Origin of the sequence: Streptomyces sp. NPDC057302 (assembly GCF_042667685.1) — a bacterium.
Classification (GTDB): domain Bacteria; phylum Actinomycetota; class Actinomycetes; order Streptomycetales; family Streptomycetaceae; genus Streptomyces.
This window is the reverse complement of sequence record NZ_JBHUZJ010000007.1, coordinates 1-112,419: the sequence shown is the minus strand read 5'-3', so window position 1 is coordinate 112,419 and position 112,419 is coordinate 1. Positions and strand designations below refer to the sequence as shown.

The following is a 112,419-nucleotide window of genomic DNA, read 5'->3' as shown; positions in this document are numbered from 1 at the left end:
GTCGTGTTCGGTCATGAGAGCGCTACTCCTTGAGCTTCATGTTGGGTATGGCAGCCGGCTGGGGCCAGCAACGATATTGCCGGTAGAGCTGGGCTGGTCGTTCCAGCACGGTCCCACCGGCAGGCTGGTGCTACTTTGGCTCCCGAGCCGGCTGTGCCGGCCCAACGCTCGTGCTTCAAAGCGGGTCTTCGCACTACCCATCGTGGTCACTGAGGTCGATCACCACTGACTGGCCTGTCGCGGGAGCCGTCAGCAGTCCAGGAGCGGGCCGTAATGGTGGTGGTGGACGTCGATGGCTTCCTGGATATCGGCCTCGGTGAAGCCGCACGCCTCGGGCGAGAGCGTGGCGTCGTAGAAGTCGATGGCGATGTCCAGCAGCACGGCCAGCAGGTCCTTCAGGTCCCGAGAGGCCAGGGTCACGGTGTGGTGGGTGCTGCCGGGAAAGAGCTGCTCGGTGACGAGATGGGCCAGGCGGTGCCAGGCCGGATCCGGTCGGCCGAGGAGGTCGGCGCACAGGTGGCGGGCGATCGCGGTGGAGAGGGTGACGACCGGCGCGGCGAGCATGACGTTCGGCCGACAGCGGTAGGGGGCCAACTGCGTGCTCCTTGGGTGTGGTCAGGCAGATAAGGACGTCGAGCGGGTCGAGTGCTCCTGCAGGAACCCGAATCCCGAACCCGGCTAGAACGACCAGGTGTCTTGCTACATGGACGGCGGCAGCCAGGTCACGCTGTGTGTCAGACCTGCGTGGTGGTCCGAGTCGCCGGGGGGTTGGTACTCACGAACTGGAGGAGCCAGTCGGGGATCTGCCCCAGCTCGGCGTGGTAGTGCGTCCAGATCTCCCGGACGAGAAGTCGACGCAGGCACCCGTCGGGCAGGATTATCTGACCGGTTACCTCAATGCTGTTCCAGCGGGGCGTAGCGTCGCCGTTCTGAAGCCAGCGGACGCGCAGCCTGACGGGCCGGACGGTCTCTTTGTCCTCGCCGTCCTCAACGGTGAAGTCCGGACCGCAGCGCCCCTGCCATACCTTTTCGTACGTCCGCTGAGGCGGCTTCGCCGTCATCGCGTCGTCGTACTGCACCACCTCGTCGAACCGCTCCACACGCAGCGAAGGCGTGAACTGGGCGAGTACGGATGGCTGGTCAGCTGGCTGCTCCATGTGCTGTTTCCTTGTCTATGACGAGGCGGTCGGCCGCCCGGCGGGTACCGCTGGAGGCCGGAATCGATGTCCTGGCCGTCAGGATCACCTCCCCGTCCCCTTCGCTCGCGCGTGGGGGACAGGAATGTAGGCGGTTACCCGGGTCCATCCCCTCTCTACGGCAAGGGCGGTCCGGTGTGCGCCGTCGCGCAGGCCCTCGCCGGGCAGAACCACTACCGGCGGCACTTCATGCGCACCGGCGTCGAGCCCAGCTTCCAGGGGCGTGAACCGGTCCTCGGCGTCGTTGGCTTCCAGCTCCTCCCGTGTGTACAGGAGGCCGATCTCGTCGATCGGCACTGTCGCCTTGATCAGTTCGGTGCCGAGGTCGTCGTCCCCGTACAAGTCGAATCCGATGAGGTCTGCGGCCTCGCCGAGGGTGAGTGTCGTCTGCCAGGCTGCGCCCCACGTTGGCAGCTCAGCGGCGTGAATGGTCTTCACGCGTCGCCCCCTTCTGTTGTGGTGTCTACGCGGAGCATCTGCTCGATGCGCGGTGTGGGACCGCTCGGGTCCCCTATCCCGTCCCGACGGGGCAGGGCCACCACCCGTGGGGAGCGACAGGAGCGAGCGCGTATTGCGCGGTGGTGCGTACCCTTGGCGGGATTCACCCGCGGTCTCCCCCTTGAGAGGGGGCGAGCGAGCCAACGGCGCGACCTGCTGCAGGAGCTCCCGGGGTTGCGGTCAACCCTCCTTGGGTTGTTCGTCAATCGGCTTAACCGTGTCCAGATCGATGACCTGGCCCACGCGAAGGGTGTTCAGTCCGCGCAGCATCGCGATTTCACGCTTGCGCTCCGCGATTCCCGCTGGGCTCAGGGGCCGGCCGTCCTGCCTGAAGTCGCCCTCTTCGAGCATCTGCTCCAGCGTGTTCTTCCACTGGTCGACCTGGTACTGCTTGATCTTCTGCGTGCGAGCCATGGGGCAGTCCCCCCCAGAAGGGCGTGATGTGGGTTGGATGCTGTGCGTGATGGTGGAGTTAAGCGCGGGGGTTCAGTGCCATGTGCCGGCGCAGGCTCTGCCCTGCGCCTGCGAGGACGTCAGTGACCTCCTTGGGGAACGTCACGTAGACGAAGTCGAGGGACGTCACCTTGTCGAACAGAAGCATCACGGCCTCGTGGCGCGGGATGCCCCGGCTCATGAGGTAGAACAGCTCCTCTTCGTCGAGCACTGGCTGCCCTCCGAGCGAGTTGAGGGTCGCTTCGGGGTCCGACGCGAGCTCCATCGGGCGGTCGGCAAGGACGTACTCGTGCGGCCACAGGTGCAGGTCCCCCCGGGGCGTGGCGATGACTGCCTGCTTGGGGTACACCGTGGCGGCCTGCTTGCCGCGGCCGACGGTTATCGCGCCGGAGCTCAGCTGGTGCGGACGGGCACGCCACATCGACAGCTCAGGGACGCGGAACCTCGATCGCAGCTCGGTCATCGGCTCCTCGACCACGATGATCCACGCGCCCTCCTCCGGGACGGCCTTGCCGTCCTGCTCGGGGAAGTACATCGACGGCTCAGCGCCGATGGAGGCGGCGATGCTCCAGCCGTCGTCGGCGTGCTCCTTCATGGCGACGAGAGAGCGAATGTGCGGGGCGGCCTCGGGCAGAGAAGTCATGGGGTGCCTGTCTGTCAACGTTCGTTGGTGCGGATCAGCAGATCCGCGGGGAAGTCGCCGGCGTCGGCGAGACCAGGGCGACGAGACCGTCGGTGCCGATCCTGAGGATGGTCTCGGTGCGCCCGGCGATGCCTTCGGTGATCGAGAGCGACCTCGCCGCGATGCGGTCCGCCGTCGCTCCTTCAGGGATCAGTACCGAGTCGCCGGCGCGCAGTGGACGGCCGAAGTAGTCGTGGACGGAGTCCGGTTCCGCGTCGGGGAGGGAGATCTTTTCGCACCCGGTGAGCTGTGCGAACACGGCCTGCGGGATGACCAGTGCTTCGCCGGAGGTCACCTGGGTCTCGTCGGTGCTGCCGACATAGACGATCAGCGGTTCACCGTCGGCGGCGAGCCGGGTCACCCGGCCGACCGCCAGGGAGGCGCAGGACTCGTAGCCCTTGTCGATGTCGGGCTCGGCGACGATGACGTAGTCACCGGGCTTGGGCCGGTCGGTGGTTTGGAACATGGGTGGCCTCGATTTGGATGTATGGGGCATCGATGCTCATGACGGGCCTGCTTCCGGATCTGTGAATTCCGTGATCCGATCGAGCAGATCACCGCTGAGGCTCCAGAGCTCGTCGTCGTCCTCTTGCTCGGCCAGCCACTCGGCTGCCTGCACGGACTCGTTGTTGTTGCGGTCGCGCAAGCGGTCGCGAGGGCCCGCGGTACTGCGTTGTTCCAGACAGCAGGCATATCCCCGTCGACGATGTCGATGGCGCTGCGTTCCTCGAAGCGGGCTAGGCCCGCCGCGCAGCGGCTGTCGAGCGGTCTGGGTTTTTCGCTGTCCCGGTAGGAGCCGAGGTACCGGTCGGTCTCGGCGCATTAGTCGTACAACGCGTCGGGGGGCGCTCTACTGGCGTTCGGTCAGCTCGATGCTGATGGTGGGTTGAGTGGCCGTCATCGCGAAGCTCTTTCGTGGTCGGACGCCACACCCTCGGCACGGAACCTGACGAGCATGTCCATGCGGTGCCCGCCCCAGTGGACGGTCCGCTGCCTCTCGAACTTGACGGTGATCACCGGGGTCTGCTGGTAGCCGAGCTTCTCAGTGACGTGGCGGAAGTGTCTGGTTGGCGGCCGATGCGTGTCCCAGCTGGTGCCCTGAGGGGTCTCATCGGTGTCTTGCCGGGGGCATCGGCGATTAGCGTCGCCCTCCCGTCTGGCCGGTGGCTGCGACGCGTCTTGCTCAGTGCATCACCGGGACTCGGAAACGCTACTGACGAGACGTCGATGGGCAAGAGAGGAACGGGCCGGGTGTTCGTGCACCCGGCCCGTTCCGGTATCGATCCCGCACCCGGGTCGGCTATGCCGGCCCAGACCCCCGAGGCCGGAGCCCGTAGGGTGTGAAGCCGAGGGGGGCACGCTGGGCGCGACGCCTAGTGCTTGTTCCACTGGGCGAACGTCCGGCTGTTGAACTTGATCTGGTTGACGGCCACCGCTGCTCGGCGGAGAGCCTCCTTGCGGCTGAAAAGGCGGCGCGCCAGTCAGTTCTCGTTGCGCAATGACGGCGGCGGCTCGTATTCCCAGGCGCCGTCAGCGGCAAGGCACGCGCCTATGTGCACGACAGCCCAAAGGTCTTCGCCGCTCTCGGGGTCCATCCCGCGCCGGGAGACCCGAGGCTCAAAGTGCTCCATGCCGAACACGGAGGACTCGCGGTAGCCGATCGGCAGGATGCGGTACCGCGAGGGATGATCTTCGAGCTGGGCGGCTCGGCGGCGGGAGCAGGAGTGCTCTCAGCGGTCGGTCTGCTCCGCCCCCGGCTGAGTGACGCTTCGCGTCGGATCGAAGCTGATGGGGAGCTCCTGCGAGAAGAACTCTTCGAAGACCCGGGTGTTGTCGTCATCGGCGAGCCGAACTTCGATGACCAGGGCCTTGTCGTCGCCGAAGGCGGCGACAGCGCGGTGCAGATGGCTGGCCAGGCCCTGCATGGACTCGTAAGGGCTGGGCACATCGGACGCGGTGACCTTGGCGCTGCGCGAGAACGCGTGGCGCGTGCGTTCCTCCGGGACGATCACTCTGGGGTCGTACTTGCTGTACAGCCACTCGGTGCGCGCGGCGATCCGAACGGGCTCAGTGCGCATGCCGTCGGTCCAGCGTTCCTCGGCCGGCGGGCGGTACTTCTCGTGGTTGGTGACAGTCACGGCTTGTGCTCCTCTCCGGGCTGGCCGGTGTCAGTTATGGCGCGGTCCATACGGTCCGCGATGTCGTAGTACGTGCGCGCCTCGGTGGCATTGGCTTCAGCCTGCTGCGGGTCTGTCGAGGTCCGGGCGAGCTTGCTGTACTGATCGCCGAGGTCGCGGGCCCAAGCACCGCCGGACCGAGGCAGGGGTGCAGGGGCGTTGCTGGTGACGACGGCGGCAGTGTCGTTGTTGGTGCTAGTCATGCGACGGCCTCGTATCCTGAGTCAGATCGGTGAAGAGACGCAGGTACTGCTCCTGCGCGCGGGATGGGAGCCATCCCGCGATGTCGATGCCCACGAGGGGCTCGTGGCCCGACGACGGTGACGCTCTCATCGATCATCTGGCGCATCTCTTCGATGCGGGCTTGCTCGTCGGCGACTACGGGCGTCGGGATCAGGGCCGCGTCACTGACTCTTTGCAGTCGGCTGACGCCTGTTGATCGGCGTGCCGACGGCGGCGTCGACGACTATGGCGCGCACTGCGGTATTGGCGTCGTCGTCCGGGTCGGGCAGTAGCTCGGCCAGGAAGTGGCCTTCGTCGAGGCCCAGCTGCTCATCAAGTCGCCAACCGGTTATGTAGGCGGTGCCGGTATGGCTCAGGCCCTTGACATCGTGGACGTGGTCTCCGGTATCGGTTTCCTCAGCGCGCTGCAGCTTGATCTTCCTCGCGTCGCGGTCGATCAGGATGACGAGCTTCATCGTCGGCTGGTTTGCGGGCCACCGTGCCTCGCTGCGACCGGGGGTCGGCCGCAACCAGTCGCGTGCCGCGGCGGACAGTGAGATCTGCGAACGCCCGTTCTCGGCGTGCGTGACGGTGATCTTGGCGGGACCCCTGGCACGACCGCCCTTGTTCGGGTTGGGGTGGTAGATCTCGAACGACATGCGGGGATCCTTCCGTCAGCGCTGGTCGCGCCTGCTGATGAATGTCACGGGTTTGCCGCGCTCCTCGGCGTAGGCGACCTCGCGGCCTGTCGACTCACCGACGCATCCGTCTGGGGCGACAACCAGCACTTCGTTAGCGAGATGGGGACCTGCCCCAAAGCCCAACGAACTTGCCCAGGTAGAAATCGTCGAGCACCTGTTTCTCGGTCCCGGTGATCTCGTCACCGTCGTGGGCGAAGAGGGCGGGCGCGAAGACGATCACGGTGATCGGCTCCGGTCGTGCGCGATGGTGACGGCCCGGCCGTGGGATCCCAGCGGGGCTGTTGAGTGAGTGCAGGTCAGACCCGCTCGGAGGCCCAGAGGTCGTTGAGGTCCTCGCGGATCTCTTCTTCCAGGGCAGCGAGGAGTGCCTGCTCGGCGTTGAAGTCTCCGGAGACGGCCTTGATGAGGTTGTCCTGGACCTGCTGCTTGCCGGCGAGCACCGAGGGCATCCGCTCGTCCTGGGTGCCCTTGGCGATGAGCTGGTGGATGGTCACCGGCCTCGTCTGGCCCGTGCGGAAGAGCCGGCCGTTGGTCTGCAAGTAGTGCTCGAGCGAGAACGGCAGCGTGTACCAGATCATCGTCGAGCCGCCGTGCTGCAGGTTCAGGCCGTGCCCAGCGGCGGCGGGGTGGAGCAGCATCACAGGGATCTGCTTGGCATTCCACCGGCGGACCATGTCGCGCGAGCCGTCGAAGGCCTGTGCGTCGATGCCGACCTTCCGGAGCCGCGTGAGCAGCTGCTCCTTGTCGGACTTGAAGTGGTAGGCGATGAGCAAGGGCTCGCCGCCGTTGTTCCGCACAAGGTACTCAGTCATCTCGATCTTCTTGTCGTGGATGACCTCGTACTGGCCTTTCGTGGCCGGGTCGTCAGGATCTGCGGTGTAGAGCGTGCCCGAGGCGAACTGCATCAACTTGCTCGTCAACACCGCCTGGTTCGCGGCGACGATCGATTCGACGCTCTGCGTCAGCTTCCCGTCGTCGTCGGTGTAGGTCTGCACGATGTCCAGGACCAGGTCGCGCTTGAAGTCCTTGTAGGCCTGGAGCAGGTCCGGCGGGAGCGTGACGTTGACGTCCTGGATGGTGAGCGCCGGGAGCTGCAGGTTCGTGTTCTGCGCGCTCATCACCAGGTGCGAGATGGCCTGATGGATCTCAGCCTCGGCGTTCGCCGTGGGGATCCACTTCGCCGGCGTCGTGGTGCCGGGCGCCATCTTCGGCGTGAACCAGCGGTCGCGGAACGCGGTGATATTCGGTCCCAGTGCCTGCCCCTCGTCGAGCAAGTAGGCCTGGCTCCACAAGTCGTGGAGACCGTTAGGGCTGGGCGTTCCCGTCAGCTCAATGAGTCGGTTCATAGCCGGCCGCACCCTCGCCAGGGCCAGGAAGCGCTGCGAGTCGTGCGACTTGAAACCCTGGGACTCGTCGATGATGACCGTCTGGAAGGGCCAGATGATGGTGTTCTGGCCGTTGATGTTCTGAGTGGGCAACTGGTCGATGAGACCGAAGCGGCACTGAGCGCAGCCTGCGCCGGAACAGGTTCGGCAGTCATTGGTTTCCCGCGTCACGAGGCCCGACTTGAGCAGTTCCTGAATCCACGCCTTGATCTTGGTCTTGGCGGGGACGCGGTTGTTGGCGCTGGCGGTGACCAGACCGCGATGCTCGGCGATCAGCTCTTCCTGGCTCAGCGGCCCCCGTGCTCGCACCAAGTCCAGGACCTCAGCCGTCTCGGGTGAACCGGCTGGGCCAGCCGCTACTGGCGTGATCAACCTCTCCTCCTGGGACGGCTGAGTCAGCAGCTCCTGGTTGATGAAGTACATCGTCGGCGGATCGGTGGCGACCTCCTTAAACCGCTGCAGGCGCTTGGCCTTGGAGAGCTTCCTGTCGTTCTCGTCGACGATGAGCGACTTCGTCCGGATGGGGAAGCCCCACTTCTCGATCTCGTCGATCCAGGTGGAGCGGGCGATCGCCACGGGCGCGATGACGAGGATGTGACCCATCGGGCGGATCTTCTGCAGGACGGTGAGGGTCGTGAGCGTCTTGCCGGCCCCGATGTCGAGCCATGCGCCGGCGAAGGGATGGTCGACGAGGAAGTTGTGGATCTGCTGCTGATGCGGCATCAGCGAAATCGGGGACGGAGCAGTAGCCGTAGTCATGTCGCTGGTCATCCCTATCTCTTCGAGTGAGTGGTCAGGCATGGAATGCTGTTGGGATTTCGAGCGGGCTGGGAATCGATGCGGTGTGACCATGCGGTTGCTTAGTCGTAGTGAGTGAGGATTCCGAGGCGCTCGGCGCGACCTAGAGACTCAGTCGGGTCGAGGTGTCCGTCGGCGGTGGCGAGGATCCGCAGGGCGCGGGCCAGGCCGTCGCCCGGGGGTTCGTGGCTGTAGCAGCGGCTCAGGTCTCCGCCGTCACGACATGCAGGGCAGGGGCTAGCGGGTGCGCGGCGGCGGTTACTGATCCTCCGTGACGATGTATTTGCCCTCGATCTGCTGGGCGGCCTTGATGGCATTGGCGATCCACCAGCGGTGCTGGCTGGCCTGCATGGTCTGGTCGATGGGGATGTTGTGCTGATCGGCGATGGTCCACAGGGTCTGGTCGCCGGCACAGGCGATGTCGCTGTGGACGTGGTCGGGGTCGGGGTTCTCGCAGTTCCAGCCGACGAGGACGGCCCAGAGCAGGGCGTCCAGCTTGTCGGCGGCCCAGTCTCGGGAGTCAAGGGTGATGCGGGTGCGGAGGTTTTCGAGGGCGGTCTTCACTCCGAGGAGAGCGGGCACCGTGAGGCTGTAGCCCACGGAGTAGGCGCGGGCCAGGCTGCGGAGCTCGGGCACGTCGGCTTCGGCGTCCCAAAGCCGGTCGTACAGCTCTGCGAGGGACTCCTCGGTGTGCTTGGCCAGGGGGAGTCGGTGTTCGGGGTCGGTGACGGGCGGGGCGGCCGGTAGCGCACCGGTTTCGGTGAGAAGGTGCTGCTCCCATAGGACGGCGAGGAGACGGTGCCAGCACTGCGGGACAGGGGACCAGCCGCACGGGCAGGCCACGGACCAGCGGCCGGAGGGCAGTTTGAGGCGGCGCGGCCAATGGCTGGCGACGAGGTCCTTGTGGCCAGGGCAGATGTGTCCGCCCGCGGGGAAGATGCTGCCCGCGCCGAGCGTGCACCAGCCTTCCCCCGCCCACTCGGGGCGCATGGGTGAGCCGGCCATCGTCGCCATGGCGTCGAATTGGCGCAGACACCCGGGGACCAGGCAGGTGCGCAACACTGGGGTGTTAGTGAGGGAGTCGATGTGGACGTATAGGGCTTCGAGTTGGTCTTCCGTCAGGTCGGCGAGCTGGATGCGCTCTTCACGGATCACGGTCAGATCTCCTCCGTGGCGATGTACAGGTAGCCGGTGCTGGTCGGGCGGAACGGGTGAGGGTGAGGCGGCCAGGCTGGGCCAGGGCGTAATCCCGGCCGATGCCCAGCTCGACGGTGGCGTGCGTCTCGTCGATCTCGAAGATCCGCAGACTGGCACAAGCGGACTATCAGCCTGGTCTCGCATTGCGACGGTTGGCCCCGGCCAGCCAACTGTGGATCATGGCGCTGTTATCCGCTGATCGGATGGGGACTCGAGGAGGACCGCGATCAAGACGTCGACGCTCGGCTTGTCGTCGACGACGTGGACCTCGGCCCCGTGGCGACGCAGCTTGGCGTGCGTGCGCTGTTGCAGCTTCCGCAGCCGGCCACCGGGGCATTTGACCTCGACGAACACGGTGCTACGGGGGGCGACAACGATCCGGTCGGGCACTCCCGCGCGGGTAGGCGAGACGAACTTCAGACATAGGATGCCGTGCGCGCGGCACTGGCTGAGAAGGTAGTTTTCGATGGTGCTCTCGCGCGTGCCAGCCATCAGCTCTGCGCTTTCTCGTCCGAGGGAGCTGCCGACGCGCCGTACCTCACCTCACCGGGCGCGACGAGCCGGAAGCCAGTGGAATGCTTGTGCATCCGGGAGACGCTGAGAGTCGAGAGCCTCACGCCGTAGTGCGTCCGGACTCGGGCCCTGCCGCTCTGCACAGACACGACGACGACGCGGCGCTTCTTCTGCCGGGAGTCGAGGTCCTCCCAGATCTGGCCGGGAGCGACCAGGGCGCCGTCACGGGTCGTGTTCAGCTTCTGCTGGAGCTGGGCGTCTTCGGCCTGCGCCGCGGCGCAGGCCGGTACAGCCTCGAACGCGAGCTCGTCGGAGGTGACGGGGGCGTCGGTACGGACGGGAAGTGCGGTCTGGGACATGATGCCTCTCAACTCTCTTGCCGCGACAAGCCGGACTCGTCTTTCATCTCAATCATGACTCGCAGTAAATGACCTATACCGGTTAATTCACCAGTGAGTATGGAAAGCCGCAGGGTGCCGGGCTGGGTCGTGCCGACACGGCCCGGCACCCTGCGGTCCGATGGTGGTGCGGGGAGCTGATCAGGCGGCGTTCTTCCAGTTCTTGGTGAACGTCTCATCGAGCATCCGGGTGTAGACACCGAGGTCGAGCGCCCCGATGAGCGGCTCGACCCGGGAGGCCGGCAGCGTACGGAGGTCGTCGTTGACGACGATGACCGACCAGCACGGGTCGATGCCGTTGATCCGGCGGATCACGACGTCCTGGTCATCGGGCAGCAGCGTGAGGCCGTCGGAGGTGCTGGCCTCGCTGCGGTTCTTCGCCCATCCGTGATGGCGCAGGATCTCCAGCGCGATCGGGTCACGCCGCACGCCGGCGCTGCCGGACTCGCGCCGCTTGCTCTGGCTGGCCGGATTCACCTTCCATGCGCCGGCGTTGTGCAGGCTCACGGCGCCATCAGTGCCGTCGTGGACGATGAAGACCCGGTTGACCATCTGCAGGGCCCGCGGGCTCACGAGCTGTGCATCGCCGTCCTCGTTGTCGTCATGGCCGGGCCCGGAGCTGACCGGATCGGCGGCGAACGGGTAGGTGATTGACCCACGCGAGGCGGCGAGGACGTTCTGGAACAGCAGCAGCGTCCGCACGGGATCGGCCGGGTCGATCGCCTCCTCGATCATCTTCCGGCCCAGCACAGGATCGAACGGCTCGGCGAGAGCCTCCTCTCCCCCGCTGGCGACGGTTTGCAGGTAGCGGGCCAGGGCGAAGTCGATCACGGCCGGGTGGGCCAGCGACTTCGTCGGGGTAGGACCCGTGTGGCAGGCCAGCGTTCCGCCGGAGGCGGTGATGATCGGGCTGTCGGCGACCCTCCGGCCCTCACTGGGCGACTCCAGCTCGAGCCGGTTGTTCGAGTCCTTGCTGATGAGGAACATCAGCTCCGGTTCGATGTCGATGCCGATGGCGGCCTGCTGCTCGGCGAGCACACGGTTGTTGGTCGTCTCATCAAAGCCGTTCTCGCCGCCGACGACGGAGTAGAGGCCGTCGGTGTTCGTCGAGATGATCCGCGCACCGGCCAGCGTCTGGGCCTGCCCGATCCGCCAGCTGAACAGCTGGCCGATGATCCGCATCGAGATTGTGCGGTTGTTCATCCTGATCGGGGTCCGGTGCGCGGCGTCAGCAGCTCCAGAGGCCGAGTTGAGGATCAGCTTCGTGCCGTTGCGCAAGGTCGTGAGCCGGGCCTTCTCCTCGGAGGGGATACCCGGCTTCTTCATCTCGAAGCCCAGGCGCTCCTTCTCGAAGAAGATCGTCGTGTAGCGGTCCGCGCCCAGCTCGGGGTTGTAGAACGCCCTCATGTTGCGCAGCAGGTTCGGGTAGTAGCTCGTGAAGTCCTCGTGGATGACGAGGCCTGCCGAGGTCCGTGCGAACTTCGGGTGCAGCTTGGTGGACTTGTCGGTCTTCGCAGTGAACAGCGTGGGGACCTTCTTCGCCGGCTCATCGCGATAGACGGCCCTGACCGCCGAGGTGGCGGCGAGGACTATCTTGCCGTCGAGCACGGTCCCGTCGGCCAGGCGCACGCGCATCGCCTCGGTGTCCGGGCGCTGAGTGTCCAGCAGCTGGGCCGGATCCGGCACTTGGGCCTTCGCACGCGCGAGCTGCTCGGCCTGGTCTTGGTCGTCCTTCTTCGGCTTGCGGTACTTCACCTTTTCCGGGTCCGCGCCCAGCAACACGAGCCGCTTGTCGACGGTTGTGCCGTCGGGCAGCGCGAGCAGGTTGTGCTGGCGCTTGGCCTCGGCGACAAAGTCCTTCGCGGCCGGGTAGAAGAGCTTGGCGAGGCCGATCATCGCTGCCTGTTCTCGGTGCTCGAAGGAGTCGACGTCGAAGACTGTCATGTCTGCCTCGGCTCCGTGGATGCCGCCTGTGCTGAACGTGGCGAAGCACGATGACGGAGAGGCGTCACGGTGGAAGTAGGGCACGTTGTTCGGTGTCTTCGGCAGCTCGCGCAAGGACTTGGCCGGGAGGTCGAACAGGTCGCGGTACTCCTCGGAGTCGTTGAAGTTCTTCCCCTCGATCGACCGGTAGTAGTTGACGACCTGCATGAACTGGCGGTGCGCCTTCGCCTGTGCCTGCGTCACGGCTAAGTCCTTGGCAGGGTCGGGGGCCACGTTATCCTCGAAGAAGCGCACGCACTCGTCGAGCACGTTGACCTGGGAGATGCCCTGCTCCTCGGCCACCTCCTGGGCTGGATAGAGGAACGACACGGCCTCGATGTCGTTCAGCGAGGTGTACGGCGCGAGGATGCGGCCGACGAACTTCGCCGAGGACGAGTCGATGGTCAGGCGGTCCCGGCGCACCGAGCCGTTCTTGGCGTAGACGGTCTCGGAGTACTGCGCCAGCAGGCCGGCCTTGAGGTCGAAGTTGCTGGCGTAGGCCGGGTGCTGGAAGAGCTGGGCCAGGCCCAGGCAGTCGGACACGTTGTAGGCCAGCAGCTCGTAGAGATCTTCGATCGTGGCGATCGAGGTGTCGTGGCTGAGCTTTTCGGACTCCTTGATCTGGCGGCCGAGCATCCCGAGCAGGCGCTTGAGGCTCACCTTGGTCTGCAGCTCGTTGAGACGGGCGACGTCCAGGTGCCGGCCCGAGTGCATCATGGCGCGGCGGATCTTGGCGGCCGGGCCGTCCCAGCCGAGGTAGCCGGGCATGTACTCGATGTGCTTGTTGAACAGCTTGTCGTTGTGCTCGCGCATCTCGCGCGCGGTGGTCGGCTGGACAAGACGACCGGAGTGCGGAGCCGGGAAGGTCTCCATCAGGTACAGCGCGAGCATGGTGGTGTCGTAGTTCAGCGAGTTGTACCCGGCCAGGAACGGGTGCTTCAGCGGGTCGTACTCGGGGTCCGTGTCGCAGACCGGGCGCAGGTTCGCCGGATAGGACGACGCCTCGCTGCGGTCGTTGACCTGGTCGGCGCTCGAGAGGCCCATCAGCTCGGCGAGGCGGAGGTTGCCCCGCTCGCCGCGCAAGTTCCACAGTTGGACGCTCACCGCGGGCAGGCCCGGGTTGGAGCGCACCACGGCTTCATAGAGCGCCTGTGGGTCCACGGCGTCGGAGAGCTGCTGGTCGTCGGCGAGGAAGAAGATCTCCAGGTCGTCGACGGCTCTGTCAGCCTGCGGGGTGTAGGCGCACAGAGTGAAGACGTCCGACAACGACTCGATGTCGTAGAAGGCGAAGCGCGCCTTCGAGGCCGTGACGGGTGTTCGCTGTGTGGTCATGATCGTGATCTCCTTTCGTCGGTCCGACCATCACGGCCGGTGTCTGGGGAGGAAGCGCGCGTGACCTCAGAGGAAGTCGTGAGGAGAGCGCCGGTGCGAGGCATCCATGCGCCCGGGCGCCTCACTCATGAACCGGTCTCCACGGGTCCGTCCTGATCTGCGAGCGGACGATGAGGTTGGTGATGCGTTGCTCGCGCGCGACGTCGGACATCGCCGTGATCAGGCGGGCCCTGGCCACGGGTGAGTTCGAGTACGGCCTGAGTGAGTTCGCCGAGTGCGCCAGCAGTTTCAGCCATGGGTGCATCAGTCCTGTTCGTCAGTGGTGTCGTCGGTCAGGGCAGATGCGCCCGTCTGCCGGAGCAGTCCGCGGTAGTTGGCCTGCAACGTGGGCTGGGACTTCTTCTTCGGGTCGCTGCCGGTGTAGCTCCGGTGCATCCACTTCTTCAGCTCGTAGTCGGCGATAAGCGTCTCGGGGCTGCTCATCATCTGGCCGGGCCGGATCTTGCGGTTCTTGTCCGGGCAGTGCCACAGGGCATCCGGCCGGACGATCGCCACGAGGTCGGTGATGAACTGCTTGTTGCTCACCGGGGAGCCTGACGGCGAGACGTCGGCGAACCATGCCTTGTACAGGTCGTAGAGGAACGTGAACGGTGCCAGGTCCCAGACCAGCCGCCCGCGGAACTCTTCCCAGAAGGCGCGCACGGGGTCGTTGGCCTCCTTGTACTCGGCCAGGACTTCCTTGGTGGCCACCGGCTCTGAGAGCCGGTAGTAGTCACCCGGAGATGAAGCGCCGGCGCGGTTGATCGCATACCAGAAGGCGTACTCCAAGACCTCGCGGCGCTGGAGGTAGTCGTCCTTGATGTGCTTCTTCTCGGCTCCGGTGAAGCTCTTGGTGAAGGGCACGAAGAGCTGCCGACGGTAGAACGACTCGGATTTGTCTTTCACGCGCGGGAACTCGTTCAGGCACTGGACCATGAAGCCGAAGAACTGGTAGGCGATCGGCATCCGGTACTTGCGGTTGATCTGAATGACGTCGTTGGTGACGATCGCTTTCAGGTTGGCGGCCTTGTCGATGAAGGTGCCGACGTCGTTCTCGTCGACGATGATCGCGTTGGCGCGCACCAACGGTTCGAGCGCGAAGTCCTTGCCGAAGTCCGAGAGCGGGATCGAGGTATGCGCGCCGCTGCCAACGAGGTTGCGCATCAGCGCGCAGAGCGTGCCCTTACCGTTGTTGCCCTGCTCGGAGTAGAACCAGGCGGTCTTGCCCCAGCGCACGTGCGGCCGGATGATCGCGCCGATGATCTCCCAGATCAGGTCGGCGAGACCCTCGTCACCGGGCTGGTCGAAGAGCTCTTCGATCCAGGCGACGACTTCCCAATCTCCGTCCTCAGGGTGCGTGATCACCTGCTGCGGGGCGTCGTCCACGTAGTCGACGTCGTTCTTGGTCAGCAGCACGATGACGGGATCGAAGGGGTGGACCTGCTTGGGCTCGAAGTGGAAGTCCTTGCCGAAGATCGTGACGTCCAGCGGCTCGGTGCCGTAGAAGACGACGCCGTTGCGCGCGGCGATGAAGTCGCGGTTCGTGCTCTGGTGCCGACGCGGGCTGTCCTCGCGCAAAACGGCCAGGACCTCGGCGAACTCCTTGAGGGTCAGCTGGGTGTTGTACATGCGCGCCGTGGTGCGGATGTCGTCCTCGCTGGTGGTGTACGTCCCACGCGCACGGCCCGTGGCCTGGTACATCGCCAGCAGGTCGTACTCGCGGTCGGTGTCCTTGGCATTGGGCGCGATGCGGATGACGTGGTGCAGACGCAGGAGGATCTGCGCGACCTGCCAGTACGTCAGATATCTCGGCAGGGGGTACTTCTCGGCGGACATCGCCGCCTTGAAGTTCTCGGCCTTGATGACACCGCCCACGATCGCCAGCAACTCCTTCTCCAGCACGCGAGGCGTCGGAGGATCGGTCGGGTCGATCTGGTCGAGGTAGGCGGCGGTGACGTAGGTGACGATCTCGTTCTGCGGAGCCATGTCGTCGCGGTTCGAGAAGTACCCCATGACACTGGCCAGGACGTCGGCGACGGGGTTGGTGCGCGATCCGGCGCTGGAAGCGCCGGCGGGTACGGGTGTGGGGGCATCAGGAGGCGTCATGTTGCTGCTTTCTCGATCGTGATCGAGCTCCTGCCGGCGATGAGTGGGAAGCCGATTGGACTCGTAATCGAATGGAACGCGATCATGACCCTACGTCATTCGAGCATCCTTTCGCAACGATTGAGCTACCAGTCCACAAGAGAATCGATTGATGTCATGAATGACCATAAAAGGATGTTGCGAAAGGGGCGTCGGCAGGGACTGGAGAGGGCGCGCGACCGCCACGGCCATGCCATACGCGTCGCAAACCCGGGCGGAACGTGAGAAGCCAGTGGCCCCGTTGGGCATATGCCCCGCGGAGCCACTGGCTTCTCACACTCGACCACGCACCCGCGGGCGGCGTGAGCCGCCCGGCCTACGGTCGAGGTCCGGAGGAGTTCTTCTGACCGGCGAGCCAGCTGCCACCAGAGCATCGACTGGACGCTCTCCAGGGGAATCCCGACGGCCGCATACCCTCTAGAGGCATCTGGGCGTGTACCACTTGACGTGGTACACCTATCTTCCCAGGTCAGAGTAGGAATTTCGAGAGTTCAAGAGCAGGGTGTACCACGTGGCATTCTCTACGTGGTACACATATTTGCCCAGGTCAGGAAGGTTTTATATACCCCCTGTACCACTTGTACCAGGAACTAGAGCCTAGATACACGCGCAGGGGGATAAGAGAGCAGACTGGTGAGCTGGGGTTGGAGCTGCCTGGATCGCCGTCGAACGCACCCCCTATGTAAACGGTCAAAAAGACGTGGTACTCGTGGTACACGGGCGCGAACCATTGGCTGACCAGGCAAAACGGTGTACCACGTCGGTACTCCCACGTGGTACACCCGAAGCGGGAAAGGGCCTCGTGGTACAGGTGTTTGTCCAGGTCAGACGCGGCTTCAGGGCTGTACCACGTCTCGTGGTACAGCCCTCAGCTCGACGCTCCCCCGGCGACCAAGTCGAGGCGGACTTCCGCGCCGAGCTTCCATGCGGCCCCCAGGCGGCGCAACCGAGCCCCAGCGGGACTGGAAGCCGTATGGAACACTCCCCGACGTCCCGAGGCTCACAGAAGGCCCCTGCCGTGTCCTCCTGGCGCTAGTCAGAACTCTGTCCGAGTTGCCCATCCGTGAGGCTCCACTCGATCCGAGAGGGCATTTGACTGGCATGTGCTGCTCATTGCGAGTTATCCACGACAGCTGCTATCGTTGACGCCAGGTGATCGATGTTGCACTGGAACGTGAAAACGAAGAGGCCGGAGAGCATCCCCGTGGGAAGGGAATTCTCCGGCCTCTTTGCATGTCCTGATGAGTGCGAGGCGTGGAAGGCGCGCATCACCCCGGGGTGACCGTGCTCCAGCCTCGCTGATATCTCGCATTGGGGGACTCGGGACTGCGGCTACGGGATCGCTCGCCCGCTTCGACGACGTAGATGATCTCGTAGGAAATCGTGGTGTTGAGGTTGAGTCGGTTCTTGCTCTGGCTCTTCTTCACCGTGATCTTGCGGAAGCCGCGGACGACCTCCGCGCGATCGAAGAACCGGCGCAGCCTCGAGTTCACGCGCTCACAGGCCTGTTCAGCCGTGACGCCCATGTCGGAGACGACGAAGACATGTGTGTGACCGCGATCGAAGGTGGGCTTCTCACCAGTGTCGAGGTCCAGACGGATCTTCGCACGGCTGATGTCGAGCGTGTCAGGACGGACGAGCTGTCCTCGTGAGTCGTACGTGCAGGTGCCGACGATAGCCATGATGAGATCCTCTCCTCTCCTGACGAGTATGACTGAATAGTCACCTTCAGTCACACCCCCGGTGACCGGATCACCCCGGTCACCACGAGCATGCCCTCCGCACGAGGGACCGGCGGCTGAAAGGCCGCCAGGTCCCGCACGGAAGTCACCATCGTTTTTCTACAAGAGACTGAGGACCCCGCTCACTGCATCGCGGACGCGTCCCTCCCGCCGGCGACCCGCCTGTAGAGCCCCAAGACACAACCAGCGAAGGCCAGGCACAGGAGCGCCGCGGAAGTGGGGTTCGCCAGAGCCCCGAGCGCCTGCACCGGGACAAGGGTGGCGGCGAGGTTGAAGCCTAGGTGCAGGAGCACACAGGGCCACAGCACGCGCGTGCGTTCGTAGACCAAGGCCAGGAGCACCGCCAGCGGCAGGGGCGAAACGAACTGCACGGCGTTGCCGTGCAGTAGGCCGAACACCACGGTGGTGACCAGCGTGGAGGCGAGGATGCTCACCCGCTTGCGCAGCAATGGGTAGATCAGCCCTCGGAGAAGAAACTCCTCCCCGGCGGGAGCCGCGACCAGGGTGAGCAGAAGAGTTGCCACTGCCCCGGCCGCTTGCCGCGTCTGGTTCGACGCGTCGAAGCCGGCGGACCCGGCCGTGACGTAGAGCCACAAGGCCAGCGACTGGCCGGCGAGGAAGGCAAGGACCGCGCAGCCGAGGACGGTCCATCCGAAGCGTGGGATCTCTGGCCTCGGCTGCGGGGCCGGCGCATGCGCGAGCCACCGGGGCCGCTGGATCCTCACCGAACCGACCAGGACGACAACAAGCATGCCCAGGACGGCGGTCGCGACGATCGGCTCTCCGATGAGGCGGACTGCGACGGTGCCGAGACCGAGGTAGACCGTGACGGCGGCGAGCGGCACGAGGACGCACCACCCGAGCAGACGCGAGGTGATCGGTGAAATCGTCAAGGTCTCCTCCTCTACGGGGCTCAAGCAGCCGTGGTGATCTGTTCGTTGATGACGGCCTGGACGCGGGTGTCGCCGCGGAAGGTGTTCAGCTGCAGCGTCGCCGTGAAGCGCAGCGTGCCGAGTTCGGTGCGGCTGGCGCGCTGCACGAAGCCCCGGAGCATGTCGAACTTCTCCTCGGCGACGTTCCACCACAGGCAGGACAGGCCGGACCGGGTGACCAGGCGCAGGTGCTGTGATTCGGATCCGATCCGGTCCACGCGCAGGCCCAGGGGCTCGATCGCGATCTCGACGACCGGAGCGGTGAAGCCGTGCCCGAAGGGCTTGATCCGCTCGGTCCGGCGCACCAGCTCGAACAGCGGCTGCAGGTCCTCGAGGCCGGCGTCGCAGTCGGCGTCCGGGCCGAGTACCAGATCACCGCTCGGCCCGTCGGTGCCGACGGCGAGCATGGCGAGCTGGGTGGCCTCCTGCAGTACGGCGACGAGGTCGCAGAGCTTCTCGGCCTTCGCGACGCGGACGCCGCAGGCCTGCTGGTGCCCGATGGCGCTGAGACCGTCGTGCGGCTCCAGGCTGGTGATGATGTCGAACCACCCCGGCGCGCGACCGGAGCCACTGACGAAATCGTTGGGGCGGGCGGGCCGGTTGACGACGACGACCGGGTGGCCCTTGAGCTCCATCATCCGGTTGGCCAGCAGCCCGTACATGCCCGGGTAGGCGTCCGAGAAGTACACCCACGGGGCCAAGGGCTGGTCCCCGGTGGTGAGTTCTTTCATATGTTCGATGACCAGCTGCTTGCGCAGCTCGTTGCTCTCGATCACCTGGTGGGCTGCCTTGAGCTTGACGTCAGCACCGGCGGCCGCGAACACCGCAAAGCACGGCTCAAGTGAGGCCCCCGTGCGCCGGGGGCTGTTCATAGCCGGGGCGAGATAGAAGCCGAAGAAGCCCTCGTCTAGGTCGTCGACATCGCGGATCTTGCCGATCTGCGCGAAGGCTTTGAGGACGATCGCGAAACCCTCGAAGGCCCGGAGGAAGACCGGGTGGTGCGGCTCGGTGCGCAGTAGCTGCATCAGGATCGACTGCTCGACGTCGATGGCATCGGGGTCAGCGTCGAACCCACCCCAGGGGTTGGGGATCGTCTTCGGCGCGGCGATGCGCAGCAGACGGGCGATCGAGATCGCATCACGCACCAGCTGGCGGTTCTCGTACAGCACGGGCATGACGTCGGAGACGGTGCCGATGCCGGCGAACAGGCGCAGCAGGTGGATCTCCCAGAGCTTCTCGGGGCGGTGCACGCGGGTGTAGGCCTCGATCACCTGGTAGATCACGTGGGCACCGCAGATCCCGGTGTGGGCGTAGGTCTCGTCGATCCGGCACGGGTCGACGGTGATGTCCGCGGTCGAGCCCGGCGCGAGTTCCTCGTGGTGATCGGTCACTAGCGTCATCCAGCCAAGGGCACGCGCGGCGGCGATACCGCGGTGGGAGTTCACTCCCCCATCGCAGGTGAGCAGGATCCGGGTGGCAGGCCACTTCGCGTGGATCTCGGCTACATCCTCGGGTGCGAGCTCGTGGCCGCGGCGATAGTCGGGCAGGTGTAGCTCGACATCGAAGCCGAGCTCGGACAAGCCGGCGTAGCCGAGGACACCGGAGGAGACGCCGTCCATGTCGAAGTCAGGGGCGATGGTGATCTTCTTGCCCGTGGTCCGGGCGTCATGAAGAGCCTCGACCATCTCGGCCAGGTCCAGGAGCTCGTCGCGTTCGGTGGACTCGATCTCCTTCAGGTACTGATCCGACCACCCCCGACGCTGGCACAGCAGCTCGAAGAGGTCAGTGCCCTCGTCGGTGAGCGAATAGTCGTCGACGGTATGGAGCGTGGACATGTCGGGGACCTCTCGATCGGGGTTATTGGACGGTGGAGAACGGGGTATGCGCCCCCCTCATGTTGCTGTGATTTTAGCAGCCATATTCCACCCCGCTGCATATTTAGCAGTTACTCTCGAGTCTCATTCAGGCCCCCAATGACACGCTTATCCCGAATGGCCGCGACAGACTTTCCAAAGCTCTTGCGCATCGGCTACGCTCGCCGGTATGGCCATTGAAAAAGTTGTCGTGTCAGATCTCAGTCGTAAGCCGGATGCGGCTACGGCGACCTTCGGCCTGGGTGACACCTGGTACGAAATCGACCTCACAGCTGAGGAACAGAAGAAGCTTGAGGAAGCACTGAAGCCATACTTGAAGGTCAGTCGGAAAGCTGCGAAGACGACGCTCAAGAAGCGAGTCGTACCCGAGACGACTCCCGAGGAGCGCGACAAGATCCGCGAGTGGGCCAAGAATGAGGGCTTCGACTTTGCAGATCGCGGGCGTATCCCGAAGATGGTCATGAAGGCCTACGACGAGGCGCACGACATCGATCGGAGCAAGTAGCGCTGAGCCTGGTGTTCGTCTCCCGGCCTACTCCTTCCATCCGCCCTTGAAGGGCCCTGCAGCACACTGCGGGGCCCTTCGCGCGTCTCAGAACAGCGGCAGCGACGGATGGATCACGGTGGCCGTCATGATCCCCGCGGCTCGCGCGCGAGACCTGCAGTGGATCGTGCCGTGCGAGAAGTGCCCCGGCGTATGCGGCATGAGCTGCTCCTGGTCTCGCTGCCGACATCCGGGCTTCCGGCAGAGGTCGAGGAAGGCCGCGCACAGCACCTGAGCCCCCGTCTCGCGGAAGACCTGGACGGCGTCGACCATCTCCTGGTTGCGCCGAAAGCCGGCCCCCGCCCCATGAGCCGACCAGTCGGCGGGGAAGGTGCGGATCTCGAAGCCAGCAGCCCGCCACAGGCGCTCGGCCATGGCGTCGGCACCTTCGGGGCAATGCCCGGAGAAGAGCACCGGCCGGGTGACGTTCTTGGGACCCCAGTCGCGCCAGGCGTCGTTGAACGTCTCACACATACTCTTCTCGTCGTTCCAGCTCCGGGAACCTGTGCCGAGGACGACGTGTGAGAACGATTCGGCAATCATTTCAGCAATCATTCGAGTCACCTCTCCCTGTGACTCGGTGGTCTCCACAGCTAGAGTCGAGAGTCAGAGGTCCGGCTCCCAGGCCGCTCGCCGGACGTTCATGATCTGGCGAGTGCCGACGCTTCACGCCTGCCGTCCGGTGTCGGCTTCGATGGTGACCGTGCCCTTATCGGCGTGGAGTTCGACACGGATCTGATCGTCCCCGCACGCCGGCATGAGGTGGACGCTAAACATTCCGCTGTCTGCGCGGGAGATGTGCACGGTGACGACAGTGCGGTCCTCGACGTCGGTGAAGTCGACTTTTCCGATGTCCTCGGCATTGCCGGAGTGCATCGCCTCGGCTACAGCTTTACTGTTCGGCTGCCACAACTGCGGCTCGCAGCGGGCTCCGGTGTCGTAGGGCGAGATTGCGGGCTGGGACTGCGTCATGGTGGTGCCTGCCTTCGTGGACTCGAGTACGGGTGGCGACCATCGAGAGCGGGCCTCGGTGGGGTCCGTGTGATCTCGATGCTCGACCCAGCGCCCGTGCCAGCTTTGCTGGCTGACGATCCGGAAGATCTTGCACGCGTGATCTGTCCCGGATGGATCGCATAGCGAGCCGTCGCACGGGTCGTCCCTTCTCGCCTGAGCCAGGCGCGCAGCGCCAGGCGATCCACCACTGCTGCACTCTTTGCTGCTGTCCTGCTGTCCATATCTGTGGACAACTGGAGCGGGGCAGTGGTGGGGCTTCCCCTCTCAAGCGCAGCGCTGGGCATAGCCGGAGGGAGCGCCAGCGACCGAAGAACCGGCGAGCGAAGCGAGCGGTGGAACCCGTCGGCTATGCCGACTAACACGTCCTCGAAGCGCAGCGGAGAGGCCGAGCGGAGCGAGGGTCCGCAGGACACGTGTTATCAGGTTCCCTTATGCCCTTTTGCTTCCTTGTCGTCGTCCTCGCTGTTCCACGGCTGGAGCGTTAGCGGAAGCCTGGAACATCAAGGGAAACGGTCCGTACCCTCTCGACCCGTACCCCTCTCTCCTTTTCCGCGCAGCGGGGTACGGGTCTGGCTGTTTCGCCTGGTCATTGCACCTTCTGGATGTACTGCTGTTTTGCCGTCCGTGATACGGCTGTACCCCCACGCTGATCTATCCTCGCGAGGCACGAGCGAGGCGGGGGTACGGGTCTGCTCCTGACGGGGCGCAGCCCCGGTTCATCGCTCTGCTGCCGTCAGCGGCACAGCCTTCGCCGCGCAGCGGATCTGTCCTCTGGCGACACCGTCGCTCCGGCTGTGACGGGCGCTTCGCTCCACCGCTGGTTGCGGCGGCGCAGCCGGCCTTGCCTCGTCGCGTGTGCTGGCTGCCCCGACGTGGACCCGCCTTGCTCCGGTCCCGGTCGTTGCTCCGGTGTTGCCTCGCAGCGCGCCGGCACTACTCGCACCGCGTCCGAGGCGGGCGTTGTGCACCGTGTCGACGACGCACGTTCCAGCCCCGGGCTGTGCTCCGTTTCGGGCTTGCACGGCGAGCCCGGGGTGGCGTGGACGCATCAGAAGAAGTCAGGCCCGATCGCTGCGACCAGCTGCTCATCGCGCACAGCGAGCAGCTCCAGCGTCACCGGGCCGTTGTCGTCTTCCTCCAGGGGCTGCTTCCGCAGCAAGGCTTCTGCTCTTCCCCACGGGCCTTACCTGCGGAAGCAAGCCGTTCCTCGCACGCTCGCTGTGTGCGGGGAACCACTCCCCCTTCGCCCCTTCTCCCTCCGCACTCTTCTGCGGGACCACGACGGCCCGGTGACGCCCCCGTACCAACCGTCGCACCAGCGCTCTGCCGGCACCGGCCGACGGCTCACCGGCGGCTGCGCTGCCCGCTCCGCGGGCCTTGTCGTGGCTGCGCTGCCGTGCCTGCCGACGGGCTTCGGCAAGGGGCGCAGACAGGATTCTCGGCCTCGTGAAACAGCGGTGAATCACCGTCCCTCTCGTGTCTCAGAGGTGACTCGATGAGTCACCTCTGAGACACGAGAGGGACACACATAGGACGCGGACCCATGTCGGTATACCTCTTGGATTTCTGCGCACGTCCTCACGGTGTCTCGCGCGCGCCCCGGCAGGGGCGCCCCGGCGTCGCACACAGCACCCTCGGAGGGCTCGTCTGTGCAGGGATACCGGGTGGCGTCTCACAGGAGACACCACCGGGACGCCACTGGGGCTTTATCCGTACTCCAATGCGGCTCCTCGGGATCAGTGCTGTGACCGCGGGCGTCTCGCAGGTGTCCCGCGTGAGCACTTCCGCGTCCTAGATGGGGCGCAGAGGCGCACGGTGCAGGCGGCCTGCGTGCGGCCGCCCCAGGCAGGGGCACGGGGGTGTCTCACAAGTGTCCCAGCCGGTACTTGACAGGTACTCGAATAGTGCCCCCCTTGCGTATCGAATGCGACTTGCGTGGGACTCGATAGGGACTCTAGAGTGAACTTGCATCGGTTCGCATGCGAGGAGAAACGCGAGAGGCGGTGAGTCCATATGGCAGAGCGAGAAACATCCGGCGACCGACCGGATGGGGTGCATGATCGAGTGCCAGGGCGAGGTGAGTGCGATGGCGAATCAGTCGGGTGAGCCTCGCAAGGTCCGCTGGACCGTACCTGCTGCCGACACCTCGGTGATCGAGTGGCTCAATGAGCAGGCGGACATCTCGCAGTCAATTCGACTGCTCATTCGGGAGTCCATTCAGCGAGACGGATACATCGACATCTTCTACAAGCCTGTCGATCAGCTGCCGCGTCGCGGCCGGCCGCCGCTGGAGAGCACCGAGCAGCGCGAGGACGAGGAAACAACAACCGAGCGCCGTCCAGCCGCCCTGCCGGTTCAGCCACAGCCGCAACCCGTGGTCACCGACCACGCCAAGATCGTCGAGACCGCAGCACCAGCGCTGGATTCCCGGCCCGAGCCAGCTCCCGCACCGGTTGAGACGGCCGAGGAGCCCGCGGTAAGCGCCCCCAGCCCACCGCCGGAGCCGCCGAAGCAGGCATCCATCGACGAAATCATGGCGAGTACTCGGCGCTGAGTGACGCGGTGAATTTCATTTTCCAGGCAGACAACACAGACACCGAGGGATCGAATTCATGAGCGCCAACAGCACCGACATCATCACTCTCACCGGCGGTATCGACGTCGGCAACGGCTACGTCAAGGGCGTCATCCAGAACACGAAGCAGGGGACTTTCGACGAGATCGATCTGCCCAGCGCGGTCGTCTCAACTTCCCGCACCTCGCCGAAGGTGCCTCTCCCTGACGCGGATGCGGCCTCCGTACTGGCCGGCGACTTTTACAATCAGATCGACTGCTCGCTCACCACTCCCCTGGTGGCGGCTTCGGACCGCCGGATCTTCGGCCGCGCAGCGCTATCTGTGCGTGGTTCGAAGTTCACCGAGTTCGAGGTGCTGGGCAAACACTCCAAGGCCGATCAGGAGCTGAGCAAGGTTCTGGTCCTGGGCGTCTTCGCCTCGAAGGCCCTGCGCGACTACGTCCGCGAGAACGGCGCGCTGCCCGATCACGAGCTGCGCGTGCAGGTGCGCGCCGGCCTTGCGCTGCCGATCTCCGAGTTCGTCGCGCGCCGTCACGCCTACGCCGCCGAGTTCATCGGCCTGCTGGGCAACTCCGACCCCGCGGTGCACCTGGTGACAATCAAGAACTTCAGCACCCCGGTCTCGGTGCGCCTGCAGTTCGTCGACGTCCAGGTGATGGCCGAGGGTGCCTCTGCGCAGTTCGCCATCACCGACAAAGGCGAGCCGCTGGCCCAGGCTCTTCTCGATGACCTGCGCACGCGCGACGCCTCCCTCGTGGAGGGCGTCTCGGCCTCTGATCTGGTGGCGGTGCAGCACACCATCGGCGTCGACGTCGGCGAGGGCACCGTGAACTTCCCGGTTTTCACCGACGGGCGGTTCAACCCTGAGGCGGCTGCCACGCTCGACGAGGGTTACGGCACCGCGCTGATGAATGCCATGGAGCGCATGAGCGAGTCGGATACCACGCTGCAGTTCTCCTCGCGCAAGCAGCTGGCGGACTTCCTCCACTCGGAGCCGTCGGTGCTGGTGAAGAACCGTCACCAGCGTGCCGCCGGCTTCGTCGAGGACGAGGCCAGCTACCTGGTCGACGAGATCGCCTCCTCCTTCGGCGACGTCCTCTCCCAGGCCGGCGCGACGACTGAGGTCGTCTATGTCTACGGTGGCGGCTCGGGGCCGATCAAGCACCTGCTGCACCCGGCGCTGCTGAAGGCCGCAGGCGACGTGCCCGTGCTTTACCTCGACTCGAGCTACTCGCGGCACCTGAACCGCGAGGGCCTGTACATCGCGGCGCGCCACGTCGAGCAGCAGGCCCTCGCTGCGAAGTCCACGGGCAAGCGCGGTAGGGAGGTGGCCTGATGCGTGAGGCACTGGAGGACTCCTAGAAGGCCGAGGCTGTCGCGTGCCGATGGCCGCACAACGTCACCGCCGGCGGGGACTATCTGCAGGTGGGCCACCATTACCGCGTCACCGACTACCCCCATCCAACAGATCGCTGACATCAAGGGGAAGCCGCAATGACCATTCACGGATACCCGAAGCGGGCCGCGCGCTGCAAGCACGGCGACCACACATTGCGTCAGGACGCTCCCGCCACTGCGTGGGTCGACGCGTTCGGCGGTCGGGAGTGCCCGGACGCACCCAACCCGGACGATGGCCCGATGCCGCCTCACGAACCCGGCTCGGCCATCCTCTCGCCAGCTGTGTGGCCCGAGGCCGTGGTGCCTCGCACCGATCTTGAAGCGCCCACCCTGCCCTACATGCCCGGCTGATTCGCCTCCGCGCTCCACGGGCCTCGTCCCGCTCGACCGGCCCCTGCGCCCCTACGACGTCACCCTCAAGGACGAGTGGGCCGTCATGCCAGAGACGATCCGCTGGCACGCGGCGCGGCTCGGCCTGGACGACGCAGACGTCATCTTCCTCGGCGGCCAGGACTACGCCGGCTGCTTCTGCCGTCTGTCCCGCACCTGCACGCGCCGTTGGCCGACGACAGGGCGACCAGCGCGGTCAGTGCGCGCGAGGCCTGGTGGAAGAAGGCCGCCGCCCTCCACAACGAGCATGCCGCGCGGTGAACGCCCCACCCGGGGGGCCGCCGGGGCTCCAGCAGAACACCACTGTCCGCTCCGAGTCCGTAGGAACGTCATGACTAACCTTTTCGCTCCGCCCATCGATCTCAGTCACCTACCGAACTACCGGCAGGTCGACGCGCGTCCTCGCCGCGCGGTGTTCCTCGGCCGTGTCTCCACCAAGGACCAGCAGAACCCGGCCTCGTCCATCCCGCGGCAGGTGGTCCTCGCCTCCGAACGCCTGGAGGAGGGCGAGGAGTTCGTCGCGTACTTCTGGGACGTCGAATCCGGGATGCTTGCCCCGGAGCTCCGCGGCCTCGGTTCACAGGAGATGTACTCAGCGCTCGCGGTTCCTACTCCTCGGGACGGCGGCCTCCCAGACCTTATCGAGCGGGTCGAACCCTTGGGCGTGACCCACGTCCTGGCCGAGCGCTCCGACCGCATGGCACGCGCCATGCTGACCAGCCTCACCGTGGAGCACGAACTGGAGCGCCTCGGGGCAGAGGTGGTGTACGCCAACGAGCCGGTCGGCGGCACCAAGTCCGGCCAGCTACGCAGCCGCCGCTACGGCCAGGTCGAGGCGGAGGTCTACCGCACCGTCCTGAACGAGATGTCAATGGGCGGGCAGATCCAGCACGCCATCAGCGGCTGGAATCACGGCTATGCGCCGTACCCGTACATCACGCTGCTCGACGAGAACGCCCCGGTACGGGAGAAGGGACGCTTCGGCGCGGATCGGCCGAAGAAAAAGCTCGCTCCGCACCCCGACTGTCGCCGGTTCGACGCCGCCCGGGAGCTGTGCCGCCTCCGGCGCGAGGAGCACCTGAACGGCCCGGACATCGTCGCGATCCTCAAGGCGGAGCCCGACCGGTACCCGATCGAGGGCGAGTGGACCTACAACAGGGTCGAAGGTCTGGTCTCGAACCCAAAGCTGACGGGGCATCAGGTGTACAACCGGCGGGCGAACCGCACAGGCCGCGCCGGGTTCTCGCGACGCAACCCCATTTCCCAGTGGGTGTGGTCGCCGAAGGTCGTACACAAGCCGGTGGTGAGCCTGGAGGAATGGATGCAGGCCCAGGAGGTCACCGCGGGAATGCGAGCGGGTGTCGAAGGCGGCCCGCTGCTGCGGATCCGGGCCGAGGCCTCCCGGCTCGGGTTCACCGTCACCGCGGTCAGCAGCAGCGCCACGCACACGCTGTACCGGATCGGGAACCGGCAGATCGTCCTGCCCTCCCCGATGCCGGACACGCTCGTCCAGCAGGTCATCGAGGACATGGGGAGCACGGCGTGAGCGAGACCATCGAGGGCCAGGCCCACCGGCGCGGCCGGACCTGGACGACGCACCTTGCCGAGCACGGGGTGTGGGCACACGGGCGGACGCTGAGGGCGACCGAAGCGAACGCCGTGCAGGGGCTCGAACTCGTCGGCGTATGCACCGAAGTAACGCTCATCCCGGTGACACCGGAGCTGGAGACGCTCCGGGCCGCCGACGACGCACGCGAACAGGCCCTGCGTGCCGCGGTGCACGCTCTGGCTCTGCGGCGTACCACGCGGCGTGACATCGCCCTGGCAACACGGGCACCGGCCTGGCAGGTGAAACAGATCCTCGCCGAGCAGGCGAAGAAGGGCGACTCACAGCCTCCTGCGGAATCAGCCACGACAGCCGAGGGCACCGTATGACTCACGTACGCTCGTACGGGCTCCTCCGGCCCGCCGCTGAAGATACCTGGAACCTGCACGTCTTTCCCTTCGATCCGAAGGTCCACCGTGTCGTCCGGACCTCCGAGGCTCCGGTTGTTGTGGTGCCGGGCGCATGAGCGGCTACCGGGAGATCGTGAACCTGTTGGCGGCGAACACCGGCGCGAAGCGGATGAGCGAAGTCTTCGACAACTTCGTTGAGATGGCGGCGCTGGCTCTGCGCAACGCCGTGGACGTCTGCCGGAGCGAGGCCTGGGAAGCGCGCGAAGGCCAGTACCTCCAGATCGCCGGCCGCTACAGCAGAACAGAGCTGGACCGCTTCGCGTACGCCCTAGCGCTGGTGACTGCGGAGATGGAGAGCGACCCCTGCGACGTACTCGGTCGCCTCTACATGGAGTTGGAACTCGGCAACGAACGTCTCGGCCAGTACTTCACACCCTACGACGTCGCTCGGCTGATGGCCGAGATACAGATCGACTCGGTGGCCGAGCAGGTGCAGAGGGACAGCTTCGCCAATGTGTATGAACCCAGCTGCGGCGCGGGCGCGTTCATGGTTGCTCTGTCGCAGGCGATGCTCGAGCGCGGCCTGAACCCACAGACGCAGCTGCATGTGACGGCGGAGGACATAGCACCGCAGGCCATGCACATGATCTACGTCCATCTGACGCTGCTGCACATCCCCGCGGAGGTGCGCCGTCGCGATGTCCTCACGCTGGAGACCTTCGACGCGTGGCCCACTCCCGCTCATGTCCTAGGCGGTTGGAGCCGGAAGCTCAGGCTGACCCGGGCAGTCAATGGATCACGACGGCTGATCACCGTGTCACCTCCTGAGACCACCGAAAAACCCGCTGCTGCTCTGGAGGTACAACGATGACGATCACGCAAGGACGAACCGATCTTTCTGACGCCGAGAGCGACGACGCTTCGGTGTGGCGTGGGAAGGAGCCGGCAGCCGATTCGTGCCCGGCGTGCCAGCACGGGGAAGTCCGCTCTGGACGTTGCGGCGGATGTGCCGCAGCCATCGGTGCCGAAGCGGCGGCGGCCGCTCTGGAAGGCATGGCCAAGAACGCGCGAACCCTAGTGCACGCGGCAGAGCAGCTGGGCTGGGACGTGCGCGCGGAGCGCCGCTGGACCGGCCGTCTGTGGGTGCACGCCGTGGTGCTCTCCGGGCTCGTGATGGTGCGCGCCGGTGCCGAGGAGACCGAGCACATGTGCGCGTGGAACGAGGCGACGGGCAAGTTCGTGGCATCTGCCTCAACGGGCGGGTTCAAGGCCGTGCGCGAGGCTCTCAAGGCCGTGCGCGTCGTCTCACGTGAGCACGAAGGCACGGGCCGGACGGTGTGGGGGCGCAATGCCGCGGAGTGGGTTCGGCAGATGGGCGGCGCCGTGTCCAGGGTGAGTGCCGCCCTGTGCGACTCGCGGGACGCGTTCAACGCGCTCGACGGCTCCACGCCAACGGGTGCGAGGGCGGTAGAGCTGGCCTCCGCCGCCTACGCGGAAGCCAAGACGTCGGAGCGGTCGGCCACCGACGCTGTGAAGGCGGCGCGGGCGTGGCTGGCCGAGACCAACGGCGACGACGCTCGGGGGTGTGCGTCGTGGCGGCGTGTGGTCGTGCTGGCCGGGCAGCACGTCAAGGAAGCCGGGGAGGCGATCACGGACGCCGTGGCCCGCGCGGAGCGGGAGGCGCTCGCCGCTCCGATCATTCAGGAGGCTCAGGAACGGCTGAATGCCGAGGAGGCCGACTGGCGCAGGCGGCTTGCCGCGTCGGGCCGGGAGCCGTCGGCGCGCGGGTATGCCGGGCTGATCGTGATGTTCGAGGACTCCTCGCGAGCCTGGTGTGCCTGGTTCGACGGCTACACCGATTACGACGGCGTGAAGCACGCCGGGCAGGGTGACCCGACGCGGTCGTTCGTGGAGCAGTACGACACCTGGGGAAAGTCGCAGCACTCGGACCGCTCGGTTCACTCCCCCTCGCGGTACACGTCCGCCTCACTGATCGCCGGTGACCGTGTCGACGCCGCCGCGGTGGCGTTCACGCTGGCCGTGGTCGACCAGAACGAGGGGCGCGGCGCTGAGATGCTGCGGAACGCGGCGGCCGCCGTCCGGAAGAACCCCCAGGGATTCGGAACCGCCAACGACCGTAAGCACCTGGCCGATTGGTCCAAGTACCCGCACATCAGCTACGGGGAGCCGACCCGGCTTGCCGAGCACGCCCCCGCCGAGTGGGCGGCGCTCGAGACCGCTCAGACCGCGTACAACGGCGTTCGGGACCTCCGCAACGCCTTGTACTGGGATGCGTACTACGCGGGCGAGCGGGCGAACGCGCGGGCGGCGGCCGACCGTGCCGGGCTGGCCGGGCGAGATGACGCCCGCGCGGAGCGCGCGGAGTCCGGCCGTGCAGCGTCCGAATGGGCGGCAGCTGTGGAGCGGCTGACGACGGCCCGTGTCCGCGTGAATGCGGCTGTGACGCTCGCCGCCGGTGATGTGGAGCGGGCGCAGGCGTGCGGGGACCGTGTTCGGGAGGGTGACGCGCTCGCTGAGGACGTATGGTCGGCCGTCCGCTTCTGTGAAGAGGCGCACGACGACGTGAACCGGGCGAAGCGGGACGCCGCCCACTATGCGGAGTCGGCAGAGATCTACCGCGAGGCGGGCGCCCTGTCGGACTACGTGGCCGAGTGCGCGCGCATGGAGGATGCCGCCGCCCGTGCCGAAGCCGGGCGTGAAGAAACGCTGAACCTGTACGGGTGCGCGTTCGATGATGCCGCGAAGGCCGAGGAGGCCCGGCACGCCGCGTGTGCCGCGCTGCCCGCAGAGGAGCGAACGGCGGCCGTCGCTGCTGAGGTGACGGACTTCAAGCCGTGGGGTGTCGGGCTGCGCCTGGTGTGCGCGTGCGGCGCCGTTCACGCGCCGACTGTGCCAGTGGTCGACGGCGACGGCGTGCACGTCGGCGCCCTGGTGAACGCCACCGACCGGATGGTCAGCAACATGCTGAAGGCGGCCGGGCTCCGTGCTGCGGTCGGCCCTGATCAGTGGTCGCGTGGGGTGCTGTTGGGCTCGGCCGACGGCGCCGAGGCGTGCCACGGCTGGCGTATCCCGGTTGAGGCCGCGCCGCTTACCACGCACTGCCAGGGTGCGGGGTGACGGTGGCGGACGGTTCGGAGTGGCACGCTATGTGCAAGCCGGGAGCCGGGCTCGATACCGAGTCCGCTGCCAAGGACGCGGAGCGCTCCGCCGAGGCCAGCGACCGCAAGGCGGCCGAGAAATGCGCGGGGGGCGCGTCCGACCACGCGTCGGCAGCCAGCGAAGCCGTCACCGCGACGGACGCCGCCGAAGAGAAGGAGCGGGCCAACGAGGCCACCCGTAAGGCTGTCCCTGCTCTCGCCGAACTCGTCGACCCGGGAGCGGCGGAGAGCGACGCGGCCCCGGATGCGGGTGCCCCCATCCGGCTGGCTCTGCCTGCTGGGGGGCAGGTGACGGCGCCGTACGACGCCACGCGGATCATGACCGCTCTCGGCTGGTGCGCCGCGTTCGTGGACACGGTGCGGCTGGCTGTCGCTCGTGGCCTGAGGGTCGACGGTTCCGGGTTCCGTGCGGTCGGCGCGGACGGCCGTACAGGGCGGCGGGTCAAGGGTGAGCGAGTGCGGTTACTCGCTCGCTGCGGATACCTCGCGCGTCATGCCTCGGGTCTGGTCGTGGCGACGGAGGACGGACACGAGGCGCTCAGGCTCGTCGAGACTGCCGGGCCGGGCGTGCTGCGCGATGAGGCTGACGTCATGGCGTCGGTTCGCAAGGCCCGCCGCGCCCGCCAGTGGGACAGCCACGCAGGGCAGGACGCGCACGCCTTGCCGGTGCTCCCCGGGGGCGGTGAGGAACGCCGCCGCCTGGCCGTCGCCCGCAAGGGCGCGGAGCGGGCGGCCGTCGAGGCGGAGAGGACGCGCAAGCGCACCGAGGCGCTGATGCGGCGGGCGCGGATCCGGGACCGCCGGGAGGCCCGGCGTGAGGCGGCCCGGGAGGCTGAGGCCAGGGCGCCGCGCCGGTGCTGCCGGGGAGTGTGGCCGATGGAGTGGCGGTGCGGGGAGTGCCGGGAGCTGGCAGCGCGGGGGATCGGGGACTTCCCCGCTCTCCCGCCAGGCAGCACGAACACGAACGCACAGCCGAACAGCAGCGACACGGAAGGACTCGGGGGCACGGTGGGTACGCAGCGGATCATGGTGAAGCGGATCACTGACGGCTGGTGGCACGCGATCACGCGCGGCGAGGCGTACACGGTGGTTCATGAGGATCGCGAGGTGTGGCCGTGGGTGATCGTCACCCCGAACGGCGACCGGATCGGTAGCCCGTCCGTGATCGACGGCGAGCTTTTCGTTGAAGATGCCTGGGGCATCGTCCGCAGGCACGCCGACGGTGAGCCGGTCGCGCCCCCGGTCGCTGCCTCCGCCCCCGAGCCGGCCGCGACCGACGACGGTAGGGCCCCCGAGCCGATGGCCGTTGGTGAGGCGTACACCGGTGAGGCGTTCGCCCGAGCCGCCGCGTTCGACCTGGCAGAGACCCGATGGGGTGTCGAATGCACCCGGCACGCCCCCGTGACTGTGTGGGTGGACAAGTTCGGCGACGGAACCGAGTACGAGAGCGCGGCGATGCAGTTCGACAACCGGGCCGACGCCGAACTCGCCGCCCAGCTGCACGCCGACGACCACGCGCGCCGTGATGAGGGCGTGGTCACACCGGCCGAGATCGAGCAGGCCGCTGCCCTCAGCTTCTCCCGCGACCAATGGCGGGCGCTGGGCTGGATCCGTGAGGGCAAGGTCAGGGAGACGCGCGGGGGGTTTAAGGCGTACGACGTCAGCCCGGACCGCGCCGACGTGTCGGCCCGTATCAAGCGGGACCGTGTCCCGGCGCTGTGGTCGGCCGGGTACGTGAAGGTGAGCGCCGTGGCGCCGGGCGTGCGCGCCTTCGGCCTCACGGAGGATGGGGAGCAGGCTTACCGCCTGTGGTCCCGGGTGATGAAGGCCGAGGCCGTCACCGAGCCGGAGAACGACACCGAGCGCGACGACGTGAAGGGGCAGCCGTACCGGCTGCTGTCTGCTCGTCAGTACTGGCCGGGGGAAACCCCGGTGGACGAGGAAGCCGAGAAGGCCGAGAAGGCGGCGGCCGAGGAGAAGGCGGCCCGCCTCGATGGCGAGTCCAAGCGGCTTCCGGCGGAAGCGGTCACGCTGATCTCCCAGGCCGAGAAGTCCGGCCGGTGGACCTCGCGCACCCTGGTCCACCCCGCGAGTGCAGCCGTGGTGCAAGCCCACGACGTGAACGAGGAGCGCGGCCGGGTCGTGCGGATGCTGTGGAAGTGGACACCGGACGGCTGGGAGTTCTCCACGGGCGGCACGCTCGACGGAAAGGGGGACCGAACCGAACTCAAGGCAATGTCCGAGGCCCGCGCGTGGGTACTCGACGCTGCGACGTTCGCGGGCGACGACGTCACCCCCGACGAGGACAACGACCAGGCCGACGGCGGCGAACCCCTCCATGTCTCCCGCGAGTTCTTACCCACCGCCACCCCGGGCACCGATGCCGAGATCATCGAGATTGCCGCTGCTGGTCTGCTGTGGCAGCGCGACGGCGACAAGTTCGCGCACGCCGGACGCATGGTCCGCCCCGCGCGGGTGCTGCCGCTGATCGAGGCCGGGACGCTCTACCGCTCGGCTGATGGGCGCGTCTACCCCGTCAAGGACAACCAGGTCGAAGAGGCCGAGCGCTCCGACAGGGCCGCCCAGGTCGAGGACCACGCGAAGGAGAAGGCAGAGAACTGAGCATGGAAATCAGCAAGCTCACATCCGGGGCCGTTGAAGCCCTCCAGCACCGTGAATCCACCGGCAAGGCCGTCATCTCCGCTCCGCCTGGTCCGGGCCACCCGCGGGTCACAGCGGCTCCTGGGCATGACGCTGCAAGGGACCACCGGGAAGCCTGCTGATGCTCTGGAGGTGCAGCGATGACCATCACGCAGGAACGAACTCCTCTCCCCGACTTCGCCAGCGACGCCGCGCCGCGCCGCGATGCATCGGCAAGGTCCCCGAGATCTTCTTCAAGGCAGGTACGACGGTCGACACCCGGTGTGGTTCAGGTCGTAGGCACACGCAGGGCCGTGGAAAAGGAGACCCCACCGTCGGAGCAAGTGCTCCGGGCGGTGGGGCCTTCGCTGCACTGTCTGCGGCATCAGAGCGGGAAGTGAAAAAGGAAGCCCTCCCCGCAGCGGAGCCTGACGCTCTGCCGGGGGAGGGCCTCCGGTGTGACACTGACCGTCAGCTGTGGTGTGCGCGAATGGCCATCAGCAACTCGCCGAGCATGTTCGTGCCTGGGACCTGCTCGTGCTTCGGACAAAAGCACGAGCCCCAGAACTGGTCATGCCAGTGATTCGTCTCGACGAGCATCAGGTCACCGGTGGCGACGAGCCGCTGGCTCAGGCCGGGGACAGCGAACTTGGCCATGAGCACACGCTGCATGGCCCAGACGCGCATTCCGGTGTTCCAGCCGGGGCGCAGCGTCACCCGGCGGCCCCGCCCCTTGCTTTCGCCGGGAGTCGGAGCACTGAGCACGTGGTTCTGCTCAGCGGGATCGAGGGTCTTCAGCGCGTTGAATGCGTGTTCACCGGAGGCAGCTTCGCGTCCCAGCTGCGGGACGAAGAAGGGCGCCTCATCAAAGTTCGAGAGGAATCCGAGGCTATCGGTGAACATCGGCATCTGACTGTATTGGGCCACGGTGGTCACTCCTGACGTCTCATGGGTTCATACCTGCGAGTCGTCTCCCGTATCAGCTGTGCTGATTACAGAGCGGCAGGAGTCCAGAAATTCAGGGAAGCAAGAGAAGGACCCCCCTGATGCCGGGGCACCAGGGGGGTCCTTGTAAAGATTTGGCGTCAGTGAGTTCTCTGGGGCAGTCGCAGCCCGTCCATACCCAGAGCATCCGAGTGGAAGCTGACTTCCATGGCGACCAGCCCGTCGACGATCTGCTGGGCCGCTTCGCCGAGCTCGTGCACGGCGTCGCGGTTGTACTTCCCGAGGATCTGCTCTACGCCATGCGACTGCGTGATCTGCAGGTTCAGACGCACGCAGCCGTCCGCTTCGCAGACCGCAGCAAACACATCCAGCTCCAGCTCGTCGGCGTACCCACCGATGCAGTTGTTGAGCATCGCACCCCAGCGGGAGAGCGTCTCGGCATCACGGGCGACGACGAGGCTCAGACCGGGAGCTGCTTCCCGACCATCCAGCAGTGCGGCCGTCTGCAGTGCCCACTGGTGACGCTGGGCCTGCTTCGCGATCCGCTCGAGGCGGCGGGCCTCTTCGCGTGCGTAGCGCTCACGATCGCGGGCAGCCATCAGCTCGCGCCGACGGTTCTCGATCAGACCCAACGCCTGCTCGCGGAACGCCTCGTCCTTCCAGAGCTCCCAGTCGGCGACCTGGGCTGTGCCCTCGGGAAGCAGCCGGATCTCGCGGTTGTAGTGCTCCATCTCGCGAAGCGCGTAGATCTCCTCCTGTATGACGCGCTGGGCCGTGCGGCCCCGGGGGTCGTGCCAGCGCTCGATTGTGGGCAGGTCCCGGACCAGGTGCTCAAGGTGACGGGAGCCGCGGACCCGGCGCTGCCCGCGGGCAGCGATGATCTCCGGAAGGAGGTCGAGGTCACGGGTGACGGCCAAACGGTGAGCCGTGCAGTCGGCTGCATCGGCCAGCGTGCGCCGTGCCTGGTGGACGGGCTCCTTCAGGATCCGTCGCAGCACCGGCTGTGGGGTCCGGCGCAGGATCGAGCGGATGCCTCGTCGCTGCAGGGATGTGAGCGGCGGTTGGTGCATCAGGCTGCGGCCGCTGGCTGCTTCCGTGGTGCGCATGGCGTCGATGAGCCAGTCCACGGGCACCAGCCCGCGGAACATGGCGAACCAGTTCAGGGTGCTGATGTCCAGACGCTCAACCTCGCGGGCCATTGGCCTGCGGTAGGCGCGCACGCCGAACAGGTTCTTCGCGACCTGCGCATGGTCGTGGGCATCGAGATAGGGCAGATAGGCGGCGGCCGGACGAGCCTGCCGGCTGTCCTTGAGCAGCGGGAAGCGGTCGTTCCAGCTCGGCAGCTCGCCGATGTGTTCGCGGATCGCGGCGATCGCCTGGTCCACGGCGTTGTCGACTCCCCCGGGCTCCGGTCCTTCGAGCCGGCGGGCCTGCTGGTTGTCGCGCATCCACTGCTGCAGTGTCCCGGACAGCCCGTGGATCCAGGACTCGACCATGATCTCGGAGAAGACATGGCGGGTGGTGGATTTGCCGGTGCGGCGGTCGATCTCGCGCAGGACGACGAGGTCCTTCTTCGTGCGGGCCATCGACGTGAGCCTCTCGGAGGTCCAGTAGTGGAATGCTTTGCCCGAGGCGCGCATGCGGTGCACGCGCCTGTAGAGCGAGACGGCGACGGACGTCCGGCCGTCAGGTAGCGCCCGCGCCAGGATCCTCAGGCTGATGCCGGAGATCGCACCTTCGACTGCGCCGGCACCCTGCTCGGCAAGGGTGTCGTCGACATACTTGATGTAGAGCAGGGCGTGCTCGGTCCGCTCGGGCATGGCGGTCTCCCCCGGGAAGAAGTGATGGATTCGGCAGAGAGACCCCCGGCGCTGCCTTGCAGCGCACTGCCCGCGTCTCTTCCGCCTCCCTCTCCCTCAACTCGCCCCCCCCTGTCGGTCCATTCGGGATTTGCCTGTCGATTCGAGGCCACGTCATCCGAAAGACCTGCTGCGGATCTCCTTCCGGCAGCGGCGTGGCTGCATCATTCGGTGGTCACGGTCAGTCGATGCCGATGCCGGGGCACCACACGCCGCGCCGTTCGTGCCACTCGTGGGAGTCGTGGTAATCGTCGTGACCGCACGGTTGGCGCCCGTTCTCCTCGTCGGCCGGTTCCCTGTTGGGTCCGGCGAGGTTTCGGCGGAGTACGATCACTCGGTCGGGGTCGAGCTCCAGCCAGTACGGGCGCCGCTCCTCGTCGGACATGAGGACGATCACGTTGTCGTCGTCGCCCCACAGGACGTCGTCCAGGCCCCAGCGGAGATGCGTCGGGTCGTCGGCGGTCGCGAGGTCCTCGGCGGTCGGGGCTGCGGGCGGCATGAGTCCGGCGGTGACGGCAGCGCCCAGCCATAACTCGGCCTCGCTAACGAGGAACTGACGGGTGCTTGGAAGGAGTTCGTCCCAGGATTCGGCGACGGTCGGCCCGTAGCCGTTGCGGTAGCGGGACTCGGCGAACTGGATGGCTCGGGGATCGGTGCTGTTCATCAGAGGCTCCACAAGGTCACTGCGCGGGACTGCGCCGTCTAGCTCCGACTCGATGGCCAGGGCCTGGCGTACGGCATCGGCGCCGGCGTCGGTGCGGATACCGACGGCGCGCAGTGACTTGCACGGCCACGGCACCTGACCGCCGATCGTGTGCTCGCTGCTCCGGCACTCCGGCCGGTGCGTTCCCTTGCAGACCTTCGGCGTCGCGCAGCACCCGTGCCGGGGGTTGGCCGTCTTCGGGTGCAGGGCGAGCATCGCGCCCTGGAGGCGGAGCGCGCCCACCACGGCGGCGGCCCGGACCGCGTCCTCGTGGACGTCAGGGAGCGCATTCGCCTCCTCGTGGAACATGGGCCCGCCCAGTTCGTCGGCCTGGTCGTCCAGCCGCAGAGCGGAGATGAGGATGGCGTCGTGGGTCTTGGAGTCGGCCGTGTCCGGCAGGTTCAGTTCCGTGCGGCGCAGGAACTTCGCGGCCCGGCGCAAGGCGGGGATGTCCTTCGGCGTGAATTCGACTGTGCCCATCGGCGTCCTTACTTTGAAGGTGGGTTGATTCCGGCCACTCGTAGGATCGGGAGACCCAGGAATGCCCGGTGTGGCACACAGGCGGCCTCGTCGGTCCGCTGGTGGCTGAGCCGATGCCGACGACTGGCTCGTGCGTGAGATTCACGGCGACCTGGTCGTACATCAGGGCGCTGTTGAGCCGAACGGAATGCGTGGGCCACGTTCGTCGGGGTGTTCACACTGCTCGCCGTTCCAGAACTGCCAGGTGACGGTGTCGGGGTACTGGTCGTCCAACTCGCTGACGATCTGGACGAGGAACGGTGAAGCAGGGTCAGTGCGCAGGCCCAGCCACAGTGGCGGGATGGTCGAGCGAACAAGGATGCCGTTGAAGCCGTCGATGTCGATGCCGCAGGTCGTCCATGGCCCGGACACCGGCGGGAGACATCCGCATCGGGGGCTCAGCGAGGGTCCCATCGATGTTGTTGTCGACTGTTGCCGTTCGCCATGGTCGGGGCAGTGATGGCCGCCCCCGGCGCGAGGCTGTCCGCGTCTAGGCGCACAAGGGGGCAAGGTGCAGTGCGATCATGCCCGCCGCATCACTCGCGGCCCCGAAGTTCCGGCCCCAGCCGTGCCTCCACCAGCTCGGCCGCCATCGGCTCCTGCGCGTCAGTGGGCGGCGTCGACCAGCTGACCGGTGACGTCCACGGCCGGACCGACAGCGATCAGTTCGACGGTGTCTTTGACGCACATCCCGTACGCCCAGAACTCGGGGTTCTCGCCCTTCGGCGGCACCGTATAGACGCGCAGGGAGCGGGTCTGTCGGTCGAACGCTACCTTCCACACGTGCCGCTCATCGCCTCGGATGCGGATCCGGTAGCCGGAGCGCAGCTTACGGGCAGGGACGGGGCCGGGCTCGACGTCGGCGGCCGCCGCGGGCTGGTGGGGCAGCGCGGTGAGGGTGCGGCGGACCTCGACGGGCCGGTACTCCCCGCCGGGCTCGGACAGAGCCTTGATGTCGTCGATGGTCTCCTGCGCCTCGTCCAGGGTCTTCGCCGCATGCGGGGTGTACAGGTGCTGCCACTCGCCGCCATGCTGGCGGGTCTGGAGGGTGTAGGTGACCTCCTCGTGGAGGACTTCCCGGGGCTGGGTGGCGAAGAATGCCTTGGCAGCCGCAGCGCTCTCCTCCATGGTGGGCAGAACCGGGGATACAGACGTCTCGTCCACGACGCGGAGGGTGTCGGTGAACACCGGGATCAGGCCGGTGCCGTCGCTCAGTGCGGTCCTGCGGCGGTTGACCAGCCACGGCGTGCGGTCCACGCGGACGGTGATGGTCTTCGGCTCCCCGTTGACCGTCGCGGTCTTCGCCTCGACCAGGTCACCGGCGTGGACATGCACGGGCATCGGGGTCCAGCCGTCGGGGGTGACCGGCTCCTCGGCAATTTCGGTGATGGGCCGCCAGGCCAACACACAGAACACCGACTTCGACTCGATCCGCCAACCGGCCGTGCTCAGCTTGTCGGCGGCGATCTGGAGTTCGACCTTGAAGGGGTTGCCGTTGTGGTCGCGGATGCGGCCAGCGAACACCCAGTAGACGTCGACCCGGCCATGACCGCGGGGCTCGACCATGAAGCCGCGGACGTCGGCGCCCTCCTCCGGGTCAAAGTGGTTGGTCAGCTCGGCGAGCTTGAGGTTGTCCAGGGCTTGGATGGCGGCGCGGGCGTCGGAGTGGTCGGCGTGCCTGGGCAGGGAGCCCTTCGTGGTGCCGGCGTGGGTGACGATGACGCCCTCGATCGGCTCCCGAGCCGACGCGGTGGTGATGCCCTGGGCGACCTGGAGGGCGGTGAGGACTTCCATGCCCCTGTCGGTCAGGGCGGAGTTGACGGGGTGCATCATGCCGCGGTCGACGAGCGCCTTTTCGGAGCGGGGGCCGCAGTTGAGGATCTGGCGGTTCCTGCCGCTGTAGATCGCGCGGACCATCGGCTCGGTGAGTTGGTACTGCTTCATGACGGCGCGCATGGCGTCGGTGATGTCCACGAGGGTGCTCCTTCGGGGGTGTTGGGGTGGGCTACTTCGCGGAGGCCGCGCGGCGGGCGAGCACGATTCCTGCCTGGCGGGCCTTGCCGAGATCGAGGTGGTAGAGGCCGTGCCGGATGTCGACGTGGCTGCACAGCGGGTGCCAGGCCGCGGCGCTGCTGTCGAAGAGGTTGCCGACGTAGTCGACGAGCTCGTCAGACTCGTCGTCGGTGAGGTCGCCCTCGGCGGCGAGCAACCGTGCTGCCTCGTCGGCCTCCGCCTCGATAACCTCGGTGGCGCGGTACTGGTCGCATAGTTGCAGGCAGAGGGCGGCGGTGTCGGCGGCAAAGGCGAGCCGGCGTGCGGCACGCCGCTGCTCGGTGGGGGTGCTGCCCGCCGTCAGGTGGCGCCAGTCGGATTCGAGCTACATGCGATGTCAGGACGCGGTGACCGTCGTCGTAATCAAGTTCGCGCGCACGAACCGTTCGGCGTCCGCGGCCCGCTCGCGACAAGAGGCGCAGAACTCGCAGGGTTTGGGCATCTCGCCGCCGGCCGCTGCCGATGCGGCGGCGTGCCACAGGGTGTGGCCGATCGGGTCGGCCCGCTGCCACACCGTGTTGAGCCGGGGCACGGTGTCCCATCGGCCATCGCGCAGCGCGTCAGCCAGGTTCCGGGCGGCCGTGATGCTCGTGGGCAGGGTGGTCATAGGGTTGTCCCCGTCTCCCCGTCTCCCCGTCTCCCCGTCTCGATGAGAGATGGCCGGTTGCCTTCTGGGGGAGTTTGGACCGGCCCCGGGTTGTGCATGTCCCGGGGCCGCATGGCGTGTCAGGTGGGGAGCTTGGCCAGGGCCGCGCGGTTCAGGCGGGGGTGACGCGTGCCTTGCCCCGGCCCCCTCTGTACTGGGTGGCGCGGGTGAAGCGGACGACGCTGACCGCGCGCCGCATGCTGGCCGTGTGGCGCCGGACCAGCCGGCCGCGCGCCGCGGTGATCGTTACCGTCATCGTGTCGGATCTCGTCTCAGTAGTCCTTGCGGGCCGCCGCACGGGCCTGCGCTTCGGCGTCACGGGCGGGGATGGTGGCGAGGAGTTCGCCAGGGGTGTCGGCCCTGGCGAGGGACTTGGTGCGGGCCGGGTCGGCGTACAGGGTCCACACGTCGCCGCCCATCTGGGGCCGGTAGGAGAGCTGCCAGAAGCGGCGGTTGGCGTAGCAGATCTGCCAGGAACGCGGGCTGGACGGGTGCGCGCTCATACCGGCCGGAAGGTCCGGCAGTTCCGGCGCGGGACCGTACGCGCGGTCGATGTAGGCGAGGTGTTCGGCCGTCGCCGTGATGGCGACGCGTACCGTGTGCGGCCACCGGTGCCCGTCGGGCAGCATCGGCGCCCACTCCTTCCACTGCGTCTCGCTGCTCGCGCCGCCGGTGTACGGCGACCAGGCCGAGCCTCGGGCGTAGTTGAAGCCGAGCCGCATCAGGTGCCACCCGGCGGCGATCTTCAGTCCTTCCGTGTTCGCCCCGTCGGTGATGGCGTCCAGGTAGATCCCGGCGGGGTCGTTCTCCCGACCGGCTGGGCCGCGCTCCGTGAGCGGGATCATGTGGCGTTCCGCCGTGCTGCCCTCGGTGGTCATCAGCCGCATCGTGGCGCCCCCACCGGCGAGCGGGTACGCCATCCGGATTTCTGCGACGGTCGGCAAGGCGGCGAGTTGGCCCGCACGCATCCGCTCCAACCGCTCATCCATGGTGGCCGCCACCTGGGTACGCTCGCCGCCCTCGGCGGCCATACGCCGCGCGGCGCCGTGTGCGCGGGTGCCTTGGTCGCGAGTTGCCGGTGCGGCGGTCACGGCGGCCGTCTTCTCTCTCTCGTGGGCAACCGCACCGACCGCGAGCGCGAGAGCGCCCTTACGGTTGGTGCTGTGGCTGCCGACCTGCCGCCGCTCGCCACCGACTTCGCGCACCATCCAGACCAACTCCGCGTTCTTGGTCACTTGGTACGCCGCATAGGGGCGCTGCGGGAACCGGCGGCCGTTGAGCGTCTCGCCGGGCAGGTCGAACAGCCAGCCGTCTACGCCGTACTCGGTTCCCTCCGGCGCACGGTCGTTGGTCGGGGTATACCGGCGGTACGAGTGGGTGACGATCTCCCGGACGATGCTGCGGGCCTGCGTGGGCATGCTGAGGGTTGCTCTCGGGTTGCTGCCGTGGTCGAGTTCGTGCTGGGTGCCCCCGGCTGGTCTCGAACCGGCCGACCGGCCCGCACTCGTCGCAGGGGGTGAGGGCCCCATGAGGGTTAGAACGGGGGACAGCACAGGGGGCCGGTGCACTCGTGCGCGCCAGCCTGCGCCTGCGCTGCCTTGCGCTCGCGCTCGGCTTGATCGCTGCGCATGATGCGCCGGGCGACACATGGCGCGTTGTCGCACGTGGTGTGCCCTTTCAGGGCGTCGGTGGAATCGTCGAAGATTTCGATCAGCCCGTAGTCCTCGCACCAGCCGCACAGCGGCTCCGGGGTGTGCAGGCTCTCGCCGTCCACGCACCCGATCCAGTTGGACGAGTCGTACCAAGCGCGCTGCCCGTCGGCCTCGATCCACTCGATAACGCGCGCGCAGTGCAGACAGGTGTACTCGGGCTCCGGCACCGTCAGCCCGAAGTGCTCGGCCACGGCAGCAGCACACTGCCCTGCCTGCATGCCTGCGCTCGCTGCGGGCATGTGCTCGTCGCCACACCCGTTGAACACGAACCGGGTTGACTTGTCATCGGTGACCACGGCGACCACGGCCCACAGTGCGACCGTGGGCAGGTCGTAGTGATCGGTGAACCGATGACCCTCCGGGGTACGGGCTAACGGGTCGGCCGCACAGTGAATCCACACCCGCGCACGTCCTGGCCCGCTGCACACCAGGTACTCATGAGGCAGTCCGCGCCACGGCTTGTCGACGTGGTGCACGATCCCGAGTGCTTGGAGTGCGTCACGGTGCATCGCGCCGGTGTGGCTGTCGTACGCGGGGCGCGTCTTGGTGAGGCTGGGGCGTGCGGTGAACGTGGACATGCGGGGTTCTCCTCGGGTTGGTTCGGGTTACGTGACCGCGGACGCCCCGCCCAGGTGCAGTGCGCGGTAAGGGGGTTGGGGTGTCAGGCGCCCTGGTCGGTCAGGCAGAGCGCGGTGCGATATGCAGGGATCAGGTCCCAGGTGGAGCCGAGCCGGTACCACCAGAAGAGTTCAGGAGATGGCGCCGGTGCGGTGTTCGCGGCGGGCGCGCAAGGTCGCGGCGTGCAGATCGGCTGCGTAGCGACAGATCATCACCCACCTTGCCCGGATTCCGTTGGCGAGTGTGTCGCGGAAGTGGTCGGCGGCAAGCCATGCCTGACGGTCCGCCCAGTCGGCAGCCGCCCCGGGCCGGGCTGGGGGGGGTTCTTCAGCGGCGGTGCAGCAGGGTGCGCCACGAGCGGCGGGGCGGTGTCTTGGCCGCGATCGCTTCGGCCCACAGTTGCTCTGCCTCGTCCATCTGCCGCCCCGCGTAGTAGTCGGGCTCGCAGTTCTCGCCCCGGCAGACAGGGCAGCCGTGGGGGTGGTCGGCGATGTTCGTCGGGATTCGGCAGCCGAGTTGTTCGCAGGTGGGGAGTGTGGGGTCTTCGCCCATGCCGTCGCAGTAGGGGCAGGGCGTGAATCGGTAGTCGATGGGGGCGCCGACCAGGTCGCGGTGCAGGGTGGCGAGTCCGGGGACTCCCAGCTCACTCAGGAGTGCGTCGGCGCTGAGGATCTGCTGGGAGAGAGGGGTGTGGTGGTGGTCGGCGAGCATCCGGACAGCGGTACACCAGGCGAGACCGGAGCGGTCGATCGCCGGGGTGAAGTCGATCCAGCCGTACCCATCGGTGGTGAAGGGCCCGGCCGGGACGGTGAGCGGCATGTCCAGGGTGGCGAGTTCGGTGGTGACCTCGGTGACGCGGTCGGCGAAGCGGTCCATGAAGGTGGTCATCTACGTGTCCTCCCATGCGGGGGGCCGGGACGCGTAGGGCGTCCCGGGCCGTGAAAGCGGGCGTCAGGTTGTGGGGGCAGTGGATGGCGAGGGCGGCGCGGTGCTCCTGGCGCTGCGCGGCGACCGCCGGGCCGGCGAACAGCTTGCGGGGGTGCGGTTTTCCGACGGTGCTGTGCTCACGGCACACGATCTGGAACTGGGTGCGGCCGGTGCAGCCGGACTCGGGGGCGCGGGGCCGGCCCGAGGTCTTCACCTCGTGCTCGCAACGCGTGGCGTCGGCGTCGGGTCGGCCTGACGCCAGCACGGTGGCGTGATGCCATATCGGGTTTCTCTTCCCGTTCAGATGGGGCAGGCGCGGAGGCGGCGCCGAGCGATCGACGCCGGGTCGCCCTCCGTCCGGTGTGCCGGGCGGAGGGTCGTCGGATCAAGGAAGGCGCAGGAACAGCGGCGCAATGTCGAAGGCGTCGGTGTGGCGAATGTCCCGCTGCGGCTTCTGGGGCTTGCCGGTCCTCACATCGACTGCACACATCTGGGCAGCTATCGACGCAGGGAGGGGCAGCGGATGCCCGTCCACGAGCTTCCACGCCTGAACGGCCTTGCTGCCGTCAGGCTCCGTGGTACGAGCCACGACCCCCGCCGTGTGATACGCCGCCCGCGAAGCAAAGATCACCTGGCCGACGAGGGTAGAGGCCGTGTCGTCGTAAAGACGGGAACCGTCGCTCTCAACCGTCGCGGAGAGTCGCTCGTCAGTAGCGTCGATGAAGGCCGTGACGGCGAAAGGGTTGCCGCCGCTGAGGTCGGCCACACCCTGGGCGAGGGCGTCGAGGACGGCCCTGGCCAGGTTGCCGAAGATTTCCACGTACTGTTTGTTCGGCACCCCTTCCAGGTTCGCCTTCAGGGAAATGAACTTGCGGCAGCGCGCGGTTATGTGGCTTCGCTGCTCTGCAGTCAGCGGCTGAAACGGTTCGTTGATCGTCATGTCTGCGACTCGTCTCTGTGAAGGGGCTGGGCGGCTCGGGGTGGGCCGCCACCCGGAAGCTATGGGGAGCACGGCACCGGACGGAGTTCTGGCGAATTTCGATGAGCCGGAGAGGCAGCGGCCGCAAGACCGCGCTCAGTTCACGTGTTGGTGCGGCTTGAGCGGGGCCATGTGGGTGTCCGCTCGATGGGCTGCGGCTGGCGGGCAGCGGCGTCTCGTCTGCGGGCCGCCTCGCTACTGATGGAGGAAGTCGGCGGGGAGCCCTGAGGCGCGGCCAGCGCGTCGGAGAATCCATCGGGCCCAGGCACGGTGTCAGGCTTGGCAGTAGTAGACGATCTTCTGAAGTTTCATCGTCGGCCGATCGGGCTCGGCCGTGGTGTGCTTCTGCAGGATGTACTCGGCGACGTCGGAGACGGATGTCTAAGACTGAGCGATGGTTCCAACCTTCGTTCCGCTTCGATCACCACCAGTGTCGGAACAGGTAGTCGCCGCGCGGCAGTTCGCCGCGGCGGATCAGATCGGCCAGGACCAGCCGCAGCGACGGCGAGAAGGCGCGATCGGCGAAGAACCGGTCCTCGAACACGGCGTTCGCAAGGTCTTGCGTCGCCGGCGGGTTCGCCTCGACGGTGGCTGGTGTGTTTTCGTCGGTGATGCGGATGCTCAACCAGTAGTCCAGCTCCGTCATGCCGGTCTTGAAGGCGCTCTCGCCGGTGCGGGAATCCCAACCCAGATAGATCTTGGCGCCGTCGAGGTCGCCGAGTGCCTGCAGGTAGTCCTCATCGGAGGTGAGCTCGTAGAGCTTCACGCTGTCATTGCCGATGTGCTCGTCGTCCCGCTGGCATCCGCGCAGCGAGCTGTACGGCTTGCCGTAGACGCGCTCGACGATGGCCTCGATCGCAATGTATCCGTTCTCGACGGTCACCAAATCAGCGTGCGGTTCCAGCGTGTAGACGCTGCGGGGCGTGTATTCGGGTGCACCGGGCATGAGGGGCCCCTCTGTGCGGTTCGGTGATGGTTGCGAGGACGAGCCAGTGCGGCTCAGTGCTCGCCTCGCAGGAGGTCCGCCAAGGCCTGAGCGTGGGTGTTCTTCGCTTGTTCGACGGCGGCCTGCTCCTGCAGCGAGTGGATCTTCTCCCCCGCCTGGATGCGCTCATCGACGGCGTCCATGGCGAGAATGACGGCAGCGAGTTCGAGCCGGGCGTCCGCCACGCGGCGCTTCAGCTCGGGGTGCCGCTCGGACATCACGCCCAGCCGGTGGACGGCGTCGATCTTCTGCTCTTCACTGACGGTCGGCATAGCGGAACTTGCTTTCTGCTGGGTGGTGTTGAAGGGCGTGGGGTCAGGGAACAGAGCGCAGCGCCACGAGGACGAGGAGGTCGGGACAGGTTCTGGTGCAGGACATGGCGTCTGCCTTCTGCTTCAGTCTGGTGGGGGGCGAGAACGAGGAGCCCCCGCACGGCGTGATCCCTGCGGGGGCCGATGGGGCGGCGGTGCGGTATGCCCGTTGGGTCAGGCTTGGGCCGATACCCCGGCGAGGTCGATCCTCCGGCCGCGGGCCAGCTCGGCGGCCGGGACGACGATGCGGTAGCCGCCGACCGGGTAGCTCGGGTGGTTGGAGTACACCACGGCGCAGGTCCAGGAGCCGGAGTGGCGCTTGCGCGGCAGCGGCTCCTCCTCGACGCCCTCGGGCAGAGCGTCCCCACGGAACTCGATCGGCACCGCGACGACGCGGTAGGGCCGGCCAGTGTGCGGTGGCGCCCATGGCAGCTCGACGAGCAGGTCCTTGGGCCACTCTTCGATGGTCACGGGCAGGGTGGACAGGTAGTGGTTCAGCGAGCCGTCGGGGGCCTGGGCCAGCCGGGCCTGCTCCTGCTCTTCGGTCTCGATGAAGCCATTGCGGCTGAGGAAACTCATGGTAGTCAGTGTTCCTTGGTCAGTGCTTGTGCTGGGGGTGGGCCGCCGGCATGGGTTCGAAGGAGGCGAGCTCGTCGAGGTCGCAGCGCACACCGTAGATGCGTGCGGCCTCCAAGGCCGCAAGGTCCTGGTGAACGAGATCGTCCGGCTTCGTCAGCCAGTGCCGCCATCCCGGCGTCGATGCCGTTCCGGGGGAAGCGCTGGCCAGGGCGCTGCGCGCGGCGCGCCTCCCGCTTTCACTCAGCCGCATTCGCGGCAGCCAGGCGTTCGGCCAGCGCGAGCACCTGAGCGAGCTGCTCGGTCGTGAGGTGATATCTGCCGGTTTCCCTGCCGTGCGTCTGGCAGGAGGCGTCCACAGCGGTGATGCTCACGGACTTGAGGCCCACGAAGCGCTCGCGCTCGGCCGCCCTGGCCCTGTCCTGCTCCATCGCGTCCCAGAGGAACGCGGCGACCTCCGCGATCTTGCCGATCTTCCAGCCGTCGGCGCGGCGGACTCCCTGGCCATCCGGGGCGGTGATCTCGATGGCACCGACGTGGTCACCCCACATGCCTGTGAACAGGACGGTGTGGCCGGTGCTCGTGACGGTCTGTGCCCGGACGAAGTTCTTGTGCTTCCTGGCGAGGGCGGCGATCTCGGTGGCGAAGGCGCTGCGTAGGTCGGCGAGCGGAGTGTCCAGGTCGGGCTTCTCGTACACGATGCTGTTCCTGTCTCTTTGCAATCGGAGGGAAGGAGGAGTTGCTCAGCGCGTCTCGCTGTAGCCGCACTCGGAACACGTGTGCGTGACCTTTTCGGCCTTCTTGCTGGCACGGACGCCGTGGGCAGACTCCATGTCGATGGCGCAGTTCGGGCAGTCCATGGCTCGGCTCCTGACGCGACGAGGATGTTCTTCAACGCCAGATCCGGATCAGCTCCGCTGATCCCTTGTCCTCACTGCCTTCACGGGACGAGCAAGGCGAACCGCGAAGAAGAAAAACACAGCACCCCGGCGCAGCTGCTGCCCGAAGGCAGAGCGCGCACCGGGGTGCTGGGGAAGCCGGAGCCGCGGAGATCTCCAGGGACACGCCACAGGGATCATCTGCAGGACTGAAGGAATCGAACCTTTTCCGCGGTCGGTCTACACGGCGTGCCAACTGGCGTACGCCGACGATTAGTCGACGCACTACGGGTTCGAACCGCTCCGTGCAGAAGTCTGTGGCGGGTCTGTTGTCGATCGCCCGGATCAGCTGTGCTGATGACTCAAAAACAGTCGGGGTCTGGCCGGCAGTGGGGTCAGATCCGCTTGAGGGAGTCGAAGAGCAGGCCGCGCCAGCGGGCGCCCTCGGAGGGGGCGGGTTTACGAGCTGTGGGCGGCGGTGTTGGGGCACGCGGCGTGGTCGAGCGCTCCCTTGCCCCGGCAGACGGGACAGCGGGTGTTGAGCATGTCCAGCAGCAGAGTGTTGAGGGCCTGGACGGTCGTGGCGTGGGTGCGCTGGTCGCGGTCGTGCCCGATCGCGGCGGCCTTCAGCATCCTGCGGGCGAAGAGGTCGATGGCCTCGCGGATTCCTCCGACGCTGCCCAGGTCCAGGGCGGCGATCTCGGTGTCTACGGGCTGCTGGCGGGGACGGCGGGCGTGGACGGTCGGGGTTGTAGTGCTCAACGCGTTCTCCTGTTCGGGCGAGTTGGGTGGGTGGTGGTGGTGAGTTGGGCGGGCACGGCCCCGCAGGGGCATCGACACCGACCGCCGAAACTTCCGTGCTGCGCCGACGCGATGTCGGCCGAGACTCCTGTCCATCGGCACGGATCCCGTCGAGCGGCGGGAAAGGATCTCTGGCAGCGTGGAGCAAGACCAGCGCGGGACTGATTCTCTGCAGGCGGGCGGCTTCCGTCTGTGCCCCTGAACAGGTCCGGGGGGCAGCGGGGCGCAGTCCAGGGGCGGTTGGGATGCCGCGGTGTCAGCGGGGGTCCGCGAACTCCTCGTCGCGAAGCAACGGCCCAGCTCATCCCGAACCCGGATCGCCAGGCTGCCCTTCGGGAACGCGGCCGTCGCCACCGCGCCGAGCGGGCCGAGCGAGGCCCGCTCGGCTGCATCGACACCCGCATCCCTCAACACGACAACGTGGGCCATCAAGACCACGACCAGGTCCTGAAGGCCGATGCCACACAGGCCAGATGCTGGGCCGTTGTCGGCGTCGGCCGGGCCCGCAGGTGGGTTACTTGTCTCGCTTGCCGATGAGGTTGCTACGGACTCGGGACTGCGGCTTGGGGGACTTGCCGATGAGGTTGATACGGACTCGGGACTGCGGCTTGGGGGTCTTGCCGATGAGGTTGATACGGACTCGGGACTTGGGCATGTGCTGCTCCTTCGTGTGGTGAGGGCGATGGGGCGCGCTCTGTGAGCTCAACGAGGACCGCCGGGAGGGGTGAAGCTCGACAGATGGTCAGGCGGTCGGGAAGGGCAGCTGCTCGTCCTGTACGGCGCTGGCGTGCGCGACGGCGACGGGCGCAGCAGCGGCGACCGGGGCGGGAGCCTGAGCCTGCAGGTTCTGGTTCTGGGCCTCGGCCTTGGTGACGCGCTCGGCCAGGCGGGCCTGGGTGGTGGCGCGGGACTCCAGGAAGGAGATGTTCTGGATCTCCAGCTTGAGCTCGAAGACCTCCACACCGTTCTTGGTGTAGCGGTTCATGCGGGGCTCGTAGCTGAGGCTCACCAGGTCGCCCTTGTGCACGCGGGCGAACGGCCCGGCGCCCTGCGTCTCGGTACGGACGAAGGCCTCCAAGGGCAGCGCGTCGGAGATACGGTTGCCCTGACGGTCGGTGTAGCCGCGGTCGACGAAGGCGGTGAGCATGACCTTCTTGGAGCCGTCCTTGTTCTCGAAGACCTTCGGGTCGTTCGCCAAGCGGCCGATGACGGATGCGGTGCTGTTCGGGTTCGGCATATGGGATTCTCCTTGAACACAGCGCAGCGCCCGGATCGACGTCGTCGTCTGCGCGCAGTTGGGTGGGTTGTTGAGATGTTCAGTTGTCTGTCATGCCACCATCCGAATCAGCTGTGCTGATCGAATGCCTTGTCATTCCGAGTCCCGAATCGGCTTCGCCGATCAGGCTCGCGCTCCTCGCTGAGTGACCGGCCACTCCCCCGACCCAGACCCCCGACGTCATGCCCGGACGTCCCGCAGATCGGCCTCCACCTGCTCCTCTGGCGCTGTCGCTCTTCTTGCAGGCCAGCCGATAGGAGTGCTCGAGATCGGACATCCTGTCTCGGCGGATAACCGCCAAGGTGAACCAGAACAGCGCCAGGACCAGGACGACCGCGATGAGGATCCCGACGCTCACAGCGTCACCTGAACCTCGTAGGCCGCGGAGCTGAAGGGCCCGACGGTGAGCCCGCGCACGGGCTTTACCAGACCCGCCTGAGCCAGGCGAGCCGTCAGACCCGAGTGCTCGGACCAGTCCTTGATGAAGACGTTGCCGGGCTCGGGCGTGAGGCCGTAGCTCTGCAGGCTGATCGAGATGGGCTCGGCGGGGCCCTCGGCGTCTTCGAGCTCCAGCACGCGGTGCTCGTCGTCGTGCACGAGCGACCCGGTCAGCTCGATGCAGCTGAACTTGACGGTGACGTCGTACTTCACGGTGGTCGTGGACTCAGCCATGGTGATCTCGCTCTTCTCGTGATGTGGATTGCGGACGCCCACGGGCGCGATCAGCTGATGTCTCCTCCGCCTACGCATGCTCCGTGGGACTGAAGCACGAGCGATAAGGCGGGGCGGCAGGCTGGTGGCGGATGTCACGGGCGGCTCCCGTCGTCGGCGGGCAGCTCGCCGAGCAGGGCGGCGCCATCGGTTCCTCCCGCGAGGCCGGTGCCGCGGCAGTGCCCGCAGTAGCCGGTGCCGTCGGAGTGGGCGGCGCGGAAGGTGTCCAGCTCGCCCCGTACCAGGGCGGTCACCCAGTCGAGCTGGCCGGGCTCGATCGGGACCGGGTGCTGCTCGCCGGTCACTGGGTCGGAGACCGTGACGATCACGGGCACGGTGCCCTCCGGGTCGGTCTGGTATCCGTCGGCCAGCTCGGCGAGCGCCTGGGCGAACGCGGCGGCGGCTGTGGTGGTCTGAGGTCTCATGCGTCGGCTCCCGTTCGCTGGGCGATCTCTTCGTCGAGCAGGTATGCCTCGCCCCACGGGTTCGGCTCCTCGACGGGGCGGCCGTACCTGATGTCGCGCAGTCGTTCGCGGCGGCGGCCCTGGACGTAGCCGCGGCAGAGCAGAGTGTCGTGCTGGGAGGTGGACCAGTTCGAGGCGGTCGCGCACCACCCGCAGTGCGGCGTGCGGGTCAGGCGGCGCCTGAGGGCGAGGACGAACAGAGTGGCGGCGCAGCCGAGCAGCGCGCCGATCGCGAGCATCACGTGGTGTCTCCGTCCGTCGTGGTGGTGTTGGCAGCGAGGAAGTCGCCAGCGGGTGCCTCCTGGACCTTGCGGTTCGCGGCGGTGACGATTCACCACCGGGATGGGTTCACAGCCTCGGTGGTGACCGGGTGGGGCCAGCGCTTGCGTACGCCCTGGTGAGTCATGCCCCGGGAGGCGCCAAGCTCGGGGTAGTTCGCGCCGTGCATTCCGGCGTTGGCCACGAAGTCATCGGCGAGGCGCTCGGTCTCGACCTGACCTGCTGCAAGGTCCACGAAGCGATCGCACCCGTGGGCGAGGGGGGTGCCGATACCCCTCCAGATCCATTTCCGGATCGACTGCGTCGATCCAGATCAATCACCAGCCAGCGCCTGCTCGCGATACAGCTCGCCGATCCGGGCAACGGCTCCAGGTGGAGGCTCATAGACGGGCGACAACTCGCTGATCATGACGTCGAGTTCCCGAGCACCCGGCAGTGGCGCGGGCCGCGGCATGGCCTTACCCTCGGCAGTGTCGAGGTACTGAGAGATCGCGCGCTCGATGCACTGGTTACGGGTCAGCACTCTGTTGATGCCGCTGACCTCGTCGAGGTCCAGGTCGAGGGTCACCGCCCGGTTGAGTGCCCGGCGCATGCGGTGCTCGATGGTGCGGTGCGCGTTCAGATCGATGGTGGTGTCCTTGTAGCCGAGCAGCACCGCGTCGAAGACACCGTCGATGCTGTCCGGGAGCTGCCAGGCGGGGAGATGCCCGAAGGTGCCGTCGGTGTCCCGGTCGTCGGCGTCCAGCAGATGGTTCCAGTCATCGTGGCGGCGCTTCCACTCGTCCTTCCGGATCTCATCCGGTCGTTCGGCCTGGTTCTGGTAGTGGTAATCGATGAAGAGGGGCCGTCCGTTGGCTTCGAGAGCCATGAGCGCGTCGGTGTACGCGCGGTTCCCGGCGAAGGGGTAAGCCAGCCGGCGCGTGCCGTACTCGTCATCGACCTGACCAAAGACGATGCTGAAGCGCAGCGGATCGTGGAACGTCATGCGGTCATCAAGTCCGGCCTGCTCGTCGAGCCAGAGCTTCCGGGCTCGGTAAACGAGGTAGTTGTGCAGGGGGCCGCCCATGCCGCGTTCGCGTATCTCGGCGTCGTCGACGACGCGGGCGACGTTCCTGGCGATGATGGGTACAGCCAGCTCGCGGAAGACCTCGCGCATGCGCTTGGAGATCACGCGGGTGAGTTCGAAGAGGCCGGGCGCGTGCGCGGTTAGCCGCAGCCCGTCGTACAGCTTGGTGCTCATCGGATTCTCCGTCCTCGGGACGCTCATATAGCTGTCAAACAGCTGGAGCGAGGTTGCTTTGAGTGATGTGCGTGGTCGGTGTGCCGGTCAGAGCGCGATGGGCCTCGCGGGCGACGATTCGCTTGAGCCAGCGCACGATGTCCTCCTTGGACAGCCCTTCCTTGGCGCGGCGTTCGACACAGGCGCGGGTGCATTCGTCGAAGCGCATCCGGACCAGCACGATGGCGTGCAGCGCGTTGTTCGCGGCCCGGTCGCCGTCGCGGTTGAGGCGGTGGCGGTGGGTGTGGCCAGCCGAGGCCGGGATCGGAGCGACACCGGCGAGGTGTGCGAACGCCCTCTCGGACCACATGCGTTCGGGATTGTCCCCGGCTGAGGCCAGCAGCTGGCCGACAGTCTCGGGGCCGATTCCGAACAGCTCCGGCATCGCGAGGTCTGCCTGCTTGACCGGCGGGCCGATCTCGGCGTCCAGGGCCTGGTGGCGGCGGGCGGTCCACAGCGCCACCGCCTCAACTGCGCCGTCCAGGTCGAATCAGCGCAGCGCCGCGTCGGCCCGGACGGCGCCGGCCCGCTCCTCCAGCGGGACGAACGAGCACGGCCCGCTACCGCATCGACGGCGTCCTCGTGCCCGGTCTCCAGCGGGCCTCCCCCTCGCTGGCGCCCGCCCCGACCTGCTGCGCGGAGAACCGGCCGGGCCGGCCGGCTGGCCGGGTGTGGTCCGTGTCAGGGCCAGACGGTGGGGGCTTCGGGACGCAGGTCCGGCCAGTTGCGCAGGACGTGGGTGACCTTGTCTGCAGGCACGACGATCCCGGAGGTCTCGGTCAGTAGCCGTACGTATTCAACGTCGTCGACGAGCGCGGTGAACTCGTCACCGTTGTGGTTGTCGAAGGCCAGGAGCAGCCCGTATCCGGTGTCCGCGCGCTCCAGGTCGGCGCCCCAGCAGAACTCTTGGTAGGCGTCGGCGTCCAAGGTGGCGGGGGTGACGAGCGCTACCCGAAGGATGGTGAACAAGTGGTCGCCTCTGTGCTGGCGATGGTGAAGAGAGCTGCTCCCCATACACAGGGCGTACGGGGAACAGCTCGGGACTGGTTGGCAGGTGCGTGTCGACCGATGCGCGGCCCGCGACGTGTGCGTACCTATAGGGGGCTCCGTCGCAGCACTTTGGAGGCTCTCGTTACCCTGATGAGCGACAGGTTGCTCAAGGCGCTGCCGTACAGCGTGAAGCCGATGGACGCCTGGTCGCGCCCGGAGGGCTACTGGTTGGCCACGTCCCCGGCTCGCCCCGACTCACCGGGCTGGACGGAGCAGGAGCCGGAGGCTGTTGCTGAACTTCGGGAACGGGGGCGCCAGTTGACCACCACGATCGTCACGCACGCCTTCTGGAACGAAGTCTCTACATCAGAGCGCCCAAATTGCCCGCAGCGGTCTCCGGCACGCCCTCCCGTCCACGGCCGCGGGCCCGGACGGCGGGGCGCACGTGGAACGCGTCGACGGCGTCTCGTACGACGACGTCCCCACCACCCGGCTTGAGCTGCCGCCGATCGAGCGGGAGATCCTCGGACCTCGCCGACCGACGGGCTGGGTGCTCCAGAGGCTGGACGGCCGACGCGGCCCCGACCGCGGCATCCTGCACTCCCCCGACTGTGACGAGGCGCCGCAGGGCGCGCCCGTCCTGGCGGTGAACCAAGCCCTGGACGCTGTGGAGAAGGCAGACGTGAGGCGGTGCTCGTTGTGCGGCGCCGCGCAGGAACTGGAGCCGTCGCTGCGGGGCTTCGACCATGGCTTCGACCAGGTCGGCGACGCCAGCTGACCTGACGGTCACTCTCCAGGGTGACCTGGGGCAACAGCCGCGTACGTGTTGTGCGTCAGGTGCGCAATGAGCTGGCCATCGGGGCGGGTACGCAGTCAGCCTTCGGCCATGGAGAAGTTGATCGATCTGGCCGACAGTCTGGCCAACAGTGCGCTCGTGTCTGGGGCGATCATCGCCGTCCTCGCGTCGTGGCTGACCGTGCGCGCCCGCAACCGTCAGAATCAGCAGTCGGAGATCGGCGCCCTGCGGGTACAGGCCGACGCGCTGACGGTGGCGTTGGCGGAACTGCAGGGCGCGGCCGCCGCCAACCGTCTGCTGTGGGAAGGTCCAGCTGAGCGGGCGCGGTCGTTCTTGCTGGCCACGTTCGCCTTCGCCGGGGGCGCCGCCCGGGCTCGGATCGCGGGCGGCACGGACGGGCTGAGCATGCTGTCGGGCCTCGGGCATGCGGCGGAACTGTTGAGCTGGGACCGCCGGGCGACCAAGCAGACCGTGGCCGCCGTACGGGAACCGCTCGCCCGGGTCGCCGCTGCGGCGGCGCCGCTGATGCGCTACCCCGACCCGGCCGTCGCCGCCGCCACCGAGCGGTTGCTCAACGCCGCTGGGGACGTGGAGAACACCGCGCGCCTGGAGGCGGCCCTGGACGTGTTCGGGCAGGCCGTCCGAGCAGCCACCGCACCACGGCTGTCCTGGTGGGCGCGACGCCGCGCCTCCCGGACGTCTTCGTAAGAGGCGAAAGCACCCTGGCCCCGGTGCCGCCGGCCTTCGCCGGACGTGCGACATAAGCGCGACACCACCCCGAGACCCTGACGTACAAGCCGACTTGGGGTGTCCAGCGGGGCGCCTGCGGCCCTCGCCTTCGCGCACAGATCCTGGATGTACTCGGCGTGGGACCCGATCTTTACGACCCAGGCGATCATGTGCAGGTAGCCGTGATGCTCGGCGGGACCGGTGACGTGGTTATGGCGCCGCCGTAGGGCGGGTTGAACTCCGGCTCCTGCACGGTTCAGCTCTCCTTGATCGCGGTGTCGGGGGTGGTGGTCGGAATGTAGAGACGGCGTCCGTCGACCCGGCACCTCGAGGAGAACCCGGTCAGGTGCGCGGTGCGGGTCGGGTAGACCGGCTCGGTGCCGACTGCCTGGACGCAGGCCCAGTCGTTGATCTCGTCCGCGGCGGTGTCGGCCTTCGCGTAGTCGTCGAAGATCACACCCATGTGCTGCTTGGCCTTGGCCTCCAGCTTCGGGGTGACACGGGCGGCGACGACAAAGTTCGGGAGCGTCTCGTGTTCGACGAGGGTGTATCGGGTCATGATCACTCCTTGGTGGTGTCGGCCGGGACCTGAGTGGGGACCAGGTTTCGGGGAGCTGTGCGGGTAGAAGCACTCCTCCATCAGTCCGGTCTCGTCGGTGTGCAGGAGGGGCAGCAGGGCGTGGAGCTCGGGCCCGTGGAAGTAGTTGCTGTACCCCTCCTTGGCGTCGGGGTACTTCTTGCAAAACTCGACTCGCCTCCTCCAGCCGGACCTCGGTTACGTGATCTCCACACCGGGCGGGTGGAGATCACGTCGTTCTCGACGAGGTCACCGGCACTGAGGTGAGCGGTGGTCCAGAGCTGTCGGGTTGTGGTCAGTTCTCCGGTCGGTAGGCGTGGGCGGCGGAGTAGCGGGTGAGCCAGCCCTCGACAATCGAGCGCAGGTGCGTGTGCCCGGGCTGGTAGTAGTCCTTGAAGTCGCCGATCTTGTCGGCGAGCAGGCGGGAGACGTGGTGGTCGCCAGCGGCGACGGGAACGTTGTTCCAGTCGATCGCGGCGAGCTGCGCGAAGGCGGCGGTGCGGTCGTCGATCTGCTGTACGGCGGCATAATCTTTGCCGTCGGCGATTTCCAGGCGGACGACGAGGTCCCGCGGGTTGCCGTCCCCGTGCGCGGCCCACCACTGGGAGTTGTCGGCTGTGTAGCGGTACGCGGCCCACTTCGTCTCGCGCTGGTTGCAGTCGACCATGTAGCCGAGCCCGCTGGTGGTCTCCTCTGGCTTGAGCATCCCGACGTTGTACTTGTAGCGGCCGGGCCGCTCGGAAGCCCACTTGCGCCAGTTCACGCCGTCGAGCTCGGGTGCCTGGGTCTTGCTGGTCACGGATGTCCTCTCGTCGCTACGTACTGGCCGGACGGTCGCTGCCGCGCCCCCGAACGAGCGGACGGAAGCAGTCCGGACGTTCAGGTGGCGTCCTTGTCGACGGGCACGCGGGCGTCGTTGAAGCAGTAGGTGACGGCCGGCTCACCGATGTGAATGGTCATGCGGAACTCCTTCTAGGGATAGCAAAAGCGGCCCACCAGACCTGGTGAGCCGCCGAGTCGTAGTGGTGTCCTTGGTTCTACCGCTCGTCTTCGTGGTAGAGCCCGTTGTCGATCAGGTACGTCTTGTCGGCAGCGAGCTGCGGGATCTTCTCGGTATAGCTGGAGCTGGCCCTGACCCGTGCTGCGGCTGCCTCCGTGATGATCCTCATTGCGGACTGCCACTCTTCTGCGCTGCCTTCTGTCTGGTGCGCCTGCTGTAGTCGTCCGATCAGACGGTAGGACCGTACGAGATCCTGGGCCAAGACGCTCGGCGCGGGAAGCGGCATGTGGTGGAGGCTGCTCCACGGCGTGGTGAGCAGCGCGGTCGAGCCGACAATGGCGATCTTCATTGGTCAAGAGTTCCTTTGAAGATGAAAACGCGCCCGTTCTCCTGGACGAAGGCCTCGTCTTCCCTGAGTACGTACTCAGTTGAGGCGGGTGAGGGACGTGTACGACTTCTCGGCCTCGGCCCGAACGTTGTAGGCGAGCTGCCTGTCGAACTGTACGTCCGTCAGCTTCTTCGTGCCGTCTGCCGCGGCCACGCCGACGTTCTCTCGGACTTCCTCGACCGTTGTGAACTGCCGATCGTCGGCATCAGCGTCCCAGCGGGAGCACCGGACGGCGACCTCCCACATCCGGATGCGGACCCACACCTTCTCGATGTTCCGCGCGGTGACCTTCTCAATGCCGACGATCCGCAGCATCTTTGCCAGGTGTTCTTGCACGTCGCTCACTGGTGCCCCTCCTGCTCGATGATCGAGGCCAGCGTCAGCTCGGCCCAATGCTTCTTGATGTGCGTCTTGTCGTAGGAGCAAAAGGAGCACCGGTCTGTTCCTTAAAGTTCAGCGCTTCTACGGATACGGCCGTGTGCAGTCCCGACCCGCGCCCGGAGGGTGAACTGTTTCCGGCCGCCTGATGGATAGCTTTCAGGCATGGGAAGAAAGCGACGAGCAGCTCCTCGACTTCGACAAGACAGAGATCGACTGGTGTCCTGAAAGGGCAGCCGAGGCGTTTACTGGCCCGTAGGCGGACATCTATCGCAACCATCTGGCAGTCGCCCGGTGGGCCGACGGTTATGCCGAGCGGTACCAGGCGAGCAACGTGGGCGCCGCGTCACCCGAGCACAGGGACGGGTTCGTGGAGGGAGTTCTGTGGATGGCCGCCTTCCTGCGGCAGGGTGATCTGCTCCCTGACGGTCAGCTGCTGCAACAGGACCAGCCGGGACTTCCGGACCGGGACAGCACGCCCGATTCGTAGAGTATCGGGATGGACTCCCTGACCCAGGCCCCGGACCCCTACGCGATCCTGCACGGCTGGCTCGCCGGTTCGTACGTCCGGCTCGACGGCCAGCAGGTCATCGGGCGCGTCTGGGACGAGGACACCAAGTACCGTTACGGCCTCTACCTCGCCGGGATCGACGCCCCGCCCGTCTGGATGCAGGACTGGTTCACCTACATCGGCGATTTCGTCTGGCACTTCGAGCCGCTGCACATCCAGGACTGGGCCGCACGCCTCACCGCCTTCGACGGTGCCTCGCTCGCCGCTACCTCCCGCGGCCGCGCCGTCTCCGCCGTCCGCAGCTTCTACGCCCACTGCGAGGATGACCTCGGCGCCGCCCGCTGGAACCTGCCGCCCCGGCGTGTGCTCGCCGGGCCCACCCCACCGGCCGCGCGCGAGACCCTCACCCGGTTCCAGACCGACGCGCTGCGCACCGCCGCCGACCGCTACCGCGGCCCCCACCCCGAACGCGCCCGCCTCGCCACCTACATGACCCTCGCGGGCCTCCGCCCGGGCCAGTCCATCGCGGCCGCCATGCAGTACGTCCAGCGCGACAACCAGGCCGGTCCCACCTGGAAACTGCCGGTCAAGAACAACAGCGCCTCCGCCGTCGGTCCGCTCACCTCCATCCCCCGCCCGCTGGTGTGGGCCCTGGACAAGTATCTGCCGGTGCGCACCCACAAGGCCCCGCACTCCACCGAGACCGAGGGCCCGCTACTGGTCTCCCGCACCGGCCGCGGGCTCGATCACGTCACCTTCGCCCGGTTGCTGCGCGAGGTCGCCGCCACCCACCCCGACCTCAAAGAGACTGCACCCGCGCTGCACCCGGACGTCGTCGCACACTCGCCGAGCCCGTTCGCCGACGAGAGCGCCGCGGCCGGCGGAGACGGGCGATGACGGCGTACCGGGCGATCCTCAAGTTTTTGGAGGACGGCCCGGCCGTCACCGGCTACTGGGACGCCCCGGCCGTCGGCCGCACTACGTACAAGGGATGGGTCGGGCTCTACACCCACGACCCCGCCGTCGTCGTCCAGTTCGTTGCCGTCGAGGAAACGATGAAGCCCAGCGGGTCATGTACTCGCGGCCTGCGTCTTCGGGTCCCTGAGCGAGTAGAAAAGGGTGTGCGTCGCCACACCCGTGCACTGATCCTCGGGCGGGTCGTACGGGTCATGGACGACCGTGGCGCACCTGGGCGCGCTGACTCGCACGCCGAGCTCCTTCACCGGCTGCGCGTCGCCGAGCCACACACGGGTGGGATATCCGCCCGCCGTCGGCACGAGGAAGAGGTAGCCGGTGGCGGTGCCGACCGATCCGTAGTCCCGGTCGGCGAACTCGGGCGTCATCACCCAGTGGATCTGGCCGTCGTGGCGGACCAGGTCGCCCTCCACGACTCCGCAGGCGAACGCCCACATGTCGGTGGCGTAGTAACGCAGCCATTCGTGCTGGATGTTGCGGGGGTCCGAATACACGTTGTCGTGGCCGGGAGTTCCGATGTAGCTCCAGCACGAGTCCAACTCGACCCACTTCGTGTGGTCGTCGAAGTTCTCGTCCGTGCGCTCATCGATAAGCACGATGCCGTAGACCCGGAGAGCGCCCGTTCGAATTGCTGCTGCGTCCTCGTCAGTGAACAGATCTGGCTCGATCTCCTGCTGGAGCACGAGCCAGATTTCAGGCATCGTCACTCTGCTGCTCCTTCCACTGCTTGTAGAGTTCAGCGGCCTTGGCCGGCACCAGGTAGGGGAACGCGTCCGCCCAGCGGCGGTTCAGGTTCGCGTCGTAGTTGCCGATCGGGCCGGTGATCACCTCCGGACGCTCGGTCAACTCCCGGATGGTTTCCCGGTACAGCTTCCGGTTTTGCCACATCTCATGTCCGAGCCGGGCCCGGACATGAGGGATGTTGCAGGTGTTGCAGAACCTGCTCTTGGTGCCGGAGGCTTTGTGGGTCACCAGCACGTCAGCGGGCGGGGGATATCCGCCATGGTCCCCGCTGGCGCAGTGGAAGATCCCGAAGTTGTGCACCGGGCCGTCCCGGTGCACAACTTCGTGCTCGGAGGTGATCTCGAAGTCGTCGAGTTCCGGGGTGATCTCGCTGACCGGCCGAATCCAGCACGAACTCTCGAACAGGTCGACATAGGCTGAGTGCGGGTTGAGCACCCGCCGCCGGTACGCCCGTCCGTTTTCCATGACGAATCCCTCGATGCGCCCGTACATGCGCTGCGGGAAGCCGTTCTGCAGGAGGACGATGCGCACCATGTCCCCGACCAAGAACGGGTAACGGTTCTTCTCGACAGCCGCCCGCCATGTCGCCTGCGATCCGTTACCGGTGATCCACGCGTCGCGGACGATCCCGGCGACGTTGTACCGCTCGGGGTTGAGGCCGTACCGCGCCAGCTCTTCGACTGCCTGTTTGCGGTCTGCCGTGCTTACGGTCGTGGGCATGGTTCTCCTCTCAAAGAATTTGCTGGGGCTGGTACCTGGCGCGGGACTCGAACCCGCCGAATGCCGTTCGATATTCGCTGCTCGCCGTTCGGGCAGGTTTCAGTCGTCGACCTGGACGCCCCAGACATTGTCGATGACGGTTTAATTCTCGTCATCGACGTCCCTGAAGACCTCTTGGTACGCCTCATCTACAGCCCGGCTGTGCGATTCCACCAGGTATGAATACGCCCACCCATTGGGGTCGCCACCGACCTTCTCGGCAACCAGAGCATCGATTTCGGCTTGCGGGTGGGCGTCGAGGAATTGGCCCGACGACTCGATGACGAGATTGCCGCCGGAATCAAAGCGGCCCATCAGCAGAATCACGACGGTTCCTCCGCGCCTTTCGCTTCACCGACGTATTGCACGCAGAACCGTCTCGTACTCCACCTTGCGCGATACCGCATCGAATGCGCCGGCGGGCTCGAATGCCTTCGGCCTGCCGCGCTTGATGTTGCTGGCCATCATGGGTGCCGACGGGAATGCGCCCACCCTGGCCCATTCGCGGGGCCGCTTGCGTAGCGCTTTCGACTACAGCCTCGTATACGGGATTGGTCTTCCGCGGAGCCGGGGGGTCTCCGAATACCAGATCGTCCATTCTTAGTTCCCTCACTTGTTGATCGTGCGGAACCTGAGCTAACCCTTGACCGGGACCTGGTGGGAGTGCTTGATGTCGGCCGGAACGTTCGTGCCGCACGTCTCACAGACGAACGTGTGCTTCTCGTACGGCTGCTCGCAGTAGAAGCACGGGTCGTCGTCGCACTCGGGGGTGCGCCGCAGCTCGATGCGTTGCAGGTTGCGCTCGGCGTGCACTGTGGCGTAGTCATGCGGGAGCATCGCGGCGGCCTGGCGGACGTTGTCCTCCGTGATGAACTCCGGGTGCGGCAGGCCCCACTCGCGCAACTTCCTGGCGATCTCTCGGACCAGGGCCTGCGGCAGCTCGTAGTCGTCGCGGACCCAGCGGGTCAGACCGGCCTCGGTCGGCGACTTCTCCCCGAGCTTCATCCACTTCCCGCACCGGTCGCACTTCTCGTCTTCGATCTCGCCGCGCTCTCCGTCCGGCAGCTCGGTCAGCTCCGTGCGGGCCTGCTGGCTGGTGATCGTCTTCGGGAAGTCGCCGGAGTCGTAGGAACGCTCGTCGCTGTAGTCGACTCCGACCCGCTCGGCGGCCCGTCGGATGGCCTCGTCCTGCTCGCCGCTGCGGGCGACCTTGATGCCCTTCGCTCGCATCCGTCCGATCGTGCAGGAGGAGCAAAGGTTGTCGTGTGCATACGTGTAGCCGACGACTGCCATGTTCAGCCCTCCTGCTTCTCGTTGCTGAACTTGATCCACGAGCCCTGGAAGGCGCCGAACTCCGCGCCGCCCTTAAGGCACATCGATCCGCGCGTCCCGGCGACGAGCCAGCCCACGTACCGGATGCCGTGCTATTCGGTCGCCTCGACCAGGCGGTGGTAGCCGATCAGGTCGCCGAGTTTGATCAACTGGGCTTCCTTCAGCAGCAGGGCCTCATCGACCGGCGGGAAGACGTCCCGCTCCAGGTGCTCCCAGATCAGCCTGGTCAGGTCGCCCATGTGCTCGTACGAGGGCTGCGGTGTCCGGAACCCGCACGTGCACATACCGGCGTAGCCCTCGTAGGACGGCAGCCGCTCGAACCGGTGGATGCTTGGCTCCGCACCATCCGTGATCATCTGCGCCTTCGCCTCGCGGGCCCATCGCGCACCGGGAAGGTCGTCATCCATGCCCAGCTCGGTAATCTTCGTCATTGAATTACACCCCGCCCTTTTCCTGAATTCCGTTATTTCCCTTGCGTGCGACACACTCACAGAAATGCACCTTGTGCAGTTCGCTCGCCTTGAACGCGCCTGTCATCTGCCACGGTGCGCTTTCGGTTTTCCAGGCGAATTCGACCAGGCCCGCATCGTCGCGGATCACACGCTTTACTCACACCTCAAAGGAGAACGGCGACCGGACCACCGTGAGGAAACTCTGACTGGTCGGCACGTGTAATTCGGCCTGACCCGCACCAGCGTCCCGTTCTCCGCCAGCATTTCTGCTGAGTCCTCCGCATGAGTGATAGGCTCACCAATCGGCCAAACCTCCCCGCTGAACGCCGAATACCTGACATCGTCTCCAGCTCGTTGTCCGGTCTCGGTCTTCTTGTTCGCCACGTTCATTTCTCCCCGCCGATGGGCGTGCGCGTTCCATTGACGTGCACAACAAACACCTGACTGAAATTCCGCCTCTTTTACTCACGGACCTTCATTCGGAACTGAAGCTCACCCTTTTGCAGACGCGCTCGCATCCTCGACCTCGATCACCTCGACGCCCAACACCTGGGCGTAGATGTCCTCGACCGTCCGCAGCAGGGACCGGGGGTCTTGCTCCTTCACATCACCGGCGTCCAGGTCGAGGAGTATGTCGTCGATCACGATGCGCGCGTACGTCAGCTGCTCCCGCACCGTCGGCTCACCCTCCGAGCGCTCGGTGGGCCGCTCGGCCATGTGCGTCGTCCGCGACAGCACGGACTTGACGACGTCCCGGGCGCTGCGCCGCTTACGCTGCTTGACCTCCGGCACCACCGGCCGGGATACCGGATCGCTCTGCCCGTAGACGTACGGCTTGGTCAGATTCACCGGCTCCAGGTGCGACTCGTGACGGGTCGGTGACTGGCCGCGCGCCAAGGTCCCTTGCCGCCCCTCGACTGTGGTGATCCGATCCCGTCGGGAATTGGCCATGCGGTGCGGATTCCTTCCTTAGCTGGACTGGCACCGGACTAGGAGACCTTGATGTCTCTCTAGGACTGCTGGTTAGCGCGATGCTTCGAACCGCAGCGTCAGCGTGGACGCTCGACCGCCGGTGTACGCATGGTCAGCCTTGTACCTGGTGATGGCAGTACTCTCGATGGTGAAATCGTCACCTTCCAATGGCCATGTGTACCGGCTCGGCGATCCCTTGGTCGGATTCACCCTCACCTCGGATGCACTGACTTCGGCAACTCTCAGTTGCCCCCGGAACTCATTGGCCTCGTGACTGGTCCAGTGCACAGTCCATCCTGATTGGACAAGCGCGATCAGTTCCCGGAGCTTTTCCATGCTTCCAGGGAAGATAACGTTTGCACCAGAGACCCTGGCAGTTGTCTCCTTAACTCCCGGCTCAGCGAACAGCGGGCGATAGGTCACACGACGATCCGGAAATTCCACCCCAGGCGGAATCTGATCGGCGTTCGGTCCCGGTTCGGCATCCCCGAACGGAACCAGAATCGGGGATGCCGAGACACGCTCCACCTCGTAATGACCATCGTGCTTGTGACCATCCCCGTAGCGGACTCTGACGAGCCCATACACGGCCTCACCCTTCATATGGACTCGTACGCGGAGGCCCGTGAGAGGCCGCTTTACGGTTGCCATAGCAGTTCCCCTTTCCAGATCCTTGCGGTTCAGCGCCCCATTCGGGGATCGAACGGTGTCGCAGATGCCTATGGATTTCAGCCGCAAGCCAGGTCTGTGGCCCGCGACCAACTCCCCATCCGGAAGCGGATGGTGGTGGCCGGCGGGACATCAGACTTCGGATTCGCCGGATCCGTGCGCCAGGCCTGGTAGGCCGCCAGCGTCGCGGATCCTGTTTCCAGCAGACACCGACGGATCGCGGCGATGAGCTGCTCCTGGGTCCACTTCGTCGTCGCATGCTGCAGCTGTTCGGGCTGTGCGACCGCGTCGAGGCCCGCGAGCTCTATCGCACGGTTCCAGCTGCCGAAGCGGCGCTCGTAGAGCGGAGCCGACGGGTCGGCCTCCCTGCGGCGCTGCTCGAACGTGCGACGCCCGAGGGTGCTCTCCCCTTGCGCCAGGCGGACGAGCACGCAGAGGAGCTGCCGGTCGGTGTAGACGACCGGACCGGGCTTCATGGGCGCGGGGACGTGCGCAGCATGCATAGTCATGGCTGGTGCTCTCCTTCTGGCGGGCGCGCGTCAGAGCGTGTGCACCTGCACGAGCTGCTGGTCGCGGGTGATGGACGCGAACACCGGGTTGAAGGCCCGAGGGAACTGGCCGCAGCAGGTCGAGCCGTCCATCTCGACGGCGAGGTACGGCCGTTCCTTGAGCCAGGCGGCGGCCTGCTTGTCGACGTAGACCGGGCTCCACCCTCGAGACGATCGGGCGCCAGGTCTTCTGGTCATCGCTCACGTGCAGCGTGAGCGTCAGCAGATCGACGTCGGTGGTGGCCCGAACAGAAGCAAGAGCAGTCATGTCGAGCAGCCCTTCGCGAGGTGATATGAGAAGCCGCGAACAGCCGCCCGACAGGGAGCCGCCCGCAGCCGACATGCGCACGAGGTGTCACAGAGCCCTCCGGATCAACTTCGTTGATCCCCAAGCGCCAAACAGATCCGCAGGCATCCTGCGCGCCCGAGCCCTGCTCGGCGGTCCCTCTGCACCCCCTATCTCGTGGCATTCTGACTCACCACAGACTGTCATTCAATAGGCGTTTCGATAAGATGCCCCCGAAGACCAGTCGATCCAATCGGACTGGACGGTGACAGGAGAGGCGAAGTGAGAAGCGATGAAGACCTGGAGAACGAGGAAGGCTGCGCCCGCGCCCGTAGCGCTCGCTGTGGCCGCGGGCGTTCTGCTCGCCGGATGCTCCAGCGGCGACGACAGCACAACCCAGGCGCCGTCTGCGCCGAGTCCGACCGTGAGCACCGTCAAGGTCACCGATGTGACCCTCGGCGAGGCGCTGGACAAGCTCGCCCTCCAGGGCACTGAGAGTTCCAGCAAGGATGGCGAGGTCTGCCTGACGAGAGCAGCGCGGAAGGCGGGAATGCCGGAGGGAGCACTGGACCACATCGTCAAGGCCGACAGCGACGACATGGGTGCAGTTATCGATGGACTGAACAAGGTGAGCGAGGACGACGCTGCACTCCTGGCCTCGCGGTCACTGCGCGAGGACTTCGACGCGTGCATCGACAAGGCTGCGCTTCCGAACGGCCGCAGCCCCAAGGCTCAGAGCTACGCGCCACCGAAGGCAGCCGCGAAGCCTGTAGCTGGCAAGCCGAACCTGAAGCCGGCCTACCCGGTCCGCGCGGATCAGCCGGTCAACTCACCCATCGAGCTCACCAAGGGCCTGGTCTCGATGTTCTCCTCCTACGCCCGCGACGAGGGTCAGAAGAAGACCTATGCGGCGGCCGGCCAGTGCCTGTCGAACTTGGCGCACAATGCGGGCTTCAGCCAGGAGGCGTTGCACTTCTTCGCAGGCGGCGCACGCCTTGGCGCTGGGTCAGTCGTCGAGCATCTGCCCAGCGACAACGACAAGGCGATCTGGCGGTCGCCGAGGTTCACCCAGGGGCTCGCCGACTGCACGACAAACGCGACGCCGACTCCCATGCCCGACTCCTGAGCGGAAGTCCATCAGACAGAAGAAGGGCCCGGTGCGGACGATGCGTCGCACCGGACCTCTTCTCTTCTCGCCGTCACGCGATGGTGGGCGTGGTCCGCAGCAGGTGACCCCGCCCGAGAGGAAAGGAATCGAGCAGGGCGACCTGCTGCGGCAATGCGCCGGCAGGGGGACTGAGTGGGCGCGACTGCGACTCTACTGGCATTCGATCGGAAGCGCAAAGAGTTCAGATGGCTTATCCAGTAGCATTGAAAAGATGATCTCGTAGATTAGGCAAATAAGGAAGGGAGAAGCCAAGCATGACCGTCACACAGGATTTAGAGAAGTCGACGCAGCCTGTACGTGGCACGAAGAAGAAGACACCGGGCGCCACGCAGAGCAGCAGTAGTGACCGTCAGGGCATGTTCGTCCGGCTGAATCCGGACGACAAGCAGCGCGCGAAGTACTGGGCTGACAAGCGCGGGTTCTCCTCCGTGAACGAGTACGTGGCCGAGGCGGTGGTCGAGAAGATCCGGCGTGAGAACCTCGACTACGACCTGCCGACCCTGGAGATCGCGCGGCTCAACGAGCTGGTCGACCAGGTCGCGGCACTGGCGAAGAACTCGGCGAACCTCGAACGCGTCGTCACCACAGGCTTCGATTCCCTCATCGGTCTCACCCGCGGCGACAACTACCTCCTGGATGACGAGGACGGTGAGCTCGGATGAGCCGGGACTTCACAGAGATACTGGAAGCGGCTACGCCCACCGACGAGGTGATGGAGGTGGACACCTCCTTCCTCGACGCCTACCGGCGCGGTGGAAGCGAAGAGCTGAGGCGCGTCCAGGCCCAGGCGGCACAGCCTGAGCCTGAGGTGGCAACCCCCGAGCCGAAGGCGCAGCTTGATGAGGTCGTCGACGTCGACTCTCAACTCGAGGTTGAAGGCCCGCAGGCTGATCCCGACGTAGACACCGAAGCGGATCGCCCGAACCTGGAGCCGGACCACGAGCCCAACGCCGGCGACTCCGAGCGGGCCGGCGGATCCAATCAGCGCGGTGGTGCCGGCGGTGAACAGAACGCCGCAGACGGGGTACTCCCGGGCGGTGTGCCGACGGGCCCCGCAGTTGATGCTGTTCCGGCTCCCGGGGCACAGCCGGACGTCGAGGACGCTGTCGCGGCGGAAGTCACTTCCCACGACGTCGTCGCCACACCGGATGACCCCGTGCACGTGACGCCCGGCTCGCTCCAGCTCACCGACCATCAGGACGCCGTACAGAGTGCGGCCTCGAAGGGGGGCACGGGTAGCACCACCGACGCAGCCGCCACTCTCCCCCAGTCGGGCTTCCGGCTCGCCGGCGTGCAGAGCCAGCCGCACATCAAGGCGCTGCCCGAGATCATCATGAACGCACTGCGGGAGCAGCTGCGAGCAGCCGCAGTCCGTGAACTGGGCGTGCGCGACAGCGCTGCTCGGGAGTTCAGCCAGCGGCTGAGCCAGGGCACGCTGGTGACAGCGCTCCTGCTGGCGCAGCTCGACCTGCACCTTGATGCCGATCCTGCCACCGAGCGCGCCGTCGAGCTGTTCCGCTCCCGCGACCCACTGCTGGGCAGCGTGGTGGCACGCCTGGCGAACATCGAGGCCGCTGAACGCGAGCGGGACGGGCTGCTGCGCAAGCTGCGCAACGAGCTGGGCGAGGTGCGCCAGACCAGCGCGGTGGTCGAGCAGGCGCTGGCGTACTCCATCGCCGACCGTACGGAGAACTTCTTGCGGGGCTCACACAACCTCCACGACGCGCCGATCACGCACAAGGAGGCGATCTACCTCCGGGACAAGGCCCGGGAGGCGACCAGGAAGCAGTTGAAGCTTGAACGCGAGCGGGAAGGACGGCCGATTCGATGACCACGACAAGCAAGGAGAAGCTCTTCCCCGCCCGGCAGCGCCGCAAGACGTGCGGCAGAGGTCTGGGCCTCCGCGGCCCGGCGGGCGTACGGTGCCGGCGTCGAACTCGGCGGCGTCGGTGTACGTGCGGAGGATCGGGAAGTGAAAAGGCTCAACTGATGGTCGCTGGGCCCTGGTAGGTGCGCTCCGCCGGTAGATGACGTGTACCGCCGAGGATGAGCCCTTCGAGCTCAGGGTCCCTCCACGGGCGGTCTACGGTGAGGTCGCGTCGGCGTCCCACGGCGATGTCGGCGAACAGCTCCTGATGAGGGCCTGCCGGGTCGGGCCACCGCCCCGAAGGGCGGCACGTCCCCAGTGGAGATGTCGGGGCGCAGCCTGGCAAGGCGTACCGGGTGCCGCCACGCTCCCCGCTCCTGGGCGGTGTCGACCTCGATCTCGGCCACCAACTCGGGCTCCACCAGGACGACATCGAGCGGCGTGCGGGACCCCCACGACGCAGTGAACCGCACGCCCTCCCACGGATGCCCCCGACCCTGCCCGGCCGGGGTCAGCCGGGCGGCCACACGCCGGGAAGCGTCGCCCCGCAGTGGCGTGCTGCGGCCCACGGCCCGCAGCACGCCGGCCTCGTCAAAGCGCCCCAGCACCAGGCCCCGGGGATGGTCCGGTGTACCGGTGATGGCACCGATGATCGCCTCCGCCGAATCCCGGCGACGCACCTTGATCAGCGCACGGGCCCCGGGCAGATAGCGCTGGCGACTGCCCCGCACCACCAGGCCCTCGATGCCAGGCACATCAGTCCACGTCGTGAACCACTCGCGCGCCAACGCGGTGTCGGTCGTCTCCGGACACAACGTCCAGGGTGCCGCCAGCTGACACGCGGAGAAAAGCCCCTCGATTCGAGCGCGACGCTCGGCGTACGGCGTTGTGAGCAGCTCCTGCCCGTCCGCCTGGAGGACGTCGAAGACCACGGCGTGAGCGGGCAGGATGTCGGCGAGCCGGGCGGCGGTACGGCCGCGGGCAGCCGCGCGCCGCTGCAGACCTTCGAACGACATGGCGCCCTGGTCCGTGACGATGAGCTCGCAGTCGAGGACCCACCCGTCGGGCAGGTGAGCGGCGGCGCGCACCAGGTCCGGGAACCGGTCCTGCAGGAAGGCGCCGCGGCGAGATTGCAGGAGCACCAGACCGGGCGACGAGTCCGGCGTGAAGATGACCGACCGGAACCCGTCCCACTTCGGCTGAAAGACCAGATCCCCGGGGAGCGCACCGGGCGAAGGCAGCGCCTCGCGGGCCTGCGCCAACATCGGCTCGACGGGCGGGCGCAGCACCATCGTGTTCGTCCCGCGTCAGTCGTGCGCGACGGTCACGAGCTTCCATCCGGTACCCGTGCACCCCTCGTGCGGTGGCGGAAAGCGGTGGCCGCGCACGTCGGTGCTGTACCGGTGGTGTTGCCCGCACTCGCACTCGTAGATCCCTGACTCGGGGACGATCTCCCCAGGCTTGAAGATCCGCGCTCCGTTGTCGCTCATACATCCGGTCTAAGGGCTCGCACTCTTCCTCGCGACTCGGGCGATGCCGGTCGGGCTGCGGGTTACTCACCTGCGCCGCATGCTGGAAGCATGGTCGCGCCGATAGACGTGCATCCGCCGTCCCGCACGCGTGGCCGACGGGTGACCGCACGCGGGCAGATCCTGGGCCTCGCCCACTCGGATGCCGACGTGATCGAGTTTCTCCGCCGGGCCGGACTGCCGGACGCGGAGGAGCTGCTCGACGACCCGGCGTGGGTGCAGTGGCGGGGCGGGCGCGCGCACCACTACGAAGCGGCATAGCGGCCGTACAGCGAAGTAGATGATCAACATGCGCAACCCCTTCCGTTGCCGCCCAACGGACGAGCCGGACCCACGTCTCACGTTGGCCCTGGAGCTCGCGGCACGGCATCGAGATCTCCAGGTGACAGTCCTGACTCATCTCCGCGACCGATCGTTCGCGCTGCTGGAGATCGTCTTTCTGGGAGCGGCGATCGTGTTCGCCTTCGGTGCGTCTGAGCGCGGGCGCCTCAGCCCATGGATGGTCATTCTGCTGCTCATCGCCCTGGGGCACTGCATGGCTGTGGCTCTCTACATCTCGCTGCCGTCGAGTTGGAAGATCACGAACTGGCGGGCTCCTTGGGAAGGGCAGCAGGCGAGCTGTCCATGCACGTCTCGCACAATGAACGAGTGCATGGCGGAGCTGCTCGCAGATGCAAAAGAGGGCATGGCTAAGAACGCGGCAGTCCTGGACCGGAAGCGGTACGCCCTGTACTCGATGTTCGGGGTACTGGCCGCCCTGCTCATCCTGGCTGTGATCTTCTGGGTGACCCTCGGCACCGGCTAGCCCGAGGCTTCGCGCCAGGCACCGGGCCGGACCGGTGGACGCCAACGGCTGCGGGCATACATGCCCGCACCGTCCGAAGGCCGCCTCGACGTAGCCGTCGGCGTCCCTCCCGGCCCTCAGCGGGCATGCTCATGGCCCGCTGAGGAGTCCCCGCGCGACGACCGGACGCCCGGGGAGCGACGAAATGTAGCAGAAGCACATAGAACGGTGCCGAGCGCCCAGAGATCAAGGATCTCCCGCTGAAGATCAATCCCGGCGGAGAATTTGCGGCAAAGGCCCCATAGCGGCTACCCCTGTCAGCAAGATCTCCTGAAATGGGCGGACATGATCGGCCTCACAGAGCTCGCTGCAGCCGGCTACCGCGCAACCCAGCTCGCCCTCCACGACACGATCCTCGACGGACCCCGCCGAGTCGTCTTCGACTGGCACGCCCGCAAGGAAGAGTCAAAGACCCGCGCGGCCGCCATCACGCCCCTCTCGCGCCCGTACTGCATGGGCTGGTAGCGGCTCACCCCATGAGCCCGAGTCGCACGATCACCGCGGCCGCCTCCCGGTACGTCGACCGCAAGGTCACGCGCGGAAAGGGTGCCCCCGACGGCGCCATGGCAGACCCGCGCCTGGCAGATGTACAAGGCCGTCCCGGAAGACCGGGTCGCGGCGATGGACATCGCCAACGCCATGTCCGGGGCGACGCTCTACGCGGCTCGCCGCGCCGACGACGGCACGATCGAAACCGCGCCTGACGGCCACCTCGAGCGGCGATTACTCGAACAGCGTGCCAGCGCTGGCTTTCTCTGCATGACCCTCGCATCATTCAAAGCTCTTTCAATCACCTCTCCATTCCCATTCGGCCACCCTTGTCAAGTAGACTCGCACTCGCTTCCGATTCAATGGCGAGAAGGAGTCGACATGGTCGCTATCGTGGTGGCAGAGAAGCCGAGTGCAGCGAGGAACATGGCCAGCGCCCTCGGTGGGACGAAGGGCAGTTACAAGGGCACCGCCTACGAGGTGGCGAGCCTGCGGGGCCATCTCTACGAGTTCGCCCAGCCGCACGCGATGGTGGACTCCTCGCTCGCGGATGCCTATCAGAAGTGGGACCTGGGCAGCCTGCCGTGGAATCCGGAGGACCTGACGTGGAAGCGTGAGCCGCAGAAGAACGTCGCAGACGTCATCAAGGCTCTACGTGCGGCGCTCGGCCGCGGTGCCGAGATCGTCATCGCCACGGACCTGGATCCGTCCGGCGAGGGCGACTTCCTCTTCTGGGAGGCGATCGACGAACTCGGCTTCCACGGCAAGAAGTTCAGCCGCATGGAGTTCACCGATGAGTCGAAGGCGTCGATCCAGAAGGCGTTCGAACAGCGCCGGCCGGTGAAGTCCATGCAGGACGAGGGCGACTACCGCAAGGCGCTGTACCGCTCGCAGTGGGACTTCCTCTCGATGCAGTTCACCCGTATCGCAACGGCGATGGGCCGCCAGTCCGGCCAGGACCTGGTGCTGCGCCAGGGCCGGCTGAAGTCGGCGATGGTCTCTCTCGTCGGCGACCAGCAGAGGGCCTACGACGCGTACGTCAAGAAGCCGTTCTTCCAGAACCGCTTCCGCGACGAGAACGACGTCATGTACACCAACCCGGGCGAGCTGCGGTTCGATCAGAAGGGCCAGGTGCCGCGGCAGTACGGCCCCTCGCCTGTCGCCCTGAACGGCAAGGCGGACAAGAGGACCGCGCCGCCGAAGTTGCTCGACCTTGCCTCCCTGTCTTCGATGCTCGTCGGCAAGGGCGTGAAGGCGAGCCTGACGCTCTCGACCTACCAGAAGATGTATGAGGACCAGGTTGTCTCGTACCCGCGCACCGAGGACAAGACGATCACGCCCGAGCAGTTCAAGGACCTCGCGCCGCTGGTCGACAAGATCGCTTCGGTGGTCGGCGTCGACGCTGGGCTTCTGACGCACCGCCAGCCTCGTTCCGCGCATGTGAAGGCCCAGGGCGCTCACGGCGCGAACCGTCCGGGCCTAAAGGTGCCTTCTTCGCTGGAAGAGGTCGAGCACAAGTACGGCAAGGCCGGGCGGCTCATCTACGAGATGCTCGCGAAGAACTACCTGGCCATGCTCGCCCAGGACTACCTCTACGAGCAGCAGAAGGGCCACGTGGAGAAGTACCCGGACTTCGTCGGCATCGCCAACGTGCCCAAGAGCCCCGGCTGGCGGGCTGTGTTCGATCCGGACGCCGGCGACGACACGGCCGAGGGCGACGAGAACGAGTCCGGCAAGGGCCTGGGCCAGACCGCGGAGCCGTTCATCTTCGAGGGCGCGAACAAGCGCCCCGAGCATCCGACGATGAAGTGGCTGATGAAGCAGTTGGAGAAGCGCGACGTGGGCACGGGCGCGACGCGCACCTCGACGTACTCGGAGGTCACCAACGACAAGGCGAAGTACCCGCTGCTGACGGAGAAGGGCCGGAAGCTCAGGCTCGCGCAGGCCGGCGAGATGAGCTGGTGGCTCCTGCCGGGCACGCGCATCGGCGACCTCGGGCTCACCGAGAAGGTCTACGCCGACATGCGTGACATCGCCGCCGGGACGGCGACGGCCGAGGAGCGCCTGGCCGTCGTCGCCGACTGGGTGCGCGAGGACATCGTCACGATGACGAGGAACGCTGCGTCCATGCGCGCCGAGCTGGGCCTGAAGGAGCAGGTGGTCGCTGCGCGCGCCGAGGGTGTGTGGCAGGCCGCTCCGGGCGGGCCGCAGAAGGTCGCCTTCAAGAAGATCTGGTCGGGCCACGAGCTCAGCGATGACGAGGTGGCGAAGCTGCTGGCGGGCGAGACGATCTCGTTCGAGGCCACGAACAAGGCGGACAAGCCTTACAGAGCCACCGGAGCCCTCGGCGTCGGCGACTTCAAGGGCCGCAAGTTCATCGGGTTCCAGTTGGAGGTGCCGGACAAGCCGACGGAGTGGTCCAGCCGGACGTTTACGCCGGCGGAAGTCACGGCGCTCCTGGCGGGCCAGGCGCTGGAGATCGACGGCTTTGTCAGCGCGCGGACCGGCAAGACCTTCGGCTGCAAGGTCAGCTGGGACGCGAAGGCGAAGAAGGTCGTCCCTGATTTCGGCTTTGGCGACGAGCCGCCGCGGTCCTGGTGCCAGGTGACTTTTACCGATGCGCAAAGGCGTGATCTGGCGGCCGGCAAGACTATCCAGGGCAAGGGCTTCGTCTCGGCCAAGGGTAAGACGTTCGATGCCGCCGTCTCCTGGAAGGAAGAGGGCGGCAAGAAGAAGATCGTGCCGTCGTTCAGCTGACGCCCGAACGAGCAATGACGAGCAGCAGCGGGTCCCGGACCTCGGGGCCCGCTGCTGCCTTTTCACGACAGCGACAGCAGAAGGATGTGATGAGGACGATGAACGACATAGTGCAGCTGGGAGATCAGGTGGGCCTGATCGGCGATGTCCATTGGCGACGCCCGGTTCTTGCAGGACGCAGTGGTGACGCCGACGTCGAGAGGCTGCAACTCGTTGGTGCAGCGGGGCGAGTTCGGGATGATCTGGCGCGGCACGCGCAGCGAGATCCAATCCGGGCTCTGGAGGCTTTGAACGAGCAGCTCGCCCTGCTGGGCGTGCGCCTGCACGTCGTGTTGGGCAACCACGAGCACTACGACGTAATCGACACCTTGTCGCGCAACGGCTCCGGGTCTTCTGGATGGGACCGCACCTGGCGCCTCTCCCCGCTCCAGTCTCGTGCGCGCCGATCGGCACTCCGTCGGCCGGCTGGCAGGGGCTCGCGAGTATCGACCGGTGCGTGCGGATTCCGGGCCTGACGTGGTGGGAGGCTGAGCTGCCCACGAACGAGCAGGCAGCGGGCCTTCTGGGTGCCGGGGCAAGCCCTGATGTCGTGCTCGCCCACGAGGCGCTGGCGGTCCCGGGGTTGATCCAGCGGCTCGGCGACGGCAGTGGCTGGCACCCCGACGGCTTGGCGCATGCGCGCGAGGCGCAGCGGGTGCACGCCGCGCGGGTGCTCTCGGTGCTCGATCCGGCCAAGGAGACGCTGTGCGCCGCCGGGCGCGACTGCTTCCGGCACTGGGAGCAGGCACTGCTCGATGGGATGCCGGTCCGTCAGGAGATCTTCGACCGGGACGGCTCAGCCGATGCGATGGCCGTGCTCGACCTGGGCGACGACGTTCCGCGCTTCGAGGCGGTAGTGATGGGCCGAGCGTCTCTGCGCCCGCGGCGCGACTGACCTGTCAGCCGCTCAGGCGACTCCCGATGACTCGGACCCGCTAGTCCGAGTCATCGAGAGTCGCTATTGAAGCCTCTTTCTTTTCGATTCGAATGACCCATCTGAGATAGTATGCCATCTACTCACCTCACACATGAGGGCTTCTTGATAGACCGAGCAATGGCCATTGAGGTCGCAGGGGGAGATGAGAGATTCATGGCGAAACCGTCCTATAAGGTGCCGAGTTCTCTGAACAGGAGCTTCCTCGACCACGAGATCACGCTGAGCAAGGGAGGTTGGGCGGCCAAGCCCTCCCCGATCAAGCAGCTGCTCTTCTTCGGCGGTGGCATCCTCGCCCTGCTGTGGTTCAGCACGGCGACGTTCGTCGCGAGCTCGGGCCCAGTCTCCATCACGTTCTTCGTCCTCTGGGGACTGTCGGCGATCGCCTACTTCGGCGGGCTGATGAAGACGAAGGAGCTGCGCATCATGCGGGTGCCGGCCTTCCTTGCCTATTTGCCCCGGAAGGCCCGTCACGTCCTTACGCGCCGCAGCTCGAACCCCACGGACTTCTACTCGATCGTCGGCATCGACGGGATCGACGAGGACGGGCTGATCCGCTTCTCCGACGGCGGTGAAGGCCAGGTCTATCTGGTCGTCGGCTCGGCAAGCTATCTGGTCTTCGACGAGGACCGGGTCCGGATCCTCGACCGGGTCGACTCTTTCTGGCGCAAGGTCGAGACGGCCTGCGAGCACAGCTTCGTCACAATGAAGGCGCCCCAGCGGGTCTACCACCAGGTGGCGAACCTGGAACGGCGAAACCAGGCCCTGCAGGTCCGCGATCCCGATCTGATCGAGCTGCAGAACGAGCAGTACGACATTCTCACGCAGCACGTGGGCGGGAAGTTCACCTCGATCCACCAGTACCTGCTGCTCAAGGGCAAGAACGCCGACGCACTGCGCAAGGGGCACCAGGTCCTCCAGGCCGAGGTCGGCGGCTCAACTCTGATGATCAAGGAAGCCACGATGCTCGACCGCGAGGAGTCCCTGCCGATGCTCCGGGTCTTCTACCAGGGCATCGACGACGAACTGCTCGATCTCAAGGCGTCGCTGAACTGACCAGCGCCAGGCCAACCACCACGACGAGGAACGAAGGACATCCATGGCGCTGATGACGAAAGTCCGGGCACAGCTCGGCATTCCGGGAAAGAAGCCTGACGAGACGAATGAGACCGCGGAGCTTGTGGTCGATGATCCGCGCGCGGACGGTGCTTCTCAGGCTAAGGGCGTGCAGGACGCTACGCCGGCGGACGGCGGCGCCGATGAGGCCGCCGAGCCGAAAAAGAACTGGTGGCAGCGCCGCCTGGAGGTGAAGCACCTCCAGGGCACGTTCGACGCCTACCCTCACCTGCTCGCGCTGAAGCCGAAGGAGAAGTACCTCTTCCGCTCCGACTACTTCGAGGTCGACGGCTCGGTCGCCTGCATCCTGGCGTACTTCCACGACGACGCCGCGCACGACAACTTCGGCGCCTTCTGGGGTATCGACCGGATCCCGGACGGCCTGGACGAGCGGGTCACCGCCGTCGTGCTTGAGCAGGTCAAGCGGATGGATGAGAAGTGGATCGACTCGTACACCAAGCAGTCGGAGAAGCTGGACCAGCTGGATGCGAACGAGCAGGAGGAGACGGGCACGACCTCCTCCAAGCGCAAGGCCGCGAAGATCTCCGGTGACCTCGGGATCACGATCGGCGAGATCCAGGACGGTGCGAGCTACCTCTCGGTGCACAATCGGCTCTTCCTCAAGGCCCCTGATCTGGCGACCCTGGACGACACGATCGACCGGGTCACGCGTTTGTACATCGACCGATTCGGCACGCTGAAGGCTGCGCCCTACGCCGGCGAGCAGCGCCAGGAGCTCTCGGGCCTGTGGAAGAACACCGAGAAGAAGAAGGGTAAGGGCTTCCACTTCACCTCGACCGAGCTGGCCGGCTCGTACTCGCTGGTGACTAATGGCCTCAACGACCCAGGCGGCGAGTACGTCGGCTACATGGTCGGCGACGTCAACAACAGCGCCGTGCTCATGGACGTCAACGCCTACGACCACCACGCGATCGTCGCCGACGCCACGCTCAGCGAGTACTTGGAACGCCAGCGGGTGGCCAACATGTGGTGCTCGAAGATCTCGCAGGCCGCACTGTTGAGCAACGGCCAAGTCGTCCACCTCATCCTCGACGGAGCGAACCTCGACAAGCTCGGCCCGAAGTTCGAGCGGCTCACCTCGCGCGTGGACCTGAATCAGGGCGACGTGAACATGTTCGAGATGTTCGGCGAGGAGGAGGACGAGCTGACGGTCTTCTCCGCTCAGATGGAGAAGCTCAAGCTGATGTTCGAGCAGCTCTACGAGACCAGCGACGGAGCGATCGGCTCGATCATCCGCAGCGCCCTCGAAGACACCGCGACCGACTTCTACATCGAGCAGGGCATGTGGCGGCACAACGCCAAGGAGCAGCGTCACCGCCTGCGCGTGGTGAACATCCCGCACACCCAGGTGCCGCGTCTTCAGATGTTCGTCTCCTACTTGGCAACCGCGCACAAGGCACTGCTGAACTCCAGCAAGACCGACCCGGACCAGCTGCGCGCCTACAACGTGCTCAGGGGCATCGCCAACGCAATGCTGAGCACCAACGGCGACCTGTTCAACAACCACACGGCCTCGGCCGTGGACGGGGTCCGGGATTCGCGGCGCGTGGTCTACGACTTCTCGCGGCTCGTGCGCCGCGGCAGGGGCGTGGCGATGGCGCAGCTGGTGAACATCGTCGGCTTCGCCGTCGGCAAGCTGGGGCTCGGCGACACGGTGATCATCCACGGGACCGAGCGCATCGACGACCGGGTGAAGAAGTACATCAAGGACCAGTTCGACCATATGCACGAGCGCGGCGGCCGGGTGGTCTACAGCTACAACGACGTCGACAAGATGCTGGCCGACAGCGACTTCAGCAAGTTCGATGCTGCGGACTACACGCTCTTCGGCCCGATGCGCGACGGCACGGTGGTGGAGTACCAGAAGCAGCTGCACCGGCGGATTCCGCCGGATCTCGCCCAGCTCATCACGACCAAGGGCGAGAACCTCACGTACCTGCGCCGGGGCGTCTCCAACGTGGTCTTCCACCTGGATCTGGCACTGGGGGTCAACCCCTACCGCGAGGCCCAGCGCAGGCAGGTCCGTCTGGAGGCGGCCAGGGCCGAAGAGGCGGCGCGAATGGACGCGATCATGCACGACGAGCCGGCACCGGGCGCGAACCTCACCAGCATCCGGAAGCACAGCGAGGGTGGCGACGGTGAGGCTGACGCGGGCCCGGGCGACGCGAGCAAACGCAACGACGGCAAGAAGGGTCTGCAGCAACCCTCGGACGGCGCGACGCAGCCAGCGACGAAGCCCAGGCCGAAGAAGCTGGTCAAGGCATGAGCGGGGTCAGCACTGATACGAGGGCGAGGAGCGGCGGCGAGACGATGAACGGGACGGTCACGGCGGTGGCGAGGCTGCGTGCCGGGGCCGGCCACGGCGGTGGTGTAACCCGCCCGGGCAGGCTGGCGCGCGGACTTGCCCTCGTGCTCCTGGCGGCGCTGCTCGTGCCGGCCTTCTTGATGGCGACCTCTTCGTCGGCGTCCGCGGACGATAAGAAGGAGCGCGACAACTACAGCCTCTACCAGCTGGCCTCGAACGCGAGCTCGTACTTCAGCGAGGAGAACTCGCCGCAGACCGACAAGGGCATGCACGAGAGTTGGAAGCCGATCACGAGCAGTCCTGCTTCGGGCGGTTCCATGCTCGGCTACGCCGACGTGGAGTTCAGCCAGGGCAACATCGTGGGCTGGTTTTTCGCCGCGGTCTCGGGGTCCTCGCAGACCGTCACGTACGAGACCTTGGCAGCGAAAGACGACAAGGACAACGCGAAGTACTCGGGCATGCTGGACTACGCGCACTTCGGGGCGGCCAACAGCGACCTTGGCCTGGACACGATGTCCTCGGGCATCGGCGGCCAGCTCGTGAGTGTGATCGGGGGGTCGATCATCTGGACCCTCTACGCCTTGGCGCTGGCGGTCGGGACGCTGTTCTACGTCATCATCCAGTTCCTGAAGCTCATCAACCCCTTCACGTGGTTCTACAGCGCTATCGCGGCGGTCAATCCGACTTTTGCCGAGGGTATGACGGGAGGTGATACCGGAGGCGGCGCGCTCTCGGGTCTGCAGCACTGGATCAGCGGCTGGTACGGCCTGCTCGTCGATATCTCGTGGCAGGCGCTCGTGCCGATCTTCATCGGCGTCCTACTCATCAGCCTGGTCATGTTCAAGAAGATGGACCGGGGCTCGGCGATCAAGAAGCTCATCGTGCGCGTCGTCTTCATCGGCGTCGGCCTGCCACTCGTCGGGTCGATGTACTCCAGCGTGCTCGGAAAGTTCGACGATTCCGTTCTTGGTCAGCACGCCGGCCCGACGCGCGTCGTGCTGAGCACCTATGTCGACTTCGAGGCGTGGATGATGAACGACCGTCTGGGGATCCCAGACCAGGCCACTGTTTCGTGGAAGGGCGACCAGGCAAGCCCGGACGCGATGATGTCGGTGCGCACGAGTGCGCTGGCGATCAACCAGCAGTCTCATGGGGCGACGTTCAACGGCATCAATATCGGAACGAAGGCCAACGACGCCGAGGCGGCGTGGAAGGACGGCACGGTCTCCGTCACCGGCGGCGGTGCCTCGGACGACTTCAAGGCGGTGTTTTCGACCTTCGGGATCATCGGCAAGTACATCGCCAGCAGCGAGGTAGCAGCCTCCGACTTCGAGTCTGGGATCAAGAGCTCCATCACGCAGCTGGACGAGAGCGCGGACGTCAAGAAGAGCTGGTTCGTCGACAAGAACAGCTACGGCGACGTAGAGCAGTTCGGTGAGGAGAAGGGGCCGAAACCGGTGGATCACCCGGTGATCTCGACCGACGGCGCGGGCCTGACCTCCTCTCGTGCCGGCAAGGACTCGACGGTCTTCACGACCACCGGGACGCAGAGCAACTGCGGCTTCGCGGTGGGCAAGACGCCCTCCTCGTGCAACCTGTCTCCCCTGGCGGCGTACAACTACCTCAACACCGGGTTCAGCCCCAGCTCGCTGAACCTGTACAGCTCGAACAACGCCACGTCCGGCTTCACCCGCGAGAACCACATGGCCGTCAGCCAGGTGGGTACGGGGCCAGCGAAGTTCATGTACTGGTCCAACGCAGCCACGGTCCTGGGTTCCATCGTCCTGCTCGGCTTCTGGTACGCCATCGGCATGCTGGCTGGCTCGGTTAAGCGGATCTTCGGCTTGGTGGCCGCCGTGCCGTTCGCGACGCTGGGCGCGCTGCAGGCGATCGCCAAAGTGATCGTCTACTCCATGGCGCTGATCCTGGAGGTCCTCGTCACGCTGTTCATCTACCAGTTCGTCTCAGAGTTCCTGATCTCGGTCCCGGACATCATGGCCGGGCCCGTGTCGAGCTTCATGAGCCCGGGCGGCCTGTGGGGCAGCGCTGTGCTCGGCGGGATCATCGTGGTGATCCTGACGCTCATCTCGTCGCTGCTGATCATGGGCATCACCTTCGCTCTGCTGCGGGTCCGCAAGACGGTGCTGCAGGCGATGGACGAGGTGGTCACCAAGCTCGTGGACAAGTTCCTGGAGACCAACACCGCGCCGAAGCTGGACAAGGGTGGGCTGATGCCTGCTCTGGCCGCAGGTGCAGGGGCCGGCGCGGGTATGGCCATGGGCAACAAGCTCGCCAACGGGTTCAACAGCAAGACCAGCGGCCCGGCGTCTCCGAGCACGGGCAAACCTGCGGCCAAGACGGCGTCGACGAATGCCGGCGGCACGAACGGCGACACCACGCTGGCCCTCGAGGGTGGCGGCGAGGGTGGCCCGGGCGGTCCGAACAGTCCAGCGCTGGACGGTGGTCCTGGTGGCGGTGGCTCCGGCGGCGGCGGTCCTGCTGGTGCTCTGGGCGCATCTGGCCCAGGCGACGGTCCCGACGACAAGGGCGGTCCGCTGCAGCTGACCAGTGTCGGAGCGGGCAGCTCGCACTCGGACAAGCAGACGGCCCAGGATCTGAGCAATCAGGGCGGCCTGTCGAACCTCGGGTACACCTCGGACGGCAACAAGGTCATCCCTGGCGAGGTTCTGGCCTCGCGCACGGAGCCGCCAAGCACTCGCGGTGGCGCTCAGGGGCAGGCCAGCGGAGAGGCTGTCATCGGTCAGACGGACCCGACGCAGTTCGGCACGGGTGCCCAGGGTGCGCAGAGCCAGCCGGGCAGCAACCAGCAGGCTGCGCCGCAGGGCTTCAGCGGTGGAGCTACTTCTGGTCCCGTTCCTGTTCCCGCTTCTGGGCAGCCGGCCGCGCCGAGCATGCATCCTACGCGCGTCGCTCAGGGCACCCCGCCTCCGAGGCAGCTGGGAGCCGGAACGTCCGCTCCTCGTCCCGTGGCCGCTCCGGTTTCGAGTCAGACTCCGGCTGCGCCTGGTGCTCGGACTCAGGCAGCGACGTCGGCGCCTGCACCGGCTCCTTCGCCGCGGCAGGCTCGGGTTCCGCGTCCTCGTCCCCGACGGCGCCGGGTTGCCGATCCCGCCCCTCAGAGCGTGGAGACTCCGGAGCCGCAGCAGCGGCCGGCCGGTGGTCTTGGCCAGGGCCGGCGCGAGAAGCCGCAGGACTGATCGGGCGAGCGTGGAGGGCTGACGCACCTGGTGAGAACGACCATTGCGATCGTCCTCACCAGGTGCGTCGTCTTTTACGCGGCAGGAGGAGAAGGGAAAGAGCATGAGGCTCGGATCAAGGCTTCGCGGCGAGTTCCCGCGCGGCTGGTGGTGCTCGGCGCGATGGTGGATCACCGGGATCCGCGACCTGTCATTGAACACCGCGGCGGCCGTGGCCACCGCGGTGTTCATCGGCGAGGTGAAGCGCGCTGTGCGGCACCGCGACAAGCCGCGGACTCTGGCGCGCATGTCCGGCACGTTCGAGAGGTGCGTGGCCGGCCTCTTGGGGAACAGCGCAGGCTTGGTCGTTCTGGCCACCATGGCGATCGAGGACGGTCTGCCTGTGGCGCTGACGGCGTTGCTGGCTGGGTGGTGTCTGCTCAACTCCGCCATCAGTGCCACGCTGTTCGTCGTGGTCGCCCGGTCGAGGATCCGGCAGTCGGCAGCATGGGCTGAGCTGGAGTTCGTCGAGCAGCACGCGCCGAAGTGCGGCCGGCCACCGGAGACGATTGAGGAGTACCGGGCGCAGCAGCTCCAGAAGCAGGCGTCAGAGTAAACACAGAACCCCGTGGACGTGATATCCACGGGGTTCTGTGCTGCCTGGGTGGTGCGGCAATCATCTGTGCTGGCTGCAGTCCTTGGCCATCAATGCCTTCGCCTGGTCGCTGTCGGCGGGGATGAGCTGAACCTGGTCGATCGAGTAGGCGAAGGTGTACCCGAGCGTGATCATGCTGTGCGACATCGAGATCGAGCCGGATCCCGGGTCAGTGCCTGTCTGGTCGGAGCCGTTGACGTCGCCCCAGAGCACACTGGTCCGGCTGTCGTTGATCGTGCCGGTCGAGAGAACCTGGTACTGATCCTTGTCGGTCTTGCCGTCCTTGACGATCGAACCGTGCTTGATGTCGCCGAGGGCCTTCGTGGTCAGCTGGCACTGCTGGTCGCCAGCGGTGACGGTGATGTACGTGATCTTGTGGCCGTTGATTGCGGCGATGCCGCCGCGCGCCCCGTCGGTGATGGAGATGTAGGCACCGTCGAAGCTGGAGGCCTGGCTGCTGCTGGGGCTCTGCGAGGAAGCAGCATCGCTGCTCCCGCTGCAGGCGGTGAGTATGAGAACGCCCGCGGCCAGGGCCGCGGCGGACACGGCGGTCCTGGTCCGTGTCGCAACAACGGTCCTGGTGGAGTTCATGGTGTTCTTCCTTCGCTTGTTCTGGAGAGTTGTGGGTCAGCTCTGTAGAGGCTGGGCTGGCGGAATCGCAGGCGTCTGACGCGGCGACAGTAGGATGCAGACTGCAGCAGCCAGCATCACGACCGACAGCAGCGCCAGGAGCACCACGCCCGCCCCGACGGAGGCGTAGCGGGTGCCGCTGGCGGAGCCCATGGCCCCGGAGCCAGCGACGATGCCCACAACTGCGGCGGTGATGCGGGACCAGTGCGCCTTGCGGATGACTGCCACGACGGAGGCGGCGATGGTCACAAGCATGATGAAGAGCAGGAAGCCACCCTCGCCTCCGGCCTCGTCGCTGAAGTAGTTGACCGAGAAGCCCATGTCTGAAGCGACCGGCATGAACAGGGAGATGATTGCCAGGAAGCCAGGAACGCCGCGGCGGGAAGGATGAAGGTGGCCAGCCCCCTCAGCTTGGCCAGTCCCGGACGCGAGGTGCTCGCTGCATCGAGCGCGCGGCGCTCCGCGCGGCGGGGGCAACGCCGTTGCTGAGGAACTCCTTGGCTCCAGAGTTCTCGATGGCCGGCGCTCGGGAGCGATCAGTCCGGCATGAACGGCGGCCTGGTACTCGGACATCGTCGGCTCGCGGTGATGCGTCTGGTGGAACCCGGCGGCCCACTGCTCGGCCGCGGCAATGGGCGGAACCTGCGGTCGCGGCGGCACGGCCTGTGAAGCTGTTGCATGGCCCTGTGTCGGCCGCTCAGGTAACCAAGGCTGATCCTCAGTCATGATCGCCCCCGCTTTCTCTCGTTCAGTCCTGCGTGTCCAGGTGGTGCCCTCTTCACAGGGACCGGCGTCTCGGCTCCACAGTGCGTCCCCTAGACCCGGATCCCGACCACGCCCGGGAGCCACGACTGGCCCCCTTGAGGGCTACCTGACCAACTTCCGAGCTTGCTTCTCGTATGTCAGCACTTGCGAAGGCATTCACAAGCACACTGCCAGTGTTGCAGATTGATGTACCGGATGTACCACCTAATGACTGAAGGCCAGTCAAAATCGCCTATGGCAGGGGGACTTTGACTGACCAGAACTCAGCCTGTCAGGCGCCTCCTCGGAGGTTGTCGAGTCGATGCTCAGTCAGCGCCAGTGCAACTTCAGACTGGTTGAGCGCGTGCTCGCCGTCCTGGATGCGCCACTGAAGACGCTGCACGGGCGGGGCGTCTGCTTCCTGGAGCGCCAGGTCACCGAGCTCGCACAGCTCCGCGTACGCGCCCTGCAGCTGTTCCTCGTGGTGCGCCGACCGGACCCTGAGGCGGGCGACCCGCTCTTTCCACCAGCCCACCCGCGACTCATGGTCGAGCATGGTCTTCCCCTCAAGCCAGGCGCGGAGCTCGGACTGGTCGACATCGCCGGGGAGCCCGGTGGCCAGGGGCCCCTCGGGTTCCGGCATGTCGATGGGAATGTGCGACAGCAGAACCGCGGGGGTCGCGTCGAGCGCATAGGAGATCGCGACGAGGTCGTCGACGGTCACGGGGCGAGCGCATCGCTCCATCTCCGCGAGGGCATCGGCTGATATCGGGTGATCGAGCATCCGGAGCACGTAGGCCAGCTCATCGATGGTCAGCTCGCGCAGTTGGCGGTAGTGGGTGATGGCGTCGGACACAGCAAGGGACGTGGGAAGGGGCGACGGCATGCATCGATCATAGGCGTGCTCGGTGCGGCCCCCGGGCGAGTTGTCACATAGTCCTGAGCCGTCGCCAAGTAGACGTACGACGGGTCCCGGGAGTGGCGACCTCCGCGCCCCTCGGGTCGAGGACAGGCCCCAGTAGAGGCGCACCCTGGCGAACCGGTTCAGGTCGGCCTTGCCGTGGCAGCCGTACCGCAGATGTCCCTCGTAGCGACGCTCACCGAGTCGCAGTCGAACGCCTATTGAATGGCATTCAGAGTCGTGTTTAGATAGACCGCAAGAGGCACTCGGTTCAATCTATATAAGGCGGGCAACATGTTCGGGCGGGACTCTTCCGCTGATGCGAGTCGAGTGCGATTCTCCACTGCCGCGTCTCGCGCAGTCTCGCTTCGCCCGATTCCGATGGAGGCCATTCAGGTCGAAGCCACTGTCGCTGCATCCATTCCCTTGCGGCGCGATGCCATGACGACAACTCAGGCCTCGGTCGCACGCCGGAGGAAGGCCGCATAGAACCGCCGATGCCTCGGACAGCCGCGCCCAGCGTCCGTGCACTGGCAGCGGCCCGTGCGACCCGATGCGCAAGCCCGCCCGCACCCCGTGCGGCCGGTGCAGCGTCTCGCCCCGTCACCCATGTCTCCACCTCATGAATTGAAGGGATCCCATGCGACTTCGTGTTCCGGCTCGACTTGCCGCCACGGCCATGCTTGCTCTGTCGGTGACCGCCGGACTGGCCGTCACCACGGCCCCCGCCGCCCATGCCGTCGGCGAGCACAGCAAGTGCACTGTCAACTGGAGCAACGCCTCAGGCAAGGTGAAGAAGAACGTGTGGAACCTGCGCTCCGGCCCGTCCTCCGGTTACGCGAGCCGCGGCTACCTCTACAACGGCGACCGCCTCAACATCCTGTGCAGTCGCGGCAAATGGGACTACACATCGCTGTCCGCCAAGTCGAACACACGGGGCTGGGTCCGCAGCGACGGCCTCTACCAACTGGGCGGATGACCGCGCTGCCTCTCAGCACACCCCCTTCCCCTCTCACCGCGAAGGCCGTTGTGCCTACCTCTCTCGATTCCCGCCGCCCTCGTTCCCGGCATGTCGGGCGCATCAAGGGCTGGGTCCACAGCCTCTACCGCCACTGGCCCGTCGAGCTGTCTGCCCGGGCCAGCCCAGGATCCCAAGCCCTCACAACCCCTGGCTGACAGCCCCTCCGCTCGTCGGCTAGGCGTCAGGCGCAGCCAGCTCACCGTTCGTCCCCGAATGGTCGCCCGCCGCCATCCCCTGCGCGGCCCGGGCACCGCCTGCCCGAGGGCGGTGCCCCCCATCCCGTCCGGCGCCCAGAACCGTTGACGCCGGCCGCCCACCAGGAACGTCTCTCATCCGCATTCCCTGGAGCGCCCGTGTCAGCCACCGTCATACCCGCCGCACCCGTCACGGACCACGAATCATCAGCGCAAAGGCCCTGGCCGCCCGTCATCTGGGCGCTGCTCCTCATCACGCTCATCGCGCGCAGTCTCGGCTTCGCGTACCCGTTCCTCAGCTACCGCCTCAAGGACCTGGGCTACACCACCCAGACGGTCGGCCACGCCCTGGCCATCTTCGGTGTCGGTTGGCTCATCGGGCAGTTGCTCACCGGGTGGGCCACCGACCGCCTCGGCCGCCGCCGCACTCTGGTGACGAGTATGGCGACCGCCGCCGTGTGCCTGCCGATGATGGCTCAGGCTCACGCATTCGCCGCAGTGGGCGCCGGAGCATTGATCGTGGGCATTGTCTACGACGCGCCGCGCCCGGTCGTGACGGCTGCCATCGCCGACGCCATCACCGATGACGCACAGCGTGCAGCCGCCAACGGATGGCGCCACGGGGCGGTGAATATCGGAGCGGCAATCACTGGCGCGGCAGGCGGCCTCCTGGCCGTACACCTCGGCTTCGAGGCCCTGTTCTGGTTCAACGCCGTCGCGTGCGGCGCCTGCGCGCTGATAGCTCATCGCTACCTGGACGCCGACACACCAACCAGGACGAATCAAACCACCAGCAGCACCCCGGTACGCGCGGCCCTGGGCGACACACGTCTGTGGCTATTGCTGATCGCCAGCACCGCAGGCCTGACCTGCGCGGCGGGGATGTTCACAGCACTGCCGCTGCTGATGGAGGAGGACGGTCTCAGCGCCAGCTCCTACGGGTGGACGCAGGTGGCCAATGCCGGAACCGTGATCGCGCTCACCCCAGTGCTCACCCCGTGGCTGAGCCGACGCTGCGGCGTATCGCGCCCCATGGTCGGGACCCTCGCCGCCAGTACCCTCCTTCTCGGCGTGGGCATGGGGAGTGCCGGACTCGCCGACACCACCCTTGGCTACAGCCTCGCCGTCGCCGCCGCGATGCCCGGCGAGATCGCTTTCTTCATCGCCGCGTCCGATGTCCTCAACAAGATCTCCCCTGACCACTCCCGCGGCCTGTACGCCGGCATTTGGGGCACGAGCCTCGCCATTCCCGTGATCATCGCGCCCGTCCTCGCGACCGCTTCACTGGCGGCTGGCGGCGACAGCCTTGCCGGGCTCACCACCTTCACCGCAGGCGCGCTCGGTGCCCTCCTGTGCCTGCCGCTCATCGCACTCACCCACCACCGACCGGCTGCCGCCGCTCCCGTCACGCCGGCGTCCGCCGCATCCTGACCGCCGAGCCGGAGACCCGCCCATGACCCTGATGACTCTGCGCCCCAACACCCGCGCTGTGAAAAGCTCCTGGCACTCCTCGGTGGCCGCACTGCCCGCCGAGCGCCGCCCCGCCACCCCCTTCCACAGCCGCGAGTGGGCTGCGGTCTGGCAGTCCGTACACACCGAGCAGGTCCGCGGCCGCGCGCTCGTCCGCGAACTGGGCACCGAAGCCCTGGTCATCGCGAACATCCCGCCCGCCGAACGCACCCTGTGGCGCGAAGCCCGCACGCCCGATACCGAAGTCGTCCTCCCCTGGGCCCACCGCGCCCGCGTCGGCGCCTCCGTCGACGAGTTCATCGCGAACTTCCCCTCCGAGCAGACCGGCCGCGACTTCCGCGAGCAGCACCGCCAGGGCACCGACGCCGGCCTCACCCTCAAGATCACTTCCGGCACCGAACTCCTGCCTCATCTGCCGCAGTTCACCGACCAGGCCCGTTCCACCAGCGAACTGCACGGACCCGCCCTCTACGGCACCGACATGTTCACCCCGCTCACCCGTGTCCCCGGCGCCGTCGCACTGCTCGCCGAACGCAGCGACGGCTCGCTCGCCGGAGGGCTCTTCGGCTTCCGCTACGGCTCGGCGCTGTACCTGTGGGCCACCGCCGTCGACCGCTCCGGCAAGGACGCACTGCACACCTACGACTGGCTCATGTACGAGAGCGTCAAGTACGCCGCCGCCACGGGCGCGCACGTCTTGGACACCGGCCGCGGCAACTACGCCTACGCGGCCCGCCTGGGGATGCTTCCCGTCGCTCTCACCTCCGCTGTCTACCTGACGCGCGCCAACCCCCCACCTCGTCAGCCGCCTCGGTGCCCTGCACACCGGACTCAACCAGCACGTGCTGCGCGCTTGGAACAAAGCCCGATCACCCCTCCCACGAATGGTGTCCCTCCCATGCCTCGCCTCAAGCACATCCTGCCCACCCTCGCCGTCAGCGCACTGCTCGCCCTCACCGCCACCACTCCGGCCTCGGCGGACGGCGGCTGGTGGCACAGTCGCGACAACCCCACCGGCGCCAAGGCCTACTTCAAGGAGCACGGCGACAAGGTCACCGTCTGCGACACCGACACGGACGGCTACAAGGCACTGGTCCAGGTCATGACCTTCAACGAGTCCCTCGCCTACCAGTTCCACGACAACCGCGACAACAGCAAGTGCACCTCAAGGTCTGCCCGGAGCGGCTACGACCTGTTCGAGAACCAGACCTACAAGTTCAGGGTCTGCATCGTGAAGATCGGCACGCGGCCCCTGCACTGCAGCTCCATCAAGAGCGTCCTCAACGACCACTAGCCCAACGCGCTGTTCCCGCGCCCCGGGTGAACCAGCCCACTCGGCCCAGGCCCCCGCTCCTCACCCACACACCCACACATGTCAGGACAACACGTGCCCCTTGCACCGCACACTTCGAGATCGCCGCTGCTCGTCGTCCTCGGCGCCGGAAGCCGCACTTGGCGCGGATACGGACTGCAGCACATCGCCGCCCGTCACCCCATCGCCCTCCTCGATGCGAATTCTCCCGCATGGGCGGATGAGCACGCGGCACTCTCCCTCCCGGTCGACCCGGCAGACGGCGATGCCGTCAGCGCCGCGATGGAGACACTCGCCGCGGACCGCGGCGTCGCGGGAGTGCTCACCTACATGGAGAGCCACCTCGAGCTCGCCGCCCGGCTCGCGGACCGATTCGCCCTGCCCGGCAGCACTCCGGCTGCCGTGAACGCCTGCCGTGACAAGCACCTCAGCCGCACCCTGTTCGCCGCCGCCGGCGTCCCCTCCGCCCGCTCCCATCTTGCCGAAAGCGCCGAAAGCGCCGTCGAGTACGCGCTGCTACTCGGGGGACCGGTCGTCCTCAAGCCACGCTCCATGGCCGGGAGTGCCGGCGTACGGCGAGCCGACACCCCCGAGCAGGTCCGGGACGCCTTCCAGGCCGCCAAGGGGGCATGCCTGTTCGGCATCGAACGCACCGGCACCTCCGGCGTGCTGATCGAGGAATACCTGGACGGTCCCGAGATCAGCGTCGAATGCGTGGTTCTCGGCCACGGCACCGTGCACATCGCCGCGGTCACCCGGAAGTACCTCAGTGACGAACCGTATTTCCAGGAGGTCGGGCATCTCGTCGACGCCGCCGATCCGCTTCTGGAAGACCCACAGATCCGCGACGTGGCCCTGGCGGCCCTGACCGCCCTGGGCGTCTCCAACGGTGTCCTGCACGTCGAAATGCGCCTCACCGCCCAAGGCCCGCGCATCATCGAGGTCAACGCCCGTCTCGGCGGCGACCTCATCCCGCACCTGGTCCACCTGGCCACCGGCCTGAACCTCCCACAGATCGCCGCCGACCTCGCTGCCGGCGCCGACCCCGAACTGGTGCCCAGCCAGAGTCAGAGCGCCGCCATCCGCTTCCTCTTTCCCACGGCCACCGGCCACATCACGGCCGTGCACACCGGCGTCTTCGCCCCCTGGCTCGACCGCTTCCAGTGGACGGCCACACCCGGCAGCCACGTCACCGCCCCACCCCACGCCACCGTGCTGGACCGGACCGCGCTCGCCGTCGTCACCGGCTCCGACCCGCAGACCTGCCACCGCCGGCTGCAGCTGGTCGAGGAACGCACCAGCATCCACATCCAGCCCGACCCCGCCGCCACCGCCTGCGTCGCATAGCCCGCCGACCCGATCCCCTTCCAGGAGCCCCGCACCATGGCCCTCGCCGCCCCCGCCCCCGCGGCGGCCCCGCCCGCGCACCGAAGCGGCACGGCCGCCGTCGTCGCACCGGCCGACGCAGGCGACCTCTACCTGCCCGTGCTGGCCCGGCACGGCTGGAACTCCGTGGCGGTCACCACCACCCCCGCCGCCCACCCGTCCGACGCCTACCTCGCACACATCACGCACCGCTCCAGCCTGCGCCGCACCGCCGCCCACCTCGAGAACCTCGGCGTCCAGGCCGTCATCGCCGGATCAACGGCCGGCACCAAACTTGCCGACCGGCTCGCCGACCGCCTCCACCTGCCCGGCAACACCGCCGATAGCGCCGACATCCGCCGCGACACCGGCTTCACCGGCGCCGCGCTCCTCGACGCGGGCCTCACCGCCCCGCGTAGCATCCGCACCACGCGCCTGTCCGACGCCCTGAACTGGGCCGCCTTCACCCAGGTGAGCGGCCTCATCCTGCAGCACCACGACCCCGCCCACCCGCACCCCGGCCACTTCTGCCGCACCGCCGACGACATCACCCACGCCTGGCGCCGCCTTCAGTCCTGCACCAGCCAGCCCCTCGTGCTGCGCGAACACCTCACCGGCACCCAATTCCGGATCCACACCCTGACCGGGCCTGGCCCCGGCGGCAGCACCGACCACATCATCACCGCCATCTGGTCCGAAACCCGCACGCCGGGCCAGCAGACCTGCCGAGCCGACCTGTTGAGCCATCGCGGACTGCTGGCCCGCGCCCTGGCCCTCTACACGATGCGGGCGCTCGACACCCTTGGCGTGCGCTACGGCCCCGCCTACGCCACCGTCACCTTCATCCCCGACCGCGGGCCGGCCCTGCTGTCGCTGCGCACCGCCCCCTACGCCGACTTCGCCTCCGACGTGCTGCGCCGGGCCACCGGCCATGACCCCATCCGCGACACGGTCCTGCTGCTCACCAGCGTTCAGCGTCACCAGGCTCCCCAACAGCGCCACGCCCACGTCACCAAGGTCGCACTGCTGCCGGAGCGCGACGGCGTCCTGGACCCCGCCCTGCTGCGCACCATCACCAATCTGCCGACCGTGGCCGCCACCACGGAACTGCACGCCGACACCCCCGTGCACGCGGGGCAGATCGCGGGCCGACTCCTCCTCGTCGCCGACGACAGCCGCGCCATCAACCAGGACCACCAGGTCATCAGAGCCGCCGAGTACCTCGGCCTGTACCGGGGCGCCGCATGAGTCCGCAGCCCCGGGGCCAAGTCCACACCGCCACCGCGAGCCGGGCCTTGTCGTACGAGGAACACCAGAGGAACCGGCCCGCCTACCCCGCGCACGCACGACGGCCAGATCAATACACACCCACAAGGGAGGAAATACGTATGCCCAAGATCAGGTTCGCCCTGCCCGCCGCAGCCATCGCCGGCCTTCTCACCGTTGCCGCCACCCCAGCCACCGCAGACAGCGGCTGGGGGGTCAGCGCAAGGGCAGCGAAGGCTCCTTCTGTGGGGTCCTCTGCCTGCGACTGGACCTGGCAGTGGCCGCTGAAGGAGAAGGCGACCGCCACGGTCAAGCTGCGCACCGGCCCCGGCACCGGCTACGCCGCGCGCGGCGTGGTGGGTAAGGGAAGCAAGTCCCGGGAGTACTGCAACAAGAACTGGAAGTGGTCCTACGGAAAGGTCCTCACTGGGCCGAACAAGGGCAAGAAGGGGTGGATAGCGAGCAAGTATCTGACACCCACCCCCTAGCTGGACCGCTGGAGCCTTGGCCGGGCTCTTTGCGTGGCTCCCTCAAAAGCCGTCGACCACAACGCCGCTCTGCTCGTACGGCCCTGCTGGCTCCTCCTCGTCGCCCACTACAGACGCGGCATCAATGGCGACCACCAGGTGATCAGAGCCGCCGAGTACCTCGGTCTGCACGGAGGCCCCGCATGACATCCCGGCATCGCTCTGCACCCCCGAGCCCCGCCTCGGCATCTGACTGGAGACACCGATGACCGACCAACTGAGCAACCCGCCCCGCGACACCCGCCAAGGCGGGGACCTCACTCACACCGGCCGCCGGATCACCCTCGATCTGAGTGTCTGCTCCAACCGGCTTGGCCCGCCGCAGAGCGCTGTGCAGGCCTTGGTCGACTTCGCCACGCACCGCCATCGTGAACTGGGCCCGCCGCCGTACGGGGCGCACGAGATCTACCTGGCGGCCTACGCCGCGCATCTCGGTGCCGAGCAGCCGCAGCTGCTGTGCGGGCGCGGAGTCACAGAGTTCCTGCTGCTCCTCGCCAGACACCTGCACAGTGAGGACGTCGCGCTGCTCACGCCGGAGTACACGGAGACGATGCGGCGCTTCGGCTTCGCCACGTTCTATCCGCCCACCGAGCGGCACGACAGCCCAGCGCACCGGCTCGAACGCCTTCACCAGGCGATGGCCCATCACCGGTACGTCGTCCTGAGCAACCCCAACAACCCCCTGGGCCTGTACACCGACAGCACCGATCTCCTCGAAGCAGTACACCGATACCCGCAGTGCACCCTCGTGGTCGACGAGGAGTACATCGACTTCCAGGGGCCGGGTCTGAGTCTGGCCGGAGCGGATGCGGACAATCTCGTCGTCCTTGCCTCGACAGGCAAGACCTACGGGATTACGGGGACGCGGGCCGGCATCATGTGGACCCGCAACGCTGCACTGCACCGTGCGGTCCAACTCCACCTGCCTGCCTGGCCGTTGTCATTGCTGGACATCACCGTCGCGACGGCCGCCCTCGTTGACCAGCCGTGGGCCCGGCGGACGCTGCCGCGTATCCGTCGCGACGCACAGCAGCTGGAGCAGATCCTGACGGAACGGTTCGGCAGCGCTGTCGTCCCGTCGGGCATCCACTACCGCTTCGTGCATCTGCAAGAGCCCGAAACGGCAGCTGAACGCCTGGAGGCCCACGGCATCGCCGTCCGGACCTTCGACGGCGCGATCCGCGGGCGCATCGCTGGGATCCGCGTCATGGCACCGGCGAGTGGCAACGAGTTCGACCTCCTGCGCAAAGCCGTCCTCCGACTGCCCGGCCCGTCCCGTCGCCGCACCGGCGCCGGAGTTCCCTACCGCGGCAAGTCCGTACTCGAACCGGCCCCGGTTCACTGATCAGCCCCACGCCCGCGGCCATGAGCCGCCAGCCCCGGACCCCGCCGCCGCGGCGTGAACCCGAGGAAACCGGCCTGGGCACCTTTGCCCGGGCCCCCACCTAGAGAAGGCCTGATGAAGAAGAACATGCTGCACGCCGCTCCCGTGATCGCCCTGGCCCTGGCCGCGCTGACGGCCTGCAACGGGAGCGACGGGAAGAACGACGGCTCGTCCAAGACGGAGAAGGCCGCCTCCCCAACACAGTCCGCGCCGGACAAGGACCGATACCTGACGGCGGGCCAGAGCGTCACCGGCAAGGTCAAGGAGGACGACGACGCGGTCACCTACGACGTCGCCGCCCAGAAGATCGAGGTCGGTACAGAGGCCGACACGAAGAAGATGGTCCAGGACCCAGAGCAGGCCGAGGGCATGGTGCCCGCCACGGCGTACCTGAAGTTCACGCACAAGGCCGGGCCCGCGCTCACCGGGACCTCGGATGCGGCCGACCCCACTCGGGTCTTCGCTGACGGGCGGCGCGGAGCGCTGGTCATCGGAGCGCCGGAGGACGGCCCGGGCTGTGAAGACCCCCTGGACATCGAGGGGTGGAAGTCGGGGGAGAGTCATGTCCTGTGCGAGACCTACCTGGTCCCCAAGGGAGCAAAGGCGCTCGAGGTGCAGTGGGCCGAGAAGGAGGACGGCGGTACCCCGCACATCTGGAAGTTCGACGCCGCCGGAAAGTAGGGCCGCGGTACTCAGTATCCGGCGCCGTGGGCTGCGCCCCGCCGCCTCGGTACCGGATGCTCGCTCGCGGCCTTGCCCACGGCGTGCACTGCCTCCACGCCACCGCATGGAACTCCGCGCGGGCGCCAACTACGCCGCGTGCTGGTGCATTTCGGCACATCAACACTGAAGGAATCTGATCATGATCCCTACCCTCATCGCACGCTGCCGCCCGGACCTGGGCGTGGCGCTGCTGCTGGCCGGAGCCACCGCTGTGACACTGAGCGGCTGTGCCAGTGACGACACGACTGCTCAGGACAGCTCGGTCACCGCTCCGCCCGCCAGCGCGCCGTCACAGGGCGTGGTAGATCGTGCCGAGGCTGACAAGATCCTGACCCATTATCAGGAGGTCAACAACAAGGCGAACAAGACCCGGGACCCGTCCGTCCTGGCCACGGTTGAAGCCGGCCAGTTGTACGCGCGCAGCAAGGCCGACTACGAGCAGTTCAGCACCCGCAGCGCGAAGGGGAAGAAGCGACTCAGCGAACCGTTCTACTACACCAAGCGCTCCTTCTACATCCCGCCCAAGGGCAACTGGTTCGCGGCCCAGGCCTTCACCACCGGCAAGAACCGCACATTCATGATCTTTGAGAAGTCCGCCGATACCGACGGTTCCTGGAAGAAGGTCGCCTCGCTCTTCCCGCAGAAGGCGCTTCCGGAGCCGGCGACTCAGGACGGTCTGGCCGCCACCGCCGATGTCGACACCCCCGTCGGCCAGATGGCGCCCGCAGGCGTCACCGATGCCGTCGAAGACCTCTTCGCCAGCGGCGGCATGAAGGACGGAAAAGAGCTGTCGCAGAGCAACAAGAACGCGAAAAGTATCCTCGCCACCCACAAGGAGCGTGGCGACTCCCTCGGGCCCAGGGCCACGGTGAACTTCTTCCCGATCACACCGCTGCACCAGAAGACCTACACCCTGACCACCCGCAGCGGCGTCCTGGTGATTGCCCCGCTGGCGCACAAGCAAGAGAGCCTGGTGAAGACCTCGGGTCTGCAGATAACCCCGGGAAAGTCCGAGGCGGTCTACAACAAGACTCCCCGCTCGGTCGTGGTCGACAGCTTCCAGGGCGAGACGGTCGTTCACCTCCCTCTCCGCGGCAAGCCCGAGATCCTCGACTACGAGTACGCCATGGTCGACTCCCGCTGACATCCAGTCCGCCCAACTCGCCGCGACCAAGGGAGACTGCGATGCCCCTGGACCAGTCACTCACCGCCGACGTCCACGAGACGATCATCATCCTGCCGGGCGGCGGCATCCACGCCCAGGGCCTCCTACACGAAGGCCCTCAGCCGCCTGAGGCGCTCATCGACGGCGTGTGCAGCCCTCTTCGCGCTGCGGCAGCCCGCCGGGGCCGGCCGATCCGCTTGAGCATCGTCCAGCCCGACGGCCACGTCGAGCACCACCACATCGCCGTCGACGGCACGACGCATGCTGTCCCGATGCCGCCCGCTGACACCACGACCACCGATCCCCTCTGGACCCAAGGTATCCCGGAAGACACCGGCCTCCTGGCGCCGGTGCGCGCAGCCCACCGCGCGGGACACTGGCGCGCCGCGCAGCGGGCAGCCCACCGCGCCACCCAGCACCTTGCCGCTCAGCACGGCCGCGACCACCCCTACGCTGCGATGGGCGTCGAACTGCAGGCGTACTTCGCCTTGATGAACCATGACCACACGACCGGAACCCTTCTGTCCACCGAGGCCGCCATCGCCATCCACCGCCTGGGTGGCCCCCCGGCGCAGTACCGCCACCACCTCGCAAACGCTGCCGCAGCCTGGCTCCACTCCAGTCGCGACATCCGCCCCGGCGGCCCGGGCTTCGCCGTCGCCCACGCTTTGATCCGCATCACCCCCAACGACCAGGGCGTGCTCGCCGCCCTGCTGCGCCGACTGACCAAGGACCGAGCATGACGACCGTCTCCGCACCACGGTGCCCTGCTGTCCCACCCCGCTACCGGAACAGCACCGGTGGCAGCCGGGCCCGCGTCGTGCGGCCGCCGCGTCCGGCACCGCTCACTTCGCCGAACTCACTGCGACCGCACTTCGCACACGCCGCCGCCGAGCCTCCTCGGCGCGCCCTGTCGGCCCCGCAACCGAGCTCCACACCGTTCGCCGAGCCCGTCACCGACCCGGACACCGAGCCGGTTGCCACCCGGCTGACGCCAGGGAGCGGCAGCTGGCTCACCAGTCCCTTCCATCCACCGGCAGGCAGATCTGCGGAGACCGCTTCAGTACCCCTCACAGCTCATGCCGTCGCCCCATCCATCCGGGAGATCTTCTGATGGCCACTCCGGCCCCGCAGCCCACCCACTTCGATTCCGCGTACGCGGCCCCGGGCTCCCCGGGCGCGGCGCACGTCCCTGCACACCCCGGCACCTCGGCCTGCCGCCTCTGCGGTGCGCAACCCGCGGCCCAAGTCGCGGTCCGCGCGCACCAGGGACTGCTGCTGATGATGCGCTTCCACAAGGTCGACGGCCCGTTCTGCCGCCCCTGCGGGACGGCTGCCGTACGCGAGTTGACGGCTACGACGCTCTGGCAGGGCTGGTGGTCCCCGTTCTCCCTGGTCTTCTTCAGCCCGTTCACCCTGGTCTGGAACCTCTTCGCCAGCCGCAAGCTCACCGCGCTACCGCCGCCCGGGCCGACCGCACCGGGCGCCACCCGCCTCCAGGGAGGAAAGCCCGTTCACCAAAGGCCGTTGGCGTACGTCGCTATCATTCCGCTCGTCTGGGCGGTGTGGTTCATCACCGGCATGATCACCCATGTATGAAGGGTCGGGTCGGCCCCTTGCCCGCGAGCGCAGCAGACACCAGGCGCACGGCCGGACGAGCTCGGCTCCGGCTCTGGAGACCGCGCACGCACGCGCCTCGCTGAGTAGACCCGGGCAGCTGCCGGGTGTGCCGGACGGTGCGCTTCCACGATCAGGCCACGGGGCTCTCCTCGCGGCTGCCGCCGTGGTGGCGCCTATCCAACTGAGGCTGACAGCCGGCACCGCTTCCGCCGGAGGGCGACAAGCTGAGCGGAGGGGTGGCCTGCCCCGACCTCGTGCCGGACTGCGACATGAGCGCCCACGGGGGTGGCGGCGAAGACGAGCAGGATGCACCCCGCCCTGGCAGCAAGCCGAGCGGCGGGGACAGCGGGGGCGGCGGCGATCTACCCCGGCTGGAAACTTGCCCTGCCCCAGACCGGCAAGGAGAACTCATTGCCAGACAAGGACGCCGATCCGACGGGCCCGACCTCCGCCACCGCTATACCCACACGCTTACCCGTCGCCCGCAGGATCCTATCGGCAGGTGAGCGCGATGCCAGGACTCCGTATGGGTGTGCCATGACACAGATGGCCACGATCCGCCGGATTCCCGATGCCTGTCATGGGGTGGGTGGAAGGCATGCAGGTGTGACGTGGATGCTGCCTGAGACGATGCTTGCCGAGCCGGTGGCCAGCCCTGTTCTGCGGCCAGGGTGGGCCGCCGAGCCCAAGTGGGACGGATTCCGGGCTGGCATTTCCGTAGATAACGGCCGCGTGGTGCTGCGCTCCAGGCGCGGCACTTCCATGGCGGCGGCGTTCCCGGAGGTGGTAGCCGGGACCGAACAGCTGCCTGATGCGACTGCGCTGGATGGCGAGTTGATCGTGTGGGAGGCGGACCGGCTCGCCTTTGAACGGTTGCAGAACCGGCTGCACCGGCGGGGAGCCGGGGCAGCGCAGGCCGCTGTCCACTGGCCTGCGCACTTCGTCGCCTTCGACGTGCTGCGGCTGTCTGGCACTGACACCACAGCGTGGCCCTACAGCCGTCGGCGGACGGCGTTGGAGTCGCTGTTCGGCGAACATCAACTGTCGGCGCCGTGGGCGCTGAGCCCGTCGACCACCGACCCGGACGGCGTGAGGGAGTGGCTGACCTGGGCATCGGTCGGCATTGAAGGCGTCCTTTTCAAGAAGCTGGACGCCCCCTACCGCCCCCAGGTCCGCGGCTGGCAGAAGTACAAGGTCCGCGACACCACCGAAGCAATCGTCGGGGCGATCACCGGATCCCCTTCCGCTCCGGCCAGTCTGCTGCTCGGCCAGTACGACACGAACGGGCGCCTGCAGTACACCGGGCGGACCACCCAGCTCACCCAGTCAGCCAGCGGCGCGCTGAACGGCCTGCTGGCCCCCGCCGCCAAGGGGCACCCATGGACGGGCTGGTCGTTCTCCGCCGGGTGGGGAACCAAGAAGGCCCTTCAAGTCACGCTCGTACAAACGGAATTGGTGGTGGAGGTCGGCGTCGATGTGGCCCGTGACACCGCTGGCCGATGGCGCCATCCCGCGCGGCTACACCGCGCTCGCCCAGACCTCCAGCCCACTGATCTTCCTTCGCTGCCTCGCCATACTGATCACTCCTGAAGGTCGGAGCACATGTAGAGCGCTGAGCTCTCGGAGAGACGCCGACCTGTTCCGGGACCCTGCCGGCCCAGCCGCCACACGGGCCCTACCCGGCGAGCGCGGCGGGTTCACCGAGCGCCGCTGCAGCCATGCGCCAGGCAGCCGTCACTGCAGTGCGAGCTCGCTCTGTCCGGACAACACCCTCACCAGTCAAGGTGAGTGGTGCTCCCACATGCACGTGCAGTTCCGGACGCCGCAGCGGAGCCGTGAGCAGTCCCGAGAGCTGTTTGGTCACGCTTCCCGAGGTGATCCGGCGCGCGCCGGCCTGCCCCACGGGCACCACCGGAGCCCCGGTGCGCCTGGCAAGGCGGGCCAAGCCGCTGCGGAAGTTGCCGGGCGCCGCTTCCTCGGCGTCTGAACGGTGCGGAAGGCCGCCCTCGGCGTAGATCAGGACCAGGCGGCCCTGCTCCAAAGCCTCGGCGGCAGCGTCCAGTGCGCTTGCCGCGCGTCGGTCACGGCGGTGGACGGGGATGTGCCCCTCGCGGGCGAGCGCGCGGCCGAGCAATGGGACACGCCAGAGCCCGGCGGCCGCCATGACGAGTGGACGGGCTCCGAGACGGTGCAGTGCGGCCAGCACGGTGACGGGGTCCGCCAATGAGGTGTGGTTCGCCGTGATGATGCTGCCGGGTGCGAGTTCGGCGTCCGGGTCCGTGGTGACGGTGAGTCGGCCGACGGCGGGAACCAGGGTATCGGCGAGGCGACTGAGCATGTTCGGTCTCCCGGACTCGACAATGGTGATCTTCATCGTCGGTCATGGACAGCTCCCGGGCCTGAGTAGCCGCACTCATCTTCCGCGGCCCTGCTACCCGGCAATGGCTCGCGCGCGACGCCAGGCGTGGGGTATTGATCTGGTGCCCAGAACCCTATCCGGTGCCTCTGACACACAGCCGGGCGTTTCCATCGCGGCCAGTCACGCACATACGCCGACGGTCCATGCCGCGTTACTGGTAGCCGTCAGCCATACAGCCACCGCTCCCAGGCTTCGCGGCCGGTCAAGGCGGCGGCGGGGATGCCCAGTTCGGGCAGCGCGCCGGGGTACACGCGCTCGTACGCCGTGTTGTAGGCACTGGCGAGGGCGGCGTCGCCGAGCAGCCACGGCGCGGGGGCGTGGTCGAGGTCGAGCACGGCGAACGCGCCTTCGTAGTGGATGCGGCCGTGGAGGAGACCGCGCTCAAGCAGGGTGTGCCAGCCGCGCCCGACGCGCTCGATCTCGGTCATGCCCTTGGCGGTGTCGATGACGGAAGCGACCTCGAACCGGCGGGGTGGGATGTGCGCGTAGAGCTTCGCGATCATCCAGGGCAGGCCCAGGATACGGAAAAGGTGGGTTCGATGGGCGCCGCCCATGGAGACGTTGTAGAGCGGTCCGGCCGGTCCGTTGATGACTCGGAGAGAAACTGCGGGTTCCTCGGCAAGGTGGTAGCGGAGAAATGCGGCGAGCTGCTCGGGCGTAGTGGTGAGCAGTTCGCGGGTGGCGCGGGGTATCCAGCTAGGGCCGCGCGAGGCCTCGGACCGGTCGAAGTCTCCCCATACCTCGTCGATGGCTTGCACGATGGCGTCGGTGCGCACCCAGGCGGCGCTCTCGGTGGCTGCCCAGTCGTGCTCCTGCTGGCGGTTGTAGAGGTTGCAATGCGGCGACTGTGGCGCACTGGCCTGGAGCTGGGTGGTGGCCGCGCGCACCCGATCGCCGATCTCGTCCTCGGGCCAGGCCCGCTGGAGCTGAGTGATGGCGGCGATGGTGGCGTCGAGCGCGGTGCGGTCGGCATCGAAGGCGCGCAGGATCTCCCCCTGATCGATGCCGGGTGAGTCGCTGCCTGCGGCGGGGGCTTCGGGTCGTTCGCCGTGCAAGGTCAAAGTGATCTGTGGGCGGTGGCGGCTGGTGGTCTCGAACGACTGCAGGGCTTGCTCGGCGGCGTCTGGGGTGGCGCTCCAGCCGCGCGCACAAGGGCCGTCGTCGCGGTGCGCGGTCAGGGTGCCGTCGCTGTGCCACGTCGCTGCCCAGGTGCCGCCCGGTCGGTCGAGGTGCACGGGCCTGCGCGCGAGGTCGGCTTCAAGCCGCTGAAGGTCGCCGCGGCGCCGGGCCCGGGCGAGCAGGCTCGGCGCGGGGCGCAGCACGCGCGCCAGGAGTTCCTCGTCGAGCGGATACTCCGCGCGCTCGCCGTGCCATTCGTGCAGGAGGTCTCGTGCCTGGGTGATGCGGTGTGCGGCCTGCCGGGCTGCGTCGCGAAGTTCGTCGCCGTCGAGGTGGTCCTCGACCGCGGCCGCCGCGTGCTTGCCGGCCTCGGCCACCACCTGGTCCCACAGGAACAGCTCGGCGGCGGCCTGGTGCCACAGGTAGCCCTCGCGGGCGGAGGTGTCCGACTTCTGGGCCGTGCTGAGGGACCAAACGATTTGGGCGCGTTCGGCGGGCGGTTGGCCGCGGCCGCGGCGTACGGCGAACTGCAGCAGGATCGAGGTGAGGCGGCGGGCAAGGTGCGTGGGCCGGGGGCGGCCGTCCTTCGTGGTGCACGCCTTCATGCGCGACGCCGCGCACGTGGGGCATGTCCAGTCCCGTGCGTCCCAGTCGGCCGTCACGCATCGGTCCTCTCGTCGGCGATCAGGTCAACCACCTCTGCGGTGGAGTTGGTTGCAGTTTGGCAGCCGTGACCGACACGGGAGCGCGAATGTGCCGCGCCCGGCCGTTCGTAACTGGTCGCGGGCACTCACAGCCTCGGAGCCGGTGGGTCTTGCGGGTCATGGCCTGCTCCGAACGGGCAGTGGCAGTGTGACGTGGAGGATGCTGCTCTCCGGGGTGGGTAGCGCGGCGTTGAGGCTTGTGACGATGGCGGTCGCGCGTCGGTTGGATGTGCCGTACATCGCGGTGGCGGTGTCGCAGTCGGGGAGCCCTGCTGCAGTGTGCAGGGCGTAGTGGGTGAGGTAGCTGCCGATGCCCTGGCCCTGCCAGGCGTCTTCGACCATGACGGCCAACTCATAGGTGCCGGGGTCCGGGTCTTGAGCAGGTGCGCGAGGGCAATGGTGGTGGCGGGTTCGGCCGGGGCTACGGCGAGCCAGGTGGTGCCAGCTGCCGGGTGGACCAGGCGGGACCACTCGCGCGGCGTGATGCCGCGGCGGGGGGTCGCGTACCGGGCGTAACGGGTTTCAAGGGAGCAGCGGTTGTGCATGAGGTTCACTGCGTCGAGGTCGCCGGGATGCGCGCGGTGGGCGATGCATGGCCGGGCTGGGGCCGCGCGGTCGGCGGGCGCTTCGGTGGGGGTGGGTAAGGGCGATCTCCTCCGTGCGGGCGCGAGATGGGAGTCCGATCGGCACGCTAGGAGAGTTGATCGGCAGCGCAGCCAGCCCCGTTCGGTCTCGGTACCGTGACCACGACCGCCCGATCACCCCTGACCCAAAGGAGAGCTTGCCCGTGAACTTCGCCGCCCCTCTCGACGGCATCGAGGTATGCGCCGCCGGTGAACTCCTCAACGGCTATGCGGGCTCGGGGCCCTGCACGCCACCACGGTGGCAACAGGTCCTGGACGGACTGGCAGCCGACCGGCGGGGCGTGATTCCGCGGCAGGCACCCGCAGCTGACACCACCGAGAGAGTGACCTTCCTGCTGGATCACGACCCGCTCGGGCCGCTCTTGGGCTCGGTCGCGCGCCTGCTGCACGAAGGAGACGAGGCAGCGGCCCGCGACACGGCTCACGCCGCACGTTCATTTCACGCCGTGACCACAGCCCCGCCGTTGCGGCACCACCGGCGTCCCGCCCCTGCTCCGGGTGCTGACGTGAGAGCGCACTTTATGTACCGCGTCGCCACGGAGGGCCAGCACTTTCTCCCCATCCGGGCTGGGGAGCTGCATGACGAGCTCGGTGCCATGGTTCCCCGCCAGGCGGTGGTACCGCGGCCCGTACCACACGAACGTGAAGCGTGGGTCGTGGTGTGGGAGACCCTCTCGGCGCCGGGGGTCGTGATGACGGGCGCCTGGGCCGCGGCGGCCTATCCGGACGCCACCGGGATCGAGTGGTTCATGCAGAGTCTCAAGGCCGGCGTCGCGGCTATGGAGCCCGGACCGCCGGACATGGAGTGGCGCAAGCCGTAGGCTGCGGCTCGGTGTGCCTAGTGACCCGTGGCGAAGATCGACATGTGACCGTTCAGGTGACACGGCGGCGTGTCACCTCGACGGCCAGGGCCCACCCCGAGTCGATGTGGTCGAATCCGCAGCGGTGGGCCCGGCGGGGTCCCTACCCCGTGCTCGACCCGACATCGAGCACGCCGTGGAGAAGCCAACTCGGCTGGCACCGCGCATGGTTCGAATGTTCCTCGTGGCTCTCTGCTGCGCGCGCTGTGTCGGGACGGCCCCGCGGTGTTAAGGAGCTCCGAGTCGTGAAGTCAACCGCCGTCGAGCGTCGCGCCGAACTGCTGCGTCTGTACACCGGTCTGCCCTGGCAGTCCGCTCGGCGCCGGGTCGAGGTCGCCGCGCCCGGCTCCCTGTTGATCCCGCAGCCAGACGCCGACCAACTGCTTCTGGAGGCACGGGTGATGGCCGCGCTGGCCTGGCGCCAGATCACCACTCTGTACCCGTGGGGCATCGAATACGTCGACCCGCGCCCTGACGGCCTCCTGATCCGATTCGAGGCCGACGCAGCCGAACAGCGCGACCCGGACGAGAGCCAGGCCCTGGACCTGGCCGAGGTGCTGCTGCCACGCGCCGATGAGTACAGCGAAATCAAGGGGGTGCCCGGGGCCCGTACCCACGTCGAGGACGGGCAGGTGGTGCTGCGTGTGCTCGACACGTCCGCCTCCGTCATCCTGCTGGGTCTGGATCCCGAGGAGTGGCTGCGCGCAGTAAGTGCCAAGGATCAGCAGATGAGCACCTACGGCATGACGCCATGCCACCGCAACCTGCCAACCCGGTTGCACGCGGCCGAGCGCCCCTACCGGCGGCCGGGCGCCACCGCTGCGTCGGCCTGGCTGACCAGCGGGCTGCTGCGTCGAGTTGGCCTGATCCGCACCCTGGGGGTGCCGCTGTACGTGACCGGCTGGCTCGGCCACCACGTGAACGGCGGTGAACGGTGGATCATCGACCCCGAGTTCGCCGAGGGCTACGGCGCTACCAGCCACCGGCGGTTGTCGGCGCTGCTCGCGGCTCCCGGCTGGGGCCTGCCGCTCTCTCCCTTGAACGAGCGCTGCAACTGCCATCTGCCGCCTGGATACAGCGACCAGTGCACCATCGTCACCGGCGGACCGGCGGAGCGGCCCGGCGTGCTGGAGGTTCGGGCCATCCACCGGCGCGGAGACAAACTTAGGCGGATCCAGGAGGACCGCCCAGCAGCCTACGCCGCCCAGCAGCAGCTTGCCCGCTCCGTGCCCACCTGGGTCGACCGCTGGCTAGAGCGCGGTGGATCTCCCGTTCCGAATACGCAGGCCGGGGCCTTCACCTGCCCTCGCTGAGGATCTCAAATCTCGAGCCGCCGCGCGGGACGTACTTCGGCGTGTGCGCCCGCAGGCTCTCCCGTACAGGGACACGTCGATACAAACCCGATCAGTCACTACTAGTCTCTCCGCGTGATACCAAACGAGGACCGACAGTCCCCTGCTCCGCTTGCCGCCGCCATGGCCGTCCGGGTCGACTGCATCGGAGAGGACGGCGTCGACTTCGAGCCCTTGGGCGCCTTCCTGCCGACCGATGAGACAACCGACTGGTTGCGATCGTGGACCGGCAACCGCGAGCTGGAAGGCGACGGCTTTCGCGTGTTCGTTCAGGACGGGACCGGCGGATCCGTCGCCTTCTGGCTGATCCGCCCCGACCGGGCACTGGTCGAGCAACCTGTCATCATTCTCGGCTCCGAAGGTGAAACCGGCGTTGTCGCCCGCAACCTAGGCGCCTTCCTGTGGCTGCTGGCGGACGGTTTCGGCCCACGGGGAGCAGCCACGCCATACGCCCCCGAACCTGGCTGGGTCGCACACGCCAATCACCAGTTGGCAGACGTCGCGGAACGATTCGCACCGGACCACCGTGCGCCAGCGACCACCGTGATCGACCAGGCCACACGAGAGTTCCCCGGCTTCGACGATTCCATGGTGGCGCTCTGCCGCTGAACCCGATCGGCTGAGACCACAGACAATTCGACCAGAGTGCTATGCGGCCCAGATCGCGGCGGAGCACATCCGCGCCGCCATGCTGCACCTACGTGTTCAGGTGCGCCTCAGTCGGCCATACCGGCCAGGCGACGCATGGTCGTCATGAGTTCCTCGGGCGGAGAGATCCTCATCGTCCGGCTCTCCTGGTCAAAGCGGGTGATCGACGTCAGGACGCCGGCGCGCCACCAGAACACCCGGGGAGAGAGGCGTCCGGGGCCATCCTCGTAGGCTCCCTGCCCGAACTGGGCCAACCCGTTGGCGGCCTCGGCCACGTGCTGGTCGGCGAGCGGATAGAACACAAGGTTGTGTCGATTCGGGACGACGAGCAGCACGCCCTCGTCCGGTATCTGCGGGCCGCCGGCGGCCCGCACCGCCTCTTCGAAGGCGAGCACCTTGCTGGCCGCGAACACGGACTCCGGGTGGCCAAGTATGTGAAGGATCGCGCCACCGGGGAGCTCGGCGGTGTCGTAGTTGACCGGCGCACTGAGCAAGTTCCTGCGAGCAGCAGCCGCGAGGGTGCCCCACTCCACGAGGGCCACGTCGCGATCGTCGAGAACGCGAACGTTGTCAGGGGTATCCAGGGCGATGCCCTTCAGGAGGTCCGTGGCCAGAGGTTGCAGGTAGCTGAACTGCCCTCGTGCTTCTTGGGGTATCGATTCCTCGGCGACCAGCCGCAGGTACACGCTGCCCAGAGGGTCGGGGGCACTGCTGTGATCGGTGCGGGCTGACAGGTCACTCATACGCAATTCCTTTGGGCTTGGTGGGTGGTCCGTCGGGCGGCTCACAGGTGGAGCAGCTCACCGATCAGATCACGCAGCCCTGCACCGCGGTGCACCCTTAACTCGTCCCAGGCCTCATGCGTGTCGATTTCGGGTACGTCCCGGCTGCACAGAGAGGGCATCGGCGCACGTCTTGGGATGAGACAAGCTTCGCAGGATGAGACCGGCAAGTCGGGCCTCCCGGGCGGCCCATGGATTGCCTCCGCACCTGTTGCCCCTCAAGTCACGCCCTGTCACAGGTGTATGTGGGGATCAAACAGGCTTCTTGGCTTGGCACCGCGAGCGAGGCCCGGCGATACGATCGTGGTCCTTGTTCGGGACGTTCGGATGGGAGCGACCTCCGTGGCTGAGCTGGTCCAGGAGCAGCGACTGGCTGTGTTCGTGGACTCCTTCGCGTTCACGTTCCAAGAGTCCTGGGACGCGGACCTGCCGGTCGAGTTTCCCGATGCCTTCAACGCCGGTGTGTTCGTGACCGCGTTTCCCGGTCGCGTCGATCTCTGCAGCGCGGGCCACACGCACATGGCGGCGGTGACGGTGCAGGTCTGGGACGGGGACCCGCCCGCGGAGGATGTGCGGGGCGAGGTGGGGTTTGAGTCGGTGAGTGGTGATATCGCCGTAGGGGCGCCCTCGTTGGGACGTACCGATGACCTGATTGAGCTCGGCAGTAGGGGCCCGTGGCGGGTTCGGGCGCACTGCACTGGCTGTGCCGAGCTCGCTGAGCTGCGGGAGTCACCGGAGCCGGTCGCCGGGATCGAGCTCCACCCGGTGCAGTTCTTCCCCGCTGGCTGACCCGAGGTCAAGGGGCGGCTGGTCTGCGCTGGCCGCCCCCTTGCCATCAGGATGTGATCTTTACGAGGAAGGCGTCATCGTCGGTGTCGGCGAGCATCCTGTTCTTGGCGTAGAAGGTCTTGAGCAGGAGTCCGGCGTTTGGATGAAAAGTTGAACTTCTTGGCGTCCGCGTTGTAGGCGTGCCCGTCGGCACTCCTGTCAGTGATGCGACACATCGGTCCGCCTCGCCATCCGGCTCGTCGCGACGCCGCGCGGCAGGTGCACGGCGTGCGGGTCGCCCGCGTTCCCCGCCTGCGGTCGGCCCGAGGCGATCGCGTTCAGCTCATCGGCGGCCTCCTCCAGCGTTTTGTTCCGCGCTCCCCCTGGCCCGCTTGAGCGCCGAATCAGTACTGCTGCCCGCGATCACGGATACCGCCCCTCCTCATCGGCCGATGAGTATGAATCCTTCCCCCTGTGTGGGCGGCTTAGCAGGCGGAAACCGGACGCCTGGGACACCGAGGCTCCGCCCGCTGCCGCGGCAGCAGCGGGATCCTCCAAGCCGCCCACCGTCTCTTCCAACACCGCCTTGCGAAGCACGCCGTTGACGCCACGGTGGCCCATACTCCAGTCCCCAGGCCCCGCGGCTTCCTCACTGGGCGGGTAGGCACCGCGCTCGCGCTGGCCGAGTACGTCAACCTGCTCCCCGCCAGACCTGCCGATGCCTGGGACTGTCTCATCCTGCCGTCCTGAGCCACCCGAGCACCTTCGTACGAGGGAAGCCACACTTCAGCAGTTGCGGCAGGAAGAACCCCAGTCACTCACAGCAGCACGTACAGGGGCTTCACAGAATGTTCCACTGGAGCTGATCGTTCTCGTGCCGCAGTCCATGAATCCGGCGTTCCACCTCTGTGAGGCTTCCAGGTGAGTGTATCGCCTTCCTGGCATTGGTGGTAATCATTCGAAGTTCACGGACGTCACGCAAGGTGCGGAACCCCGGGGATTTGGTGATGTCATACCCATATTCCTCTGCGAACTTCTGGTAGTGGTCGGTGCCGTATCCGAATCGTCGGCAGTGCACTTCCACTGTCACAAGGTCCCATTCTGGCTGCCCAAGCGAGAAGGTGTCCCAGTCGCACAAAACAACGCGCCCTCTGTCATGGAGGGCGTTCCGGTGTTGCGGATCTCCTTGCAAGATGCCTTCCGTCAACTCGAAGTGCACGCCCGCCAGTTCCATCTCGAGCCGGTCAGCACGCTGTTTGAGGTAGGTGATAACACCTTCAGGTAGAGAGGTGGTGGCCGACAAGGACTTGCGGATTGCGCGGATATTGTCGTGACGTTTGACGGGGAATGAAGGAAGCGGGAAGTTGTGCAGGGCATGCAGGGGTTTGGCCAGCTGTGCCGCCATGACTGGGCGAGCGGGTTGCGGAAGGTAGACCCAGAACGTCACGGCATGCTCATTGATGACGGCAGGCTGTTCAGGTATGGGGTGCAGGGGAACCGTTGGGAATTCGTTTTCCATGAGGATTTGGACGAATCGAACGGTGCGCTGAACGTCACTGATGTTTGATCCGCGGCGGGCGATTTTCACAACGACTGGTGATTTTTCGAGGAGTATTACCGCATTAGTGTGGCCTCGGAGCAGTCGTGCGCCGGTCGGGTCCAGTCCTGCGGCCAGGCAGGCCTGATCGAGAACGTGGTGCAGCTCGGCTTCGTCGAAGCCGCCGTGGATCGGTGTGGGTGCCGTCATGAGGGCAAGGCTGGCCGACGAGGCACCGGCCTGTCATCCTTGCGCGGGAGGCAGCGCGAGGATCTGGTCGAGTTCTTTCGCCGCTCTGCCGCGTTGCGCCGCAGGTGGGAGGATCTGGATGACCTGGCGTGCGCGTTCTTCCAGAATGTGAGTGCGCATGGCGGGGTGCACCCTTAAGTAGGTGGTGGAGGCGAGTTGGCAGGCCTCCGTCGAGCTTCGCTCGCGTGCGAGGCAGATCGCTGCCTCCAGGTGGAGAAGTGCTGGGTCGATGCCTGTGCGCGAGGGGTACAACGCCAGTGCCTCCGCCTGCACCTTTCGTGCTTGGCTCGTGTGTCCCATTGCTGTGTATGCGCCGCTCAGGTAAAGGAGGAGGCGCCGTAGAGGAAAGGCGAAAGCGTCGTTCTCGGGTCCCGTTTCGCAACGTTCAAAGGTCGTCAGTGCGAGTCGGATCGCTGCTTCGGCGCCTTGCGTATCGCCTTGCTGCGCGAGAGCGCGAGCTTCAGCTGCGGAAGCGAAGGCGCTGGTTGCGGTGGGGCGGCCCCGGCACAGCATGCGGGCTGAGGCGGCGAGCCGCACAGCGGTATCGATCGGACCGTAGTAGTACGGCAGCATGGCGGCTTGAGCCCTAACGCGTGCCCTCAGCTCGGAGTTGCCGCTGTCGTCGGCCGCAGTGCGTGCGGTGGCATACCAAGCGCGCGAGCTGGAGAGCCGCCCCAGTTTCATCAGCGAGTCGGCTGAGAGTGTGGCCAGCATCGCGATTTGCTCGGAGATGCGCACCTGCACGCCGGCTGGTTGCCGTTCGTCAGCGAGTGCTCTCACCTCGTCCAATTGATCGAGCAGGTCGACTAGCATCGTTTCGGGAGGCGTGTAGACGTATTGTTGGCGGAGCAACAGCAGGTATTCGTCGAGCTCGTCCAGTTGTTGAGGACTTACTGTGGTTGCGGCCAGAGTTCGGTTCACAGTCCGCCGCACGGCGGCCTCACGATTCGCTAAGGAGTCGGTTGCCGGTAATTCTGTGCGCTCCGGCTCGAACCCCGGCGTTTCCCGGCCTGCCCCAGTGAGCGCCCCTTGAGGAAGAGCCGGGGATCCCTGCCCATCTGGCGCAAATCCGAGACCTGCCAGGTCACATTCGTACAGCCGAGCCAACAACTGCAGGGCAGCAATACGTGGTTCGCGGCCCTTCTCCCAGTGGCTCAGCTGCACCACGTCCGGACTCGGGGCGTTCGGGTCGAGACTCCGACCGAGCTCCTGCAACCGATCGACCGCTTCACGAAGTGTCCAGCCGCGCGCCAGCCGGTGGGCCCTGAGCTTGCTCACTGAACAGCACTGGCTGATCCCGATGACGAGTTGCTCAAGCGGCAGCCCTCGCTGCGCAGCAGCCATGCGCTGACGCCCCGCGCAAGAGGGACCGTGCTTAACCCCTTGTTCCCCCACCACATCTCCCCTCTGCCGCTCTTGTAGCCCAGCGTAGTGACTGAGGTATGACCGAGGGTAAGAATTTGCAACTTGCTCGGACTGAAGTCACAAATTTGCGACTCAGGTGAGGCTGTGGTCGCGGTTTTGCGACAAGCGACAGTTGCACGTGGCTAGTACGCCGAGGACTCTTTCGACTCCCGGTCAGGCCTCTGGTCTCCCGGTCCCCACACCGCCCACCCGGGAGGTACCCGATGAGCTCCGTCGCAGCCGTTGCTGCTGAAGGTACGAAGCCGATGCCGCAACCGTCGGACAGCTTTGATCGCACCATCGCTCCGGAACCCGCTCGCGTAGCTGAGATACGGCACGCCGTCGCCGATCAGATGCATGAGTGGGATCTGGATCCCTGGCTGGTGGAGAACGTGCCGCTCGTTCTTTCCGAACTAGTGACGAACGCCGTCGTGCATGGCGAAGGGTCCGTCCACGTGACGATGCGGCAGATGTACCCGGGTCTACTCATTGAGGTCACCGACGAGAGCACAACTGCACCTCTGCTGGCCCCGGTTCTCCGGGACGTCGAGGACGTGCACGGCCGTGGCCTGTACCTCGTCGATGCCTTCTGTGACGTATGGGGCGTCAAGGACGATGGCAAGACCACGTGGGCCTGCTTCTACGCAGTCAGGAGGTCATGAGGTGGTACGGCCCTCCGTGGCGATGACGAAAGCCGGGAAGCTGGCCCAGACGGCTAAGGAGTCGGTGGCGTCTCTGTCCGGGCGCCAAGAAGGCCCCGGTCCCCGGGCGTCGGAGTCGGAGCCTTCGGGTCTCCGGCAGGTCAGGCGCTTGAGGCCAATGCGGTTACAGCCGATGCAGCGGTTGGTAGCCCTCGACGAGCGCCGGTTCCTCCAGGTGTGCTGCCAGCTCTCCGTCGCGCGGGAAGGTGGGCCGCGATGACCGTTGCTGCCTCGGCCCTCACTCAAGTACCGCTCACCACGGCCCCTTTGGCGGGGATGCCCCGCGCCGACGCCAATGTCATCGCTGCCGGGCACAGCCCGCCTACACACAGCAGGTGAACCCCTACTTGGGGCCTCCCTTCGGGGTCATCGGACCGTCCACGCGGGCGGACACCGAGACTCCATTGCACCGAGGGAGGTGACGCCTACCGGCGTCCCGGCCGTGCTCTGTGGGGGAGCAGACGGCCGGCCCAAATCCCCCTTCGAGTCCGCCGACAACGCGCCCGGCGGCGCGTCGTCCAGGCGGTGACCGATCGAAGGGGAGCAGCGCCGTCGCACCCCTTGCAAGTCGGGCGAGGCGTGCAGCGGCCGACGGGCCGCCGCCCAGTCAGGTATGGGCGGCGGCCGCCCACCCCCACCGCATGGACCCGACCGCCCCTGCCGCGGACAAAGCCATCCGCCGCTCCCGCCCGTCCTCGGAAACCACTGTCCTGATTGGAGAGTTGATGATGCCCTTACTGAGCACCCGCCACAGCTGGCGGGTGAGCAGCAGCGAATCACCGCTGCCTGATCTGGTACCGCGCCAGGTGGATATCGTCCGCCTCAGCTGGGGCCTGGGCATGGCCGCACTCGACGTGATGATCGATAACGGAAGGCCGGTCGGGCCGCTCCTGTGCTGCACCACCCACCAACGACTGCTCGTGCCGGTCACGGACGGGACAGTCTCCTGGTGGCGTGCCCCGCACTCCGAGTTTCAGTGTGGCCGAGGGCGATCGCTGCAGTGCTCCACCCAGGGACCCGAGGGCGTCTGTCAGGGCCGACGGTTCTGGCTCGTCCCGCCTGAGCCCCGCGTCTATGCGACCACCGACCCACAAGGCCTGTATGACCTCCTGGGACAGGCTCGGACGCATCTGCGGCACGTCGCCCCGCAGTCGATGCAGGCCGACAGACGGGCGGTGTGCCGTGTCTGATCACAGCGAAGAGCGAAACTTCCACGGAACTCCGGAAACGACGCAGCTGCGACAACTCGTCGAGCAGACCCTTGCGTGGGATCTCCGCAGCCCGGAGGACGTACCGGAGGTGGATCACACCCTGGGCGTGATCGAGGGCATCCGTGAGCAGGCTTCGCTGCTCAGTGACGTCCTGCAGGCCGCTGTTGAACGGATGCCGCAGGACTCCGATGTGTGCCGGCGCGTGCAGGCGACGCTTAGTGAAGCGCGCGGGCGGCTCACGTACGGGGCGCCCCCCGAGCGGCACCGCGCCGCCGCACGAGCCCAGAACCTGGCTCGTCTGGGCCAGGCCCTCCTCCAGGCCGTGCACCTGGTCGAACGTGAGGCGCCCGACAGCCTGATCCCTCCCCCACGTACCTAACCCCTCAGGACGGGCTTCCTCCAGCATCGTGAACTCCGTGCCCCCACACGGACGCCTCGAGGCACACCGCGGGAGGAAGCGGTGACTCCCGTACGGGAGGCGCCCCGGCCGCCGCCATCGCGCAGGTTGTGAGCGGTGGCCGGCCACGCCTGTCCACCGCTCACCCCAGTCGCCCCGACGCATGTTCCGTCCGACCCCAACTTTCGAGATAGGCCACAACGATGTGTCCGCACAAGCCGCCGTACCCCGCCCTCGGCTCCCCCGACCGGGAAGCCGCTCTCCCGCTCGCGAGCCACCCGGAACGGGGCTCGCTGTGCACCGGCGTTCCGACGTTCGACACCGGTGAGCTGCTCCCTGACGGCCAGATCGTCGCCCCGCACCGGCCTGAGCCGGCCGCGCTGGTGACGCCATGATGAGGCCACCTACCCCTGCGTGCGGCAACCCACCGGCTTTCGCACGTCTTCTGGCGGGTTGCCTGCCGGGAGTGGACGGGTTCCTGCACAAGGAGGCGGCCCAGTGAGCACGGCTCCGTGGTACGACCGCACGCACCCCATCCCATCCGGAGTCGATTTCGTCAACTGGCATTTGTCACGGCTCCGACTCGGTGGGCCTCACATGGACTTCGCGAAAGTCCCCCGGGACATCCCCGATGGGTGGGGCTGGTTCCGTGCCCAGTCTCTGGCCGAGGAACTGTGGCCCGAGGATGCGGACCTCGCGGTGGTCGTCTGCTTCTTCCCTGACCCTCTGTTCCGCCGCGATGACCTGAGCGGCCGCATTCCGCACGGAGCGGTGAAGCACTGGTCCACCCGGCTGGATGCGTGCGCCGAGGTACTGGCGAACGTCGGCTTCGTCGTCGAGGAGTGGGGCGTGCCGAAGATGCCGGACTTGCACGGGGGCGCCGACCTGGTCGTCTACCGGCTCCCGCCGGGTATCACACCGGCCCCCCGCACACCTGACGCGCTGCGCCATGCACAGCCGGTGCGCCCGAACTTCAAAGCCCAGGGCATGACCACCCTGTGGAGGCTTTACGTCGCTCTCGAAAGGGCTGACCCGCCCTTGTACAGCCATCGGCGGCGCGAAGACGAGCCGCAGAGCCCGGGAGCGTGCGTCGTGCGGGATGTCGAGGAGAACCTGTGGCCTCCCGGAACGACCGAGTGCGTACTGGCGACGTGGATTCCTGATCCTGCCTACCAACGCGTGCCTGGCATGTCCGCGGCACCGCTTGGCGCCATGGAGCACTGGAAGCGGGGCGTCGCCCATCTGGAGCGGATTCTGACGCGTGCGGGTTATGAGGTCCGGCGCCGCCAGCGCCTCTGGCACCCCGATACCGACAGCGGAGCCACACGCCTCGCCTACCGCTGTCTCCCCCGCGATGCGCCGCCCGCCACCGGTACGCATGCCGGCAGACCCGCAACACGGCCGCGGTGGCGGACCTACCAGCTGACTGACCGCCAGGAGGACCGCACGTGAACCGCTGTCGCCTCATCGAGGACTACGCGCTCATCGGAGACATGCAGACCGCCGCCCTGGTCTGCCGGGACGGCACAGTCGACTGGCTGTGCCTGCCCCGCTTCGACTCCCACGCCGTTTTCGCAGGCATGTTGGGCACGGAGGAGCACGGCTTCTGGCGCCTCGGGCCCGCGTACGCATCGGAGGCGCAGCCACCCACGGCTGCCCGCCGCACCTATCGCGGCGATTCACTTGTGCTCGAATCGGAGTGGGACACCCCACGCGGCACGGTTCGCGTGACCGATTTCATGCCGCCGCGCGACACGGACGCCCCGCAGCTCGTGCGGATCGTCGAGGGTGT

Annotated in this window: 119 protein-coding genes (1 of these 119 only partly in view); 45 read left to right on the top strand and 74 right to left on the bottom strand. The window is 67.1% G+C overall.

Annotated elements, in window-relative coordinates:
* The 20 genes from ACFUPX_RS08055 to ACFUPX_RS07960 form a co-directional block, all read right to left on the bottom strand.
* Window positions 1–15, bottom strand: the beginning of a protein-coding gene (locus ACFUPX_RS08055) for a hypothetical protein (RefSeq protein WP_383317849.1). Its footprint begins 582 nt before the window's first position; 15 of the gene's 597 nt are visible here — the first part of the coding sequence; it begins with the start codon at window positions 13–15; its stop codon lies off the left edge, out of view.
* 234 nt (window positions 16–249) lie between these two features.
* Complete coding sequence (locus ACFUPX_RS08050) at window positions 250–594, bottom strand: hypothetical protein (protein ID WP_383317846.1); 345 nt, start codon at window positions 592–594, stop codon at window positions 250–252.
* Window positions 595–734: 140 nt separating this feature from the next.
* On the bottom strand, window positions 735–1,157 hold the full coding sequence (locus ACFUPX_RS08045) for a hypothetical protein (protein WP_383317843.1): 423 nt from the start codon (window positions 1,155–1,157) through the stop codon (window positions 735–737).
* Window positions 1,158–1,241: 84 nt separating this feature from the next.
* Window positions 1,242–1,634, bottom strand: a complete 393-nt coding sequence (locus ACFUPX_RS08040) for a hypothetical protein (protein WP_383317840.1) — start codon at window positions 1,632–1,634, stop codon at window positions 1,242–1,244.
* 240 nt (window positions 1,635–1,874) lie between these two features.
* Window positions 1,875–2,108: a hypothetical protein gene (locus tag ACFUPX_RS08035; RefSeq protein WP_383317837.1), complete on the bottom strand. Its 234-nt coding sequence runs from the start codon at window positions 2,106–2,108 to the stop codon at window positions 1,875–1,877.
* A gap of 58 nt (window positions 2,109–2,166) precedes the next feature.
* The gene (locus ACFUPX_RS08030; RefSeq protein ID WP_383317834.1) at window positions 2,167–2,790 is read right to left on the bottom strand and encodes a hypothetical protein; all 624 of its coding nucleotides are present in this window, start codon (window positions 2,788–2,790) and stop codon (window positions 2,167–2,169) included.
* Window positions 2,791–2,824: 34 nt separating this feature from the next.
* The gene (locus ACFUPX_RS08025) at window positions 2,825–3,295 is read right to left on the bottom strand and encodes a hypothetical protein (RefSeq protein WP_383317831.1); all 471 of its coding nucleotides are present in this window, start codon (window positions 3,293–3,295) and stop codon (window positions 2,825–2,827) included.
* Window positions 3,296–3,331: 36 nt separating this feature from the next.
* Window positions 3,332–3,475, bottom strand: a complete 144-nt coding sequence (locus ACFUPX_RS08020) for a hypothetical protein (protein ID WP_383317829.1) — start codon at window positions 3,473–3,475, stop codon at window positions 3,332–3,334.
* Between the two features lie 1,084 nt (window positions 3,476–4,559).
* Window positions 4,560–4,967, bottom strand: a complete 408-nt coding sequence (locus ACFUPX_RS08015; RefSeq protein ID WP_383317827.1) for a hypothetical protein — start codon at window positions 4,965–4,967, stop codon at window positions 4,560–4,562.
* Window positions 4,964–5,209 carry a hypothetical protein gene (locus ACFUPX_RS08010; protein WP_383317824.1) on the bottom strand — a complete coding sequence of 82 codons (246 nt, stop codon included), beginning with the start codon at window positions 5,207–5,209 and terminating at the stop codon, window positions 4,964–4,966. The genes ACFUPX_RS08015 and ACFUPX_RS08010 overlap by 4 nt, the downstream gene beginning before the upstream one ends.
* Before the next feature lie 201 nt (window positions 5,210–5,410).
* Window positions 5,411–5,887: a hypothetical protein gene (locus ACFUPX_RS08005; protein WP_383317821.1), complete on the bottom strand. Its 477-nt coding sequence runs from the start codon at window positions 5,885–5,887 to the stop codon at window positions 5,411–5,413.
* A 338-nt stretch (window positions 5,888–6,225) separates the two neighbouring features.
* Window positions 6,226–8,073 (bottom strand): SNF2-related protein, encoded by a 1,848-nt coding sequence (locus ACFUPX_RS08000; RefSeq protein ID WP_383317819.1) that lies wholly within the window; start codon window positions 8,071–8,073, stop codon window positions 6,226–6,228.
* A 297-nt stretch (window positions 8,074–8,370) separates the two neighbouring features.
* Window positions 8,371–9,267, bottom strand: coding sequence for a hypothetical protein (locus ACFUPX_RS07995; RefSeq protein ID WP_383317816.1), 897 nt, complete (start codon window positions 9,265–9,267; stop codon window positions 8,371–8,373).
* A 219-nt stretch (window positions 9,268–9,486) separates the two neighbouring features.
* Window positions 9,487–9,801, bottom strand: a complete 315-nt coding sequence (locus ACFUPX_RS07990; RefSeq protein WP_383317813.1) for a VRR-NUC domain-containing protein — start codon at window positions 9,799–9,801, stop codon at window positions 9,487–9,489.
* Window positions 9,801–10,181, bottom strand: a complete 381-nt coding sequence (locus tag ACFUPX_RS07985; protein ID WP_383317810.1) for a hypothetical protein — start codon at window positions 10,179–10,181, stop codon at window positions 9,801–9,803. The genes ACFUPX_RS07990 and ACFUPX_RS07985 overlap by 1 nt, the downstream gene beginning before the upstream one ends.
* Window positions 10,182–10,361: 180 nt before the next feature.
* A complete protein-coding gene (locus tag ACFUPX_RS07980) occupies window positions 10,362–13,535 on the bottom strand; it encodes a hypothetical protein (protein WP_383317808.1) in 3,174 nt (1,057 codons plus the stop codon).
* Between the two features lie 303 nt (window positions 13,536–13,838).
* On the bottom strand, window positions 13,839–15,680 hold the full coding sequence (locus tag ACFUPX_RS07975; RefSeq protein WP_383317805.1) for a phage/plasmid primase, P4 family: 1,842 nt from the start codon (window positions 15,678–15,680) through the stop codon (window positions 13,839–13,841).
* A 1,307-nt stretch (window positions 15,681–16,987) separates the two neighbouring features.
* Window positions 16,988–17,401: a hypothetical protein gene (locus ACFUPX_RS07970; protein ID WP_383317802.1), complete on the bottom strand. Its 414-nt coding sequence runs from the start codon at window positions 17,399–17,401 to the stop codon at window positions 16,988–16,990.
* Window positions 17,402–17,583: 182 nt separating this feature from the next.
* Window positions 17,584–18,354 carry a CPBP family intramembrane glutamic endopeptidase gene (locus tag ACFUPX_RS07965; protein ID WP_383317800.1) on the bottom strand — a complete coding sequence of 257 codons (771 nt, stop codon included), beginning with the start codon at window positions 18,352–18,354 and terminating at the stop codon, window positions 17,584–17,586.
* A gap of 20 nt (window positions 18,355–18,374) precedes the next feature.
* Entirely contained in the window at window positions 18,375–20,228 is a 1,854-nt protein-coding gene (locus ACFUPX_RS07960) for a DHH family phosphoesterase (RefSeq protein ID WP_383317797.1), read from the bottom strand.
* Window positions 20,229–20,436: 208 nt separating this feature from the next.
* Here ACFUPX_RS07960 and ACFUPX_RS07955 point away from each other — a divergent pair, with 208 nt between their 5' ends.
* Window positions 20,437–20,772, top strand: coding sequence for an Lsr2 family protein (locus tag ACFUPX_RS07955; protein WP_383317794.1), 336 nt, complete (start codon window positions 20,437–20,439; stop codon window positions 20,770–20,772).
* Window positions 20,773–20,859: 87 nt separating this feature from the next.
* Here the strand turns inward: ACFUPX_RS07955 and ACFUPX_RS07950 are convergent, their stop codons facing one another.
* Both ACFUPX_RS07950 and ACFUPX_RS07945 read right to left on the bottom strand, forming a co-directional pair.
* A complete protein-coding gene (locus tag ACFUPX_RS07950; RefSeq protein ID WP_383317792.1) occupies window positions 20,860–21,402 on the bottom strand; it encodes an SLOG family protein in 543 nt (180 codons plus the stop codon).
* 75 nt (window positions 21,403–21,477) lie between these two features.
* Entirely contained in the window at window positions 21,478–21,783 is a 306-nt protein-coding gene (locus ACFUPX_RS07945; protein WP_383317789.1) for a hypothetical protein, read from the bottom strand.
* A gap of 2,128 nt (window positions 21,784–23,911) precedes the next feature.
* Between ACFUPX_RS07945 and ACFUPX_RS07940 the strand changes: the two genes are divergently transcribed.
* The 7 genes from ACFUPX_RS07940 (at window position 23,912) to ACFUPX_RS07910 (ending at window position 33,945) form a co-directional block, all read left to right on the top strand.
* Window positions 23,912–24,379, top strand: a complete 468-nt coding sequence (locus ACFUPX_RS07940; RefSeq protein WP_383317786.1) for a hypothetical protein — start codon at window positions 23,912–23,914, stop codon at window positions 24,377–24,379.
* A gap of 58 nt (window positions 24,380–24,437) precedes the next feature.
* Window positions 24,438–25,736: a hypothetical protein gene (locus ACFUPX_RS07935; RefSeq protein ID WP_383317783.1), complete on the top strand. Its 1,299-nt coding sequence runs from the start codon at window positions 24,438–24,440 to the stop codon at window positions 25,734–25,736.
* A 783-nt stretch (window positions 25,737–26,519) separates the two neighbouring features.
* Window positions 26,520–27,734, top strand: coding sequence for a recombinase family protein (locus ACFUPX_RS07930; RefSeq protein WP_383317781.1), 1,215 nt, complete (start codon window positions 26,520–26,522; stop codon window positions 27,732–27,734).
* Window positions 27,731–28,123, top strand: coding sequence for a hypothetical protein (locus ACFUPX_RS07925; protein ID WP_383317778.1), 393 nt, complete (start codon window positions 27,731–27,733; stop codon window positions 28,121–28,123). The genes ACFUPX_RS07930 and ACFUPX_RS07925 overlap by 4 nt, the downstream gene beginning before the upstream one ends.
* Window positions 28,124–28,256: 133 nt before the next feature.
* Window positions 28,257–29,015, top strand: coding sequence for an N-6 DNA methylase (locus tag ACFUPX_RS07920; RefSeq protein WP_383317775.1), 759 nt, complete (start codon window positions 28,257–28,259; stop codon window positions 29,013–29,015).
* The gene (locus tag ACFUPX_RS07915) at window positions 29,012–31,282 is read left to right on the top strand and encodes a hypothetical protein (protein WP_383317772.1); all 2,271 of its coding nucleotides are present in this window, start codon (window positions 29,012–29,014) and stop codon (window positions 31,280–31,282) included. Before ACFUPX_RS07920 ends, ACFUPX_RS07915 begins: the two co-directional genes overlap by 4 nt.
* Window positions 31,283–31,311: 29 nt before the next feature.
* Window positions 31,312–33,945 carry a hypothetical protein gene (locus ACFUPX_RS07910; protein ID WP_383317769.1) on the top strand — a complete coding sequence of 878 codons (2,634 nt, stop codon included), beginning with the start codon at window positions 31,312–31,314 and terminating at the stop codon, window positions 33,943–33,945.
* Window positions 33,946–34,434: 489 nt separating this feature from the next.
* Here the strand turns inward: ACFUPX_RS07910 and ACFUPX_RS07905 are convergent, their stop codons facing one another.
* From ACFUPX_RS07905 to ACFUPX_RS07780, 26 genes are all read right to left on the bottom strand, one after another.
* On the bottom strand, window positions 34,435–34,890 hold the full coding sequence (locus ACFUPX_RS07905) for an NADAR family protein (RefSeq protein ID WP_383317767.1): 456 nt from the start codon (window positions 34,888–34,890) through the stop codon (window positions 34,435–34,437).
* Window positions 34,891–35,048: 158 nt separating this feature from the next.
* Window positions 35,049–36,728 (bottom strand): hypothetical protein, encoded by a 1,680-nt coding sequence (locus ACFUPX_RS07900; protein WP_383317764.1) that lies wholly within the window; start codon window positions 36,726–36,728, stop codon window positions 35,049–35,051.
* 220 nt (window positions 36,729–36,948) lie between these two features.
* Window positions 36,949–37,950: a hypothetical protein gene (locus ACFUPX_RS07895; RefSeq protein ID WP_383317761.1), complete on the bottom strand. Its 1,002-nt coding sequence runs from the start codon at window positions 37,948–37,950 to the stop codon at window positions 36,949–36,951.
* Between the two features lie 162 nt (window positions 37,951–38,112).
* Complete coding sequence (locus ACFUPX_RS07890) at window positions 38,113–38,361, bottom strand: hypothetical protein (RefSeq protein WP_383317758.1); 249 nt, start codon at window positions 38,359–38,361, stop codon at window positions 38,113–38,115.
* A gap of 234 nt (window positions 38,362–38,595) precedes the next feature.
* Window positions 38,596–39,963 carry a hypothetical protein gene (locus ACFUPX_RS07885; protein ID WP_383317756.1) on the bottom strand — a complete coding sequence of 456 codons (1,368 nt, stop codon included), beginning with the start codon at window positions 39,961–39,963 and terminating at the stop codon, window positions 38,596–38,598.
* A gap of 31 nt (window positions 39,964–39,994) precedes the next feature.
* Window positions 39,995–40,198: a hypothetical protein gene (locus tag ACFUPX_RS07880; RefSeq protein ID WP_383317753.1), complete on the bottom strand. Its 204-nt coding sequence runs from the start codon at window positions 40,196–40,198 to the stop codon at window positions 39,995–39,997.
* A gap of 180 nt (window positions 40,199–40,378) precedes the next feature.
* Complete coding sequence (locus tag ACFUPX_RS07875; RefSeq protein WP_383317750.1) at window positions 40,379–40,648, bottom strand: hypothetical protein; 270 nt, start codon at window positions 40,646–40,648, stop codon at window positions 40,379–40,381.
* Between the two features lie 151 nt (window positions 40,649–40,799).
* Window positions 40,800–40,943 (bottom strand): hypothetical protein, encoded by a 144-nt coding sequence (locus tag ACFUPX_RS07870; RefSeq protein WP_383317747.1) that lies wholly within the window; start codon window positions 40,941–40,943, stop codon window positions 40,800–40,802.
* A gap of 16 nt (window positions 40,944–40,959) precedes the next feature.
* Window positions 40,960–42,105, bottom strand: coding sequence for a hypothetical protein (locus ACFUPX_RS07865; protein ID WP_383317744.1), 1,146 nt, complete (start codon window positions 42,103–42,105; stop codon window positions 40,960–40,962).
* 116 nt (window positions 42,106–42,221) lie between these two features.
* Window positions 42,222–42,977 (bottom strand): hypothetical protein, encoded by a 756-nt coding sequence (locus ACFUPX_RS07860; protein ID WP_383317742.1) that lies wholly within the window; start codon window positions 42,975–42,977, stop codon window positions 42,222–42,224.
* 367 nt (window positions 42,978–43,344) lie between these two features.
* A complete protein-coding gene (locus ACFUPX_RS07855; protein WP_383317739.1) occupies window positions 43,345–43,905 on the bottom strand; it encodes a hypothetical protein in 561 nt (186 codons plus the stop codon).
* A gap of 424 nt (window positions 43,906–44,329) precedes the next feature.
* The gene (locus ACFUPX_RS07850) at window positions 44,330–44,884 is read right to left on the bottom strand and encodes a hypothetical protein (protein ID WP_383317736.1); all 555 of its coding nucleotides are present in this window, start codon (window positions 44,882–44,884) and stop codon (window positions 44,330–44,332) included.
* 460 nt (window positions 44,885–45,344) lie between these two features.
* Complete coding sequence (locus ACFUPX_RS07845) at window positions 45,345–45,869, bottom strand: hypothetical protein (RefSeq protein ID WP_383317733.1); 525 nt, start codon at window positions 45,867–45,869, stop codon at window positions 45,345–45,347.
* Window positions 45,870–45,922: 53 nt separating this feature from the next.
* A complete protein-coding gene (locus ACFUPX_RS07840) occupies window positions 45,923–46,180 on the bottom strand; it encodes a hypothetical protein (protein WP_383317730.1) in 258 nt (85 codons plus the stop codon).
* Between the two features lie 213 nt (window positions 46,181–46,393).
* A complete protein-coding gene (locus ACFUPX_RS07835) occupies window positions 46,394–46,798 on the bottom strand; it encodes a hypothetical protein (protein ID WP_383317727.1) in 405 nt (134 codons plus the stop codon).
* A 236-nt stretch (window positions 46,799–47,034) separates the two neighbouring features.
* A complete protein-coding gene (locus ACFUPX_RS07830) occupies window positions 47,035–47,493 on the bottom strand; it encodes a hypothetical protein (RefSeq protein WP_383317724.1) in 459 nt (152 codons plus the stop codon).
* Between the two features lie 639 nt (window positions 47,494–48,132).
* Entirely contained in the window at window positions 48,133–48,435 is a 303-nt protein-coding gene (locus ACFUPX_RS07825; RefSeq protein WP_383317721.1) for a hypothetical protein, read from the bottom strand.
* A gap of 553 nt (window positions 48,436–48,988) precedes the next feature.
* Window positions 48,989–49,129, bottom strand: coding sequence for a hypothetical protein (locus ACFUPX_RS07820; RefSeq protein ID WP_383317719.1), 141 nt, complete (start codon window positions 49,127–49,129; stop codon window positions 48,989–48,991).
* 87 nt (window positions 49,130–49,216) lie between these two features.
* On the bottom strand, window positions 49,217–49,711 hold the full coding sequence (locus ACFUPX_RS07815) for a single-stranded DNA-binding protein (RefSeq protein WP_383317717.1): 495 nt from the start codon (window positions 49,709–49,711) through the stop codon (window positions 49,217–49,219).
* A 393-nt stretch (window positions 49,712–50,104) separates the two neighbouring features.
* Window positions 50,105–50,422: a hypothetical protein gene (locus ACFUPX_RS07810; protein WP_383317714.1), complete on the bottom strand. Its 318-nt coding sequence runs from the start codon at window positions 50,420–50,422 to the stop codon at window positions 50,105–50,107.
* A gap of 134 nt (window positions 50,423–50,556) precedes the next feature.
* Window positions 50,557–50,886 (bottom strand): hypothetical protein, encoded by a 330-nt coding sequence (locus tag ACFUPX_RS07805; RefSeq protein WP_383317711.1) that lies wholly within the window; start codon window positions 50,884–50,886, stop codon window positions 50,557–50,559.
* Entirely contained in the window at window positions 50,883–51,164 is a 282-nt protein-coding gene (locus ACFUPX_RS07800) for a hypothetical protein (protein WP_383318029.1), read from the bottom strand. The genes ACFUPX_RS07805 and ACFUPX_RS07800 overlap by 4 nt, the downstream gene beginning before the upstream one ends.
* Before the next feature lie 92 nt (window positions 51,165–51,256).
* Complete coding sequence (locus ACFUPX_RS07795; RefSeq protein WP_383317708.1) at window positions 51,257–51,439, bottom strand: hypothetical protein; 183 nt, start codon at window positions 51,437–51,439, stop codon at window positions 51,257–51,259.
* A gap of 78 nt (window positions 51,440–51,517) precedes the next feature.
* Window positions 51,518–52,444, bottom strand: a complete 927-nt coding sequence (locus ACFUPX_RS07790) for a hypothetical protein (RefSeq protein ID WP_383317705.1) — start codon at window positions 52,442–52,444, stop codon at window positions 51,518–51,520.
* 34 nt (window positions 52,445–52,478) lie between these two features.
* Window positions 52,479–52,946, bottom strand: coding sequence for an IS110 family transposase (locus ACFUPX_RS07785; protein ID WP_383317702.1), 468 nt, complete (start codon window positions 52,944–52,946; stop codon window positions 52,479–52,481).
* Window positions 52,947–53,164: 218 nt separating this feature from the next.
* Window positions 53,165–53,452 carry a hypothetical protein gene (locus tag ACFUPX_RS07780; RefSeq protein WP_383317700.1) on the bottom strand — a complete coding sequence of 96 codons (288 nt, stop codon included), beginning with the start codon at window positions 53,450–53,452 and terminating at the stop codon, window positions 53,165–53,167.
* Window positions 53,453–53,918: 466 nt separating this feature from the next.
* On the opposite strand from ACFUPX_RS07780, the gene ACFUPX_RS07775 reads away from it, so the two are divergent.
* Together ACFUPX_RS07775 and ACFUPX_RS07770 are read left to right on the top strand one after the other, a co-directional pair.
* Entirely contained in the window at window positions 53,919–54,251 is a 333-nt protein-coding gene (locus ACFUPX_RS07775; protein ID WP_383317698.1) for a DUF6233 domain-containing protein, read from the top strand.
* 108 nt (window positions 54,252–54,359) lie between these two features.
* The gene (locus ACFUPX_RS07770; RefSeq protein ID WP_383317695.1) at window positions 54,360–54,977 is read left to right on the top strand and encodes a hypothetical protein; all 618 of its coding nucleotides are present in this window, start codon (window positions 54,360–54,362) and stop codon (window positions 54,975–54,977) included.
* A 277-nt stretch (window positions 54,978–55,254) separates the two neighbouring features.
* Here the strand turns inward: ACFUPX_RS07770 and ACFUPX_RS07765 are convergent, their stop codons facing one another.
* From ACFUPX_RS07765 to ACFUPX_RS07750, 4 genes are all read right to left on the bottom strand, one after another.
* On the bottom strand, window positions 55,255–55,557 hold the full coding sequence (locus ACFUPX_RS07765; RefSeq protein WP_383317692.1) for a hypothetical protein: 303 nt from the start codon (window positions 55,555–55,557) through the stop codon (window positions 55,255–55,257).
* Window positions 55,558–55,870: 313 nt separating this feature from the next.
* Window positions 55,871–56,374 (bottom strand): hypothetical protein, encoded by a 504-nt coding sequence (locus ACFUPX_RS07760; RefSeq protein WP_383317689.1) that lies wholly within the window; start codon window positions 56,372–56,374, stop codon window positions 55,871–55,873.
* A 238-nt stretch (window positions 56,375–56,612) separates the two neighbouring features.
* Window positions 56,613–56,924 carry a hypothetical protein gene (locus ACFUPX_RS07755; RefSeq protein WP_383317686.1) on the bottom strand — a complete coding sequence of 104 codons (312 nt, stop codon included), beginning with the start codon at window positions 56,922–56,924 and terminating at the stop codon, window positions 56,613–56,615.
* A gap of 75 nt (window positions 56,925–56,999) precedes the next feature.
* Window positions 57,000–57,308: a hypothetical protein gene (locus ACFUPX_RS07750; protein WP_383317683.1), complete on the bottom strand. Its 309-nt coding sequence runs from the start codon at window positions 57,306–57,308 to the stop codon at window positions 57,000–57,002.
* 532 nt (window positions 57,309–57,840) lie between these two features.
* Here ACFUPX_RS07750 and ACFUPX_RS07745 point away from each other — a divergent pair.
* Window positions 57,841–58,749 carry a hypothetical protein gene (locus ACFUPX_RS07745; protein ID WP_383317681.1) on the top strand — a complete coding sequence of 303 codons (909 nt, stop codon included), beginning with the start codon at window positions 57,841–57,843 and terminating at the stop codon, window positions 58,747–58,749.
* Between the two features lie 173 nt (window positions 58,750–58,922).
* On the opposite strand, the gene ACFUPX_RS07740 is transcribed toward ACFUPX_RS07745, so the two are convergent.
* The 10 genes from ACFUPX_RS07740 to ACFUPX_RS07695 all read right to left on the bottom strand — a co-directional run bounded on the left by ACFUPX_RS07740 (window position 58,923) and on the right by ACFUPX_RS07695 (window position 64,501).
* Window positions 58,923–59,534, bottom strand: a complete 612-nt coding sequence (locus tag ACFUPX_RS07740) for a hypothetical protein (protein WP_383317678.1) — start codon at window positions 59,532–59,534, stop codon at window positions 58,923–58,925.
* Window positions 59,521–60,291, bottom strand: coding sequence for a hypothetical protein (locus ACFUPX_RS07735; RefSeq protein ID WP_383317676.1), 771 nt, complete (start codon window positions 60,289–60,291; stop codon window positions 59,521–59,523). Before ACFUPX_RS07735 ends, ACFUPX_RS07740 begins: the two co-directional genes overlap by 14 nt.
* Window positions 60,292–60,432: 141 nt before the next feature.
* Window positions 60,433–60,657, bottom strand: a complete 225-nt coding sequence (locus ACFUPX_RS07730; protein ID WP_383317673.1) for a hypothetical protein — start codon at window positions 60,655–60,657, stop codon at window positions 60,433–60,435.
* Window positions 60,658–60,966: 309 nt separating this feature from the next.
* Window positions 60,967–61,560, bottom strand: a complete 594-nt coding sequence (locus ACFUPX_RS07725; RefSeq protein WP_383317670.1) for a hypothetical protein — start codon at window positions 61,558–61,560, stop codon at window positions 60,967–60,969.
* A gap of 194 nt (window positions 61,561–61,754) precedes the next feature.
* Entirely contained in the window at window positions 61,755–62,093 is a 339-nt protein-coding gene (locus tag ACFUPX_RS07720; RefSeq protein ID WP_383317668.1) for a hypothetical protein, read from the bottom strand.
* A 4-nt stretch (window positions 62,094–62,097) separates the two neighbouring features.
* Window positions 62,098–62,262 (bottom strand): hypothetical protein, encoded by a 165-nt coding sequence (locus ACFUPX_RS07715; protein ID WP_383317665.1) that lies wholly within the window; start codon window positions 62,260–62,262, stop codon window positions 62,098–62,100.
* 344 nt (window positions 62,263–62,606) lie between these two features.
* On the bottom strand, window positions 62,607–63,065 hold the full coding sequence (locus ACFUPX_RS07710; protein ID WP_383317662.1) for a hypothetical protein: 459 nt from the start codon (window positions 63,063–63,065) through the stop codon (window positions 62,607–62,609).
* Window positions 63,066–63,137: 72 nt separating this feature from the next.
* Window positions 63,138–63,737, bottom strand: a complete 600-nt coding sequence (locus tag ACFUPX_RS07705) for a hypothetical protein (protein ID WP_383317659.1) — start codon at window positions 63,735–63,737, stop codon at window positions 63,138–63,140.
* 77 nt (window positions 63,738–63,814) lie between these two features.
* The gene (locus tag ACFUPX_RS07700; RefSeq protein WP_383317656.1) at window positions 63,815–64,264 is read right to left on the bottom strand and encodes a homing endonuclease associated repeat-containing protein; all 450 of its coding nucleotides are present in this window, start codon (window positions 64,262–64,264) and stop codon (window positions 63,815–63,817) included.
* Between the two features lie 30 nt (window positions 64,265–64,294).
* Window positions 64,295–64,501: a hypothetical protein gene (locus ACFUPX_RS07695; RefSeq protein ID WP_383317653.1), complete on the bottom strand. Its 207-nt coding sequence runs from the start codon at window positions 64,499–64,501 to the stop codon at window positions 64,295–64,297.
* Between the two features lie 512 nt (window positions 64,502–65,013).
* Here ACFUPX_RS07695 and ACFUPX_RS07690 point away from each other — a divergent pair.
* The 3 genes from ACFUPX_RS07690 to ACFUPX_RS07680 all read left to right on the top strand — a co-directional run bounded on the left by ACFUPX_RS07690 (window position 65,014) and on the right by ACFUPX_RS07680 (window position 67,588).
* Window positions 65,014–65,715, top strand: a complete 702-nt coding sequence (locus ACFUPX_RS07690) for a hypothetical protein (protein ID WP_383317650.1) — start codon at window positions 65,014–65,016, stop codon at window positions 65,713–65,715.
* 296 nt (window positions 65,716–66,011) lie between these two features.
* Window positions 66,012–66,419, top strand: coding sequence for a hypothetical protein (locus tag ACFUPX_RS07685; protein WP_383317647.1), 408 nt, complete (start codon window positions 66,012–66,014; stop codon window positions 66,417–66,419).
* Entirely contained in the window at window positions 66,416–67,588 is a 1,173-nt protein-coding gene (locus tag ACFUPX_RS07680; RefSeq protein ID WP_383317644.1) for a hypothetical protein, read from the top strand. The genes ACFUPX_RS07685 and ACFUPX_RS07680 overlap by 4 nt, the downstream gene beginning before the upstream one ends.
* Window positions 67,589–67,818: 230 nt before the next feature.
* Here ACFUPX_RS07680 and ACFUPX_RS07675 read toward each other — a convergent pair whose 3' ends face one another.
* On the bottom strand, window positions 67,819–68,916 hold the full coding sequence (locus ACFUPX_RS07675; RefSeq protein ID WP_383317643.1) for an ATP-dependent DNA ligase: 1,098 nt from the start codon (window positions 68,914–68,916) through the stop codon (window positions 67,819–67,821).
* Between the two features lie 15 nt (window positions 68,917–68,931).
* The gene (locus ACFUPX_RS07670) at window positions 68,932–69,114 is read right to left on the bottom strand and encodes a hypothetical protein (RefSeq protein ID WP_383317640.1); all 183 of its coding nucleotides are present in this window, start codon (window positions 69,112–69,114) and stop codon (window positions 68,932–68,934) included.
* Between the two features lie 90 nt (window positions 69,115–69,204).
* On the opposite strand from ACFUPX_RS07670, the gene ACFUPX_RS07665 reads away from it, so the two are divergent.
* The 4 genes from ACFUPX_RS07665 to ACFUPX_RS07650 all read left to right on the top strand — a co-directional run bounded on the left by ACFUPX_RS07665 (window position 69,205) and on the right by ACFUPX_RS07650 (window position 73,243).
* A complete protein-coding gene (locus tag ACFUPX_RS07665; protein WP_383317637.1) occupies window positions 69,205–69,414 on the top strand; it encodes a hypothetical protein in 210 nt (69 codons plus the stop codon).
* A gap of 19 nt (window positions 69,415–69,433) precedes the next feature.
* Window positions 69,434–69,958: a hypothetical protein gene (locus ACFUPX_RS07660; RefSeq protein WP_383317634.1), complete on the top strand. Its 525-nt coding sequence runs from the start codon at window positions 69,434–69,436 to the stop codon at window positions 69,956–69,958.
* Window positions 69,959–70,282: 324 nt separating this feature from the next.
* Window positions 70,283–70,462: a hypothetical protein gene (locus ACFUPX_RS07655; RefSeq protein WP_383317632.1), complete on the top strand. Its 180-nt coding sequence runs from the start codon at window positions 70,283–70,285 to the stop codon at window positions 70,460–70,462.
* A 120-nt stretch (window positions 70,463–70,582) separates the two neighbouring features.
* A complete protein-coding gene (locus ACFUPX_RS07650) occupies window positions 70,583–73,243 on the top strand; it encodes a DNA topoisomerase (protein ID WP_383317630.1) in 2,661 nt (886 codons plus the stop codon).
* Window positions 73,244–73,305: 62 nt separating this feature from the next.
* On the opposite strand, the gene ACFUPX_RS07645 is transcribed toward ACFUPX_RS07650, so the two are convergent.
* Window positions 73,306–73,593 (bottom strand): hypothetical protein, encoded by a 288-nt coding sequence (locus tag ACFUPX_RS07645; RefSeq protein ID WP_383317627.1) that lies wholly within the window; start codon window positions 73,591–73,593, stop codon window positions 73,306–73,308.
* A gap of 146 nt (window positions 73,594–73,739) precedes the next feature.
* On the opposite strand from ACFUPX_RS07645, the gene ACFUPX_RS07640 reads away from it, so the two are divergent.
* The 5 genes from ACFUPX_RS07640 to ACFUPX_RS07620 all read left to right on the top strand — a co-directional run bounded on the left by ACFUPX_RS07640 (window position 73,740) and on the right by ACFUPX_RS07620 (window position 81,471).
* On the top strand, window positions 73,740–74,177 hold the full coding sequence (locus tag ACFUPX_RS07640) for a hypothetical protein (RefSeq protein ID WP_383317625.1): 438 nt from the start codon (window positions 73,740–73,742) through the stop codon (window positions 74,175–74,177).
* Between the two features lie 216 nt (window positions 74,178–74,393).
* Window positions 74,394–75,272 (top strand): hypothetical protein, encoded by an 879-nt coding sequence (locus ACFUPX_RS07635; protein ID WP_383317621.1) that lies wholly within the window; start codon window positions 74,394–74,396, stop codon window positions 75,270–75,272.
* Between the two features lie 169 nt (window positions 75,273–75,441).
* Window positions 75,442–77,619, top strand: a complete 2,178-nt coding sequence (locus ACFUPX_RS07630; protein WP_383317617.1) for a hypothetical protein — start codon at window positions 75,442–75,444, stop codon at window positions 77,617–77,619.
* Window positions 77,620–77,663: 44 nt separating this feature from the next.
* Window positions 77,664–80,876: a hypothetical protein gene (locus ACFUPX_RS07625; RefSeq protein WP_383317614.1), complete on the top strand. Its 3,213-nt coding sequence runs from the start codon at window positions 77,664–77,666 to the stop codon at window positions 80,874–80,876.
* 103 nt (window positions 80,877–80,979) lie between these two features.
* Window positions 80,980–81,471, top strand: coding sequence for a hypothetical protein (locus tag ACFUPX_RS07620; protein ID WP_383317611.1), 492 nt, complete (start codon window positions 80,980–80,982; stop codon window positions 81,469–81,471).
* Between the two features lie 60 nt (window positions 81,472–81,531).
* On the opposite strand, the gene ACFUPX_RS07615 is transcribed toward ACFUPX_RS07620, so the two are convergent.
* From ACFUPX_RS07615 to ACFUPX_RS07605, 3 genes are all read right to left on the bottom strand, one after another.
* Window positions 81,532–82,101 carry a hypothetical protein gene (locus ACFUPX_RS07615; protein ID WP_383317608.1) on the bottom strand — a complete coding sequence of 190 codons (570 nt, stop codon included), beginning with the start codon at window positions 82,099–82,101 and terminating at the stop codon, window positions 81,532–81,534.
* Between the two features lie 36 nt (window positions 82,102–82,137).
* A complete protein-coding gene (locus ACFUPX_RS07610) occupies window positions 82,138–82,866 on the bottom strand; it encodes a hypothetical protein (protein WP_383317605.1) in 729 nt (242 codons plus the stop codon).
* A gap of 310 nt (window positions 82,867–83,176) precedes the next feature.
* Window positions 83,177–83,740 carry a DNA-binding protein gene (locus ACFUPX_RS07605; RefSeq protein WP_383317602.1) on the bottom strand — a complete coding sequence of 188 codons (564 nt, stop codon included), beginning with the start codon at window positions 83,738–83,740 and terminating at the stop codon, window positions 83,177–83,179.
* A gap of 724 nt (window positions 83,741–84,464) precedes the next feature.
* Between ACFUPX_RS07605 and ACFUPX_RS07600 the strand changes: the two genes are divergently transcribed.
* The 13 genes from ACFUPX_RS07600 (at window position 84,465) to ACFUPX_RS07540 (ending at window position 97,422) form a co-directional block, all read left to right on the top strand.
* Complete coding sequence (locus ACFUPX_RS07600; RefSeq protein ID WP_383317599.1) at window positions 84,465–84,764, top strand: SH3 domain-containing protein; 300 nt, start codon at window positions 84,465–84,467, stop codon at window positions 84,762–84,764.
* A gap of 395 nt (window positions 84,765–85,159) precedes the next feature.
* Window positions 85,160–86,431 carry an MFS transporter gene (locus tag ACFUPX_RS07595; protein WP_383317596.1) on the top strand — a complete coding sequence of 424 codons (1,272 nt, stop codon included), beginning with the start codon at window positions 85,160–85,162 and terminating at the stop codon, window positions 86,429–86,431.
* 22 nt (window positions 86,432–86,453) lie between these two features.
* Complete coding sequence (locus tag ACFUPX_RS07590; RefSeq protein ID WP_383317593.1) at window positions 86,454–87,764, top strand: GNAT family N-acetyltransferase; 1,311 nt, start codon at window positions 86,454–86,456, stop codon at window positions 87,762–87,764.
* Between the two features lie 78 nt (window positions 87,765–87,842).
* Window positions 87,843–89,129, top strand: coding sequence for an acetyl-CoA carboxylase biotin carboxylase subunit family protein (locus ACFUPX_RS07585; protein WP_383317590.1), 1,287 nt, complete (start codon window positions 87,843–87,845; stop codon window positions 89,127–89,129).
* A 36-nt stretch (window positions 89,130–89,165) separates the two neighbouring features.
* On the top strand, window positions 89,166–90,395 hold the full coding sequence (locus tag ACFUPX_RS07580; protein ID WP_383317587.1) for a glutathione synthetase: 1,230 nt from the start codon (window positions 89,166–89,168) through the stop codon (window positions 90,393–90,395).
* 140 nt (window positions 90,396–90,535) lie between these two features.
* Window positions 90,536–90,901, top strand: coding sequence for an SH3 domain-containing protein (locus ACFUPX_RS07575; RefSeq protein WP_383317585.1), 366 nt, complete (start codon window positions 90,536–90,538; stop codon window positions 90,899–90,901).
* A 33-nt stretch (window positions 90,902–90,934) separates the two neighbouring features.
* Window positions 90,935–91,087 carry a hypothetical protein gene (locus ACFUPX_RS07570; protein ID WP_383317582.1) on the top strand — a complete coding sequence of 51 codons (153 nt, stop codon included), beginning with the start codon at window positions 90,935–90,937 and terminating at the stop codon, window positions 91,085–91,087.
* Window positions 91,088–91,145: 58 nt separating this feature from the next.
* Window positions 91,146–92,285, top strand: a complete 1,140-nt coding sequence (locus ACFUPX_RS07565; protein WP_383317579.1) for an aminotransferase class I/II-fold pyridoxal phosphate-dependent enzyme — start codon at window positions 91,146–91,148, stop codon at window positions 92,283–92,285.
* Between the two features lie 114 nt (window positions 92,286–92,399).
* A complete protein-coding gene (locus tag ACFUPX_RS07560; RefSeq protein WP_383317576.1) occupies window positions 92,400–93,005 on the top strand; it encodes a hypothetical protein in 606 nt (201 codons plus the stop codon).
* 223 nt (window positions 93,006–93,228) lie between these two features.
* Entirely contained in the window at window positions 93,229–94,191 is a 963-nt protein-coding gene (locus tag ACFUPX_RS07555) for a hypothetical protein (protein WP_383317574.1), read from the top strand.
* A gap of 41 nt (window positions 94,192–94,232) precedes the next feature.
* Entirely contained in the window at window positions 94,233–94,955 is a 723-nt protein-coding gene (locus tag ACFUPX_RS07550) for a hypothetical protein (protein ID WP_383317572.1), read from the top strand.
* Between the two features lie 370 nt (window positions 94,956–95,325).
* Window positions 95,326–95,811: a hypothetical protein gene (locus tag ACFUPX_RS07545; RefSeq protein WP_383317569.1), complete on the top strand. Its 486-nt coding sequence runs from the start codon at window positions 95,326–95,328 to the stop codon at window positions 95,809–95,811.
* A 567-nt stretch (window positions 95,812–96,378) separates the two neighbouring features.
* On the top strand, window positions 96,379–97,422 hold the full coding sequence (locus ACFUPX_RS07540; RefSeq protein ID WP_383317566.1) for an ATP-dependent DNA ligase: 1,044 nt from the start codon (window positions 96,379–96,381) through the stop codon (window positions 97,420–97,422).
* Between the two features lie 85 nt (window positions 97,423–97,507).
* Here the strand turns inward: ACFUPX_RS07540 and ACFUPX_RS07535 are convergent, their stop codons facing one another.
* The 3 genes from ACFUPX_RS07535 to ACFUPX_RS07525 all read right to left on the bottom strand — a co-directional run bounded on the left by ACFUPX_RS07535 (window position 97,508) and on the right by ACFUPX_RS07525 (window position 100,416).
* A complete protein-coding gene (locus ACFUPX_RS07535) occupies window positions 97,508–98,170 on the bottom strand; it encodes a lysophospholipid acyltransferase family protein (RefSeq protein WP_383317563.1) in 663 nt (220 codons plus the stop codon).
* Between the two features lie 245 nt (window positions 98,171–98,415).
* Window positions 98,416–100,032 carry a hypothetical protein gene (locus ACFUPX_RS07530; RefSeq protein WP_383317560.1) on the bottom strand — a complete coding sequence of 539 codons (1,617 nt, stop codon included), beginning with the start codon at window positions 100,030–100,032 and terminating at the stop codon, window positions 98,416–98,418.
* 159 nt (window positions 100,033–100,191) lie between these two features.
* Window positions 100,192–100,416: a hypothetical protein gene (locus ACFUPX_RS07525; protein ID WP_383317557.1), complete on the bottom strand. Its 225-nt coding sequence runs from the start codon at window positions 100,414–100,416 to the stop codon at window positions 100,192–100,194.
* Window positions 100,417–101,374: 958 nt separating this feature from the next.
* On the opposite strand from ACFUPX_RS07525, the gene ACFUPX_RS07520 reads away from it, so the two are divergent.
* From ACFUPX_RS07520 to ACFUPX_RS07510, 3 genes are all read left to right on the top strand, one after another.
* Complete coding sequence (locus ACFUPX_RS07520) at window positions 101,375–101,539, top strand: hypothetical protein (protein ID WP_383317555.1); 165 nt, start codon at window positions 101,375–101,377, stop codon at window positions 101,537–101,539.
* A 284-nt stretch (window positions 101,540–101,823) separates the two neighbouring features.
* Window positions 101,824–102,891, top strand: coding sequence for a hypothetical protein (locus ACFUPX_RS07515; protein ID WP_383317552.1), 1,068 nt, complete (start codon window positions 101,824–101,826; stop codon window positions 102,889–102,891).
* 162 nt (window positions 102,892–103,053) lie between these two features.
* Window positions 103,054–103,539 carry an SMI1/KNR4 family protein gene (locus ACFUPX_RS07510; RefSeq protein WP_383317549.1) on the top strand — a complete coding sequence of 162 codons (486 nt, stop codon included), beginning with the start codon at window positions 103,054–103,056 and terminating at the stop codon, window positions 103,537–103,539.
* Window positions 103,540–103,646: 107 nt separating this feature from the next.
* On the opposite strand, the gene ACFUPX_RS07505 is transcribed toward ACFUPX_RS07510, so the two are convergent.
* Entirely contained in the window at window positions 103,647–104,321 is a 675-nt protein-coding gene (locus tag ACFUPX_RS07505) for a hypothetical protein (RefSeq protein WP_383317546.1), read from the bottom strand.
* 381 nt (window positions 104,322–104,702) lie between these two features.
* On the opposite strand from ACFUPX_RS07505, the gene ACFUPX_RS07500 reads away from it, so the two are divergent.
* Window positions 104,703–105,149: a hypothetical protein gene (locus ACFUPX_RS07500; RefSeq protein WP_383317543.1), complete on the top strand. Its 447-nt coding sequence runs from the start codon at window positions 104,703–104,705 to the stop codon at window positions 105,147–105,149.
* Window positions 105,150–105,969: 820 nt separating this feature from the next.
* Here ACFUPX_RS07500 and ACFUPX_RS07495 read toward each other — a convergent pair.
* Together ACFUPX_RS07495 and ACFUPX_RS07490 are read right to left on the bottom strand one after the other, a co-directional pair.
* Window positions 105,970–106,875, bottom strand: a complete 906-nt coding sequence (locus ACFUPX_RS07495) for a phosphotransferase family protein (RefSeq protein WP_383317539.1) — start codon at window positions 106,873–106,875, stop codon at window positions 105,970–105,972.
* A gap of 33 nt (window positions 106,876–106,908) precedes the next feature.
* A complete protein-coding gene (locus ACFUPX_RS07490) occupies window positions 106,909–108,258 on the bottom strand; it encodes a helix-turn-helix domain-containing protein (protein WP_383317536.1) in 1,350 nt (449 codons plus the stop codon).
* Between the two features lie 284 nt (window positions 108,259–108,542).
* Between ACFUPX_RS07490 and ACFUPX_RS07485 the strand changes: the two genes are divergently transcribed.
* From ACFUPX_RS07485 to ACFUPX_RS07465, 5 genes are all read left to right on the top strand, one after another.
* The gene (locus ACFUPX_RS07485; protein WP_383317533.1) at window positions 108,543–108,980 is read left to right on the top strand and encodes an ATP-binding protein; all 438 of its coding nucleotides are present in this window, start codon (window positions 108,543–108,545) and stop codon (window positions 108,978–108,980) included.
* A gap of 1,221 nt (window positions 108,981–110,201) precedes the next feature.
* Window positions 110,202–110,609: a DUF6415 family natural product biosynthesis protein gene (locus tag ACFUPX_RS07480; RefSeq protein WP_383317530.1), complete on the top strand. Its 408-nt coding sequence runs from the start codon at window positions 110,202–110,204 to the stop codon at window positions 110,607–110,609.
* A gap of 221 nt (window positions 110,610–110,830) precedes the next feature.
* Complete coding sequence (locus ACFUPX_RS07475) at window positions 110,831–111,022, top strand: DUF5999 family protein (protein WP_383317528.1); 192 nt, start codon at window positions 110,831–110,833, stop codon at window positions 111,020–111,022.
* 202 nt (window positions 111,023–111,224) lie between these two features.
* A complete protein-coding gene (locus ACFUPX_RS07470) occupies window positions 111,225–112,079 on the top strand; it encodes a hypothetical protein (RefSeq protein WP_383317524.1) in 855 nt (284 codons plus the stop codon).
* A gap of 41 nt (window positions 112,080–112,120) precedes the next feature.
* The coding region (locus tag ACFUPX_RS07465) for a trehalase-like domain-containing protein (protein WP_383318026.1) at window positions 112,121–112,419 on the top strand (299 nt) is incomplete at its 3' end.

Coding starts and splice junctions, on each gene's coding strand:
- ACFUPX_RS07820 (WP_383317719.1), bottom strand. CDS start 49,129: ATGCCCAAGTCCCGAGTCCGTATCAACCTCATCGGCAAGACCCCCAAG.
- ACFUPX_RS07800 (WP_383318029.1), bottom strand. CDS start 51,164: ATGCTCGCGATCGGCGCGCTGCTCGGCTGCGCCGCCACTCTGTTCGTC.
- ACFUPX_RS07755 (WP_383317686.1), bottom strand. CDS start 56,924: ATGAAGATCGCCATTGTCGGCTCGACCGCGCTGCTCACCACGCCGTGG.
- ACFUPX_RS07620 (WP_383317611.1), top strand. CDS start 80,980: ATGAGGCTCGGATCAAGGCTTCGCGGCGAGTTCCCGCGCGGCTGGTGG.
- ACFUPX_RS07470 (WP_383317524.1), top strand. CDS start 111,225: ATGGACTTCGCGAAAGTCCCCCGGGACATCCCCGATGGGTGGGGCTGG.
- ACFUPX_RS07940 (WP_383317786.1), top strand. CDS start 23,912: ATGGCGAATCAGTCGGGTGAGCCTCGCAAGGTCCGCTGGACCGTACCT.
- ACFUPX_RS08045 (WP_383317843.1), bottom strand. CDS start 1,157: ATGGAGCAGCCAGCTGACCAGCCATCCGTACTCGCCCAGTTCACGCCT.
- ACFUPX_RS08025 (WP_383317831.1), bottom strand. CDS start 3,295: ATGTTCCAAACCACCGACCGGCCCAAGCCCGGTGACTACGTCATCGTC.
- ACFUPX_RS07990 (WP_383317813.1), bottom strand. CDS start 9,801: ATGGCTGGCACGCGCGAGAGCACCATCGAAAACTACCTTCTCAGCCAG.
- ACFUPX_RS07550 (WP_383317572.1), top strand. CDS start 94,233: ATGCCCCTGGACCAGTCACTCACCGCCGACGTCCACGAGACGATCATC.
- ACFUPX_RS07585 (WP_383317590.1), top strand. CDS start 87,843: ATGTCAGGACAACACGTGCCCCTTGCACCGCACACTTCGAGATCGCCG.
- ACFUPX_RS07660 (WP_383317634.1), top strand. CDS start 69,434: ATGATCAACATGCGCAACCCCTTCCGTTGCCGCCCAACGGACGAGCCG.
- ACFUPX_RS07810 (WP_383317714.1), bottom strand. CDS start 50,422: ATGGCTGAGTCCACGACCACCGTGAAGTACGACGTCACCGTCAAGTTC.
- ACFUPX_RS07650 (WP_383317630.1), top strand. CDS start 70,583: ATGTACAAGGCCGTCCCGGAAGACCGGGTCGCGGCGATGGACATCGCC.
- ACFUPX_RS07495 (WP_383317539.1), bottom strand. CDS start 106,875: ATGACGGCACCCACACCGATCCACGGCGGCTTCGACGAAGCCGAGCTG.
- ACFUPX_RS07815 (WP_383317717.1), bottom strand. CDS start 49,711: ATGCCGAACCCGAACAGCACCGCATCCGTCATCGGCCGCTTGGCGAAC.
- ACFUPX_RS08005 (WP_383317821.1), bottom strand. CDS start 5,887: ATGTCGTTCGAGATCTACCACCCCAACCCGAACAAGGGCGGTCGTGCC.
- ACFUPX_RS07485 (WP_383317533.1), top strand. CDS start 108,543: ATGAGCTCCGTCGCAGCCGTTGCTGCTGAAGGTACGAAGCCGATGCCG.
- ACFUPX_RS07845 (WP_383317733.1), bottom strand. CDS start 45,869: ATGCCCGGTGCACCCGAATACACGCCCCGCAGCGTCTACACGCTGGAA.
- ACFUPX_RS07735 (WP_383317676.1), bottom strand. CDS start 60,291: ATGCCCACGACCGTAAGCACGGCAGACCGCAAACAGGCAGTCGAAGAG.
- ACFUPX_RS07835 (WP_383317727.1), bottom strand. CDS start 46,798: ATGAGTTTCCTCAGCCGCAATGGCTTCATCGAGACCGAAGAGCAGGAG.
- ACFUPX_RS07710 (WP_383317662.1), bottom strand. CDS start 63,065: ATGGCCAATTCCCGACGGGATCGGATCACCACAGTCGAGGGGCGGCAA.
- ACFUPX_RS07535 (WP_383317563.1), bottom strand. CDS start 98,170: ATGCTCAGTCGCCTCGCCGATACCCTGGTTCCCGCCGTCGGCCGACTC.
- ACFUPX_RS07705 (WP_383317659.1), bottom strand. CDS start 63,737: ATGGCAACCGTAAAGCGGCCTCTCACGGGCCTCCGCGTACGAGTCCAT.
- ACFUPX_RS07910 (WP_383317769.1), top strand. CDS start 31,312: ATGTGCAAGCCGGGAGCCGGGCTCGATACCGAGTCCGCTGCCAAGGAC.
- ACFUPX_RS07960 (WP_383317797.1), bottom strand. CDS start 20,228: ATGTCCACGCTCCATACCGTCGACGACTATTCGCTCACCGACGAGGGC.
- ACFUPX_RS07895 (WP_383317761.1), bottom strand. CDS start 37,950: ATGGGCACAGTCGAATTCACGCCGAAGGACATCCCCGCCTTGCGCCGG.
- ACFUPX_RS07510 (WP_383317549.1), top strand. CDS start 103,054: ATGGCCGTCCGGGTCGACTGCATCGGAGAGGACGGCGTCGACTTCGAG.
- ACFUPX_RS07700 (WP_383317656.1), bottom strand. CDS start 64,264: ATGACTATGCATGCTGCGCACGTCCCCGCGCCCATGAAGCCCGGTCCG.
- ACFUPX_RS07475 (WP_383317528.1), top strand. CDS start 110,831: ATGTGTCCGCACAAGCCGCCGTACCCCGCCCTCGGCTCCCCCGACCGG.
- ACFUPX_RS07765 (WP_383317692.1), bottom strand. CDS start 55,557: ATGACCCGATACACCCTCGTCGAACACGAGACGCTCCCGAACTTTGTC.
- ACFUPX_RS07615 (WP_383317608.1), bottom strand. CDS start 82,101: ATGAACTCCACCAGGACCGTTGTTGCGACACGGACCAGGACCGCCGTG.
- ACFUPX_RS07655 (WP_383317632.1), top strand. CDS start 70,283: ATGATCGGCCTCACAGAGCTCGCTGCAGCCGGCTACCGCGCAACCCAG.
- ACFUPX_RS07505 (WP_383317546.1), bottom strand. CDS start 104,321: ATGAGTGACCTGTCAGCCCGCACCGATCACAGCAGTGCCCCCGACCCT.
- ACFUPX_RS08030 (WP_383317834.1), bottom strand. CDS start 2,790: ATGACTTCTCTGCCCGAGGCCGCCCCGCACATTCGCTCTCTCGTCGCC.
- ACFUPX_RS07900 (WP_383317764.1), bottom strand. CDS start 36,728: ATGCCCGAGCGGACCGAGCACGCCCTGCTCTACATCAAGTATGTCGAC.
- ACFUPX_RS07935 (WP_383317783.1), top strand. CDS start 24,438: ATGAGCGCCAACAGCACCGACATCATCACTCTCACCGGCGGTATCGAC.
- ACFUPX_RS07860 (WP_383317742.1), bottom strand. CDS start 42,977: ATGTCCACGTTCACCGCACGCCCCAGCCTCACCAAGACGCGCCCCGCG.
- ACFUPX_RS07745 (WP_383317681.1), top strand. CDS start 57,841: ATGGACTCCCTGACCCAGGCCCCGGACCCCTACGCGATCCTGCACGGC.
- ACFUPX_RS07805 (WP_383317711.1), bottom strand. CDS start 50,886: ATGAGACCTCAGACCACCACAGCCGCCGCCGCGTTCGCCCAGGCGCTC.
- ACFUPX_RS07985 (WP_383317810.1), bottom strand. CDS start 10,181: ATGTCCCAGACCGCACTTCCCGTCCGTACCGACGCCCCCGTCACCTCC.
- ACFUPX_RS08035 (WP_383317837.1), bottom strand. CDS start 2,108: ATGGCTCGCACGCAGAAGATCAAGCAGTACCAGGTCGACCAGTGGAAG.
- ACFUPX_RS07525 (WP_383317557.1), bottom strand. CDS start 100,416: ATGGTCGAAGACGCCTGGCAGGGCCAGGGCATCGGCAGCTACCTCACC.
- ACFUPX_RS08010 (WP_383317824.1), bottom strand. CDS start 5,209: ATGACTAGCACCAACAACGACACTGCCGCCGTCGTCACCAGCAACGCC.
- ACFUPX_RS07955 (WP_383317794.1), top strand. CDS start 20,437: ATGGCCATTGAAAAAGTTGTCGTGTCAGATCTCAGTCGTAAGCCGGAT.
- ACFUPX_RS07720 (WP_383317668.1), bottom strand. CDS start 62,093: ATGACGAAGATTACCGAGCTGGGCATGGATGACGACCTTCCCGGTGCG.
- ACFUPX_RS07770 (WP_383317695.1), top strand. CDS start 54,360: ATGGAGAAGTTGATCGATCTGGCCGACAGTCTGGCCAACAGTGCGCTC.
- ACFUPX_RS07840 (WP_383317730.1), bottom strand. CDS start 46,180: ATGCCGACCGTCAGTGAAGAGCAGAAGATCGACGCCGTCCACCGGCTG.
- ACFUPX_RS07920 (WP_383317775.1), top strand. CDS start 28,257: ATGAGCGGCTACCGGGAGATCGTGAACCTGTTGGCGGCGAACACCGGC.
- ACFUPX_RS07855 (WP_383317739.1), bottom strand. CDS start 43,905: ATGACCACCTTCATGGACCGCTTCGCCGACCGCGTCACCGAGGTCACC.
- ACFUPX_RS07915 (WP_383317772.1), top strand. CDS start 29,012: ATGACGATCACGCAAGGACGAACCGATCTTTCTGACGCCGAGAGCGAC.
- ACFUPX_RS07665 (WP_383317637.1), top strand. CDS start 69,205: ATGGTCGCGCCGATAGACGTGCATCCGCCGTCCCGCACGCGTGGCCGA.
- ACFUPX_RS07565 (WP_383317579.1), top strand. CDS start 91,146: ATGACCGACCAACTGAGCAACCCGCCCCGCGACACCCGCCAAGGCGGG.
- ACFUPX_RS07545 (WP_383317569.1), top strand. CDS start 95,326: ATGGCCACTCCGGCCCCGCAGCCCACCCACTTCGATTCCGCGTACGCG.
- ACFUPX_RS07610 (WP_383317605.1), bottom strand. CDS start 82,866: ATGACTGAGGATCAGCCTTGGTTACCTGAGCGGCCGACACAGGGCCAT.
- ACFUPX_RS07945 (WP_383317789.1), bottom strand. CDS start 21,783: ATGACGCAGTCCCAGCCCGCAATCTCGCCCTACGACACCGGAGCCCGC.
- ACFUPX_RS07580 (WP_383317587.1), top strand. CDS start 89,166: ATGGCCCTCGCCGCCCCCGCCCCCGCGGCGGCCCCGCCCGCGCACCGA.
- ACFUPX_RS07625 (WP_383317614.1), top strand. CDS start 77,664: ATGAACGGGACGGTCACGGCGGTGGCGAGGCTGCGTGCCGGGGCCGGC.
- ACFUPX_RS07490 (WP_383317536.1), bottom strand. CDS start 108,258: ATGGCTGCTGCGCAGCGAGGGCTGCCGCTTGAGCAACTCGTCATCGGG.
- ACFUPX_RS07930 (WP_383317781.1), top strand. CDS start 26,520: ATGACTAACCTTTTCGCTCCGCCCATCGATCTCAGTCACCTACCGAAC.
- ACFUPX_RS07975 (WP_383317805.1), bottom strand. CDS start 15,680: ATGACGCCTCCTGATGCCCCCACACCCGTACCCGCCGGCGCTTCCAGC.
- ACFUPX_RS07575 (WP_383317585.1), top strand. CDS start 90,536: ATGCCCAAGATCAGGTTCGCCCTGCCCGCCGCAGCCATCGCCGGCCTT.
- ACFUPX_RS07675 (WP_383317643.1), bottom strand. CDS start 68,916: ATGGTGCTGCGCCCGCCCGTCGAGCCGATGTTGGCGCAGGCCCGCGAG.
- ACFUPX_RS07540 (WP_383317566.1), top strand. CDS start 96,379: ATGGCCACGATCCGCCGGATTCCCGATGCCTGTCATGGGGTGGGTGGA.
- ACFUPX_RS07695 (WP_383317653.1), bottom strand. CDS start 64,501: ATGACCAGAAGACCTGGCGCCCGATCGTCTCGAGGGTGGAGCCCGGTC.
- ACFUPX_RS07670 (WP_383317640.1), bottom strand. CDS start 69,114: ATGAGCGACAACGGAGCGCGGATCTTCAAGCCTGGGGAGATCGTCCCC.
- ACFUPX_RS07870 (WP_383317747.1), bottom strand. CDS start 40,943: ATGACGGTAACGATCACCGCGGCGCGCGGCCGGCTGGTCCGGCGCCAC.
- ACFUPX_RS07865 (WP_383317744.1), bottom strand. CDS start 42,105: ATGCCCACGCAGGCCCGCAGCATCGTCCGGGAGATCGTCACCCACTCG.
- ACFUPX_RS07600 (WP_383317599.1), top strand. CDS start 84,465: ATGCTTGCTCTGTCGGTGACCGCCGGACTGGCCGTCACCACGGCCCCC.
- ACFUPX_RS07970 (WP_383317802.1), bottom strand. CDS start 17,401: ATGGCTATCGTCGGCACCTGCACGTACGACTCACGAGGACAGCTCGTC.
- ACFUPX_RS07685 (WP_383317647.1), top strand. CDS start 66,012: ATGACCGTCACACAGGATTTAGAGAAGTCGACGCAGCCTGTACGTGGC.
- ACFUPX_RS07875 (WP_383317750.1), bottom strand. CDS start 40,648: ATGACCACCCTGCCCACGAGCATCACGGCCGCCCGGAACCTGGCTGAC.
- ACFUPX_RS07680 (WP_383317644.1), top strand. CDS start 66,416: ATGAGCCGGGACTTCACAGAGATACTGGAAGCGGCTACGCCCACCGAC.
- ACFUPX_RS07790 (WP_383317705.1), bottom strand. CDS start 52,444: ATGAGCACCAAGCTGTACGACGGGCTGCGGCTAACCGCGCACGCGCCC.
- ACFUPX_RS07590 (WP_383317593.1), top strand. CDS start 86,454: ATGACCCTGATGACTCTGCGCCCCAACACCCGCGCTGTGAAAAGCTCC.
- ACFUPX_RS07980 (WP_383317808.1), bottom strand. CDS start 13,535: ATGACCACACAGCGAACACCCGTCACGGCCTCGAAGGCGCGCTTCGCC.
- ACFUPX_RS07850 (WP_383317736.1), bottom strand. CDS start 44,884: ATGACGATCAACGAACCGTTTCAGCCGCTGACTGCAGAGCAGCGAAGC.
- ACFUPX_RS08000 (WP_383317819.1), bottom strand. CDS start 8,073: ATGACTACGGCTACTGCTCCGTCCCCGATTTCGCTGATGCCGCATCAG.
- ACFUPX_RS07725 (WP_383317670.1), bottom strand. CDS start 61,560: ATGCGAGCGAAGGGCATCAAGGTCGCCCGCAGCGGCGAGCAGGACGAG.
- ACFUPX_RS07560 (WP_383317576.1), top strand. CDS start 92,400: ATGAAGAAGAACATGCTGCACGCCGCTCCCGTGATCGCCCTGGCCCTG.